This is a genomic window from Aestuariivivens sediminis (genome assembly GCF_022662105.1).
Lineage (GTDB): Bacteria > Bacteroidota > Bacteroidia > Flavobacteriales > Flavobacteriaceae > Aestuariivivens > Aestuariivivens sediminis.
Window position 1 is genome coordinate 692059 of sequence record NZ_JAKMCP010000003.1, and the last position, 113152, is coordinate 805210.

Consider the following 113152-nt stretch of genomic DNA (forward strand, 5'->3'; position numbering starts at 1 on the left):
AACTAATAATCCAACTTCTTATTTGAGCATAGTTTACACTAACAATATCCATCGAACTGAATTCATCCTTTATAAATCCTGAAAAACTTTCAATATCATTGGTATAAGCCTTTACCGTTAAGGATGAATACTTTTTTTCTAGTAACAAATAATCTGTAAAAGGTTTTAGAGTATTCAATAGTTCTGTGTCATAGATTTGAATTTAAAGTTAGAAAAAACTAAGCTTAAAAACTAATCCTAAAAATATCCTTCAGTTTAAGGCAAAAAAAATCCTGCCATAAGGCAGGATTGAATTTTATTAGGAACCCTTTAAATTTCTTCGGCGTCCCTTAACTTTTGTATATGTTGCGCTTTTTGAATCTGCGCCCTGCGTTCAACTGAAGGTTTTGTAAATTGTTTACGTTGCTGTAATTGACGTTTCACTCCTGTTCTGTCAAACTTGCGCTTAAAGCGTTTTAACGCTCTATCTATATTCTCACCTTCTTTAATGGGTATAATTAACATAGTGTCTTAACCTCCTCTCTTTTAGATTTTGTGGGTGCAAATATAATTAATAATTAAAAATGAACAATTAAAATTTTAACAAATATTTTAATTGCCCCATGACGGATTCAAAATAAACGATATTCCCATAAATTTTATGCTGCGTAGTCCAGGTCCAATTGAACAAGTTAATAAAATATAACTCTACACCATTGGCCATGAAATTAAACGTAATAAGCTCATTGATAGCAGCAAAGCTTTAAAACAAAAGGTCATTTTAAATCAATAAGTAGGCAACTCATTAAAACTAAGTTGCTGGTTTATATTCCTTCTTGTCTATGACAATCTTGGCTAAAATTTCCCTCAAAATCTCTGAGGTACCACCTCCAATAGGTCCTAACCTGCTATCTCTCAATAATCGCGCTAATGGGTAATCCTCCATATAACCATAGCCGCCCAAAAACTGCAGGCATTGATAGATTACTTCATCAGCCATTTTAGTAGATTTTAGCTTTGATATGGTCGCTTCTTTTACTACATATTCGCCTTGATTTAATCGAGCGGCAACCGAATAATTGTATGTTTTGCATAATTCTATGTCTGCATATAACTCTACCGCCGAATGACGTAAGGCCTGAAACTGATCTATTGTTTTACCAAACGCCTTCCTCTCAGACATAAATTGCAGGGCATATTCTAAAGCAAATTCTGCTCGGGCATGTGCATTGATTCCCATAACCAAACGCTCCAATGAAAAGTGTTGTACGATATAACCAAACCCTCTATTTTCCTCTCCTAAAAGATGTGTTGCGGGAATCTTAACATTATCGAATGCAATTTCTCCTGTATCGGAAGCCCGCCACCCCAGTTTATTTAGTTTAGTGGCCGATAACCCTTTGGTCTCACGGTCGATTATAAACAGACTCATTCCTTTATTTCCTAATTCCGGATTTGTTTTAGCTGCTACAACAAGATAATCGCTGTAATATCCATTTGTAATAAAGGTCTTAGAACCATTAATAATGTAGTAATCTCCATCCTTAACAGCAGTAGTACGCATTCCCGCGACATCGCTTCCACCAAATGGCTCAGTAAGACAAAGACTTCCTATTTTATCACCATTAATACTCGGTACTAAATATTTTTGTTTTAAAGCTTCATTTCCCTCTGCATTAAGATGCGTCATAGCCAAATACACGTGCGCCCAGATCGCTGCAGCAAAACCACCGGAATTAATTTTTTGAAGTTCTTCTAAAAGAATAACAGTGTAGAACAAATCTAGATTTAGACCTCCATAGGCTTCCGGATAATTAATTCCAAAATAACCCATTTGGCCAAATTTCTTCCATATGAATCGTTCTATAGTTCCGGTCTTTTCCCACTTTTCAATATGGGGTACAACTTCTTTTTTTAAGAAATCCTGAAGGCTTTTTCTAAAAAGATTATGCTCTTCAGTAAAGTATATACTATTCATCTATTTTCTTTTTCGAGCGACAAATATAATTTAATTATCTCTAATTTATTTATTGGAAAGCCCTTAACTTTTTTCAATTCCTCTAGGTCTGTAAATCCGTCTCGTAACGTCCGTTCCTCTATAATTGATGAGGCTACATCATAGTCGATATGTTGAATGGTAACCAATTCTTCTATGGTTGCTGTATTTAAATCTATTTTTTGAACAGGTCTCGGCGTTTTAACCGCAAAATCATTTGTAATCCTTTTAATAACTTCTGGAGACAGACCATAAATGTCCCTTAACTGGACATCTGCTATAAATCCTCCAACAAATTTATTCCTGTATTTGATAATGCGTTGTGAAAGTACTTCTCCCACTCCGATTACCTTCTGTAATTGTTGAGCTGTTGCCGTATTTAAATCCAGCTTTTGTGATACCGTTTTGGGTTTGGCATTAAGATCATAACGATGAGCTGACAACCGCGGGCTTTTCACCCCATCTGGAAATTTAAAATAAGGTGAAATAAGCGCAAGCAAGGAATCTGATACTTTGGTGACTTCTTGAAATTGTTTGGCAGAATTAATCCATTGATTTTGCTCTCTATAGGCCAACAGACGATCAATTTCCTCATTACTCATTCCTAAAACAGAGCCTTTATAATCAGAGATAAAATTAGGGTTGAATGGAAATATTTTAGTTTTTTGAAACGCAATTTCAATTTGTCGTAATGAATCAATTTCCTTTGAATACAGCGTATAGGCCTCCTGATTATAAGGCACTTTTTCTGAAGAAAAATCAAAAAGTAAATAACTTATTTGAAGGACCACAATAATGAAAACCAATAAAAAAATCCCATGTCGCTGTTGTTTGGTAAACAGAAAATGGGATTTCATATTTATAATGTTTTACAAATTAATTAACCATTCAAAGCCTCTCTCTTCATTTTAATGGCATCGACATAGCGCTTAAGTTGTTTTTTCACCACGGGCATTAACAAATATAATCCTACCATATTAGGGAACACCATAGCAAAAATCATGGCATCTGAAAAATCCCAAATGGATTTCATACTTGCAGCGGCCCCTATAACTACGAAGGTTAAAAATAAAATCTTATAGGTTAGGTCAGCTTTTTTACCTCTTCCAAAAAGAAATTTCCATGATTGAAGTCCGTAATACGACCAAGAAATCATCGTTGAAATGGCAAACAGGAACACCGCTATGGTTAAGAAAATTTTTGAGTAGGGTATATATTCATGAAATGCAATGGATGTAATTCCTGCACCTTCGTAGGCCACACCGTCAATAAAGACAGAACCAGAGCCATCTCCACCATATTCAAAAAAGCCCCCAAAGTTAAAAATAACAATTACTAAAGCGGTCATCGTGCAAATAACAACGGTATCGATAAATGGCTCTAATAAGGCAACCAACCCTTCACTAGCTGAGTATTTAGTTTTTACTGCGGAGTGAGCTATTGAAGCTGAACCAGCACCTGCTTCGTTAGAAAAAGCCGCACGTTTAAATCCTACCAAAAGAACTCCTATAACACCACCCACTCCAATAGCTTTGGGATTGAATGCTTCATTTACAATTAAGGCAATAGCATCGTCAAGTAATGAGAAATTACTAAAAATGATATACAGACAACATATAATATACAGGACTGCCATGAAAGGCACTATTTTTTCAGTTACTGAAGCAATCCTTTTGATTCCACCAATAATTATTATACCCACTAAAAACGCAATAACCAAACCTATTACAGTACCAGCCATAGTACTTTCAAGACCTAAAAGCTCCTTAACAACAATTGTTGCCTGATTGGATTGCGCCGCATTACCACCACCAAAAGAACCTCCAATACAAAAAATGGCAAACAGCACTGCTGCAATTTTACCCAATGTTTTAAATCCTTTTTCCTTAAGTCCTTTGGTTAAATAATACATGGGTCCACCATAAACAGTACCATCTTCACCAACGTCTCTGTAATGAACCCCTAAGGTACACTCGACAAATTTAGTTGACATTCCAAGGAGTCCACAAATTATCATCCAAAAGGTAGCTCCAGGTCCTCCCAAGGCGATAGCCAAGGCCACACCCGCAATATTTCCATTCCCTACGGTTCCAGATACAGCGGTTGCCAATGCCTGAAAGTGAGAAACCTCACCATGGGAACTTTCATCCCTAATAGTCTCCTTAATATCACCATCTATCTCGAGATCACTGTGCAGGCTCTCTATATTCTCTATATGTTCCTCAATATCATCTACCTTGTTAATATCCTGACCTTGAGCAATACCGTCCTCACCATACAGAATTTTTGCTCCATGCTTCTCTATATCCTCATATTTTCCTCTTACTACATTTATGGCAGTCCAAAAATGTCTAAAATTGGGGAATTTAAAATAGAGTGTAAAAAACGCCGCACTAAAAACCAACAGCAGTAAAACAAATGGTATATAAATCTGGATCTTCTGTCCGTCAACAATTAATTCGTGTTGGTAAATAGGGAAAAAAATAACATTTGAAAAAAAATCTGAAATTGGTTTAAAAGCTTCATCTATTCGTTGATCTATACCTTTGTTGACTGTTTCCTGGGCAAATGTAAGTATCGGCAAAATGATTGCTATAATAGGCAGAAGAAATTTTTTCATGTAGAATTAAAATTAGTTAGCTGATAATTTTTTAAAAGCCAGCAAGATGCTAAAAATTATTGATTATATAAAACATAAGCTGTTAAAATAAAAAATGCTAATCTATATCATAAGTAGAATTTAAGGCTTCTATTTGCTCTGGACGACCTAAAACAATAATTTTAGAATTTATCGCTAACTCTAATTCTGCTTCAGGATTAACAATATATTCCCCATTTTCATCCTTGTACCCTATAACGGTACAACCGGTTTTTTTCCTCAAATCCAAATCCTTAATGGTTTTAACGGATTTACCAGAGTATAATTTTTCCACTGCCACTTCTTCTATATTGATATTATTTTTACCCACTATAGAAAGGTTGTCTATAAACTCCATCAAACCGGGAACCACCACCAGGGAGGCCATATGACTACCTCCTATGTTATCGGGCAGTATCACATTATTGGCTCCGGCAAACTTAAGTTTATCATAAGACGATTCATTTGAAGCACGACTTATTATATTAATAGTCTTATTTATTTGTCTTGTGGATAACACAACAAATAAATTATCTGCATCATTAGGGAGGGCCGAAATAAAATTTGAAGCCCGATCAATACCAGCACGAATCAATACCTCATCTTCATTGGCATTTCCAATAATATAGGGTACATTATCCATCTGTAATCGCTCTTCCATATCTCTATTTTTCTCGATAACCACAAATGCCTTTTTATGTGCCATTAATTTTTTAACCGCCTGTTTACCATTTCGCCCATAACCGCAAACCACAACATGGTTTTTAAAGCCATCTATTTTTTTTTGCATCTTCTTAAGTTTTAATTCTTCAATATCATTTTTACTTAAAATATATTCTGTGATCACTGATAAAGCATACCCGACAATAACCACACTTGCCAATATTAAAAATATTGTAAATATTTTAGATTCCTGATCCAGTGGGACCACTTCACCAAATCCAACTGTGGTCATGGTAATTACCGTCATATAAAGGGCATCGATCCAAGAGTAGTTAGATATCATCATAAATCCTATGATGCCAATTAACATAATCAATACCAATAAAAATAAAGCTGTATATATTTTGGTCCTAAAAAAACGTATTAATGGATTTGTCATAGAATTATAAATCGAATACTGATGAACGCTTGGTATAAATTAAATCTTTGATTCGTATCCAAAAAGCCAAAAATAAATATAATGCAAACCCAAAACCCAGCGTAACAAATGTTAGATACATAAATGAGGTTCTTACTACTTTAGCCCTGATACCCAAGCGATCTGCAATACGCTGGCATACATAATATCCGTGTTTTTGAAAAAACAATACTGGTCGGTAAATATTCATGCTGCAATTTAATACTTCCTTTTCTAGTTTAAAAGTTTCTTAACGAAGAAGTTATTAGTTTAAATTTAAGGACTACCTTAAACTAATCCAATAATTCTTTTTGTCTATTTCGATCAACGGCATAATAGCTTACTTCCAATTGCACATTGCAAACATTTATGTTTATCACAATATTCCGTTTTTAACTGAATTAAGGCTTGGGAATGTAACGCCGATTTTGACAAAGGTTTTAAATTATTAAAAGCATTAACAATACCATTGGTTTCAGATTCTATGTTTGAGATAATATATAAAACTTCATGTTCAACCGGTTCTCCTTTATGTTTTGCATAACAAAATTTTAAAGGTAAGATGGTATTTATTAAAAGTAAATGGATGAATGCCTTCGAAACAAATTTGACAGATGCCTTAGATTCCTTAAAAAAGGTATAATGGTTTTCCCAAAATGAGGTTGTAGAAACTTTAAACAACTCATAATAAGCCTCAAGGGTCTGAGCGTCCATAATCTTAGAAAACAAATTTTGATGCTTATGGTATAAACTAGACAATTGCGAAAGCCTGATAGTCGGGAAATTTATGGGTCGCAACCTAAAAAACTGTACTGGCATTATATTGATATTATCTAATGCAAATTTTTGTTTAAGAAATTGATAATCCAAAACTAAGTTTTTATAGTATCCATTTTCATGAGTATCCTCCAATAATCCAGATTGTCCAAAAAATAGGGCCTCCAGCATTTGTAAATTAGATTGTGTTTTTCTTACTATCGAAAAAGGAGTGGCATTTGCCATACTTAAAAATGCCTCACCGTTGATATTCAAACCAAAATTCTTTGTCAACATCTTAAATAAGACCTCTTCCCAGTCATTCTTTAAATCTCTCAATAAAAACCGAATAGCTTCAGACTTTCTCTCCAGGCGTTCCAAATACAGACGCTCTAACCAATTATCAATCAATAAATCACTTATATCCGAAAAATTACTTTCACAATTAATCCAATGATTCCTTTTTGAATACAGTTCCTCGTAATTAGTCAAAATATTTTTTGGAATATAATCTTTTAGAACTATTGTAGGCAGAACCGAATTATCACTTCTAAAAACATCGGTATCATGTTCCCAAACCACATGTAAAATTACATTATCATAACTTTTGTCCTTTTCATGACTATGAAAATACCAGTCGGATGACTTAAGATGGATTTCAACATTGCCAATCCAAAGTTGCTCCCCAATCTGCAGTTGGGCATTAAAAAAATCAGGACCAGCATTATGGTTAGTTTGACCGGCAGATCGTATTATAATAGACTCCCCTTCAGCAGTTTTTAAAGTGGAAGATCCGAATTTTTTATACTTCCATAAGTAATGTAAAAAATCTTCTTTCATGATGGAAAGATAAAACCTACAAATAAAAGTACCAAATCTAAAACGCCCTTTATTTTATAATATCAATACATTTGTAAAAATTTATTTTCATGGAACAGCTCACCTTAACCACCCCAGCATTACTTTTTTCAGCAATATCATTAATTATGTTAGCCTATACAAACAGGTTTTTAGCTTATGCCAATGTAATTAGAAATTTACATGACAAGTATATTCAAAAAAAGGATTCTGTATTGATTGCCCAGATTCAAAACATTAAACGTCGTCTATACTTAACCCGCTCAATGCAGATTTTTGGCATAACCAGTCTATTGTTTTGTGTGCTAACCATGTTTTTAATTTACATACAGCAACACACTATTGCCATTTGGGTATTTGGTTTTGCCTTACTCCTGTTAATTCTTTCCCTTACCCTTTTAATTATTGAAATACAAATTTCTGTAAAAGCATTAGAACATCATATAAGCGATATTGAAAACAACTAGCTTAAACTGGCTAAACTAGCCTTAAGGGTTTCTATTTTTGCCAGGGCATCGGCTTCTTTCTTCTTTTCATTTGCAACAACTTGTTCTGGTGCATTATTTATAAATCGTTCATTGGAGAGTTTCTTTTGAACAGATTGAAGGAAGCCTTTGGTATAATTCAATTCTTCTGTTAGCTTTTGAATTTCTAAATCGATGTCTATAGATCCTGGTGTGGGAATAAAATATTCGTTAGACTTCACCCTAAATGTTAAAGATCCTTCAACCGCCTGAGTCACATAATCAATAGAATCCAGATTACCTAACTTGATAAGTATTGGGTCTAGCAATATACTAGTGTTTTCATTATTAATCACAGCAAACGCAATAGCGTCTTTAAACGCAATATTTTTCTGTTTTCTTATTGTACGTATGCCGGAAATAACTTCGGAAGCAAAATCAAATGCTTGAATTATATCCTCATTTACTGGCTTACTTTTTGGCCATTGTGCTATAATTAATGCTTCTTTTGGAGAACGCTTCGTTATGCACTGCCAAATTTCTTCTGTGAGGAAAGGCATAAAAGGATGCAATATTTTTAAGTTATTCTCTAAGATGGTTATGATTGCATTATATGTCGTTTGGTCTATAGGTTCTCCAAATTCAGGTTTTATCATTTCTAGTAACCATGAACAGAAGTCGTTCCAAATTAATTTATAAGTCTCCATTAAGGCATCGCTTAACCTATATTTATTAAAGTGATCTTCAATGGTCGTTAACGTCTTGTGGAATTTATTATCAAACCATTGCAATGCAATTTTGGCATGTTCTGGTTGTTCCATATCCTTTATTTCCCATCCATTTATCAACCTGAAGGCATTCCAGATTTTATTGGAAAATGCTTTTCCTTGTTGGCATAACGACTCATCAAATGGTAAATCATTACCGGCCGGAGAACACATTAACATTCCAACGCGCACCCCATCAGCTCCATACTGATCCATTAATTCAATGGGATCTGGGGAATTACCCAATGATTTACTCATTTTGCGTCCTTTTTTATCGCGAACTATTCCTGTAAAATACACATTTTTGAAAGGGAATTCACCACGATACTCATAACCGGCAATAATCATACGAGCAACCCAAAAAAACATAATTTCCGGAGCTGTTACTAAATCATTTGTTGGGTAGTAGTATTTTATTTCCTCATTTTCCGGGTGTCTAATGCCATCAAAAACACTAATTGGCCATAACCAGGAGGAAAACCATGTATCCACGACATCAGATTCCTGTTTGAGATCGGAGTGGGATAAATCAGAATTGCCAGTAGCTAACTTTGCTAACTGTAAAGCTTCATCCATGGATTTGGCCACAACAAAATCGTTTACTCCATCACCAAAATAATATGCCGGAATTTGATGTCCCCAATATAACTGACGTGATATGTTCCAATCCCGAACATTTTCCATCCAATTTCTATAGGCATTTTTAAATTTCTTGGGATGAAATTCTATGGTATCATCCATGACGTTTTCTAATGCTGGTTTGGACAGGTCCTTCATCTTTAAAAACCACTGTATAGAAATTTTTGGTTCGATAATGGCATTTGTTCGTTCGCTGGTTCCGACTTTATGGGTATAATCTTCGGTTTTTACCATAACACCTAAATCTTCCAGTTCCATGGCTATTTTCCTTCTTGCTAATTCCCTATCCATTCCCTCATAATGCAGTCCATAATGATTTAAGGTAGCATCATCGTTTAAAATGTCAATTACTTCTAAATTATGGCGTTCTCCTATGTCCTTATCATTGACATCATGTGCAGGTGTAATCTTTAAGCATCCCGTACCAAATTCCATATCCACGTAATCGTCTTGAATTATGGGTACCACACGATTACAAATTGGCACTACAACTTTTTTACCCTTTAATTTTTTAAAACGCTCATCCGAGGGATTAACACAAACTGCAGTATCGCCCAAAATAGTTTCTGGTCTTGTCGTAGCTATGGTGAGATATTGATCTTCTCCTTCAATTTTATATTTGACGAAGTAAAGTTTATCGGTTCTTTCAATATAAATAACCTCTTCATCAGAAAGTGTTGTTTTTGCTTTGGGGTCCCAATTCACCATTCGATATCCACGATAAATTAATCCTTTCCTGTACAAATCAATAAAAACGTCAATAACGGATTCGGACAAATCATCGTCCATAGTAAACTTTGTACGCTCCCAATCACACGAACAACCCAATTTTTTAAGTTGTTCTAAAATAATACCACCATGTTTATGAGTCCAATCCCAAGCATGCTTTAAAAAGGTCTCTCTTGAAATATTTGCTTTGTCTATTCCCTCACTTTTAAGTTTATCAACTACTTTAGCCTCGGTAGCAATAGATGCATGGTCTGTACCGGGAACCCAACACGCGTTAAAACCCTTTAACCTAGCACGTCTAATTAAAACATCCTGTAAAGTATTATTAAGCATATGCCCCATATGCAAGACTCCGGTAACATTTGGTGGTGGAATCACTATAGTATATGGCTCTCTATCATCTGGTGTAGAATGGAAATAATGGTGTTTCATCCAGTAATCATACCATTTACCTTCTATCTTACTTGCATCATATTTTGACGGAATTTGCATACTTTGGAATAGTTTTTGACAATTGATTTGCAAAAGTACTCATATTTCTTAAGTTGTGAAATCGGCATAAATAAAATATTTCATGTTGTTTTGATGACTTTTGCGATTTGACAACTAACACATAAACAAAAAAAGTTAGGATATGAATCAAGTTATGGGGCTCAACAAGCTTGTAGATTAGATTGAATTTCTGGTAAATTTGGTTTAAGCACTACGTACTTTTAAGTGAGTTGAATATGTTAATACTTGTGCATTATGTCTAATATTTTTGTTGATTGATGAAAAAGTAAGTATGTTTGACTTAGCGTTAGAAACGAAAAGCTATACAATTGGCTTTAGAAAATTGAATTATTTAACTGTAAAATAAATTAAAGATGAAACAATTAATTACACTGTTATGTATTGGGTTTTTGAGTCTATCATTAACTGCTCAGGCTAAAATAGAGTTCAAATCCGATGTCATTGATTACGGTACGATCGATAAAGGTTCTAATGGAGTTCGTGTTTTTGAATTTACAAATACAGGAGATGAGCCTCTTATCATATCCCAGGTAAAGTCAAGTTGTGGCTGCACTATTCCAAAAAAGCCCAAAGATCCAATTTTACCTGGTCAAACTGGTGAAATTGAAGTAAAGTATGATACCAATAGAGTTAATCCTATTAGAAAAACAATAACCGTCATTTCTAATGCAGAAACTCCAACTGTAGCTTTAAAAATTAAAGGATTGGTGGTAGATCCCAGTAAAGAAAGTGTATTAGAAAAGAAAGATAAGAGTATTGTGCAACAGTAATACTTTTTAAGATATAAATTGTAAAAACCCGAATAGGAAACTATTTGGGTTTTTTTTTAACTTTTAGCTGATAGAGCCAATGACACCCATGAGGTATGCTTTTAAGTCTTCAAATTTCAGCAAACACATCTTCTAAAACAAATGAAAAGTGATGTGTCTCGCCATCTCTTTCTATGTTTAACTTAATCCGCTTTCCAGTATCATCGTAAAACATTTGGATAATTTCCTGAAGCGAAAATTGATAGGCCTGTTTTCCGTTTATAGATAAAATCATGTCCCCTATTTTAAGTCCTGCTTTTTCGGCAGGAGAATCTTGCCTCAGTTCCACAATGCTATAGGCTGGTTTAAGAGACAATTTATATCGAGTATCCAATACAATACGAGTTCCATTTCTATCTTCAGCTCTTGACATAATATCTCTTAATTGAACGGCCTCATCCTTTTCCTTGACCAACCTTACGCCGTCATGGGCCAATTCTATACCGCTTTTATTGTAGGTAAACTTTGATTTAAAATAACCATTCCTTTTGAGAGTAATAATAGCACGAGAATAATCAATTATGAGATTAAATCTTTTTAAAATATTACCAGAGATACTTCCATTTCTGTCTTTAACTCGTCTTGCGTGTGAAATGGACATGGAATCAGGATAGGCAACATTAACATTTTTTAGGGTATAGCCCTTTAGAGAAAATGATTTAATTCTAGACCGTTTGCCGTAAACACTTCCACTTAATCCATGCCCCAAAAAATCATAGAAAAATTTATTTCCGGATGTAATACCTAAATTGTCATCTTCAAAAAGCCATAAGGCATCACTTCCTCCAGAATCAATTAACAGCTTTATTGGAATATCCTTATTGTTAATATTGACTGTAGCGTTTAAATATGGCTTATTATTATAAAACTCTAAATTCAATCGTTCACACTTTCTGCAGTCCTTATAACTGTATTGCCGTGGCTCTGTTAGTCGAATATATTTATGCGAGTAATTAATTTCAACTACCAAATCCTTTAGCAAATCGTATCCCAAAATACCATGGACTGGAATTCCCAATCTTGGCGCAAAATTTAAATTTGAATCATAAACAGCATAAAGGTCCTGGTTTAAATTAATGGCATCACCTATTCTAAAAACATTGTTCGTTGATTTTAATGCTTCAACCGATTCACCTTCACCTAATCCTCGCAAATAAATGCTTTCTGTATTCCTGATTTTTAAAGAATCTGAAACATTTAAAATATTAAAAATTATGGGTTTACTAACACCTGTATCCAATAAAAAGGAAAGTTCCACACCATTAATTTCAACAGGAATAACGATCAAATTATTAATAAACTTAAACTTAATTTTATCGGTGTTTCGCTTATTTTGAATAGTAAATTTACCCTGTGAAAAAACATATTGGGTTATCAGGAAAACAATAAAAATGAAACTTAAGACTCTTTTCATAAATTATGAACAAACTTACTTCAACAATTTACGAATCTTTAAAATAGAGTCATGATTTAACCCTGTTTTTTAAAAAAACTTTAAGATAATTTTCTCAAATTTGCATTTTAATTAAAATTACAACAATGCCAAGCATATCAAACAAAGGAGCCTTAATGCCAGAATCACCAATAAGAAAATTGGTGCCTTTTGCGGAAAAGGCAATAAAAAAAGGCAAAACCATATTTCATTTAAACATTGGACAACCCGACATAAAAACGCCTGAAATTGCTCTTAATGCAGTAAAAATGCATTCCCTAGAGATATTGGCCTATACACGCTCTGAAGGCTCTGAAGCCTATCGGGTTAAAATTGCAAACTATTACAAAAAGAATAATATTGATGTAAATCATGAAGATATTATTGTAACAACCGGTGGTAGTGAAGCACTACTTTTTGCCTTTGGTTCCATTATGGATTCGGATGACGAAGTTATCATACCTGAGCCTTTTTATGCAAATTATAATGGTTTTTCTACGTCATCAGGGGTTAAGATTGTACCCGTAATTTCTAAAATCGAAGACAACTTTGCCCTCCCTCCGATTGAAGAATTTGAAAAGCTCATCACAGCAAAGACCAAAGCAATACTTATCTGTAACCCGGGAAATCCTACAGGTTATCTTTACTCAAAGGATGAAATTAAAAAATTAGCCAAATTGGTTAAAAAACACGATTTATTTTTAATTGCCGATGAAGTTTATCGTGAGTTTACCTATGATGGCCGCAAACATTACTCGGTGATGCAAGAAGAAGATATTGAAGTTCATGCCATAATGATTGATTCAGTATCAAAACGCTACAGCATGTGTGGAGCCAGAGTGGGTTGTTTAGTATCGAAAAATAAAGAAGTCATTCGAACAGCTTTAAAATTTGCACAGGCCAGATTAAGTCCTCCTACCTTTGCCCAAATTGCCAGTGAGGCTGCCTTAGATACACCTCAACAATATTTTGATGAAGTTATTGAAGAATATGTAGATCGGCGCAATACCTTAGTTAAAGAATTAAAAAAAATCGAAGGTATTAAAGTTGCCAAACCTAATGGTGCATTTTATTGTGTAGCCGAACTTCCCATCAAAAATGCTGACCATTTTGCACAATGGCTTCTGGAGCATTTTGATGTTAATAATGAAACTGTTATGGTTGCCCCTGCCGCAGGCTTTTATTCAACACCCAATGTAGGCTTAAACCAAATTAGAATTGCATACGTACTTAAAAAGGAAAGTTTAATAAAAGCGGTGAATATTTTAAAGGAAGCCTTAAAAATTTATAAATACTAGTGCAAATACAGGAAAACATATCACTGAAACCGTATAACACCTTTGGTATTGACGTAATTACAAAATATTTTGTTTCCGTATCCAATATTAATGAGTTAAAAGCTGTTTTAAACCTTAAAGGCTATCCAGAAAAACTCATCCTTGGGGGTGGTAGCAATATGCTTCTCACCAAAGATTTAGAAGCCTTAGTGATTCATGTTAATATAAAAGGCATAGAAATCGTGTCAATAGATAGAGATTATGTAACTGTCAAAGCGAATGCAGGTGAAAATTGGCACGAATTTGTACTGTGGTGTCTTGATAAAGGGTTTGGCGGAATTGAAAATTTAGCCTTAATCCCAGGAAATGTAGGTAGTGCTCCCATACAAAATATTGGTGCTTATGGTGTAGAACTAAAAGATGTTTTTGTGTCCTGCGAGGCCTTATCTATACAAACCAATGCAATAGAATCGTTTTCGAAAGCAGATTGTGATTTTGGGTATAGAGATTCTATTTTCAAACAACAATCCAAAGGAAAATACGTTATTACAAGCGTTACCCTAAAATTGAGCAATAATAACCATAAACTTAATATTAAGTATGGAGCCATAGCATCGCAACTCGATTTTATGAAGATTACTCAACCTAGCATTGTTGATGTCTCAAAAGCGGTAATTGCCATTAGGAGTAGTAAATTACCTAATCCTAAAGATATTGGTAATAGTGGAAGTTTTTTTAAAAACCCAGTGATACCAAAGGCTCAATATGATGACCTATTAAATAGTTTTAATGACATGCCACATTATCCCATTTCGAATGATGAAGTAAAAATTCCAGCGGGCTGGCTTATAGAAAAAGCTGGTTTTAAAGGTAAACGATTTGGTGATTATGGAGTACATAAAAATCAGGCTTTGGTTTTGGTGAATTATGGTAATGCTAAGGGAAAAGATATTTTAAGACTTTCCATTTTAATTCAAAAAACCGTTAAAAGGTTGTTCGACATTTCTATTGACGCCGAAGTAAATATTCTATAAAGTGTAAAAAGAAATTTCTACTTTTGGAACAATCTACCCAATATTAAAACAAAACTTTAAATCATCAAATATTGATTTCAGCAATAGAAAAAGAAATAGTTACATTACTTAAAAAAGGTGATAAACGTGCGATAACTTTGCTGTTTGATAACTATTCTGATGCCCTCTATGGTGTGGTAAAAAAAATAATATCGGACGACGATGTTGCGCAAGATGTTCTTCAAGAAAGTTTTGTAAAAATATGGCGATATTCCAAAAAATATGATGCTTCAAAAGCGAAACTGTTTACCTGGCTCTATAGAATCGCCTACAACACCGCTATAGATAAAATTAGATCCCTTAAAAATAAAAACGAAAAAGAAGTCCAAATTGACGTTTCATCCGTATATAGAATTACATCAAACACGTTAAATCAAGACGTTTTAGATATTAAAAAACATTTAAGAACAATAGACGAAAAATATCAAATCGTAATTAATGCACTCTTTTTTGAGGGCATGACGCAACAAGAAGCTAGTGATGAATTAAATATTCCACTAGGTACCATAAAATCAAGATTAAAAATCGGATTACGTGAATTGAAAAAAATTTACGATCCTCAATAAAACAAGTCATGGATGAGAAAATAAATACTTTTTTAGAATCTGGACTATTAGAAAAATACTTAATAGGTGCAACTAACACATTAGAATCAGAACAAGTTGAGGCCTACATCTCAAAATATCCAGAAGTACAGAATGCATACAATACTTTGCAGTTCAACTTAGAGGTTGTTGCTAAGAGCAATGCCGTTGAAGCCCCAAAAAAACTCCTAAGCGACATATTGGAGGAACTGGATAAGCCGGTTATAAGTTTAAGTGCCTTTCAAAAATACAAGTCTTGGTATAAAATTGGTGTTGCGGCATGTGTGGCATCGATTATTTTTGCGGGATCAACATTTTTATTCTATAAACAAAACCAAAAGCTTATTGACTATAACCATCGTTTAAATGATGAAAACCAGGTTGTGGTTGATGAAATTTTTGATTTAAGGAGCGATATTGAAAAGAATAACGAGAAATTAGATGCCGTAATGCAACAGTTCATTAAACTCAACGACCCTGAAACTTACAAATACATTATTCAAGGCAACAGTCGGGCAAGTGAGTTAAAAACTGTAGCCTACATTAATCCAAGAGAAAAAACCTCTATGATTGATGTAGTTTCCCTTCCTGAACTGCCTCAAGAGCAATGTTACCAAATCTGGGCAGAACTGCAAGGCAAAATGGTAAGTCTTGGCATTTTATCAGAAGAAGACAGACAGTTACGGGCAATTCCTTATACCGAAGATGCATTGGCACTAAATATAACTATTGAACCTAAAGGAGGAAACTCCATAGCCTCTTTGGAAAACTCCGTAGCACATATAAGCCTTCAATAATTTTTTTAGAACCAAATTAAATTTTATCAAAGTCCCAATGCTTCAATGCAATGGGACTTTTCTGTTAATATCATAAAAAATGGAACACTGCCTTGTTGTCAATAAAGTGTTCTAATAAATTTAAAATATCTTTTTAAACTGCTATCTTTGCACAAATAATTAATATATGAAACTTCTATTAATTACACTTGTTTTATTAGGTTTGGGCATTGCAGGTATTGCTATTAAAATCTGGGCAAAAAAAGATGGGAAATTTTCGGGTACTTGTGCAAGCCAAAATCCCATGCTCAACGAAAATGGCGAAACCTGTGGATTTTGTGGAAGAACTCCGGACCAGTATAGTGAATGTAATGAACCTCTACATTCCTAAAATTTTATGCCAATTCTTGATTTCCTATTCTACATCTTTTTAGTTGTAGTATTTTTTCAAGTTATTATTTATCTATTAGTTTACGGAAAATTTTCATTTTTAAAACCCGTTAAAATTTCTCGTAAAAAAGCTCCTGTTTCGGTACTAGTTTGTGCTAAGAACGAAGGGGGTAATTTAGAACAGTTCTTACCTTACATACTCCATCAAAACTACCCTGAATTTGAGGTTGTTTTAATAAATGATTCGTCAAGCGACACAACGCTAGAAATCATGCAAAAGTTTGCGAAACGCCATTCAAACATTAAAATTGTAGATGTTAAAGCCATTGAAACATTTTGGGGTAATAAAAAATATGCATTGACTTTGGGCATTAAAGCGTCCAAATACGATTTGCTATTATTCACTGATGCTGATTGCAAACCTGTTTCTAAATTTTGGATCTCCGAAATGGTGGGGCATTTTAATGAAAAAACATCTATTGTCTTGGGATTTGGTGCACATACCAAAATTAAGAATTCATTTTTAAATAAGCTTATACGATTTGAGACCTTAATAACAGGTCTTCGCTATTTTTCATTTGCCAATATGGGTTTACCCTATATGGGTGTTGGCAGGAATTTAGCCTATAAAAAAGAACTCTTTTTTAAATCTAATGGTTTTATAAATCATATTAGAGTAAAATCTGGTGATGATGATTTATTTATTAATCAAGTGGCATCAGCAAATAATACGGCTATTTCAGTCTGCAAAGATAGTTTTACGACATCCCCTGCCAAAACCGGTTTTAAAGATTGGATAAATCAAAAAAGGCGTCACATTACTACAGCTAAATATTATAAATTAGAACATAAGGTTTTGCTCACCACAATTTATTGTTTGCAAGTCCTGTTTTGGCTTCTCACCATAATTTTACTTATAGGTTCATCCCTATGGATCACAGTGAGTGCTTTAGTCATGTTTAGGCTTTTGCTTCAATATGTTATTTTTGGAATGGCAGCTAAAAAACTAGATAGTAAAGATATCATCCATTTAATTCCCGTTCTTGAAATTTTCTTAATTAGCATTCAATTATTTATATTTATAACTAATCTTGTTTCAAAACCTAATCATTGGAAATAGAGGAAGCTATTAAAAGGGCCAAAAAAAACGATCAAAAAGCATTTAATTTTTTGCTGGATTTATATTGGGATGATGTTTATGGCTTTCAATTAAAACGTATACAAAATGAAAATGACGCGGAAGATGTCACCATTCAAACATTTTCCAAAGCTTTTGACCGAATTGAAACATTTGATGAATCTTATAAATTCAAAACCTGGCTCATAGCTATTTCAAAGAACATCCATATTGATTTATTGAGAAAAGAGGAAAAATCCATTTCTAAGGTTATTTCCCATAATGATGATAAAGCCTACAAAATTTTAGATGAATCACCATCCCCAGAAGATAAAATAATAACCGAGCAACATCTGGCCAAATTGTTGTTGGACATAAAAAAGTTAAAACCACATTATCAAAAAGTTATTCATTTAAGGTATTTCCAAGAATTAAGTTACAGGGAAATATCTAATGAACTGAAGGAACCTATTAATAACATAAAAGTGAAGCTATTAAGAGCTAAAAAACTACTTGCCGATGTTATTAAAAAAACGAAATAGCAATACAACTTAAAAGCCCTGCTTTTAAATCAATACTTTGTATATTTGTAGCCTTATTTATAACCTATGGACGCTGAAACGGCTTCAAATATTTTACCGAAAGAGAGAGTTCCAAAACCTAATTGGTTACGTGTAAAACTGCCAACAGGCAAGAAATATACTGAACTTAGGGGCCTGGTGGACAAATACAAATTAAATACCATTTGTACTTCGGGTAGCTGCCCGAATATGGGTGAATGCTGGGGTGAGGGAACAGCTACATTCATGATATTAGGGAACATTTGTACCCGTTCGTGTGGTTTTTGTGGGGTTAAAACAGGTCGACCTGAAATGGTGGATTGGGATGAACCTGAAAAAGTAGCCCGTTCCATTAAACTAATGAAAATTAAGCATGCTGTACTTACAAGTGTAGACCGTGATGACCTTAAAGATATGGGAAGTATTATGTGGGCAGAAACGGTTAAAGCAGTTCGTAGAATGAATCCAGAAATCACTTTAGAGGCCCTAATTCCAGATTTCCAAGGTATTGAACAACATATTAATAGAATTATTGAGGTAGCTCCCGAAGTGGTATCACATAATATTGAAACCGTTCGCCGCTTAACCCGAGAAGTGCGTATACAAGCAAAATACGATAGAAGCTTAGGTGTTTTAAAATACTTAAAAACGCAAGGCCAACGCAGGACCAAATCTGGTATTATGCTCGGACTTGGTGAAACTAAACAGGAAGTAATAGAAACCTTGCATGATTTAAAAAATAATGATGTTGATGTAGTTACTATTGGGCAATACTTGCAACCTAGTAAAAAACATTTGCCCGTAAAACAATTTATAAGTCCCGAACAATTTAAAGAATATAAACAAATAGGACTTGAGCTAGGCTTTAGACATGTAGAAAGCAGCGCATTGGTGCGTTCATCCTATCATGCTCAAAAACATATTCATTAAAAATCATGATTCATGTTGCTCTGAATGGCTTTGGCAGGATAGGTAGGCGTATATTTCGGTTACTTCAGAACCATACAGATATTGAAGTCGTTGTTATTAATGATTTATCAGATAGTCATACCTTGAGCCATTTATTAAAGTATGATAGTGTTCATGGTATTTTTGAAGCTGAAACTTCTTTCAATAGTAATTCCATTATAGTAAATAAGAAAGCGATACCTCTAATTAATCAAAATCATCCAAAGCAAATAAACTGGAATACCTATGATGTTGATTTTGTAGTGGAATGTACTGGAAAATTTAAAACAACGGTAGATTTAGAACATCACTTAAAAAATGGTGCTAAATGCGTAATTTTAAGTGTCCCTCCAACCGACAATACCATAAAAACGATTGTAATGGGAGTTAACAATGGTATTTTAGACGGAACGGAAACCATCATATCCAATGCCTCATGTACCACCAACAATGCCGCTCCAATGATCGATATCATAAATCAACTTTGTGGCATTAATCAAGCCTATATCACCACCGTACATTCTTATACTACCGATCAAAGTTTACATGATCAACCCCATCTTGATTTAAGACGTGCACGAGCTGCGGGTCAATCAATTGTTCCAACGACCACCGGGGCAGCCAAAGCACTGACAAAAATCTTTCCAGAACTAGCAGCGGTTATTGGTGGGTGTGGTATTAGAGTGCCTGTAATTAATGGGTCTTTAACCGATATTACATTTAATGTGAAAGAATCTGTTTCAATTGAAGCTATTAACAATGCCTTTTGGGACGCATCAAAAGACCATTATAAAAATATCATCCAATACACAGATGACCCAATTGTTTCTATAGATATTGTAGGTAATCCGCATTCCTGTATTTTCGATTCCCAGATGACTTCTGTTATAGGAAATATGGTTAAAATAATAGGTTGGTACGACAATGAAACGGGATATTCACAAAGAATAATTGATTTAATATGCAATTTATCGGAAAAAAAGTGTGTTTTGTCGATAAAATAATTATATTTGTCGGTAAGATTGATTTATAATGCCCCAAATAAAACATTACATAACTGCAATTATTTTGTGTATAGGCTTAGTTTGCTTTACTCAAAATTCAATAGACGAGGATCCCGAAATAATCCAAAATCGTATTGATTTTCATATTCTAAAGTCCAAAAAGGACATTGAGAATTTCGATTATCCAGAAGCGCAAAAAGAATTGGATAAGGCGTTAGATCTTGCCATAAAAGTGGATAATAAAGAGCGATTAGGTATAATTTACACGGCCAAAGGAAAACTACAATTAATCGTTGAGGAGGAAGACGAAGCCATAAAATCCTTAGTTAAAGCTGTTGATGTACAGCGCTTAATTAATGATAATCATAATATAGGAAGTTCATATAAAACTTTTGGAGACATTTATTTTAAAAAACAGGATTACAGTCTTGCACTTGATCAATATAGAGCAGCAAAATCAAAATTTGAAGAAGAAGGCTTAGAGGAAAAGCTGGCTGAGGTTTTAATTTGCGAAGGCATAACTTATATCAAATTAGAGGACTATAATAATGCAAGAATACATCTTGATCAATCCATTAATTTATCCAAAAAATTAAACCTATATCTTACACAAAGTAATGGTCTCGTTAATCTGAGTAAAGTTTATCTTGAACTTGAAAATATTGAAAGAGCGTCGACCTTGGCCAATGAAGGTTTAAACATTGCCAAACGACATAATTACATTGACATTTTAAATGATTGTTATTTGGTTTTAAGCGATATACACCACAAATTTAACGATTATAAAAACTCATATTATTACCTCAATCTTCATTTAAAATTATCCGATTCACTCAGGGCGTTAAAACACGAGAATCTTTCTCCAGAAAAAAAAGTGCAATTTTTAATGAGTGAGGAATTAGAAAAGACCAAAAAACAAAAAGCCGAACTGGATGAAGCCAATAGTAAAAATGATTTGGGCACTCTTATATCCATTTTAAGTGTAGCTTTAATTACAATTTTATCCCTATTAACCTTGTCGTTATACAAAAACAATAATATAAGATTAAAAACCAATAATATGCTTCACAAAAAAAATAGTGAACTCATTATTGCCAAAGAAAAAGCCGAATTGGCCTCCAAAACAAAAGCGAATTTCCTATCTACTGTTACTCATGAATTGCGAACACCATTATATGCTGTTACAGGTTTAAGCAACATGTTATTGGATGAGGATCCAAAACCTGAACAAATACAGCACTTAAAATCGTTGAAATTTTCTGGAGATTACCTGCTAACTTTCATAAATGACATCTTACAATTAAACAAAATTGAAGCCAATAAAGTAAATATAGAACCAGAACCTTTTAACCTAAAAAATAAAATAAACAATATTGTTATGGCCTTAAATAATTCGGCCTTAGATAACAATATTAAAATCCATTTTGATTATCCTGAGACTTTACCTGAAAGTTTTATCGCCGATCAATTAAAAATCTCCCAAATCTTAATAAACTTGATTGGTAATTCCATTAAGTTTACTAAGGATGGCGACATATGGATAAGAGTTTATAAAATTAATCAAGAAAACAATACTTATACCCTGCGTTTTGAAGTAGAAGATAATGGTATTGGAATTAGTAAGGAGAAACAAGATAATATGTTTGAGAGTTTCTCTCAAGGTTCCATACAAATTAATAGAAAGTATGGTGGTACTGGCCTTGGTCTTTCCATTGTAAAAGGATTAATAGACATACTTAAAGGAAAAGTTTATCTTAAAAGTGAATTGGGTAAGGGAACCACTTTTTATTTTGAAATTCCATTAGAATATACAGATCAGGGTAAAATTGATAAAAATAAAAACTCTTATTTTTCAGATGAAACCAATGAAATTGATTTAAGTAAGGTCAAGATACTAGTGGTCGAAGACAATAAAATTAACCAAATGATCACTAAGAAGATTTTGACCAAAATGAATCTTAAATGCGATATCGTGGATAACGGGGAGGATGCCGTAGATAAAATAAAAACCAATAGTTACGACATTGTTTTAATGGATATTCATATGCCGGGCATTAGTGGAATAGAAGCTACGAAAATCGTTAGGACATTTGATAAGGAATTAACCATTTTTGCATTAACTGCTGTAACGATCGAAGACAAAATGCATGAATTTGAAGAGGCCGGATTTACTGATATTATCCCAAAACCTTTTAAACAGGAAGAATTCGAGAAAAAACTGTTCAACGCTTTAAATTCAAAGAAAACCAAATCTGCCTAGTTATTTTTAATATAATCCAATACCATTCTGTTAAAAACTTCAGTTTTATCTATACCAATTTCAATTGGTAAGTAATATAACTTATCTGCAATTGTTGAATACTTTTTTAATCTCATATAATCCTTTTCGGTAGTTATTATAGGGGAGGATAAGGCTTCAAATCGTTTAACATCTTGGGATGAAAACTCATAATGGTCCTTAAAATTGAGATGTTCAAAATCAAGGCCCATTTCCTTTAAATGCTTGACCAAAGGATGCGCATTTGCAATACCCGTCACTAAAGTAAAGGGCTTCAAACCTTCTAATTTAATATACGAGTTCGAAGATTGAGCTTGCTGGGCGTATTTGATGTAGCTAAAAAACAGCCGTTGATTATCTTTTATATTAATCTGTTCCATAACAGATATCTTTTTATCCTTATCCAAATGTTTTGGACATTTTGTTACAACAATAATCTCTGCTCTATTCGCACCCCTCCGCGATTCCCTTAAATTCCCCACAGGAAGTACATAATCATTAACATACAAATTGTCATAAGAAGTAAGTAGAATATTCAAACCAGCCTTTACGCGTCTATGCTGATAAGCGTCGTCCAATAAAAAAACTTCAGGCCTAGGATTTAACACCATTAATTGGTTAATACCGTGAATCCGATTACCATCTACCGCAACATGAATGTTTCCTTTAAATTTATTATAAAATTGAAAAGGTTCGTCGCCAAGTTCCTCCGCACTAACATGATCGTTAGCTAACAAGAATCCTTTGGTTTTACGCTTGTAACCCCGACTAAGCGTTGCTATCTTATAATCATCTTTTAACAACCTAATTAAATACTCAATCATGGGTGTTTTACCCGTACCACCAACACTTAAATTCCCAACACAAATCACCGGAAAATTAAAAAATGTCGATTTTTTTAATCCCCAATCATACAAACAATTTCGAAAACTGGTAACCAAATAGTAAAATGGCATGATAGGAATTGCTATGGCCCGTAAAAATTTCATGTTAGCAAAGTAAATATTTTATATTTGTTTAATAATCAATAAATGAAAATAATATGATTATTCAAGATGTCATAGACCATTTGGAAACACTGGCTCCCCTAAATTATGCTGAAGATTTTGACAATGTCGGTCTACTGGTTGGCCAAAAAACCACCAAGCTTAAAGGTATCTTGGTCACGTTAGACACCACAGAACCTGTTATTGACGAAGCTATTGAAAAAAAATGCAATTTAGTAGTCAGCTTTCATCCAATTATTTTCAAAGGATTAAAAAAACTAAACGGAAGCACATATGTTGAGCGTGTCGTCATTAAAGCCATTAAGCACGATATCGCTATTTACAGCATGCATACTGCCCTGGATAACGCTTTTCATGGTGTAAACGATATGATTTTTAAGCAATTGGGGCTAACAAATAAGCGCATACTCATTCCTCAAAACGATACCATTAAAAAATTATCGACTTATGTCCCAATTGAAGAAGTCAGTCATGTGCGTGAAGCACTGTTTCTGGCCGGGGCGGGTCATATTGGTAATTATAAAAATTGCAGTTTTAATGTTGAAGGGTATGGCACTTTTTGTGGTAATGAAGAATCGAACCCAACAAAGGGGAATAAAGGAGAGACCCATACAGAAAGAGAAACCAAACTAACAGTAATTTTCCCCAAACATTTAGAATCAAAAATTCTGAATACCCTTTTTGAAACCCATTCTTATGAGGAAGTGGCGTACGAAATTATTACCCTTGATAATAATAACCAGCAAATAGGTATGGGAATAGTTGGTGAATTGCATTCACCCTTGGATGAGATGGATTTTTTAAATTATTTAAAAAAGACCATGAAATCAGATTGCATCAAACACTCAATGCTTTTGGGTAAACCTATAAACAAAGTGGCTATTTTAGGAGGCTCCGGAAGTTTTGCAATCCAAGCGGCAAAACAGGCTGGTGCAGACGTATTTATTACCTCCGATTTAAAATATCATGACTTTTTCACCGCAGAGAATCAAATCCTATTAGCAGATATCGGACATTATGAAAGTGAACAGTTCACAAAAAATCTTTTAGTAGCACATCTTACAAAAAAAATTACTAATTTTGCAGTCGTTTTATCGAACACAAATACCAACCCTGTTAAGTATTTTTAAAATATGGTTAAAAAGAAAGAAGCAACCGTAGAAGAGCGTTTAAGAGCCTTATACGATTTACAATTAATCGATTCCAGAATTGATGAAATAAGAAATGTTCGTGGTGAATTGCCTTTGGAAGTTCGTGATCTAGAAGATGAGGTAGCTGGATTAAACATCAGACTTGAAAAATTGGTCTCGAGTTTGGAGTTAATTGACAATGATATCGCTTCAAAAAAGAACCTTATTGAAGAAGCCAAAGCGCTCATAAAAAAATACAATGAGCAACAAAAAAATGTTAGAAATAACAGAGAATACAATTCCCTTACCAAGGAGGTTGAATTTCAGGAATTAGAAATTGAACTGGCCGAAAAGCATATAAAAGAGTTTAAGGCACAAATTGAACAGAAAAAAGAAGTTATTGCAGAAACCAAAGAACGTTTAAAAGAGCGCGAAACTCATTTAAAGCATAAAAAAGGGGAGCTTGAAGCCATTTTAGCAGAAACAGAAAAAGAAGAGCAAGCTTTAATGAAAAAATCTGAAGAATATAAAAATCAGATAGAAGAACGTTTAGTATCAGCGTATAATAGAATCCGTAAAAGTGTCAAAAATGGTCTGGCAGTAGTGCCTATTGAAAGAGGTGCTTCCGGAGGATCATTCTTTACAATACCCCCACAAATACAAGTTGAAATTGCTTCACGAAAAAAAGTAATTACCGATGAGCACAGTGGACGTATTTTAGTTGATGCTGCCCTGGCTGAAGAGCAAAAGGTTAAAATGGATAAGCTATTTGAAAAACTCTAGTCCTTTTTAACTTATAAATTGCAAAGCCTTCAACTATACTTAGTGGAGGCTTTTTTTTTAACTCTAGAATATACTTCAATTTGAATTCTGATGGTTATTGAGGACTATTAAAAAGACCAGCCATTTTGTTGGACCGCCTCATTCATTTAATACTAATTTTTTTGGTAGCTTGAGAACTATCAGACATTATTGTAATAAAATACATTCCAGATTGGATATACGACAAATCAATTGTTTTACTCCTTTCAAAGTCCCGTAATGGTAACGTCATCACTTCCCTGCCAATCATATTAAAAATGCTTAGTTTTTTTAAACTTAAATTTCCATCATATTTAAGGGAAAACCTTCCTCTATTTGGGTTGGGAACAATTGTTATCAAGTCTTTTGTCAGTGCATGATCCTTAACATTCAGAGAATTGGAAATGAATACTGAAAAGTCTTCAACTTGACCATATTGAGGGGAAAAATCTGGTCCGGTGATAGTATTTGTTGGTGTAGAAGCAAAATCACTAATTACTCGCACCCATAGCGGGGTATTGGCAATGACATTAGGAGAAATCGCTGGTATAGTAAAATTCCCTGAATGGATTTCTAAATTATTGGTACTGCTAAAAATTTCCTCACCTGAATCATTAAAATCTCCATTATTATTATAGTCAATATAAACTTTAACATGTTCATTATTAATTGATCCTGTCCTAACAGAAATAGTATACATCGTATTACTTCCTAAATTAAATCTGCTGCAAGAATTATCCCGGTATCCACCATCATCCTCTGCATCTCCGGAACTGTATGTTGTGGAATCCAAGGACAAACCATATACACCTATGCCAGAATTGACAGCAATACTTTGGGTAGTTGGCGTTGAAGATAATGCCGCCGAGGGTGGATTTTCAGGAGGTAATCCACCAGAAGAATTTATTAAAGACCAGCGTACTCCCTCTAAAACAGTCCTTATCCTATCCCTTTGGTTAACCGAAAATTTCACTTGGCAGACATCACTGGAATACGCCATAAAATTAGTTACCACGTCAGCTAAATCCGTACCGATCCCTGCACAGGTCTCGCCACTGTCACCACAATTGCCATCATCTCTTCTATGGGGACTGGTATCGGCACATGCATCACCATCACTGGTTGGATCCGTATTTATCGGACATTGGTCTGCAACATCGTCGTCATCTGAATCATCGCCTTCAAACGTATGAAACAAATTAAACGCATGGCCCAATTCGTGAATGGCAGTAACATTTCTATTTGTGTATGATTTTAACTCAAAACCTAGTACACCTGAAGGATCATACCCGAAAGCATTGTAAACAATTACAGCACCATCAATATCGGGCGATGCCCCTGGAAAATACGCGTATCCTTGTGTACCTGAACCTGCTCCATTATCATTTATCTCGCTTACAATCCAAATATTATAGAATTCATCACCAGGGTATTTGCTAAGACTTTTTACGGCCTCTTCATTATCACTTCCAAATCCATTATACGTTAGTCCTTGAGTTGCATAATCTGATGTACTAGATCCATCAACCCTGATAATACCGGTTGAAGCATTGCACTCTCCATCTCTTTGAGCCAATACGAAATCGACATTTATATCTGTCAAATAACTGCCTGAACCGGAAAAAGCCACATTCAAATTATCAATAGCACTTTGAACTTGTGCATCACTTATATTTGTTCCAGTACCAACAGACTCTCCCAAATGAATAACATGTACAATGATTGGAATTGTATACTGTGTTGTACTCATTTTTCCAGCGGCTATTTTAGCCTGCATAGCATCATTAATTTTTTCCTGACTTTGCAAAAATTTTGACTTGTAAGAAGGATCTGTTTTCATTAATTTCTTGTGTACGGCATCCGTTCCGCATAAGGCTAGATCTTGAGCAAAAAAAGATATATTAAAAAACACAGCTGCTAATAATGGTAAGATCGTTTTCATGATTTGTATAAGTAGTTTATGAATACGGTTTGCTATCAATAATGTTTGATCGAAAAGCCTATTTATTTCTAAATTTACATCCTAAAATTAATGTATCAGGAACTAAAATACAAATACTCATGACTTACCATATGTTAAATTATGTCATTTTAATAAGGTTCTGTTTTTTAATTCGTCTAACGAAAAAACATATGCTTATGAATCGTTTAATAATAATAACATTAGTTTCTTTACTTCTTAACTGTAAAAACAATGCCCAAGACAATGCAAATCAAGACAAAAGTATCCATGCTGAACCCGTTGAAGTCCCTTTAAAAAATGGAAAGGCAAGAGCTTATTTTGCCAGTGGTTGCTTTTGGTGTGTAGAAGCCATCTATGAAAGTGTAAAAGGAGTTGATGAAGCTATTAGCGGATATTCGGGTGGTCATACCAAAAATCCAACGTATGAGGCCAGCAATACGGGAAGAACAGGTCACGCGGAATCGGTAGAAGTCATTTACGATCCTGAAATAGTGAGTTTTGCAACCTTAGTTGACGTGTATTTCGCTTCACAGGATCCTACACAAGTCAATGGGCAATATCCAGATTTTGGATCGCAATACCGTTCCATTATTTTTTATCAAAATGAAGACCAAAAACAACTTATACTTAAGAAAAAAGAAGCACTGGCCAAAATGCTGCATGCCAAAATTGCAGCCGAAGTTTTGCCTTTCCAAAAGTTCTGGAAGGCTGAAGATTATCATCAAAACTACGAACGCCTTCACCCAAACAATAGCTACATTAGAAATGTCTCCATTCCCAGATTAAAACGATTTCAAGAGAAAATGCCTGAGGTTTTAAAATAATTGTCATTTACATTCATCGTGAACCCTTATATTTACAAAAATCTTAATGTATGCACAACTTCCTTTATACTTTAACTCTAATTTTTCTTTTTTTTTCCTGCAAAGACCTAAAAAACACAAAAAGAGAAATTGTACTTACAACTGCACAAAAAATAGCCAATGCTCATGGTTTTAAAACATGGAAAAAAGTTAAGGAAATATCATTTAATTTTAACAATGACCGACAGTGGACATGGCATCCCAAAACCAATGCAGTTACCTATACCAGGGATACCGTTACGATAGAATATAACCGATCTAAGTTAGATTCTGCGATTATTCCGATTGACCGGGCCTTTATTAATGATAAATTTTGGCTTCTTGTTCCTTTTCAACTAATATGGGATAAGGGCATTACCATTTCTAACCCGATAAAAACGGAAGCTCCTATTAGTAAACTTAAAATGAATATGATCACGGTCACTTACCCCCTTAAAGGAGGTTATACTCCGGGAGATGCATATGATTTATTTTATAACGACCACTTTATTATTCAAGAATGGATTTTTAGAAAAGGGAACAGTAAAGAGCCCTCATTAATAAATACATTCGAAAACTACCATGATTTTAATGGTATTAAAATCGCTTTGGATCATAAGAATATAGAAAATAATTGGAATTTAACCTTTACGAATGTTAGAATCACAACGACTGATCTCTAATCTGAGCATAAAGTTTAAACTACAAAAAAAGCACTCAAGTTAATATATTAACTTGAGTGCTTTATATTTTAATTGAAAATTATTAATGCGCCTTTTGAGATTTCATTCTATTGGCCTTCATCAATTCCAAGCGTTTAAGCTCCTGTTTGATTTCTTCGCTCCTATCTCTTAGCTTTTTGAACTTTTCCTCTCTAATTTGATTTTTTCTTTCCTTTTCTTGTTCAAGCAACTCAAGATTATGCAGTTCTTCCTTTTTTCTTTTCTTTTCTCTAATTCTTTCTAAAAAAACGAAAATATTGGCATAAATATACATGCCTATAAAAAGTAAAGCAACAATGGACAGAATTACCCAACCGTTCATCATATTCATAACTCAGCGTTTTAAGTTCTTTACAAATTTACACATAAGTAAATAACTTTAAAAATATTTAAGCTAAACAGCTCAAAAACAAGATAAAACAAAAACTATATTCAAAATTATCGATAAAGTGTTTTTAATAGGATCATCTGTTTTTTTCAGCTGTTAATTGCCACTCATATAAGCATTATAAGACCAAATTTCATCCCAAGTATTTGAAAATATACTATTAGACATATCAATAAAGTTCTGCCATTTGTCCTCTCCAATAGTTGAATTAAATGTTTCCTTAAAGCTCACAGAATCATCATCCAACTCGGCCCAATTTTTCAAAAAGCTAACAGATGCCACATGCCTTCCCAAATTTCCTTGTCTAAATTCATTGTAATACAAGCCCCATGGATTTTCACCTTCCATAGCTTTAACAGTCTCACTTATCATTTCAAAAAACGTATTCATAGAATAACCATGGTCATCTTCAACTTCACCATACCTAACGAAAACTATTGGGTATTTGGAATTATCCCCATCCAGCATTGCAGTGTTGGATAATTTGCCATCCATTTTCCAATATTCTGTAGTATGGATTTTTTTAATATATGGCATAACATTATCTCTCCAGTCTTCATCATGCCCATTATTAGAAGGACGAGAATCGAGATGAGTATATGTTGTAGGTCCCATCATCCACACCATACTGCCTGAATTTGGCCCGGTAGATATAGTATAAACCGCCGCCTTGAAAGGGCCATCTTTGTGATATGTCTCATTATGTGACCGCATGTGGTCTCCTAGAGTCTTTAACTTGGTATAATCTGGTGTTAGCATCATGCTTTCTAACATGACATAACTCTTTGAATCATCTTGTGCATTCAAAGTAAAGTTGGCACCTAATATTAAAAGGAACACCAAAAATTGAGAAATCGATTTTTTAATCATAATAAAAAAATTAGATTGGTTAAAATATAGCACACTATTGTGCCATATGGTTGCTAAAAGAATAATAGGGAGTAATACCATATAATAACTGAGAACTATTTCGTTTCAGTTAAGATAAAGGTACATCTTTTGGAGAACTAAATATAACAAATATATGCAGGTTAAAAAAAGCTCTCATTATGAGAGCTTTTTTTATTTTGATTCAATTTTAAAACCTTTGAATTTCCACGTAGAAAAACCTCCTTTTAAATCATAAATTTTTTTAAATCCGGCTTCCTCTAAAATTTTAGAGCATTTAGCACTTCTTCTTCCACTTTTACAATAAACAAGAATGGGTTGTTCTTTGTCCAGCTTTTCAATGTCCTCCACAAAGGTTGGAGAATAATAATCAATGTTAATTGCATTTTCTATATAACCATCATTATACTCCTCCGGTGTTCTTACATCTACTAACTGCACCCTTTCATTTTGCAATAAAATTTGCATTTCTTCAGGAGTAACAATTTTAGCCTGATTATCGGTAAATTGTTCACAGCCTGCCAAAATTAACATACCAAATAAAAGGAAAATCAATCTCATTTTTACGTTATGTTAATCTATATCTACAATATCACCTTGCCATTCAAGAATACCTCCTTCAAGATTATATGCATTCTTAAAACCCAATTCATCCATAATTCGACAAGCTTGTCCGCTTCTGTTGCCGGACCGACAATATACATAGTAATTTTTACTCTTATCCAATTCTTCAAGTTCGTCAATAAAGTTTTGTCCTTTGTAAATGTCTATATGAATAGCATTTGGAATAATTCCATTAGCAACTTCATCATCTGTACGAACATCCAACACAACAGCATTATCATCGTTAGCTAATTGTTCAGACCATTCTTCATGAGTTAAATCTTCCATAGATTAGTGATTAGTATACAATACAAAACTAATATTTATTAATTAAAAATAAACAAAAAAAATCCGAGTATATTACTCGGATACTTTTATTATCACCAAATAAGGGTTAAGACTTTATAGAGCAACCGATAGCTTTTGTTTCTTTTTGTTCTATTTCTTTTCCTTCGAGCAATGCATCAACTGCATTTTCGACATATTTTGTCTTAACTGCAGAGGCATCTTTATAATTATCGTCTATGGCGCCAATGTATTGAACTACATTTCCTTTGTCTGTTTTTTGAAGAACAAAAATATGAGGAGTCCTTGTTGCTCCAAATTTTGGATAAACGGTTTGTTCCTTGTCTATCAAATAGGGAAAAGTAAATCCTTTTGACTTGGCACGCTTTTGCATCGCTTCAAAACTATCCCCTGGCTTGGCAAGCGTATTGTTTGGCATAATTGCGATTACAGGATAACCCTTGGGAGTATATTTATTATTAAGTTCAATAATCCTATCCTCATACATCACAGCATAAGGGCAAGTATTGCACGTAAACGTTATGATAAAACCCTTGGCTTCTCTATAATCTGATAATGAGACCATATCACCATCTATGTTCATTAATTCAAAATCGCTGGCCACATCACCAATTTCATAACCGTCGTTTGATTCCGTATTAACAAATGAAAAGGCGCTTAGTAGAATCACTGCGGCAACTGCAACAATAGTATTTTTTATCTGTTTCATAGTTTTAATTTAAAAATGGTTTCAACTCGTTTTCTAATGTGTCATAAGTAAAGGACTGTTCAAAAAACTTCTTAGTATTATTTTTATAGATCACAGTAGCTGGTATGGAACCCGACCATTTACTATCCACTTTTGGGATCCAACTATTCATATTTGGGTCATCCAAAGCCACAACCTTGGACTTTATTTTATGACTAACAATAAATGGTTTTAATTTGGATTCGTATAAATGCGGAAAATCTAAACTTACCAAAATTACCTTTACATTCTTATTTCCATACTCATTGTTTAACTTTTCAAAATGAGGGAGTTCCTTAACACAGGGAGCACACCACGTCGCCCAAAAATTAATAACATATATCGTATCGTCACGTTTGGTTAAGAACTTTTCAAATTCAGAGAAGTTGTAAACCTCCAATTCAATAGAAGAAGCCTTTTCAGAATCTATACTTTTTAAGCCCCCTATTTTTCCCGAAGCAACAGTTTCTTTTCTAACATTATTGCAATTAAATAACATTAATACCGATGCTACAACAACATAAATCCTCATCTTAATGACTATTACTGGTTATGATTATATAGTTTTTCACTTTAAATTTAAAGAATCATTAATTAGTTCCACTGTTTTTAACAAAAGTTTAATTATCCAGGTTTTTTGTACATTTGTATATACAACAATGGGTAAATGAACATAGAAAAAAGAATCCTAACTAATGCTAATTTGCCCGTTTCTAAAAAAGTCGTTGTAAATCTTTTGTTTAGTTATGGCATTATAAATGGTAAACTAAACGACGTTCTTAAACCTCACGATATTTCAATACAGCAGTTTAACGTCCTTAGAATTTTAAGAGGACAAAAAGGAAAACCAGCTACGCTATCATCAATCCAAGAACGGATGATAAATAAAATGAGCAACACCACAAGGTTAATTGATAAACTTATTACAAAAGGTTATGTGGAAAAGGAAATTAACAAAAACAATAAACGAAAAATTGATGTTACGATTACAAAAGAAGGGTTAAATTTTCTAAATGACATAGATATACTGATTGATAGTACTGAGCAAAACATTGTAAAAACACTCAGCAATGATGAGGCTCAAAAATTAATTCGATTGTTAGGCAAAATAAGGTTAATAGCAAACTAAATTCATATGAAGCCTAATGATCTAAAAACTACCATACTTGTGTGGTAGTTTTTTTATTAAAGGACATAAAAAAACGCCTTTAATTATTGTGTAATTATTTTTTCATGTCTATATTTGAGCCATTAAAAACAAAAACGGTTGAATACTTTTTTAAATAATACTTGGTGGTGGTGTTTTCGAAACTAAATTTCGTGAAGTAAACCTAGTATATTTAAAACTAAAAATATAAATAAGGCTTGTCATTCACGACAAGCCTTTTTATTTGTTTAGAACACGTTTATTAAATAAAACCCAGATACTGAAATAAATTCAGCATGATGAAAACTTTTAATTTATTTACACATTACAAAAAAATACTTGCAGATACGATAACTCCTGTAAGCATCTATTTAAAAATTAGAGATAAATTCCCTAATAGTATTTTATTGGAAAGTAGCGATTACCATGCTAATGATAATAGCTTTTCCTACATTTGCTTTAATCCTATAGCTTCAATAAAGGTTGAAAACGACATTATTTCGCAAACTTTTCCAGATGGAAATCATACGAGTATTCCAATAAATGAGCAGACAAATGTTACCGAAGTAATTCATGAGTTCACACAGCAATTTCAAACAAATTCAGATGAACAATTTAAGTTCATTAACAATGGTATATTTGGCTATTTAGCTTATGATGCCGTAAGGTATTTTGAAGATATACACATTGCTAAAAAAGAGGGCTCCTTGCAAATACCGGATGTGTATTACGCTGTTTACAAAAACATTATTGCTATTAATCATTATAAAAACGAAGCTTATATTTTTGCTCATTGTTATGACACTGAAAACAATATTGATGAAATAGATCATTTAATAAAAGTAAAAAATTATGCCTCATACAATTTCACTTCTAAGGGCCCTATTGAATCCAACCTAACTGATGCTGAATTTAAAAACCATGTTGAACTTGCAAAAAAACATTGTGGGCGTGGTGATGTCTTTCAATTGGTACTTTCCAAAAGTTTCAATCAACATTTTAAAGGTGACGAATTTAATGTTTATCGCGCACTGCGTAACATAAATCCTTCACCATATCTCTTTTATTTCGATTATGGTAATTTTAAGATTTTTGGTAGCTCACCAGAAGCCCAACTGATTGTTAGCAATGGGAAAGCAGAGATACATCCGATAGCTGGAACCTTTAGAAGGACCGGAAATGACATTAAGGATGCAGAGCTAGCACAGCAATTGACCAAAGATGACAAGGAAAATGCAGAGCACGTCATGTTGGTCGATCTCGCTCGTAATGACTTGAGTAGGCATGGGAATAATGTCACTGTAGACACCTATAGAGAGGTTCAGTTTTTCTCCCATGTGATTCATCTGGTTAGTAAAGTTACTGGCAAAAAACACATCAACACCTCAACCATGCAAGTTGTTGCAGACACTTTCCCCGCCGGCACCTTAAGTGGTACACCAAAGCATAGAGCAATGCAACTTATTGAGCAATATGAAAAAACAAGTCGTACTTTTTACGGAGGCGCCATTGGCTTTATGGATTTTAAGGGCAATTTTAATCATGCCATTATGATTCGTACTTTTTTAAGTAAAAACCACAGACTGCATTGGCAAGCAGGAGCTGGATTAGTATCAAAATCAAAACCAGAAAATGAATTGCAAGAAGTATATAACAAATTAGGGGCTTTAACAAAAGCCATAAAACTAGCGGAGGAGATTTAAATATGGCAAAAGTATTAGTTATAGACAATTACGACAGTTTTACCTATAATCTTGTACATTATTTAGAAGATTTAAACTGTGAGGTCACTGTATTAAGAAACGATAAGTTAATACTAGAGGATGTAAGACCATTTGATAAAATTGTATTATCACCTGGTCCGGGTATTCCAGATGAAGCCGGTCTGTTAAAGCCTATCATTAAAACCTACGCTTCAACCAAAAGTATTTTAGGAGTATGTCTTGGCCAGCAGGCCATTGGAGAAGTATTTGGGGGATCACTGGTAAATTTAGAGGAGGTGTATCATGGTGTGGCAACCAAAGTTAACATTTGTGTTGAGGATGAAATTTTATTCAGAGGATTGGCGAAAAGCATAGATGTTGGTCGGTATCATTCATGGGTAGTTCATCCAGATTTACCAGATGTTTTGGAAGCCACTTCTTTTGATGAAAATGGGCAAATTATGTCTTTACGTCATAAAACTTATGATGTTAAAGGGGTGCAATATCATCCAGAGTCGGTATTAACACCTGGAGGAAGGCAAATTTTAGAAAACTGGGTTAAACACTAATCATGAAACAATTACTTAATAGGCTTATAAATCATGAAAGCATCTCCACAGAAGAAGCTAAACAGGTATTGGTAAACATTTCCAATGGTATGTATAACCAAAGTCAAATAGCCTCATTTCTTACGGTATTTATGATGCGTAGCATTACCATTGAGGAATTAAAAGGGTTCAGAGAAGCGCTATTGGAGCTTTGCATTCCAATCGATTTAAAAAACTTTAATGCTATTGATTTATGTGGTACCGGTGGTGACGGCAAAGACACTTTTAACATTTCCACGTTGGCTTCCTTTGTAACTGCTGGTGCCGGTGTTAATGTTGCAAAGCATGGAAATTATGGTGTATCCTCAGCTTGTGGATCTTCAAATGTCATGGAATATCTTGGTATTAAATTTTCAAATAATGAAGATTTCTTAAAGCGTTCTATAGATCAAGCAGGGATTTGTGTATTACATGCTCCATTATTTCACCCAGCTATGAAAAATGTTGCTCCAATTAGAAGGGAATTAGGTGTAAAAACCTTTTTTAACATGTTGGGGCCCATGGTAAACCCATCATTTCCCAATAACCAATTGGTAGGTGTTTTTAATTTAGAACTGCAACGTTTGTATGGTTATTTATATCAGCAAACTGATAAAAATTATAGTATTGTACACGCATTGGATGGTTATGATGAAATTTCCCTTACCGGTAAAGCCAAAATCATTTCAAACCAGGCAGAAACCATGTTTAATGCAGACGATTTGGGTATCCAGGAAATCCAACAAGAAGAGATATTTGGTGGTAAAACCGTTGAAGATGCTGCTAAAATATTCATTACTGTAATTAGTGGTAAAGGAACGGAAGCACAAAACAACGTGGTGTGTGCCAATGCGGGGTTAGCCATTGCTACAACCATGCAAACTACTCACAAAGAGGGGTTTGAATTGGCTAAACAATCTTTGCTTTCCGGAAAAGCTAAAACCAGTCTAGATAAATTGATTGAATTGAGTAAGTAATTGACGTATTGTAAAGTGAATATATTAGATAAGATAACATCAGATAAATACAAGGAAGTTGCCCTTAGAAAGCAATTAATCCCAACTCGACAATTGGAGCAATCCGTTTTATTTCAAAGAGCAACGGTTTCGTTGTCAAACAAACTAAAAAATAGCAACACTGGTATTATTGCAGAACACAAACGACGTTCCCCATCTAAATCAATTATCAATAATAATTTAGACGTTTTTGAAGTGGCGAAAGGTTATGAAAATGCCGGAGTCTGTGGTATGTCTGTTCTTACCGATGGCAAATATTTTGGAGGGTCATTGGATGACCTGCTACATGCACGTGCCAGTATTAATCTGCCTATACTACGTAAAGAATTTATTATAGATGAATACCAAATCCTTGAAGCAAAAGCCTACGGTGCAGATGTTATTTTACTGATTGCTGCTATTTTAAATAAGAACGAATTAAAGTCCTTTTCAGAGTTTGCAAAACGCTTAAAATTAGATGTTCTTTTAGAAGTACACAATGAAGAAGAATTGCACAAATCCCTATTGTCCAGTGTGGATATGTTGGGTGTGAACAACAGGAACCTAAAAACATTCGATGTAAGTTTAGATACCAGTAAAGCATTAAGTAAATTGATTCCGGACGATTTTATAAAGGTTTCTGAAAGTGGTATTAGTAACATTACTGCTATTAAAGAATTAAAAGACTATGGCTATCAAGGCTTTTTAATAGGAGAAAACTTTATGAAAACTGATGATCCGGGGTATAGTGCTAAAATATTTATACATAATTTAGAAAATTAAAATGATGACAAATGCGATTGTGAAATCTCATCATGAGAGTTCATTTTCCCCATCATTATACAATAAGAAAGAAGAATGAAACTAAAGATTTGTGGCATGAAATATGAGGTCAATATTGAAGACGTTGCTTCGTTGCAACCCGATTATCTTGGTTTTATATTTTACGAAAAATCGGCAAGATATTTTGATCGTGAAATCCCAAAACTTCCATCTTCAATAAAAAAAGTCGGGGTTTTTGTAGACCCTAATTTAGATTTTGTTATTGAAACTATTAACAAACATGATCTCCAGGCTGTGCAATTGCATGGTAATGAATCGCCTGCTTTTTGTGAGCAATTAAAATTATATGGTCAATCCGAAGAAACTGCCTTTACTGCAGACAGAGATAGCCAAATCATAAAAACACATACCCAACTAAATCGAGTCCAGGATGACCACCAGATTGAAATTATTAAGGTGTTTTCTATAAAAGATGAATTTAATTTTGAGGTTTTATATCCTTACGAAACCGTATGTGATTATTATTTATTCGACACTAAGGGTAAATTACCCGGAGGAAATGGCTATACCTTTAATTGGAATGTTTTAACCCAGTATCCTTCTCATAAACCGTTTTTTTTAAGCGGTGGTATTGGACTTAATGAAGTTCCAAGTGTCTTGTCATTTTTAAGTAAAAAAGAATCCAAATATTGCTATGCCATTGATGTGAATAGTAAATTTGAAATTGAGCCAGGATTAAAGAATTTGGAATTCTTGAAAGAGTTTAAAAACAATATTATTAACTGAAGTGAAGTATGAATAGTGAAATCAATTACAGATTTTTACAATAAAAAATAAATGTCTCATTGGCACATTTCTGATTGATGATATGCCAAACAAAGTAATGATAATAATATCAAGAATATGAACTACAATGTAAACGAAAAAGGTTATTATGGTGAATTTGGCGGGGCATATATTCCCGAAATGTTGTATCCGAATGTAGAAGAGCTTCGTCAAAACTACTTAAAGGTAATGGCAGAGCCCCAATTTCAGAAATCGTTTAACCAACTCTTAAAAGACTACGTTGGTCGCCCGTCGCCATTGTATTTTGCTAAGCGTCTTTCGAAAAAATATAATACCAAAATTTATCTTAAACGGGAAGATCTTAACCATACTGGAGCACACAAAATAAATAATACCATTGGGCAAATCTTAATGGCCAAGCGTTTAGGAAAAACACGAATTATTGCTGAAACAGGTGCAGGACAACATGGTGTTGCTACTGCTACCGTATGTGCATTAATGGGAATGGAATGTATCGTGTATATGGGAGAAATAGATATTGCCAGACAAGCACCCAATGTAGCGAGAATGAAAATGTTAGGGGCTACTGTTATTCCTGCAACCTCAGGAAGTAAAACCTTAAAAGATGCAACCAATGAAGCCATACGGGATTGGATCAATAATCCCGTAAATACCCATTACATTATAGGGTCGGCCATTGGACCACACCCCTATCCAGATATGGTAACCCGCTTTCAAGCTGTCATTTCGGAAGAAATAAAATGGCAACTTAAGGATCAAGAAAACCGTGAGTATCCGGATTATGTGGTGGCTTGTATTGGTGGGGGTAGCAATGCCGCAGGCCTCTATTATCATTTTTTACACGAAGCATCGGTAAAAATTATAGCCGTCGAGGCAGCTGGTTTAGGCATAGATTCCGGTGAAAGCGCCGCTACATCAGTCCTTGGAAAAGAAGGCATTATTCATGGTTGTAAGACATTGCTGATGCAGACCAATGATGGACAAATAACAGAACCTTACTCCATTTCGGCTGGATTAGATTATCCGGGTGTAGGACCAATGCATGCCCATCTATATAAAACAGGTCGCGCTGAATTTATGTCCATAACAGATGACGAGGCCATGAAAGCAGGTTTAGAATTATGCCAACTTGAAGGTATTATCCCAGCAATAGAAAGCTCGCACGCCCTGGCCATTTTCGAACAAAAAACGTTTAACCCCCATGATATAGTCGTAGTTAGTTTATCAGGGCGTGGTGATAAGGATTTGCAAAATTATATTGAATATTTTAAAATTTAAGGTCATTTCAAACATTAATAGAAATCATATTTTGCAGCGCTATGAATCGTATTCAAACTAAATTAAAAGAAGACAAAAAGTTACTATCCATATACTTTACAGCGGGTTTTCCCAAGCTTAACGACACCGTTTCCATCATTCAAAGCTTAGAACACAATGGTGTTGACCTAATCGAAATTGGCCTACCATTTAGTGACCCTCTTGCTGATGGTCCGATCATACAAGACAGCTCTACCCAAGCTTTGAAAAATGGCATGTCCACCGAAATTCTTTTCAATCAGCTAAGCGGTATTAGAAAATCGGTTTCCATACCTTTAATCATAATGGGCTATTTTAATCCCATGTTACAATTTGGCGTAGAGGCATTCTGTAAAAAATGTCAAGAAATTGGAATAGATGGATTAATTATCCCCGACCTGCCCATTGATGTATATGACGAGGAATATCGATCTACATTTGAAAAATATGGGTTAATCAATGTGTTTTTAATTACCCCTCAAACTAGTGACCAACGTATAAAATACATAGATTCCATTTCAAATGGTTTTATTTATATGGTAAGTAGTGCAAGTACCACTGGGGCCAAGTCAGGATTTGGCAAGGAACAAACCGATTACTTTGGGCGTATTGCAGAATTAAACTTAAAAAATCCTCAAATTGTAGGCTTTGGCATTAGCAACAATCCAACGTTTACACAAGCTACTCAATTTGCTAAGGGCGCCATAATTGGTAGTGCCTTCGTGAAACATTTAACAGATCATGGAACAAGTGCCATTTCAGAATTTATTAAGGAAATTACAGGCTAAACTTTACTTTTTCTAGGACCTGCCAGATGAAGTTTATTTTATCTACTCAAACCGAATGGCCTTAACGGGAGATATCTTTGTAATGACATATGACGGCACCAATAGCATCAACAAACACATAATCATGGTTCCAAAATTCAATGCCATGATGTACCCTAAATTTATATAAACGGGAGCTTCCGTGACATAATATACACTGGGGTCCAAAGGAAACAGTTTAAAATATTTTTGTGTAAAAAGTAATCCCAAACCAAAAAGATTTCCCCAAATTAAGCCTAAAATTATCAAATAGGATGCATTGTATATAAATACTTTTCGAATACTCCAGTTGCTACTTCCTAAAGCTTTTAAAATACCTATCATTTGAGTACGTTCCAAAATCAAAACCAAAAGAGCTGTGATCATATTGATCCCTGCAATTAAAATCATAATGCCTATAATGCCATAGATATTCGTATCAAAAATTTTAATCCATTCGAAAATGGAAAAATATTTATCGGAAACCGTTTGTGTATTTAGATCAGAAGGTGTGTTTTTATAGATCTCAATGCCCATTTGTTCCAAATCATCAAAATCCTCAATAAAAACCTCAAAACTTCCTATTTGATCCTCATCCCACCTATTAATACGCTGAATATGCCGTATATCTCCAATTATATAAGTTGCGTCAAAATCTCGAAAACCAGAATTATAAATCCCAACAATCCTGTACGTTATGATACTTGGTGGCTTGTTAAGATCTTTTTTTGCAAAGACCATCTGAAAACGATCTCCTAATATAAAGCCTAAGCGATTTGCCAAATATTGGGAAATTAATACGTCTTCATTGCGCTCCTTAGTATAATCCGGTATTCGTCCCTCAATTAAAAACGCTTTAAAATAATCCCAATTATAATCTACTCCTACACCTTTTAAAATAGCACCTTCAAAATCATCTTCGGTCCTGATAACCCCTAATTTAGTGGCTATGGCTTGAATATGACTAATTCCTTCAACCGATGTGAATTTGGGATAAAAATCCTGCTTTTTTGAAATTGGCACCATACTTTCCTGCGAATTATTACTGTCATAATTGGCAATGGTCACGTGCCCGTTAAATGCTATTACCTTTTCACGTATTTTTTGTTGCAGGCCTATACCGGTGGCTATAGCAATCATCATAACCACAATTCCAATGGTAATGGCAGCAATACCAATTTTTATTATTGGAGCCGAAACACTACTTTTATATACTTTACCAGCAACAATGCGTTTAGCTATGAAATATTCGTAATTCAAAATTTAGTATGACTATTAATATGTTCAAAAATACAGTTTTATTATTTGTTTTAGTAATGATTTCATGTGGTTCTAAAATGAAGAAAAAAAACATAGACTTTACTCAGGAAAAACACAACCCGACTGAAAGTCCAATTATTGTGGGTGCAAATCAAACTGAGAGCTATTTGCCTCTATTAAAATCCAAAAGGGTGGGAATTGTGGCCAATCCAACCTCAGTTATTTTTACCCAGGAACCAACTCCGGGATTAAAAACGTATGTCCATATTGTTGATTCCTTATTAGCATTAAATATCAACATTATTAAAGTATTTTCTCCTGAACACGGTTTTCGAGGAACTGCAGATGCTGGTGAGGTCGTAAAAGATGGAGTGGATGTTAAAACCAATATACCCATTGTTTCCCTTTATGGCAACAATAAAAAGCCGAGTCCAGAACAGTTAGAAGGATTAGATATTGTGATTTTTGATATTCAAGATGTTGGTGTGCGCTTTTACACCTACATTTCGACAATGCACTATATCATGGAAGCTTGTGCTGAAGCTAATATTCCTGTATTAATTTTAGATAGACCCAACCCCAACGGACATTATATAGATGGGCCCACTCTAGACCCAAAAAACAAAAGCTTTTTGGGAATGCACCCCATACCCTTAGTTCACGGCATGACCATAGGTGAATATGCCCAGATGATTAATGGTGAAAAATGGTTGAAAAACGAAATCCAATGTAGAATTACCATTATTCCGGTAAAAAACTATAACCACCAAACACCTTATAGTTTGCCCGTTAGACCTTCACCTAATTTGCCTAACGATCAAGCTATAAAACTATACCCTAGTTTAGGTCTTTTTGAAGGGACTAACATTAATGCTGGACGAGGAACAGCATATCAATTTCAATGCTATGGTGCACCATTTTTAAACAAGGAAACTTTCACATTTAACTATACCCCAACTGAGAATTTTGGTGCAAAAAACCCAAAACACAAGAATGAATTATGTTATGGGGAAGACCTCAGAAACGAAAAAATAAGCGGCAAAATGTCTCTAAAATGGATTATGAAATCTTACTGGAATGCCAATGACAAATCTTTGGTGTTTAATACCGCAAATTTTACAAAACATGCTGGCACGGATAAGCTTCAGCAGCAAATTGAAGCTGGATTAGCGGAAGAAGATATTAGGGCGACCTGGCGAGAGGATATTGAAGCTTTTACAAAAGTGAGAAAGCAATATTTATTATATCCATAATGGATATTAACTCTTTTTGGGATGGTATGTCGGTTTTTGATATTTTTGAAAAGGTTGTATGAGTAAATCCTTAATGTTACTATTTTGTTTTTCATTGGGAAACACATCCACACCATATATAATATCTCGAGGATCCAATTTCATATAAGTCCCTAGCAGTCTATCCCATATAGAAAAGATATTTCCATAATTCGAATCCGTATAAGGTAATCTATAATGATGATGAACCTTGTGCATGTCTGGTGAAACCAAAACATAGCTCAATATATTGTCTATCCTTTTTGACAATTTTATGTTGGCATGGGTGAATTGGGTGGCCACTACCGACAGCGATTGATAAAACATGACCAATCCTATTGGTGTTCCAACAATAAAGGCACCTAGAAGGGTGAAAAAAAATCGGATTACACTTTCTATTGGGTGATGTCTATTAGCTGTTGTGGTATCAACTTTATGATCGGTATGATGCACCAGGTGTACCATCCAAAGTGGTCTCACCTTATGTTCTATCAAATGGGGTAAATAGGCTCCAAAAAAATCCAAAAAAACCAGTCCTAAAATAACATATAACCATAAGGGTATGTCCGGAAGCCAATTTAAAATTCCAAAATTATTCATAACAACCCAATCGGCCGTTTTTAACAACATAAAAGCCAGAGGTAAATTGATCAACAATAAGGTAAGATTAAAAAACAAATTCGGCATGGCATGACGCCATTTATTGTACTTAAACCGGAATAAGGGTATAAGCCCTTCAATAATCCAAAACAAGGATAATCCACCAACAATAAAAACAACACGATGATGTCTTGGGATGGTTTCGAAGTAATGTAAAAGTGTTTCCATAAAAAAATTCCAAATTAAAAGTGAAATAGTTATTACAAGCTTTTCTTCAAGGCTTCGACAATGTTAAAAGCTGCAGGACAAATAGCCACATTCTTTAAGGTTAAATTTGAAATTTGTTGAAACTTTTTTCTATCGGTATGAGGAAACTCGCGACAGGCCTTAGGCCTAACGTCATAAATGGAACAATAATTATCTGCGTCCAAAAAGGTACAGGGCACTTCCTGCAATACGTAATCTTTATCCTCATCAATTCTTAAATACTGCTCTATAAATTGCTGGGGGCGGAGTTTAAAATATTTCGCAATTCGTCCTATGTCCTTATCAGTAAATAAAGGTCCGGTAGTTTTACAACAATTGGCACAATCCAAACAATTGGTTTGTTTAAATTCAGCCTCATGCAGTTTCTGCATAACATAATCCAAATTCCTGGGGGGTTTCTTTTTAAGCTTAGTGAAATACTTTTTGTTCTCGTTATGCTTATCTTTGGCGAGCTTTGGAAGGTTTTTAATGATTTCTTGCATGATGTAAAAATACTTAATCTCTTTCATTTTGAGCAACGCGAAGAATCTAAACTATTAAAAGAAATGTGGTCCGTCCTTAAGATGGGCTAAGTTACATGACCTAAACCATTAATTTTGAAAGACCTATTCGGAAAGGCCTTATTGGATTATCACAATGGAAATTATACGGCGGATATCGTTACCTCCACCAGTATTTCCGATGACGAAATATTACCCCTTCCCTATTTATTTCGGGATTTCAACGGCATGCCGCAACTTGAAAAAAAGGCCTTGCAAATCACCCGAGGTAAGGTATTGGATGTAGGTTGCGGTGCGGGAAGTCATAGTTTATATTTACAGAAAAAAGGATTCGTTGTAAAAGCCATTGATATTTCCAAAGGAGCAATTCAAGTGGCTAAACAACGTGGTGTTAAATTAGTTGAAGAAAAGCACCTCCTGGAGGAAACTGAATTGTTTGACACCATTTTACTGCTAATGAATGGCACGGGAATCTTTCAGGAAATAGCTCAGGTCTCTCAATATTTAAGCCATTTAAGAACTCTTTTAAATCCGAAAGGACAAATTTTAATTGACTCTTCCGATATTAAATATATGTACGAAGATGACGATGGAGGATTTTGGCTGAATACCAACGGGGGGTATTATGGTGAGCTCGAATATTATCTGTCTTATAAGGGTGAAAATGAACAGGAAATGAAATGGTTATTTCTCGATTTCGATACATTACAGATAGCTTGTAACACCGTTAACCTGAACTGTGAATTGGTGATGAAGGGAGAACATTTTGACTATTTAGCAAGGATACAATAAGATGATCTGCCTGATTTGTTAGGAAATCTTTTTCTTTTATTATGGATTTTCAATGACCCCAAACTCGGAAATGAGTTTAGAAGTCAAATTTAAAAGTTGCCCCTGCCAAAAACTGGATTCCTTGAACGGGATAAAACATCCAGCGTTGGTAAGTGTTATTTACCAAATTATTAGCTTTTGCAAATACTGCCATTTTATCGTTTATATTATACCCCAAATGCACATTAGCATCAAAATAACTGTCTAAATTAACCATCATTGAATTAGGCCCTTCAATAGGGTCGATCAAACTTAGCAAACCTTTGCGTTCCCCTATGTAAAACAAATTAGCTCCCGCAAACCAGGATTGATTAATTTGGTAATCGAAAAACAGCGATCCCTTAATATCGGGTAAATTCCAAGCTTCTGCCTGATTACCTGTTGAATAATTAAAATATTCTGCCTTAAGACCTAAGGTAAAATTTCTGTTTACATCCACATTTAATTCTCCTGCAATACTAAAAGTATCTACATTATCATAAACCACACCAAAAGAATTACTATATTGATAATCTTCCGCATCAGTAAAATCAAAAAAGGTGGTATTATGCCTGTATAAAGCCTTATTACGATCGGCAAAATAATGCCCACTAATATTATAGCTCATATGACTTGACAATTTTCCCTTTAATCCAACATAGGCATCATATTGCTGATCTGTTGGCATAATGAATAACGTTGGAGATACAAAAGGGTTTTCTGTTGCAAAATTGTAATACGAATTTTGTATTAGTCCTCCTTCAATACCACCATATGCAATTAACACATCATTTACCAAACGATAGGTAGCGGTAATTTTAGGATAAATGTAAAACTTGCTATCCCCATTTTCTTTATCACTTAAATAAAATAGAGATGCTCCAAAATTAACAGTAAGGTCATCCTGTTTCAATTCGTACTGTGACCCTACCCCTATTTGATAGTTGCCATAGCTCAATTCTTCATCTACATCATAACTTCTATCAAAAGTCCCTCCTATATAATCAAAAATTAAATCCGTCGAAAGTTCTTCTCCATTAATGGGAATGTCAACAGTGGTTTTAAACTTAAACCGATTTTCACCTGACCCTCTATTATCACCAAAACGTCTGAAAAAGAAACTCCCCGAATTGATGTAGGTGTCTTCAAAAGAGATATCACCACCAAAATGGGCGCTGTAGTAAGAATGATCTACTTGAATATTACTTGATTGGGCAACATTTACCAATGCCTCTTCAACACCATACCAATTGTAAGTTTGTCTTTGAAAGCCACCTTCAACATTCCAAGACAAATCACGTAATTGAGACGAGTAATTGGCATTAATTTTAGAATTAGAAAAATCATCTTCAAATTGTACTCCTTCAATACCTCCTTGAGACGAATGATGACTTAAATATCCCCCTACACTTTCCGTCCTGCTTATAGCATGGTTTAAATATAACTCTCCTAAAAAGGTTGTGTAGGTTCCAACACCAAAGGTCGCATAATTATCATATAACTTAGCGGGCTGTACCTTTTCAACAACTGCAGCCTTTCCTTTAGCAGGAGTAAAGGTTGATGCCACAGGTATAGAGAAAATATTGTACTTAATTTCTTTTTTAGCTTCGGTCACCTCATCTTTCAGAGTTGGTGTCTCCTTAACCTTAAATGCATCGGAAATTGATGGTTGATAGGGTTTTACAACATCTATTACACCTGTGTTTAAAGTGTCGCTTTTCGTCCTTTGAGCAAATGCCGATGACATCCCTATTAAAATGATTACAACTGTGTATTTCATGTGCTTACGCATAATTATAATTTTGATTTTGACTTATTGATTGATGCAATGCTGCAACTAACCTTAGCATGACATGTATTGTTATTTTGATTATGCCTAATTATCAGATAGAATGGACGAATTAGTTTTGGCTTCCTCTTGCTTTATTCTCGTTAATTCTTTTTTAGCTTCCTCAACGACATCCTTAAACTCTTCGAAGTTGTTAATAACACTTTCCAGAATATAAGTGGCTTGAAATGCATCGTTTAAAGCATAAAAATTCTTTGCCATTAGTACAAGTCCTTTTGCACTATAATATTTATATCCCGAATAGTCCTTAGCTAATTTTTGTATCGATTTGTTAGAGGCCTCAAATTGCTCTTCTTTATGTTTGAAGTAAGCCTTATAATATAGTGCCTCGGCTGCAGTTTCTCCACTTGCTACACCCTCAACCTTGGTATATGCTGCTTTCGCCTTAGGTTCATCGCCCGTTTTTATAGCAGACCTCGCAATGATGATAAAGGCATCACTTTTAATTTTGTTATCTATTTTTGAATGACCCAAAACCGTCTCGGCATAGGTAGCTGCCTGATTATAATTTTGCATCTGGTAGTAGGCTTTCATTAAATTAGACTGTGCAAATACAATGTTTTGCGGAAAGTTGGCCTCCTGCTCCAAGCGCAACAACAAAGGTACGGCTTCATTCCAGTTTTTATTTTCTAAATGATATTGTGATAACCGGGATAAAGCCTCTTCAGTAAACTCACTTTGGGAGGCATCCAACACATACTGATAGTGTGGTGCGGCATTTCCTTTTAAGTCTTTTTTAAAGTATAATTGCGCTAAATAAAAATGTGATGGTAAGGCATGTAAACCATTTGGAAATTCATTCAGATACCCATTAAATTGTTTAATAGCTCTGTCAACATTGTTATCTAAATACTGCTTTTCTGCGGCTTCATAGGTTGCAAGATCCAAATCGGAATCAGTGACTTCAATATAATCCAAAGTCTTTACCCAGGCAGCATAATCATTAACAAGACCCAAGTCTATATAGATGAGCCTTGCGGTTGATACGGCTTGTTGAGCTTCAGGTGTGTTTGGAAAGTCATTGGCTACTTTTCTAAATTTAACCAACGCCTGTTCATTTTGCCCCGCATTATAATATACCAATCCCTGACGCAACAATGCTTTAGGTACAAATGAACTCATTCGGTATTCACTACTTAAACGGTTGTAAAGGATCATGGCTTTATCGGTTTGACCCTCTTTTACATAAGAATTACCAAGTTCATACATAGCATCATCTCTTAGTTTAGATTTCGGGTACGTATCAATAAAAGCTTCCAATTCATTTATTTTTTTTGAGGACTTACCCAAATAACCGGCACTTAATGCTTTTTGAAAAAATGGGTAGTCTGATTCTATTTCATTTAAACGGATTGCTTGCTCATAAGCGTCCATAGCATCTTTATAATTACTGGACACAAAGTACCCGTCACCCAATCTCAGATAGGCATCATTCAACCTTACTTTATCCTCTTTTTTATTTCGAATAAAAGTATCGAAATGTGCGACAGCCTTTTCATAATTCTTTTGTTTGAAATAGGTGTAAGCTATGTTATAATCTATATTTTCCATTTCTGGTAAGGCAGATTGTCCTTGCTGTTGAAACTGTTTGAAACCGACTAAAGCATCTTCATAATTAGTTAAATTAAAATCGGTCTCAGCTTTCCAAAAGGTGGCTCTTGCAGTATATGTTTGGTCCCTTTGTTCTTTTAAGGAGGCATTAAATAAATTAATAGCTTCAAGATAATGCCCATCATTATAAAGTTCAATACCCCTGTAAAAGGCCACTTTTTGATAGGCCAACTTATTTTCAAAACTCCGTTTGCCCTCCAAAAGTTTCAACGCTTCCTTGTAGTTCTTTGATGTGATATATGAGTCTATCAAAAGGGTTTCTATCTCCTCTTTGTAATTCGTATTGGGGTATTTATCCAAATATGCTGCCAATACCTGCGGTGCAGGTTGGTAAGGATTTCCTATGTCATAACTAATTTTGGCATAGTTCAACCAGGCATCCTCTTGGATTTTTAAATCGAAATCCATTTCAGAGGCATTTTTAAAGGCATTTAATGCCTCTTGTTTTTTATTTAGATTTATATAACTCTCCCCTAAATGATAGTACGCATTTTGGGCAATGGAATTATTACCGCCTATAATTTTATTAAACTCGGACACTGCACTTTCAAAATCGCCCTGCTTATAATAGGCATAACCCAATTGATAAAAATCGGTATTACTCCATTTCCCCTGTTTGCCCTTATAGGATTTTAAGAAAGGAATAGCTTCCTCATATTGCTTCAAGTTAAAGTAACTTTCCCCAATTATTTTCGATAATTCCGAAACTTCTGTTTCATCACTGGTCTCCAAACGTTCTTTTGCCAATTCAATAGCTTTTTCAAATTTTCCCAATTTGAAATTTAAATCAGCTTGGTAATATGATAATTTTTCCTGATAACGTTCCTGGTCACTTACCTGATCAAAATATTCGTTCGCCTGATCGTAATCGTCACTTTCATAGGCCATAAATCCAATATAATACTTAGCTTGAGAGCCATATTTTTGGGAATTCTCAACATGGCTTAGATAGGTTTTGGCCTCCTTATAACGCTTTGTTGAAAATGCAGTGTACCCCTTATTAAAATAGAATTTGTCTTTTTCATTTCTACTTAAGGCCCCTTCGTCCACTTTGTCATACCACTTCTTGGCATAAGCGAATTTAGAGTTTTCAAAATAGTAGTCCCCAACATCGACAAAGGCTGTATTCCGCTTCGTACTTGTTGGATAATCAGCCACAAAGTCTTCCACCAGGCCATCGGCATTTTGCTGATTTAAACGTACAGCACAATTGGCAATGTAATAGGTACAATCTGATTGTACATTGTCTTCATCCGCAGTCTTTTTAATATCCCTGAACAGGGATTGAGCGGCTAAATACTGTCTGTTATTATATAAGGAAAGGGCTTTTTGATAATCTACTAAATTACTGGTATAGGCTGCAGATTGCTGGGCAAAAACCTGTATACTAAGAGGTAGGACCAACACGAGGGTTGCAATGTTTTTGATAGTCATTAACGATTGGGTTTAAATTCAAAAATCAAAGATAATTTAATCTAAACCTTATAACGCAACAATCGTGCTATAATTATAAACGGAGTTATTAAATACATTTTTTTGACAATACATAATACGATTTATAATGCGCAGATGTTATACTATTTGTCTGAAAAAAATTAACTTTGGACAATTAACAATTAACGTCTGCAAAACATGTCCAACCCAATTCTACAGTTAAAAAATGCCTCCATTTATCAGGGCGAAAGTCTGGTACTTTCTAATGTCAACGTGGAGATCAATAAAGGTGATTTTGTCTATTTAATTGGAAAAACGGGAACAGGAAAAAGTAGTTTTATGAAAACCCTTTATGGTGATTTACCCTTGACTGAAGGCGAAGGACATATTGTTGACTACGATTTAAAAACCTTAAAAGAAAAAGATATCCCATTTCTAAGACGAAAGCTCGGGGTGATTTTCCAAGATTTCAAATTGTTAACTGACAGAACGATTAATGATAATTTATTGTTTGTCTTAAAGGCAACTGGATGGAAAGACAAAAATGAAATGAATCAACGTGTTGAGGAGGTTTTAGCTAAAGTAGATATGAAAACAAAAGAATTTAAATTTCCCCATGAGTTATCTGGTGGTGAACAACAGCGTATTGCCATCGCCAGAGCTTTATTAAATAACCCGGAACTTATATTAGCCGATGAACCCACAGGTAATTTAGATCCTCAAACCAGTATTGAAGTCATGGAAGTTCTTCAGGATATCAACAAAAATGGCAATACCATTCTAATGGCAACTCACGACTATGCTTTATTGCTAAAATACCCGAGTAAAACCTTAAAGTGCGATGATAATGAAGTGTATGAGGTCGTACAAAGAAAAGCTTAATCATTCAAGACCTTCCATAGCTTGTCTTTTAGTTCTTGAATGCCTTGTTGGGCCACTGAGGAAATGAACACATAAGGAATGGGCAGTTTGATATCCAACTCCTTTTTTAATTCGGCCTTTAGCTCATCATCTAACATATCACATTTCGAAATAGCAATAAGTCGCTCCTTATCTAACATTTCCGGATTATACCGTCTAAGTTCATCTAGCAGAACATCATATTGCTTTTTAATATCATCGGCATCTGCAGGTATTAAAAATAACAACACCGAATTGCGTTCAATATGTCTTAAAAAATAATAGCCTAATCCTTTGCCCTCCGCAGCACCTTCTATTATTCCTGGAATATCGGCCATTACAAAACTTTGAAAATCGCGATACTCCACAATACCTAAATTAGGTTTAAGTGTAGTAAACTCATAATCTGCAATTTTTGGTTTGGCAGAGGTCATAACAGACAATAAAGTGGACTTACCAGCATTAGGAAAGCCTACTAATCCAACATCGGCTAACACCTTTAATTCTAGAGTAATATATTTTTCTTCGAGTGGTAATCCGGGCTGTGCATAACGTGGTGTTTGGTTGGTGGATGATTTAAAATTCCAGTTTCCAAGTCCGCCCTTTCCTCCTGTTGCAATTATTTCTTCATCCCCATGTTCGGTAATTTCAAAAATTATGGCATTGGTATCAGAATCTCGCACGACAGTTCCCAGGGGAACATCAATATAGACATCTTCACCATCGGCTCCGGTACTTCTACTGCTGCCACCGTGTTCGCCATGACCTGCGCGAACGTGTTTTTTAAACTTTAAATGAAACAGGGTCCAAAGGTTTGCATTGCCTCTAATTATAACATGACCACCACGGCCGCCGTCACCCCCATCAGGTCCACCTTTGGCAACATATTTTTCCCGATGTAAATGTGCCGAGCCTTTACCTCCATTTCCAGAAGCGACATACATTTTAACATAATCTACAAAATTGCCTTCAGTCATTTTTTTTTAGTTTGTTGTAATAGATAGATTGAGGTTGTAATAGATTGATAAAGACTGAATTATTGGGTCGATTGTTTGATCTTTTGCCAATATTTAACACGCTTTTTGTCAAACTGGAAAATACTCCAAACAACTCCATACTCTTCTTATGTAATTCTTTTACTTTAACTCCTGTAATAATATTCGAAGCAATAACGACCTTAACTTTTATAGATTTTGGAATAATTTCGGTCAAATCAAAAATTTGCAAAGTATATGAACGAATTCAATCCTGCAGACTTAAATTGTATGCCGACCAACTTACGTTTTCAACTTTAATTTGCTAAGGATTGAAAATCAATCTTCCTTCACTTCATCAATCACTTTTATCTACAACGCATCAATAACTGCACTCAATCGCTGTGTAATTTCTTCAATACTTCCTACACCATCAACGCCGAAATATTTATTTTGAGTGGAATAGTAGTCTCTTAAAATGGCCGTTTTGTTGTAGTATTCAGTAATCCTATTTCTAATAATGGACTTATCGGCATCATCAGGCCTTCCACTGGTTTTACCTCTTTTCAGTAAACGTTCAACTAATATTTCATCTTCTACTTCTAAGGCAATCATTGCATTAATTTGTGAATCTTTACTGTCCATCAAACGATCCAACGCTTGGGCCTGAGCATTGGTACGTGGGAAACCATCAAAAATAAATCCATTGGCATCAGCATTTTTTTCAACTTCCGCATTTAACATATCTATAGTAACCTTATCTGGAACTAAATCTCCTTTATCCATATAGGATTTGGCTAACATACCCAAAGCGGTTTCGTTTTTAATATTATAGCGAAACACATCCCCTGTTGAGATGTGTACTAAATTATATTTTTGCTTTAAAAATTCTGCCTGGGTTCCTTTTCCAGCACCTGGAGGGCCAAAAAGTACAAAGTTTGTCATATGCTGTGTTTCTTTTATTTGATATACTTCAGGGATGTTCCTCCCCAATCCATTATAATCTAAACCAAAGCCAACAATAAACTTATTTGGAATTTCAATACCGATATAATGGAGTTTGAAATCCTTTTTATAAGCCTCAGGCTTGTAAAATAGGGTTGCTATTTTAAGCGTTTTTACCTTTTCATTTTTAAAAATGCGGTGGACCTCGGCCAGGGTATTCCCAGAATCAATAATATCTTCTAAAACAATAACCGTACGTCCCGTTAAATCTTGTGTCAACCCAATTAAACGTTGGATATCTTCAGTAGACTTTACCCCTTCATAAGACGCTAATTTTATGAAGGTGACCTCACAGGGTTTTGGAAATTTCTTAACAAAATCACTTACTACCATAAACGATCCATTCAAAATTCCTATGAATACAGGTATTTCGTCACCAACATCTTGAGCAATATCATTCGCCATCCGCCCTAGGGCATCGTTAATTTGCTGAGCTGAAATAAATGGTTTAAAATATTTATCGTGAAGCTTTATCACTATAACTTATTGTTAAAGTTGCAAAGATAATAAATGATTTATGATTTGCGATTTTTGAATTACGATTTACGAAGTAATTACATATTAAAATGTATTTTTGCCTAATCTTAATATCGTCCTAGGAAATTTATTTAAAATGAATTATTTCTCTTCAAATTTCAAACTGGGTATTTTAGGCGGCGGTCAGTTGGGTAAAATGCTACTATACAATACCAGAAAATTTGATATTTGCACATGTGTTTTAGAGGCTAGCGAAGATGCCCCCTGTAAAATTGCCTGTGATGAGTTCCATCTGGGGGATTTAATGGATTATGACGCTGTATATAATTTTGGAAAACAGGTGGATGTGTTGACCTTTGAAATTGAAAACGTTAATGTTGATGCTCTGGAAACCCTTGAAAAGCAAGGCGTAAAAGTGTATCCATCTTCAAAAACATTACGCATCATTCAAAACAAGGCTCAACAAAAATTATTTTATGTTGATAACGAGTTACCAACAGCATCTTTTTCTCGTTTTGCATTTACTTCGGAAATAAAGAAAGTGATAAAACATGATGGATTGTCCTTCCCATTTGTTTGGAAAGCTGCCCAATTTGGATATGATGGACAAGGTGTCAAAATTGTGAAATCTATTGACGACTTGGAGGGTTTGCCCAATGTTGAATGCATTGCCGAAGCCCTCGTTCCTTTTAAAAATGAACTTTCCGTTATTGTTGCCCGTAATGCTTCCGGTGAAACAAAAAGTTATCCTGTTGTCGAAATGGAGTTTCATCCTGAAGCTAATCAGGTGGAATATGTTATTTGCCCCGCAAGAATTTCAGATAGTATAGCGCAAAAGGCTAAAGATGTTGCATTAAGAACATCGGAGGCGTTTAACCATGTGGGATTATTGGCCGTAGAAATGTTCCGGACCCCAGACGATGATATTTTAATAAACGAAGTAGCCCCCAGGCCGCATAATTCAGGGCATCACACTATTGAATCAAGTTACACTTCACAATTCGAACAACATATTAGGGCAATTTTAAATTTACCACTTGGGAAAACAGACAGCAAGGTTAGCGGAGTTATGGTTAATTTAGTAGGTGCTGAAGGCCATAAGGGAAATGTGGTTTATGAAAACATCGAAAGAATTATGGAAATGGATGGTGTAACACCACATGTCTATGGCAAAAAACAAACACGCCCATTTAGAAAAATGGGGCATGTTACCATAGTTAATAAAGATGTAAATGAAGCAAGAAGAATTGCTGAAGAAGTAAAACAAACTATTAGAGTTATAAGTGAATAAACCATTGTAATCAAATCCGAAAATGAGATACTTTTGGAATTTGGACATAATAAATAGGAATTTATGAATAAAGTAGGTGTAATTATGGGTAGCAAAAGTGATCTACCTATTATGCAAGATGCTATAGACATCTTAAAAGGATTCGATTTAGAAGTTGAAGTCGACATTGTATCGGCTCATCGTACGCCAGATAAATTGTTCGACTATGGTAAGCACGCCCATACCAGAGGATTTTCAGTAATTATAGCCGGTGCTGGAGGTGCAGCTCATTTACCCGGTATGATAGCCTCACTGTCCCCACTGCCGGTAATCGGTGTACCCATAAAAAGTCGTAATTCCATAGATGGTTGGGATTCGATACTTTCTATTCTTCAGATGCCCGGTGGTGTCCCAGTGGCCACAGTAGCTCTTGATGGAGCAAAGAACGCTGGAATATTAGCCGCTCAGATAATTGGAGCCCATGATAGTCTTACACTTGATAAAATCGTGGCCTTTAAAGAAAATCTTAAGGTTAAGGTTAACGAATCTGCTAAAGGTTTACAATGAAAAAACCTCAAGCTTCCCTGAGGTTTCTTCTTATAAACAATGATTCTTTTGAGTTAGTCACTCTGTAATGAGGTGTAAATATATAAAATTTTTATATGCATGCATAATAAATTAAAAAATTAACATATTAAATATGCACAAAAACATCCTTAATCAAACATTCAATACACCATACTCTACAGTCCCCTTTTCACAAATAAAAGATCAGGATTTCTTACCTGCTTTTAAAACAGCCATTACCAACGCTAAAAAAGAAATTAATGCCATTATTAAAAACTCGGAAAGCCCTACCTTTAAAAACACCATTGAAGCTTTAGAATTTTCAGGGGAACAACTGGATAGAATTTCCAGTCTTTTTTTTAATTTGAATTCCGCCGAAACGAACGATACCATTCAAAAAATCGCGCAAGAGGTGTCTCCATTATTGTCAGAATTCAATAATGATATCACCTTAAACAAAACGTTATTCGATAAAATTAAGACGGTTTACGAAAATAAGGCCAAATGGAATTTAAACCCCGAACAACAAACCCTGCTTGAAAAAAAATACAAAAGGTTTTTCAGAAATGGCGCCAACCTTTCTGAGGAGAAAAAATTAAAGCTTCGTGAGATCGATAAAAAGCTTAGCCAGTTGAAACTCAAATTTGGTGAGAATGTATTGGCCGAAACCAATGCCTTTGAAATGCTCATTAGTAATGAATCGGATTTATCGGGATTGCCTGAAGGCGCTAAAGAAGCAGCGAAACAATTGGCAGAATCAAAAGACAAGGAAGGATGGCTTTTTACCCTGGATTATCCAAGTTACATTCCTTTTATTACCTACGCCGATAACAGGACTCTGCGCAAACAATTGGCTCTAGCCGCCGGCAGTAAAGGATTTCATGGTAATGAATTAGACAATCAGCAACATGTTTTGGACATCGTAAAATTAAGGTACGAACGTGCTAATTTGCTGGGATATAAAACCCATGCCCATTTTGTTCTGGAAGAACGCATGGCAGAGTCGCCTAAAAAAGTTCTGGCATTTTTAAATGATTTACTGGGAAAAGCCAAACCCGCTGCTGAACGGGAATTTAAAAATTTAGAAAGCTTTGCAAAAGCGTTGGACCCTATTTATCAAATCGAAAAATGGGATAGTGCTTATTATTCGGAAAAGCTAAAACAAAAGCTCTTTAGTATAGATGATGAAAAATTAAAACCCTACTTCAAATTAGAAAACGTCGTTAATGGTGCCTTCACTATTGCCAATAAGCTGTATGATTTACAATTTGAAGCCATTGATACTATTGATAAATACCACGATGATGTGATTACTTATCGGGTTAATAATTCAAAAGGTGAACTCATCTCCATATTATATACCGATTTTTTTCCACGCCCAGGTAAACGCAATGGTGCTTGGATGACCTCCTACAAACCACAGTATATAAAAAATGGAGAAAATAGCCGACCACATATATCAATAGTATGTAATTTCACAAAACCAACAAAAACCAAACCTTCGTTATTAACTTTTAATGAAGTTACCACCTTGTTTCATGAATTTGGTCATGCTCTCCACGGCATGTTGGCAAATACCACCTATCCCAGCTTATCAGGAACGAGTGTGTATTGGGATTTTGTAGAATTACCAAGTCAGATAATGGAAAATTGGTGTTACGAAAAAGAGGCCTTAAAATTATTTGCAACGCATTTTGAAACTGAAGAGATCATCCCCATGGATTATGTTGAAAAAATAAAAGAATCCGCCACCTTCCATCAAGGTATGCAGACCTTACGTCAACTAAGTTTCGGACTATTGGATATGAGCTGGCACGCTCATGACCCATCCAATATAACTAATGTTAAAACTCAGGAAGATGAAGCCTTTAGGAATACCAATTTATTTCCAAAAACAGAATCAACTTGTATGAGCACCGCATTTTCACATATTTTTCAAGGGGGCTATTCATCGGGATATTACAGTTACAAATGGGCTGAAGTACTGGATGCTGATGCCTTTGAATATTTTAAAAAAGAAGGCGTTTTTAATAAAACAATAGCTCAAAAATTTAAAGATCATATTCTTTCAAAGGGTGGCACTGAAAATCCAATGATACTTTACAAGCGTTTTAGAGGTCATGAACCCAAACCTGAGGCGTTACTGAGAAGAGCGGGATTAATCGAAAAGTAATTATTCGATTTTTTATCCTATTTTTGATTTCTAAAAAGAAGGATTACTCATGCCCAACCACCAAATTAACCCTAAAAAGTGGATCGATTTATATTCCGATTACTTATTTAATTATACCATTTCAAGGGTTAGTGACCGGGAAATTGCTCAAGATTTAGTTCAGGATACTTTTTTGGCCGGATTAAAATCAATGAATAACTTCAAAGGTGAAGCCAGTGAACGCACATGGTTAATCTCTATTTTAAAAAGAAAAATTATAGATTATTATCGTAAAATAAATTCCAAAAAAGGAAAAGCTGAGGTTAGAATGATCTACAATGATACTGAAAATGAAGGCGATTGGCTGGAAGAACGCGTTGCCGACCCCTTTGATAAAAATGCTGAAGATAAATTGCAAAATAGTGAACTTGGGGATGCCATACTTAACTGTTTAAGTAAATTACCTCCAAAACAAGCCGAAGTTTTTAAAATGAAGACCATTCAAGGATTTGAAACCGAAGTCATTTGTAATGAACTCGATATAACACCGTCTAACCTTTGGGTAATTATCCATAGAGCACGTACTGCAATGGCAGAATGTTTAAAACAAAACTGGTTTTGATTATGGCTAAGATAAGAATTGTCATCCCATGTGATGAAGCAAACCATGTTTGTGACAAAACACAATACAAAAATGCAACATTATGGGAAAAGATTAAACTCAACATTCACTTACTGTATTGCAGGGCCTGCAGGGAATATACCAAAAACAATACCAAGCTTTCAAAAGCCATTGCGAAATCAAAAGTTGAATGTTTGGATAAATGCGATAAGGAAAAAATGAAACAAAAATTGGAAGAAGCCATCAATGAACACAGGACTTAATGAATGATTAATAGTATGGCAAACCAAAAAATAGGAAGCCCTTCCACCCAAAAAGCACTATAGTATTTTCCTTGATCAATTTTTGCAAAAATTAAAAACAACCATGTGCTTAAAGTAATGATTAAAAAGGGCATAAGGTCATTACGAATAAATTCATTTTTAACAACAATTTCCAAGAAAAGAAATACCCCCAAAAGGACACTGCCAACATATTTAGTTTGCTTAATTCCAATTTTTTGGGGGACTGTGGAAAGTTTTAAATTATCGAATCTTAAATCCCTAATTTCAAACGGAAGCATTAAAACGATGACATACAGAAAACGTTGAAATGCTGTTATAAGTACATCCAAATTTATATCAAAATTAACTACAATTAAGGGCAGAAATACCGTAACACCTGTCCAAACCAGTGCAATTATGTATATTTTAAGTCCGCTTATGCTCCTGAGGTTTTGCCTATTATCATAAATAAAACGCTCAGGTAAAAACGGAGTTGCATACAAAAATGTAAACAACGCCAATACCCCAATTAAACTTAGCGCTTTGGCATCTAATTGCAGCGCATAATAACACATCAAAATAAACGAAAAAACTGAAACTACTCGAATCGAATTTAACCAATTGACCAAGCTTCTATGATGAAGTTTTGCCAATCCATAATATTTAACAAAATTATACCCTATAATTGACGAAAAAAACACAAACATTAGAATGCTATAATCAATAGACATGGTGTACTCTAACATGGTGATGCCGGTTAATGAAACAACCGATAACGCAACATGGATGCTGCTGTTAATATAAAAATTGATTAGTTGTTTCAATAAGTTCATGGAACAAAAATAACCAATGTGTTAATAACGGTTTTATATGGTTAAAAACTTTATTTTATCTTAAATAAAAAACATGAATTATTACGTATTTTTGCCAACTATATAATTAAACATTATTTTAATGAATACGAATGCTTTTGCCTTGCGTCATATAGGACCTAATGAAAATGACCAACATCAAATGCTGGAAGTTCTAGGATTAAATTCACTAGATGAACTTATTAATGAAACCATCCCTGATGATATTAGATTAAAAAATGGTTTGCATTTGGATGACCCCATGACTGAGCATGAATATTTGTTACACATTCATGATCTTTCCAAAGAAAATAAAGCAAGAAAAACATATATAGGTTTAGGTTACCACCCAACCATTTTACCAGCAGTAATTCAACGGAATATTTTGGAAAATCCGGGGTGGTATACCGCTTACACACCTTATCAAGCTGAAATTGCCCAGGGGAGATTGGAAGCTTTATTGAATTTCCAAACCATGATTACGGAACTTACAGGTATGGAGATTGCTAATGCTTCTTTACTTGATGAAAGTACGGCTGCAGCCGAAGCCATGAGTTTATTATTTGCCATCCGTGATCGCGGGCAGAAAAAAGCTGGAATAAATAAATTTTTTGTTTCTGATGTAATATTACCCCAGACGTTATCTTTATTAAAAACCCGAGCCACACCAATTGGTATTGAATTAGTCATTGGTAATGAAGCCCATTTTGATTTCTCTGAAACCTACTTTGGCGCCTTATTGCAATACCCGGGGAAAAACGGACAAATAACCGATATTGAGTGGTTTATACAACATGCCAATACTTCAAATATAAAAGTGGCCGTGGCCGCCGATATTTTAAGCTTGATAAAACTCGAAGCTCCCGGTAAATTTGGTGCGGATGTTGTAATAGGTACAACCCAACGGTTTGGGATTCCTATGGGGTTTGGTGGACCCCATGCAGCATATTTTGCCACTAAAGAAGCCTATAAACGGGATATCCCAGGGCGTATCATTGGCGTAACAAAGGATGCCAATGGAAATAGAGCTTTACGAATGGCATTACAGACACGGGAACAACATATTAAACGTGATAAGGCGACATCCAATATTTGTACAGCACAGGTATTATTGGCCGTAATGGCAGGAATGTATGCCGTTTACCATGGTCCTCATGGGTTGCAATTTATTGCTAATAAAATTCACAATAAGGCATCTAAACTTGCACAAGTGTTAGAGACCTTGGGCTACTCGCAAGTCAACACCTCCTATTTTGATACGCTTCAAATAAGAACAAATGCAAAACGAATCAGAAAAATTGCTAAGGCGAAAAAAGTAAACTTGTTTTATCCTGATTCTGAAACGGTTACCATTTCAATTAATGAGACCACTTCCATTAGAGATATTAATTATTTGATTTCCATTTTTGCTGAAGCGGCTCAAAAGAAAACCATAATAATAGAATCCGTACAAGAAGCTTGCAATATTGCTAATTCAGTTAGAAGAAAGTCATCATTCTTGACCGATCCCGTATTCAACACCTATCACTCTGAAACAGAATTGATGCGGTATATTAAGCAATTAGAACGCAAAGATTTATCCCTTAACCATTCTATGATTTCCTTGGGATCTTGTACCATGAAGTTAAATGCCGCCTCCGAAATGCTTCCTTTAAGCTGGTTTAAATGGGGGAATATACATCCGTTTGCCCCACTTAATCAAGCCAGAGGTTATATTACCGTGTTAAAAGCCTTAGAAGATCAATTAACGGAAATCACCGGCTTTGCTGCCACTTCTTTACAGCCCAACTCCGGTGCTCAAGGTGAGTTCGCAGGACTTATGGTAATAAAGGCATATCATGAATCCCGAGGTGAACATCATAGAAATATCTGTTTAATCCCTTCATCAGCACATGGGACCAACCCGGCTAGTGCGGTAATGGCAGGTATGCAGGTGGTTGTTACTAAATCTACAGAAGAAGGAAATATGGATGTCAATGACTTACGTGAAAAAGCAGAATTGCATAAAGATAATTTAGCTGCACTTATGGTCACCTATCCTTCTACACATGGTGTTTATGAATCTGCCATAAAAGAAATCACTAAAATAATACATGATAATGGCGGACAGGTATATATGGATGGGGCCAATATGAACGCACAGGTAGGACTAACAAACCCGGGACATATTGGAGCAGATGTTTGTCATTTAAACCTCCATAAGACCTTTGCTATTCCCCATGGTGGTGGAGGTCCTGGTGTAGGCCCTATTTGTGTCGCAGAACAATTAGTGCCTTTTTTACCGGGCAATCCTGTTAAGCCAGTTGGAGGGAAAAAAGCCATAACCGCTATTTCCGCAGCACCTTATGGATCCGCGTTGGCGTGTTTAATTTCATATGGTTACATAAAAATGCTCGGTGCCGAAGGTTTAACTCAAGCAACTAAAATTGCCATCTTAAATGCCAACTACATGAAAAAGCGTTTGGAAGGCAGTTTTGACACTTTATATTCAGGTGAATGTGGTAGAGCAGCTCATGAGATGATTGTGGATTGTCGTCCATTCAAAATTAAAGGTATTGAGGTGTCTGATATCGCAAAACGTCTTATGGACTATGGCTTTCACGCCCCTACTGTATCCTTTCCCGTTGCCGGAACATTAATGATTGAACCCACAGAAAGTGAAAGTAAAGCGGAAATCGATAGGTTTTGTGATGCATTACTGTCGATTAAGAAAGAAATCGACGCCCTTTCTAAGGAAGACACGAATAACGTCTTAAAAAATGCTCCTCATACTTTGGGCATGGTAACTGCAGATGAATGGTTACTTCCCTATTCTCGGGAAAAAGCGGCTTTCCCTTTGGATTACGTAAGAGACAATAAATTTTGGCCCAGTGTTCGGCGTGTTGATGATGCTTATGGAGACAGGAATCTCATTTGTACCTGTACCCCTATTGAAGCTTTTATGGAGGCTTAATTACGTCGCTGAACATCGTAAAGTCATTCCATTAAAAATTGATATTATAAATAAAGCAATTATATTAGCTTTTTAAGCTTAATTAAATGAACATTAAGATTACAGGTACCGGAAGTTATATACCGGATACTATTGAAAAAAACGAAAGTTTTCACGAACATGAATTTTTAAATACCGATGGATCTAGCATAACTGATCCTAATGAAATTATCGTTGAAAAGTTCATGTCGATCACCGGAATTTCTGAAAGACGATATACCAAACCCCATTTAAATGCATCCGATTTGGGGTTTTTTGCTGCAGAGAAAGCGATCGAAGATGCCAAAATGGATCGTGAGACTATAGACTATATTATAGTCGCACACAATTTTGGTGATGTAAAGCATAACACTATTCAAAGTGATATACTCCCCTCTTTGGCCTCACGAATAAAACATAGTTTACGCATTAAAAACCCTAAATGTGTTGCGTATGATATTTTATTTGGGTGTCCGGGTTGGATCGAAGGCGTTATTCAAGCCAAGGCATTTATCCAATCAGGTATGGCAAAACGCTGTTTGGTTATTGGGACTGAGACTTTATCGAGAGTTGTGGATAAACACGATCGGGATTCTATGATTTTTTCTGATGGTGCCGGTGCTGCCATTATTGAAGCGACACCCGATGAAGGTGGTATCTTAACTCATGAAACTGGCAGTTTTACTTATGATGAGGCTTATTATTTATATTTTGGAAATTCGAACAAGCAGGAGCTTTGTAGGGATACCCGTTACATTAAAATGGATGGACGAAAAATATACGAATTTGCCTTAAACCATGTTCCTAAAGCTATGAAATCCTGCCTGGATCGCAGTGGTGTGAACATTAAGGATGTTAAAAAAATATTCATCCATCAGGCTAATGAAAAAATGGATGAAGCCATTTTAAAACGGTTCTATAGGCTTTATAAAACCGATATCCCTAAACATGTTATGCCCATGAGCATTCAAAAACTTGGCAACAGTTCGGTCGCAACCGTGCCTACATTGTTTGATTTGGTTAAAAACAATAAGCTAGAACACCATACTCTTAAAACCGGTGATGTGGTTATTTTTGCCAGTGTAGGTGCCGGCATGCATATCAATGCTATTGTTTACAAGTGCTAATATGTACGAACAAACATATCCAAATAAGCGCTATAAACTAACCTTAGATTTTTTAGAAAAACATATTTCCAAATCTGAATCCATATTGGACCTGGGTGTGGAAAATCCCTTTTCTCAGATCATGTCTTCCCATGGTTATCAAGTCGAAAACACCAAAGGTGAAGATCTGGATTTAGACACCTCAACTATAGAAGATTCTAATGCTGATGTTGTGACTGCTTTTGAGATTTTTGAACATCTCATTTCTCCGTTCACTGTTTTGAAATGTATAAAAGCTAAAAAGTTAGTGGCAAGTGTACCACTTCGCTTGTGGTTCTCTTCGGCATACAGAAGTCAAACAGATATTTGGGACAGACATTACCACGAATTTGAAGATTGGCAATTCGATTGGTTATTGGAAAAATCTGGTTGGACGATTACTGATCGTAAAAAATGGACACACCCTATAAATAAAATAGGTATTCGTCCGTTTTTTAGATGGATAACACCGAGATATTATATAATATATGCAGAGAGGATAGACTATTCCAAGGCCTAATTTTCTAATTTCAAAAACCCTTAACTTTGAATATTATTATAATTTTATAACTTGAATTTCTATATTGTCATTCCAGCTCACAACGAAGCACGTTCCATTGCACTAACTTTGGATTCTTTGGTAAATCAAACTTTACTGCCAAAGCATGTGGTTGTTGTCAATGATAACTCTACCGACAAAACTCCCGACATTGTTAAAACCTATACCGATAAATATTCCTGGATTACTGCTGTCGATTCAACATCATCTCAGGTCCATTTACCTGGAGCCAAAATTATTAATGCCTTTTATACAGGCTATAATACTTTAGACCTTAATTATGATGTGATTTGTAAATTTGATGCTGACTTGATTTTTCCTAAATATTATTTGGAGTATTTGGCAGGTCATTTTATGGCAAATGATGCCCTGGGAATGGCTTCGGGGTTTTGTTATATTGAGAAAAACGGACAATGGATTTTGGAAAACTTAACCAGGAAAGATCATATTCGCGGAGCACTTAAGGCCTATCGTAAAGATTGCTTTCTGCAGATAGGTAAATTGAAGTCCTCTATGGGCTGGGACACTGTGGATGAATTACTGGCCAAATTTTATGGATGGGACATTTTAACCGACCCCTCTTTAAAAGTAAAACATTTAAGACCCACGGGAAACGGTTATACTAATGCTTCAAAATATTTACAAGGGGAAGCTATGTATAAAATGCGCTACGGCTTTTTTATCACTCTCATTTCTGCTCTTAAACTTGCTTTTAGGAAAAATAGTTTCCAATTATTCAGGGATTATATGAGCGGGTTCATTAAGGCCAAAAAAGAACGTCTCGATTATCTCGTCACCAAAGATCAAGGCCTATTTATAAGACGCCTTAGATGGAAGGGAATGTTAAAACGAAAATAAGGTATCTAAAAAGTAATCTATAAGTCACATGGAGGAAAGTCGAAATGTGATAGGCTAATGAAGACCTTCCAAGGGAATTCGACTTAAACTTGACTTGAGGGATAGTCAAAAGACTCCATACAACAAATAAAAATATAAACCTTTTAGATACCTTTATGAATCTAAATAAAGAACAACATTATCAGTTAATCACCAATGGTTTTACCGCCGTAGCACCCGTCTGTAGGTTAGTAACCTTAACAAAGTAAAGACCTGCATCATAATCGCTAACATCTAAGTATTGTATTTTGGATAACCCTTTAAACGAATATTGCTGATTAAATAATCTCGAACTTTTTAAATTAAACAGACTGATATTGATATAATCACCTGAAAAATGTGATAGGTCCACACTAACCGATGTTTCGGTTGGGTTTGGATAAATGGCAATACTACTTGCAGTTACTTTATTGATGGTAATGGCGTTGGACAAATCAAAACAAGCTCCTGATAGTCCGGACACTAAATGATCTCCTTCATCAGGAGGTGTTAATCCTTCCAACCCATCCTCGTAACTTAAATGCCATAATTTACTCACACCCTCTCCAGTACCATCAAAATCAATATCGGTGTAGTTCGTTGGTAAAGCCAATATTACCGTTGCATCCTCATTGGTCAATACCCAAGCAGAATTGGTTCCTACATTACCTTCCAGAGTTAATGCCCCATCAGCAAGTGTATCGGATGTTCCGTCTCCCACCGTAAAGCTAAAACTATTTTCCTCACCACCTGTTAAGGTACCTCCATTGACACTTGTTCTGTTAACTGTAACAGGATTAGAGAGTGCAAAACAGCCCATTAAATCGGCCGCATTTGCCACACCATCAAAACTCACATTATCCTCATAACTTAAATGCCAGACCAAACAGGTTCCGGCAGGAGCCTCATCAAAATTAACATCATAGGGACTATCGGGTAGAGCAAGTATGTTGCCGTCGGCATCTGTGACCACCCATGCAGCATTTGTTCCACTATTACCGGATAAGGTGATGGCTCCTTCTTCAATTTGATCGGCTTCACCATCCCCAACACAAAAATTAAAGGGACCTCCTTCCAGGGTACCTGCGGTTGGTTGTTGATATCTAAATACTTCAATAGGATTTGTTAGTGCAAAGCAACCCATTAATTCACTTGCATTTGTAATATCCAGACTTACATTATCCTCATAACTTAAATGCCACACCAAACAGGTTCCGGCAGGAGCCTCATCAAAATTAACATCATAAGGGCTTTCTGGAAGGCCTAAAATGTTTCCGTCTATATCGGTAACCACCCATGCCAAGTTAGTTCCCATATTTCCTGATAAAGTAATGGCTCCTTCTGGTATATGATCGGCTTCACCATCCCCAACACAAAAATTAAAGGGTCCTCCTTCCAGGGTACCTGCGGTTGGTTGTTGATATCTAAATACTTCAATAGGATTTGTTAGTGCAAAGCAACCCATTAATTCACTTGCATTAGTAATATCCAAGCTTACATTATCCTCATAACTTAAATGCCACACCAAACAGGTTCCCGCAGGAGCCTCATCAAAATTAACATCATAAGGGCTTTCTGGAAGGCCTAAAATGTTTCCGTCTATATCGGTAACCACCCATGCCGAGTTAGTTCCCATATTTCCTGATAAAGTAATGGCTCCTTCTGGTATATGATCGGCTTCACCATCACCAACACAAAATTCAAATGGCCCCCCTTCTAAAGTACCTCCAACAGGTTGCAAAAAGCGTTCCACCGTTATGGGATCTGATAAATCAAACTTACCGACGATGTCATCTACATTAATGGTAAACTTGCCCTGACCCGATGGATCTACTAAAGGTTTTATCCCATTATAAGAGAGGTGATAAATTAAGCTAATGCCTACACCATCTTCATCAAAATCATAGGACTCAATATCATCTGGGAGTGCCGCAATATTACCGGCTTCATCAGTTATAATCCACTGCTTTACACGACCTGATTCATTTTCAAGATGCACCCAGATATAATCCGCTTCCCCATCACCAACACAAACACTGGTATAGGTTTCACCATCGGCAAAGGTGAGGTCGCCACCATATACCGTAGCATTTTCGTCGGCATGCTCATGACCTGTATCACTTGCGTTTGTATTTTGTGCTTGTAAGGCAAAAATTCCTAATAATGTGAGTAAAAAAATCAGTAGTAATTTTTGGGGTTCTGAATAAAAAAGATTTGAGGGTAAAACGTGTATTTTTTCTTTCATAACTATTTGATTTATACATTAATAGAATAGAATAAAATACAAAAAAATAGGTGATTGATCCCTATTTATGATTTAAAATGCAGATATTTTCGATAAGTCGTTATAGCTCTTTTATGATATCCTATTACAAGTATCTTAATCCCCCGTCAGTTCACCTTTCAGTTTAAAACAAATTCTAATGCCTTTACGCTATCATCCTGAACACAATTCACGGTTTTTCCGGACGGTTTATCAAACCAGTCATTCCCAATGATACTATGATATTTTGGAGTGGTTCCGGTGAAGATCGAAGCATGACCAGGTCCTGTTTTGGTAGGTATATAATTAAAGTGATTATTATTACAATTATAGCCTTCACGTATCATGCGCTTGAATCCACCTTCAACCTATTTGATATAAAAACGGGGCAAATAACCGTAACGCATTTGATCTACAACAATGCCTACTACTAATTTAGTTTTGCCCTCTTTTATGGGTTGACTTTGTTTTACCTGACAGGACCAATAAAAAATCAAACTAATAGTAAGTAGCGCGGTATATTTCATCAGGGTTAAAAATTTGATTGCCAAAATTAAAATTTAAAGTAAAATACCTCTAAGTTTTTTTTACTTTAGCGTTAACAAATTTTCACATGACATACCTTCATCATATTGGGGCCTATTTTTTAATGATTGCCGAAATGTTTCGCAAACCAACCAAGTGGTCAGTGATGCGTACATTAATCTTAAAAGATATTAATGATTTGATCAATTCCTCCTTAGGTATTATTGCCTTTATCTCCTTTTTTGTTGGCGGCGTTATTACCATACAAACGGCATTAAATATTAGCAACCCTTTAATTCCAAAATATTTAGTTGGATTTGCTACCAGGCAATCCGTGGTCCTGGAATTTGCTCCAACATTTACCTCTATTATCATGGCGGGTAAGGTAGGTTCGTTCATAACCTCTAGCATTGGTACCATGCGAGTCACAGAACAAATTGATGCTTTGGAAGTTATGGGTATCAATTCCATAAACTATTTGGTGTTCCCTAAGGTGATAGCCCTATTATTCTATCCTTTTGCCATAGCTATTGGGATGTTTCTAGGTATTTTAGGAGGTATGGCGGCATGTATATATGGAGGGTATTCATCCGTTCCTGATTATATACTCGGACTTCAAACTGATTTTGACTCATTTCATGTGTTCTATTCCTTTATAAAAACCTTTATTTTTGCCTTTGTTTTAGCAACCATACCATCGTACCATGGTTATTTTATGAAAGGCGGTGCCCTTGAAGTGGGCAAAGCGAGTACGACCTCTTTTGTATGGACCAGTGTGGCCATTATTTTGTTAAATTATATTTCAACCGATCTGATGTTAGGCTAATGATAGAAGTTAAAGATTTACATAAATCGTTTGGTGAAGCTCATATTTTAAAGGGTATTAGTACAACCTTTGAAAAAGGTCATACCAACTTGATTATTGGTCAAAGTGGTTCTGGTAAAACCGTTTTTATTAAATGCCTCTTAGGCCTATTTGATTATGAATCGGGGTCCATATCATACGATGGAAAAATTTTTTCCCAATTAAGTGAAGACCAAAAACGGGATTTAAGATCCAAAATAGGGATGGTATTTCAAGGCAGTGCCTTGTTCGACTCTATGACCATAGCACAAAACGTCATGTTTCCATTGCAGATGTTTACCAAAATGAGCAAAAGTGAAATGGAAGATCGTGCCGATTTTGTTTTAAAACGGGTTAATTTAGCCGATGCCCACCAAAAAATGCCCAGTGAGGCTTCTGGCGGTATGCAAAAACGCGTAGCTATCGCAAGAGCCATTGTTAACAATCCGCAATATTTGTTTTGTGATGAACCAAACTCAGGTTTAGATCCGAAAACAGCTATAGTTATCGACAATCTTATACAGGAGATTACGGATGAATATCAAATAACAACAGTGATCAACTCCCATGATATGAATTCGGTCATGGAAATTGGTGAAAAAATTGTGTTCCTAAAAAATGGGTTTAAAGAATGGGAAGGTTCTAAAGACACCATATTTAAAACGGATAATGAAGCGGTTACCGACTTTGTCTACTCCTCGAACTTATTCAAAAAAGTGAGAAGAATGTATTTGGAGGAAAACCAGTAACCAATATAGTCCGAACTAATTGTCCCGTCTTACTATTAAGGTGTCCAATTTTAGCTTTTGCTTTAACCACCTTTCCAACTTTTCTCTATCCTTTTTTCTATGGTCCTCATTCGCCAAAGAGTCTACCCACTTAACCGTAAATACCGAGAGGGTATCCATTTTGGAAAAATTAGAATTAATCACATTGGCATAAGAAAACTGCTCTATAGTTTCATAGTTAATTTTCACTTCTTTAATCAATTCTTCGAAGGCGATATAATTTTTTTCAAGTTTAGATAACTGCCTCACTTTATTTTCCAAAAATTTTATTTTTTCTGTTTGAGATAACAAGTCCAAAGAATCCCGGGTTCTTAATTCTTCCATATAACGTAAGTTATCTAAATTTTTGGATTTATTCTGATTGATCTGTAAACGGCTATTTGCTAAAGCATTGTAATCTTTTAAACGGTTTTGTAACAAGGCTATGGTGGATTCGGGTATTTCATCTAACCCAAAGGTATTTATTTCTATCACCGATCCCTCTTCTCCTTGGTAATTGTAGCTGGCATTACTCTTAAGGTAATCAGCATGAGGCAAAGCACTTAATTCATTATCCACAAAGTTTCGGGCATCGCGATTGAAATTACTTTCATTTAATACATTTAAAAAAGTCCAGACCGCCGGTACCATAACCACAAAGGCCAACAAGGTTGCCATTCTCGAAACAAAATGCCTTTTCTTGGAATTGGCGTATTTCAACATGGGAAAACGCAATAATTTCAATACCAGAAAGGTTGCCAGAGCAATAAATATGGTATTAATGGTAAACAAATACATCGCTCCGCCGAAATAGATTAAATTACCTTTAGATAGGCCATAACCTGCTGTGCACAAGGGAGGCATTAATGCCGTTGCAATGGCCACTCCGAATATAACTGAAGCTATAGTACCCTTTTTAGTCCGGGCAATAATAAGGGCCAATCCACCAAAAAAGGCAATGAGTACATCCCGAATATCTGGACGCACCCTACCTAAAAGTTCTGATGTATCCTCACTAAGTGGAAAAAGCCAAAAAAACAGAAAGGCCGTTATTAAACTCAGGGAAATCATAATGGCCAAATTGATGAGGGAGCGTTTGAGCGTATCAATATCATTTATTGCTATTGATAAACCAACCCCTAAAATGGGACCCATAAGGGGGGAAATTAACATCGCACCAATAACTACTGCAGTTGAATTTGCATTTAATCCAATAGATGCCACGAAAATGGAGCATACCAAAATCCAAGCTGTTGCACCCTTAAAGGAAATATCACCCTTGATAGCTGCTATAGTAACTTCCCTATCCGTATCTTCTCGAAAGTCCAGCAATTCTCTGAAAAATCGTTTGACACTTTTAAGTAACCCTTTGGCGTCTTGTCTGACCGCTTCTTTGGATTGCTCGACATTATCAGCATTAGACGGTTCTTCTTCCGAAAAGTTAAACTTGGACTCTTTCATACTTAACCATATTGTTCCCCAAATTGGTCTTTAACCTTTTGAAGCGTTATTTTAATATCCTGTTCTTTTGATTTAGGAAAGATAAGCAAAACTTCGTCTTTATCGACAATAATATAATCCTCTATCCCATCCAAAACGACAATTTTATTGGTTTTGGTTCGTATCATATTACCCGAGGCCTCATCCACCAAGGTTCTTGCATTTACCACAGCGTTGTTGTCATTATCCTTCTCGAGCTTATCGTATAAACTGCCCCAGGTACCGAGATCGTTCCAATCGAATTCTGCTGCAATCACAAAGACATTATTCGATTTCTCCATGATAGCATAATCGACGGATATGTTTTCGGCTTTTGGATAATTTTCCTTAATGAAAATACCTTCCTCGGACGTATTATAGACCCCAATCCCGGTTTCGAAAAGTTGATACAACTTAGGCTGGTTACTTTGAAATGCTTTGATTACACTTTTAACACTCCACATAAAGATGCCGGCATTCCATAAAAAATTGCCCTGTGTCAAAAATTCCTTAGCAGTATTTAAATCCGGCTTTTCCCTAAATTGGCTTACCGGTTTGATGGTGGTATCAGATTTTTTATCATATTCTATATAGCCATATCCGGTATTGGGAAATGTAGGTTGGATACCCAAAGTGACGAGGGCATCATCCTTTGCACAAAACTCAAATGCCTGTCGAACGTTTTTGGAAAAGGTTAATTCATCCTCAATCCAGTGGTCACTGGGTGCCACAATCATCACGGCATTTGGATTTTCCTTTTGAATTTTCATGGATGCATATAAAATACAAGGCGCAGTATTGCGCATGGCAGGTTCCAATACTACTTGTTTTTGAGTCACTTCCGGCAATTGTTCCAGTACCAAATTGTTATAACGCTCGTTGGTTAAGATGTATATGTTTTCTTTTGGTATGAAGCGGGATAATCTTTGAAATGTTTTTTGAATTAAGGTATCTCCAGTTCCCAACATGTCATGAAATTGCTTTGGAAAATCCTGTGTACTCACCGGCCAAAATCGCGATCCTACGCCTCCTGCCATAAGTATGGCATAATAATTTTCATTCATAATTTTTGTGGGTCATTCAGAACAAAGTGATAAATGGTAATAATTATCGTTCAACAATGCTCTATATGACTTCTATTTTAATTTATTAACTCGACTTCTACATTGGGGTTAAACAAATATAACCTTCCTGTCTTTACCTCTGCGCATTCATAGCGCTTCACACGTTTGTTGCCTCGTTTAAAGACTTTACCATTGTATAGTTTAAAATGGCTGCCCAATGGTACTTCGAAAATATACGTTTTATTATTGGGTTCATCAAATTGTTTGAGAGCTAATGCTAATTTAGCATCCGTATCGCTGCTTGCCTTAGGATTTTTAAAGTGTTTTGCCAATAGTGGTAGCAGGTCGTTTGGAAATACTTCGGGGTTTAGAAAGGGCAACATCAGATGCTGAAACGTACGCTTCCACTCCAAACCATGTGGTTTAATTGTGGGCCCGTAAGTGCGGAATGCTTCAAAGTGGGCTACTTCATGGATAAGGGTTATTAAAAACCGATATGGATTAAGATTTGAGTTTATGGTAATTTGATGCTTCCCATTAGCCAAAGGTTTATAATCGCCATGACGTGTTTTGCGCTCTCTTTTAATTTTAACAACCAAATGTTCATGTTCCAAAAGCTCTAAGACTTTGGAAACCGACAGTTTGGGAATATAGTCCTGAAGTGTGTTTTGCATTGAGGCAAAAATAAAGGAAATCTTCAATTAATTGGTCTATATCTCCTTGCGATTATGTGCATATTATTCACAACTTAACACCCATAATATATTTAAACTGAATTCAGCAAAGAGGTTTAACAAACAGGATGGGGGCAGCTATTAATTCTTATAAACAACCTAGAATCGTTGCCTTTTAACGCATGATGGACTTTAATTCTATCCAAGTAAAGACTCTAGAAGTTCACTTAGGACACCCTCTGTGTCTTTCAAGAATAAGTAAGCTCAGTACTAAACTTAAATCCACTGACTTTATCCGTAACTAACATTAATATAGACAGTTACTAACAATTAAGTTATCCAATGGAGCGAGTCTTTATCTGTGGAAATACCCTACTCAAGCCTTAGATTTATTTCCTTAATATGAAATAAATATACTATATTACAAACATTAACTAACTCATCATGGAAAACATTATCAAATTACTTAATGCGATTAATGAGAATTACCTTATTGTATTTTTAATTGCTTTATTTTACAGTCTTGAACGGTTATTAGGTTCTCCCTTCAAATTTGACAGGCGTCTGAATCACTTTTTTAACAATTTCCTATTCCAAATTACGTTTTACTTTGCCAACCTTGCCTTCGCTATTGTTCAGGTGGGCCTGATTTCATGGTCGTCTGAAAATCAAATAGGTCTTTTTTATTGGATTGAAATCCCACTTTGGCTAAAAGTCATTATTGGCGTAATGTGCCTGGATTTATCCTCATACTGGTTCCACCGCTTAGCTCACAATTCGCCATTATTATGGAGGTTACATCGTGTTCACCACAGTGATACCAAAATGGATACCTCTACCTTTTTTAGAGGACATCCTTTGGAGGTTTTGGTATTTGGAACATCAAGTGTTGTGGCTTGTATTATTTTTGGTCTTGACCTGTCCATTTTAGGCGTCTATTTTATTGTACTATTGCCCTTTTTGGTGGCACAGCACGCGAACTTTGAATTACCGGATTGGACAGATAAATTTTTTGGCAAAGTATTTATAACACCCAATATCCATAAAGTTCACCATGAGCAAAACCAGTTTTATACAGACTCGAATTTTGCCGATATTTTTGTTTTTTGGGACAAATTATTTAAAACCTATAAATATTTACCGGTAAAAGACATGCGCTATGGCTTAAAAGAATTTGATACCGATAAAAAACAGACCTTTTGGTTTTTACTTATCAGTCCTTTTATAAAAATAGATCGCTCGTCAAATGAAAATCCTTAATTAATTTCTCAAAAAGAAGTAGAGTGAGGGTTCCGGTGATCCCCTCCATGGGCTTCAAACCGGGTCAAATCAAAAAATGTAGGGTGCAGTACGCATGATAGCAACATTTGACCTTTAATTTAAAAAAGCAACCATACTCAGTTTACGGTGTAGAATTCGAAACCTGTAACAACTTTCCATTATAATAGGCATTGCCATGTAATGAAAAGTCAAAAATATACTGTGCCATTTCTTTTGCTGTAATTGGGGCTTGATAATCCGGAAAAGCTTCTTCAAGCATCTCCGTTTGTACAGCTCCCAAGGCCAAAACGTTGAAGGCAATTCCTGAGTCTTTATATTCTTCGGCCAATACTTCGGTTAAGGTGATAACGGCTCCTTTACTGGAACTATATGCCGCTAACCCGGGAAACTTTACACTACCTTGAACTCCACCCATAGAGCTTATCGTAACCACATGGCTTCCTGACTTCATAAAAGGCAACACCACTTTGGTTAATTGAGCTACACCAAAGACATTGGTTCTATACACCGCTTCAAAGTCATGTGTCGTTAATTCAGAGAAAGGCTTATTGATTAATTGTCCGGCATTATTGATGACTATGTCGACGTGTTGCCAATGGTGTTTAACAAAATTTTCAACCTTTTCATAATCGACTTGATGTTCTAAATCAAAGGAAAAGGTGGTGACGTTGGTCAATTTTAAATCTTTAATCGGTTTTTCATTACGTGAAAGGGCCAGGACCTGATGATCAGTTTTTGCAAAAAGCTGCACCAATTCATATCCTATACCTCTACTGGTTCCTGTGATAATTACATTCTTACTCATCTGTTAATCGTATTTCTTGTGTTGGAGCATTGATCATACCTTCTAACGCTGGAATCATAGTATTAATAAAACTAGTCATATGGCCAAAATTCATTTTATCGACCTCGTCGTCAACATGATGATAATAATCAAAATTACTGAAATCAAAGGTAGAAATAGCATGAGCCGGAATGTTAAATTCATTAAAAAAAGGATAATTGTCAGACCTCATGAACAACTGAAATTGTTTCTCCTGAGGAAAAATCCCGATAATATCCTGTCCTGCATAGCTATTTAATTTATCAGCTATGTTGGATTTATTAAAACCTGTTATATAGGCCATAATTTGGGTCTTAGCTCTTGGTACACCAATCATCTCAATATTAATCATGGTGTATAGATTTAAATTTTCAGCTTTTAATCTTCTGGCTAAGTGCTCTGAGCCTTTAAGCCCCATTTCCTCAGCATCGAACAAGGTAAACAAAATGCTTCTTTTAGTTTGTTTAGTTTTTGAAAAGAATTTGGCCCATTCCAACACTGCCACTGTACCAGATGCATCATCATTGGCTCCATTGGCAATAACATCGCTGTTCACTTCGCTTCCTTGACCTATATGGTCATAATGTGCACCTAAAATCACAAACTCATCCTTTAGGGTAGGATCATTCCCTTCGATATAACCCACTAAATTATAGCCCACTAAATCATTGAGATGAAAACTATCCCTATACGTTTCAAAATAAGGTTCTATGTTATGGTCTTTAAACACTTCCTCAATATATACTGCAGCTTTTTCAAGCCCAATTGATCCTGTTTGTCTTCCCAGCAAATTATCGGAAGCCAAATAGGATAGATTTCGCCTTATCTCGGACAATTGTGCAGATGTTGATGCTGTGCCTTTACATCCTAAAAAAAGTACAAGACATAGTATTATTATGATTTCCTTCATAGATAACATTGAAATTTTTAAAGATAAAAAAAACCTGAAGTTCAACACTTAAAACTATGGTTTTATCATTTAAAAGCTACTTCTTTTTTTTAAAGTTCTCATTTACAACATGTCTCAAAATTTATTACCTTGTATAAAAATTTTTATTTATGCCCATTTTTATGGATAGGCATGAAGTTCCGGCTGGAACAACAGCTGAAACCTTAGCCACGATACATCAGGAAGATTTAAAAATTGAACACGAATTCGGTTGTCGTGGATTTACGTATTGGTATGATGATGATAGAAAACAGGCTTTTTGTCTTATAGAGGCCCCTAATAAGGAAGCCATTATTGACATGCATCGTAAAGCTCATGGCGATGTTCCCAATCGAATTATTGAAGTAGATCCTACCATAGTAACGTCTTTTTTAGGACGGATTTCAGATCCAGAAAAATCACAAAACACCACATTAAATATTATTAATGATCCTGCTTTCAGAGTTATTATGGTCATTGAAACTAATAATTATTTAAATCGTGTTGAAGCCAATCAATACTCTATTTTTAATCAAAAATTCCACAAGAGCATTACTAAGACCTTCGATAAATTTGAAGGACGCATTGTTAAACAGAATAACAACGTTTATATAACCTCGTTTAAATCTGTAACCAATGCTGTTTTTTGTGCGCTTAAGGTGAGATCCAATTTTAAATATATAACGCCGAAATTTGAAGACCATGATCGCATTCTAAAAATGGCCATCAATGCGGGAGTTCCGGTTACAGCACATAATACTATCTTTGAGGAAACGGTAAACCTGGCTACCCGAATGTGTGAACATGTACATCGTCAAATTGTTATTACACAGGAGATTAAATCCTTGTATGAAAGTGAAAATCGCAATGCATTTGTCGATAATGATCTTATTTATACGTTGTCGCTCGACGGACAACAATTCTTAACCCAATTAATGGATTTCATAGAAGACCATTGGCGTGATCCGGAATTGGATGTATCCGGTTTCAGTAAATCTTTAGGGTATAGCAAATCGCAGTTTTACAGAAAATTAAAGTCGTTAACCGGAAAATCACCCAATATTTTTATAAAGGACTATCGTTTAAATCAAAGTTTAAAATTATTGCATGAACAACGTGGTAATGTTTCGGAAATTGCGTTTGAAACCGGCTTTAATAGTTTGGCTTACTTTTCAGAATGTTTTAAACGAAAATTCAAAATCCTGCCGTCAAAATACATCCAGCAACACACCTTTTAATGTATTCACATAAAACGTCTTAATATTCTGATGATTTAAAATTCTGAACATTTGAATTATTTGTCGCATTTGTTTTAAATCTGTGTGCGTAACTTTAGAAATACTAAAAAGCATTTATTCACCAACAAAAACCAATGCATTATGAAAATTTTAAAATCAGTATTAATTTTGGCTATGGCCATTGTAAATTTTAACGTTATGTCACAAGAAACATCAGTACCCAATTTATTGAGAGATCAACTCAACGTTACAGACAACCATGTTTATGTTATTGAACGTGAACTTCCCGGTGCAGGAAATTTATCGGCAGAGGAACTAGAAGCTATTTCACAAACGTCATGTGGCGTTTTGGAAAAAATGGGTGAAGATAATATTAAATGGCTGCACAGTTATGTTACTGGCGATAAGATTTACTGTGTTTACAGGGCAAAAAATGAGGAGCTGGTAAAAGAACATGCAGCCAAAGGCGGATTCCCGGCAAATTCTGTCGCCGAAGTAAAAAGCATTATAGACCCTTCTACCGCTAATCTAAACTAAGATTTGATTTATTACAATTAAGGACACACACAAAAAGCCTTCAATTTATCTTTGAAGGCTTTTTTAATTTAAAAATTCATACTAAAACCCATTAAATGAGCATAGTTACCGGATTTTCTATGTAACCTCTTAAGGTTTGAAGGAATTCAGCTCCAGTTGCACCATCAACCGTTCTATGGTCACAGGCCAGGGTTAATTTCATAGTATTACCCACAACAACCTGACCATTTTTAATTACAGGTTTTTGAACAATGGCACCTACAGATAATATGGCTGAATTAGGTTGATTGATTATTGACGTAAAATAATCGATACCAAACATGCCTAAATTAGACACTGTAAAGGTACTACCCTCCATTTCTTGTGGTGTTAATTTCTTATTTCTTGCTTTTCCAGCCAATTCTTTAACAGCGGCTCCAATTTGGGGTAAACTTTGCTCATTCGCAAAACGTAACACGGGCACTACCAAACCATCTGGAACAGCAACAGCAACACCAATATGCACATGATTGTTCAATCTCATTTTATCAGGGAACCATTGTGAATTTACTTGTGAATGCTGCTTTAATGCCAAAGCACAGGCTTTAACGACGATATCATTAAACGATATTTTGGTGTCTGGTAATGAATTAAACTGTTGTCGAAATGCAATAGCATTGTCCATATCAAACTCAACAGCTAAATAATAATGTGGTGCTGAAAACTTAGAATTTGTTAATGCTTTGGCAATGGCTTTACGCATTTGGGAATTGGGTATATCCTCAAAATCCTCCTGCCCCGCAGGGACAAATTTACCAATTACGCCTCCTGACGCCATTGGGGTAAAGTTTTCTATATCTCGTTTTATGATACGTCCATGTTCACCAGACCCCTGAACCTGGTTTAAATTGATTCCTTTTTCTTCCGCTAACCGTTTAGCCAATGGCGAAGCAAACAACCTTCCATTAGTAGTTACCGGAGTTGGTGCTGGTTTCTGAGATGTCTCATCGCTGCGCTCTTTGGAAACGACGGCAGCTTCTTTTTTGGCTTCAACTTGAGGAGCCTCTTCTTTTTTTGAGGCTGTCGGGGCTTTAAAGTTTGCTGCAACTCCAGAAACATCGGTTCCTGCCGGACCAATAATGGCCAATAACGAATCAACCTTGGCTGATTCGCCTTCCTGCAAACCAATTTTCAATAAGGTTCCCGATTGAAAGGATTCAAATTCCATAGTAGCTTTATCGGTTTCAATTTCAGCCAAAATATCACCTTCCTCAACCGAATCACCCACTTTCTTTAACCAGGTTGCTACCGTTCCTTCTTCCATGGTATCACTCAACCGAGGCATAGTAACCACTACAACCCCTTCCGGCAGACCTTGTAAAGATGCTTCACCTTCCTGAGACTCTTCGACCTGATTATCAGATTCAGAAGGCTCTTTAGACGCGGGACTATCTTGAGACTTCTCGTGGCTTTTCTCTAAAGAAGTGTCATTCTTTCCATTTATTAGATCTGATATGTCCTCGCCTTCCTCTCCTATAATGGCCAGTAGCTCATCCACTTTTGTGGTTTCTCCTTCTTGAACTCCAATGTGAAGCAACACTCCTTCATTAAAAGATTCAAATTCCATAGTGGCTTTATCGGTTTCAATTTCGGCTAATATATCACCTTCTTCGATTTTATCTCCTACTTTTTTCAACCAAGTCGCTACAGTACCTTCTTCCATGGTATCGCTTAATCTCGGCATATTTACTACTACTGCCATAGTTTATAATTTATGTTGAATAAACGGGTAATCTTCTTGTTCATACACGACATCGTACATGACATTTTTTTCTGGCCAAGGGGACTCTTCCGCAAATTTTTCACATTCTGAAACCTTATCCTTTACTATTTTATCAATTTTCTTTAGGTCTTCTTCAGTAGCGAATTTCTTTTCTAAAATGACTTCTTTAACCTGAGTTATTGGATCTATTTTTTTATACTCTTCAACCTCTTCCTTGGTTCTGTAATGTTGGGCATCACTCATGGAATGCCCCCTATATCTATAGGTCTTCAACTCCAAAAATGTTGGTCCGCCCCCTTTACGAGCACGCTGAATCGCTTCATCAAATGCCTCAGCCACTTTTACGGGATTCATACCATCCACAGGGCTACATGGCATTTCGTAACCTAAACCTAATTTCCAAATATCTTCATGGTTTGCCGTTCGTTCCACAGACGTTCCCATGGCATATCCATTATTTTCACATACAAATACGACCGGTAGATTCCACAGCATGGCCAGATTGAAGGTTTCATGCAAAGATCCTTGTCTTGCGGCCCCATCTCCAAAACAGCACAGGGTTACGGCATCACTGCCATGATACTTATCTCCAAAGGCAATTCCTGCACCCAATGGGATTTGACCCCCTACAATACCATGACCTCCATAAAAACGGTGTTCCTTTGAGAATATATGCATAGAGCCCCCCAAGCCCTGTGAGGTACCGGTTCCCTTGCCATATAACTCAGCCATAACCCGTCTGGGGTCAACCCCCATCCCTATGGGTTGAACATGGTTACGGTAGGCTGTAATCATTTTATCCTTTGTTAAATCCATGGCATGCAAGGCGCCTGCCAAAACAGCTTCTTGTCCGTTATATAAATGAAGAAAACCCCTCACTTTTTGTTGGATATAAACCGCAGCCAGTTTGTCTTCAAACTTTCTCCAGAACAGCATGTCTTCGTACCATTTAAGGTAAACCTCTTTTGTTATTTTTTGCATCGACTTAAATTGGTTTTATTAATGCGAGATACAAAAGTAATACTTTGTGCGATATTGGGAAAATACACAAGGATTAAACTCTTAAAATAATAAAAAAAATATTCAATTAGGTTGAACATTGATTATTTCATAATTTTTCATGTTTAAAAGTTAAAAGTTTCAGTTGGTGTGACTCCCGGGTAAGTAAAATTACATAAACCGCAAGACTGATAATTCATAAATTAGAGGATAAGACATGCGAGTGCGCAAGTTAAATTCGAAAAGTCGAATCCTGAACTCAAACAAAAGTTCAAGCCATAAACTATAATACCGATTTATCAAAAACCAAAGGCAATAAATTAGCTACAGAATTGGATTTCATAACTTTACCGGATGCTCCCATGAAATATAGTTCTATAGGTTTATGTTGTTTAATTTCATATTCAACTATGGCCTGTCTGCAGGCCCCACATGGCGGAATAGGTTCCAGAGTGGTTCCTTTTTTTGACGCTGCTGTTATGGCCATTCTTAAAAATTTAGATTTAGGGTATTTCGCTCCTGCATAATAAATAACGGTGCGCTCGGCGCACAATCCGGAAGGGTAAGATGCATTTTCCTGATTACTTCCTGATATCACTTCTCCATTATCCAAAAGCAATGCCGCACCTACTTTAAAATTTGAATAGGGCGCATAAGCCATATCCCTGGCAGCTATTGCGTTTTGCATTAAATCTTTCACATCTGGATCAAGCTCATCCAGATTATCAAATACTTGGATGACACATGATATGTTAACTTCCGTCATAATGCAGTAATAAAGTTATGATACTAAGTTAAACAAAAAACTATTGTTCCCTGAACAATAGTTTTTATATTATCTTTAGCTAACAGATCTAATATTCTGTGTATTCTCCGGCACCAATATTGAACGTTAATGAAAAACGAAGGGTATTCTCTAAGGGGCTTTGCACTTTTGACGCTGAAAACAAATAGGACAGATCAATATTAACCACATTGTATTTAAATCCAGCTCCTAGAGCGAAAAACTTCCTGGCTCCCTTTTCTTCGGCCTCATTAAAATACCCTGCTCTCAATGCAAAAGAGTCTTGATACAAATACTCAGCTCCTAGGGCATAAGTAAATTCCTTTAACTCTTCACTGAACCCCCCGGGAGCATCTCCAAAAGACTGGAAAATACCCGATAAGAAACTTACGTCTTGCGACTGTCCATCATAAATAACATCTTCTTGTACAAGGGTTCCTAAGTCATCCACATCTTCTTCATATGTACCATTTCCATTATTATCCGTGAAGTTATATTCATCTCCTAATATGGGAGGTGTCGGTACTAATAACTTGGTGACTTCTGCAGTAACAGCGATTTTATTATAATCATCAAAAATAAAATCAAATCCACCACCCAATCTTAAGTTGGTAGGTTGGAAATTTTCTTGCCCTCCTTCATCATACTTAAATTTGGGGCCTATATTTTGTAATGCAAATCCTAATCGCCAACGGCCATTAAAATCATTATAGGCTTCTTCTTCACTCTGATAATACCCTGAAATATCCACGCCAAAAGTACTTGCTGCCGTAATATCCCCATCAACACCTTGCAATCTTAAATCCGAACGCAGGTAACGCATAGCCACAGACATCGCAAACTGGTCACTCAACCTTAGGGCATATGAGGCATCAATAGTCAATTCGTTTGGTCGTTGGATTAATGGTGTAGCAAATTCATCCGGAACAAATTCAATATCTCCCAAGGAAAAATATTTCAAACTTGCCGCAAACGCACTGCGTTCATCAAGTCGATTAAAATAAGTGATATTTCCTAAAAAGATGTCGTTAACTAATTTACTTAAATAGGGCGTATAACTCACTGCTATACCAGATTTTGTTTCAGAAAATACATATTTTGAGGAGTTCCATTGTTGGGAAAAGGCATCAACCGATGTCGCTACTCCCATGTCCCCCATGGCCGCTGCCCTTGCATCGGGAGCAATTAAAACAAATGGTATTCCCGTTGTAATGACTCTGGAATCATTCTCGTTAGGTATAATTGTTGTTTGGGCTTCGAATTTTAAAATAATGGTAAATACCATTATAAATAATAATCTATTCTTCATGAATTAAGTTTAGTTAACAAATATAAATTTTATTTTAAACTGTTACAGTCTTTACCCCCAAGCTGCAAAAATACTCGGTTACCTTTCATGATAGGGGTTATAAAATGACCAGTTTTTCGATTTTTTCTACTTTTTTGTTTAAAAGTGCCGACTTAACCGTAAGCTTATAAATATAAACACCTTTTCCAATTTTATCACCAAAGTCATCCCGGCCATCCCAAATCAGATCTCTGGACAAGGAGCTTGTTACCTTTGATCCCGCATTAGTTTGACCATTTATAGTCTTTACCAATTTACCAGACACCGTAAATATCTGTATTGAAACGTCCAAAGGAGCCGAACTATTGTGATTAAACCAAAATTCTGTGTAATTTACAAAGGGATTGGGGTAATTTAATACATTATTGATGACCAATTCTTGATCTTTGTCAAAAACAATAAATTGAATCTCCGCAATTGCGGAATTATTGTACACGTCCCAAGCTTTTAAAGTTAAGGTATGTAATCCCGGTTCTAAATCTCTGAAAGGAAAACTAACTACACCTTTTTGGTAATTATCTAACTCGGTTTGATAATAATCGTTTAATACATAAGGGTTTGTTTCGTCACCGTCAATTATAGCCACAATATCATGCCCTATTCCACTTGCGGTATTAATGCCGTTCGAATCCTCCAATTTTGCCAACAATGTAGGTGATTCATTTGTTATTCCGCCCGAAACAAAATTTTCATCGTTCATGTACAGAGTGATAATTGGTCCCGTATTATCTTCCTCCGCATTTTCATTTAGACCTCCAATTCTAACTTCATTTATACTGGCTCCGGTTTGATCCTCTGTTGATGATTCGTTTTTAGCATAAAAACTCAATTTACCATAGCCTACAGGAATACCAACATCTCTGGGAACTACAAAATCAAATTCAAATTGTCCATTTTGAATGGATGCTTGCCCCCTGAAAATGGCCACTCCTAAAGTTGTAAAATCGAGTTTTATCAGTTGATTGTCAGAATCTCTTGTATTATCGTTGGCCAAGGTCTGCCTATCAATATATTTGTCATAAATCGTTGTAGACAGAGTTCCATTATAGTTGGTTAGAAGGTTACCATTGATATCGGTTACCTCCCCAGCAAGTTTAATATAACTTAATGCTTTTAGTGTATCTGTTGCCTGAGTTATGGGCGTGTCATTAATTTTTGTTAGTCTGATGTTGGGTTTGGGAAAGGTTAACTTCATGGCCGGATCGCCAATATAAAACACCAATCGTCTTTGCCCTTGATTCGATATGGCCGGGTCGTTTTTGGTTAAACGCAAAGCCTCTGCTGCCGTCGGGTATTCATAGTCACTGTAATTATCATTATCACTAAAAGAAAACAAGTATTGCTCCAGAACATTGTTAATGTCTGTACCAAAAATCACAAATACCTGACGTGTAGTAGTAATTAACCCGATGGCTCCAGCTTCCTTATTCCAATAGGTTAACTCTCCTGCAGTCTCACGTAAGGGGTTATCAAACTTTGTGAATTCACAAGTTACTGTTACAAAACAATTTAGCTTACAGAGGTTTTGAAGTGCTTCAATATCAGGTTTAAGAAAAATTCGTTCTCCTGCTAACCCATCCTCACCTCCATGTCCAAAATAATTAACTACTAAAGCCCCTTTGTTAATACCATTAACTAAAGCTTCGGTCACCAACGGGTATCGCTCACCTCCTGACGAAACTTCTTGCTTAAAGGCATCGCTATGGATTTTCACCACGTTTATATATGGTTTTTCGGATGCAACCATATCCCCTAAATCATTGGTTGTTTGTTGCAGAATACCTTCCCAATCTTGATCCACATCATCTGAAACCGCGATAAAATTATTTCTCCAACTTCCAAAGGCCTCTTTAGAATAATACAGTTCTATTTTATCTACCATTTCTTTGGCACGTTGCGGTGTATCGGCCAGAATACGACCTACAGCAATATCCAATTTATCACTATTGGACATCATCCCTTCATTATCGTCCATCATACCATAAAAATCATCGGACACATAAGAACTGGTAAGATTAAAACTATTTAAGGAGTACCAGGATGGTACAACATTGGTATTGTTACTAATTCGGTCTTTATAGTCATAAGATCCATCACCAAACAAACACAAATATTTTATTCTTTTTTCTGGTGTACTGGCATTGTCATACACATATTTTACAAGATTTCTAATCGCTCCCACATCCTGGTTTCCTGAACTAAACTCGTTATAAACCTCATTTAAACCAATAGCCTTTACATTTAACCCATAAGTGCTTCTGTTAATGTTGGCCAATCGTTCGGCTTGAGCTAGCATGTCATTGCGAGCAATAATGATATAATCTACATCCTGAAAATCACCTTGAGCATTATTGAAAATAGTACCTTTAATGTTTTGATTTGGTATTGAAGTGTTTCCGTCTATCTTGGGTTCAAAGTAATCTTGTGGCGTTACGGCAACATAAGTTTTTAAAGTTCCCAAGTTAGATTTAAAGCTTAATACAGAAGCCGACTCACTATGTTCAAGACTCAAAACATTATAATTATCGGTGACTTCCCAAATTTCTGAAACTTGCGAGGCATTGGATATTGTATATTGTCCGATCCCTGATGCAGAGATAACGTTGCTGTTTTTAAACTGAAACTGTTTTCCATTGAATTGTAGCCCACGAGTGGCTTCTATGGAAATGTAATCCAAATACCCCAAAGCACTTGGATTCCCTTGATTATTGAATTTCACATTGATAATGACGTTAGAGCTACTTACATTTACAGGACCATTGAATTGAGCACCATTGGCCAAGTTTGTCTCGGAAGAACCGGCCATATTCAAATTGGAAATCGAAGTGCCGTTTACACTTATCTCCATGGAACTTGATGATGAAGAAGCTGCGGCAACATGCACACTTAATTGAATAGGTACGGTGGTAACCAAATCCGGAAATTCAAATTCAAAAGATTTTTCGTTTTCTATGTCAAATCTTTCGCCGAACCATCTTCTTCCCAAAGACGCTATATTATAGACATCTTTTTCATAGAACTGATACTCTTCAAAAGTGTCAATAATCATGGAAGCTTCACCCTCCGGTTCAATTAGTGGTTGAATACGTTTACCATTACCGTTACTTACGTTAATATAGTAATACGTCTTATCCGTATAGCAATTAATGTTAGTATTGCTTTGGGCGTCAAATAACTTGGGCCCTTCAGCATAGCATAAAATATAATCTTCATTATTAAATATCCCATCTTCCTCGCCTACAAACTTTATGGCATTTTCTGTAACGTCAAAAGGGTAAGGGATATTATTGGCATATGGTATCATCCTTCCTCCGTTACCGTAAAGTTTAATGGTTCTCGGATCGACATTATTAACATCAACTCCCAAACGTTGTAAAAAACTTTTGGATAACCTAAAAACGCCGGTAGTATCCACATAAAACCGATACCATTCTCCTGAACTTAAAACGGAATTTGTTATAGCCCTTGAGGTGTTAAAACTTTTATTGGATGTCACTTTACGAGTATTAACCCCGTACTTGTAATCCACTTGAAATGAAGTTATCTTTTTAAAGTTGCCCTTGGAATCCTTAATAATTGGAGACAATTCAAAGAAGGCATATTGTGTATTTCTACCATAGGAGTTCTTCAAACTGTAATTTAGTTTTGTTCCTATTTTACTGGGATCTAAATCTTTTAATTCCCCCTTGGAGATGGCGGCATAGGTAATGTTACTCAGTATAACTGAAGATTCATTAATAGCCGTAGAAATCTCCCACTGAGCTACAAACCATAACCCTGATTCAAAGTCGAAACTTAAATTTTTCTTACTAAAAGAAGGTATTTCGATGCTGGAAGAGCTTGTAGACATCTTTTGAGTACCTTCCCACTTAATTGAAAATTGCATTTGTTGCGCAAAGACTATCCCGGATAAACAAAATAATAAAATCAAAAAATTCTCTTTCATTGCAAGAATAACGTTATTAGCAAAGCGTTATTATTAAAAAACATAAATTTTTATAATCGCATCAAAAATACAATAATAAATTTGTAAAACACGCGTTAATACAGCGTAAAACGATGCCAAAAACTAACAAAAACATCGATGAAATGCATAAAAAATAAGGTGAAATACACATTTTTTTAGTCAAAATAGCAAAAAACGCTTGCAATCTTCGGTTTAATTCTTATATTGCAGCACCAAAAATATAATTAGCTTACTTAAAGATATGGATATGAAAAAAGTAATAACGTTCAAAACTCTGCTGATACTGGGGTTGTCTTTAGCAGCGATTAGCTGTAAAAAGTCTACGAGTTCCAAGAACACTTCCAGAGCTACAGGATGGCAAATCAATGATCGTGAAGGTGGATTTCAATACAATACACGCTTTGAAGAGCAAGAAACAGCGCCGGGATTAGTCTTTATTGAAGGGGGTACCTTTACCATGGGACGTGTACAGGACGATGTCATGCATGATTGGAACAACACCCCAAATCAACAACACGTGCAATCCTTTTATATGGATGAAACCGAGGTTACTAATGTGATGTACCTGGAGTATCTGGATTGGATAAAACGCGTTTACCCTCCAACTGATGAAAACTTTCGAGCCATTTATCATGGTGCTTTACCAGACACCTTGGTATGGAGAAATCGATTAGGTTTTAATGAAATTATGACCGAAAACTACTTACGCCATCCAGGTTATGCAGAATATCCGGTTGTGGGTGTTAGTTGGATCCAGGCCGTGGAGTTCGCCAACTGGAGATCGGATCGTGTAGGTGAAATGGCTTTACAAAAAGCCGGATATACTAAACGAGGGTCTCACCTTACAGATGTTTCGGCCGATGCGACCTTTAACATTGACACCTATATCAATGCCCCAACAATGACTTATGGCGGCAATGAAGAAGTGATTAATCCAGAAAGTGGAAGAAACAGAAATGCCCAATTGGATGCCGACGGTAATCCCGTAAATATTTTTGCTAAAAGAGAATCCGGTATCATTCCTTTAAAATATAGACTTCCAACTGAAGCAGAATGGGAATATGCTGCTCTTGGATTAAGTGAAATTAGAAGCTATAACGTCTATAGAGGGCGTAAAAAATATCCATGGGACGGACAATATACGCGTGCCGGAAAACGCAGAATACGAGGCGACCAATTAGCTAACTTTAAACAAGGAAAAGGAGATTATGGTGGAATTGCAGGTTGGTCTGATGATGGTGCCGATATTACCAATGAAGTGAAATCTTATGATCCTAATGATTATGGCCTTTATGACATGGCCGGTAACGTGGCGGAATGGGTTGCTGATGTTTACCGACCTATTGTAGATGATGAATTCAACGATTTTAATTATTTCAGAGGAAACGTTTATACCAAAAATGCCATTGATGAAGAAGGTATGGTAAAAGTTGTAACCCCGGAAGACATCGTTTATGATACCCTTTCAACCGGTAAACTTGTCGCGAGAAACTTACCTGGCGAAATTTTACAAGTTCCCGTGGACCAAGAAGAAACGTATTTAAGAACTAACTTTGATAAGAGTAACGAAATTAATTTTAGAGATGGAGACAAACGATCTTCACGTTACTTTGAAAGCTTCAATGAATTTGAAGAAGAAGGTAGTGCCGAATCCGCTACGCGACAAATGTACAATTCACCAAAGCATCGTATAGAGCGTGATTCTTTAGGAAATTTAATTAGAGAATACGATAAAAGCAATACCAGAACATCTTTAATTAATGATCATGTTAGGGTCTATAAAGGTGGCTCTTGGAAAGATAGAGAATACTGGTTAGATCCGGCACAAAGACGCTACTACCCGGAAGATATGGCAACGGACTATATTGGTTTTAGATGTGCTATGTCCAGAGTCGGCTCCAAAACGAAAAGAAAAAACAAAACGAAAAATTAATTTGATTTCAAATACTTAAAAGTCCTAGCTCCGGTTAGGACTTTTTTGTTACATTTAGTTTCAATTTTAATCAGAAATTCATCCATTGAAAATAGCTCAACTTCATTCCCTATTTCTTCAGAGTCGTTCGGCCTGTACAGATACCCGCAAAATTGTTGAAAGAGATATGTTTTTTGCCCTAAAAGGAGAACATTTCAATGGAAATGAATATGCAAAAAAAGCCTTTGAACTGGGTGCCAAATATGCGATCATAGATGACCCACAATATGCATTAAACGAAAAAACAATAATTGTTAAAGACGTTCTTGAAACTTTGCAAGAACTAGCTTCTTTTCACAGGCAATATCTAAAAACACCAATTATAGCCTTAACCGGCAGTAATGGAAAAACAACAACTAAAGAACTCATTAATGCCGTATTATCTAAAAAGTATACCACAACTGCAACTTCGGGTAACTTAAATAATCATATTGGTGTTCCATTAACCTTACTTTCCATGGCAATGGATACAGACATAGGTATCGTTGAAATGGGTGCCAATCACCAAGGAGAAATAGCGTTTTTATGCAGTATTTGTCAACCGGATTTTGGATATATTACTAATTTTGGCAAGGCTCACCTGGAGGGTTTTGGAGGTGTTGAAGGTGTTATTAAGGGGAAAAGTGAACTCTATGAATATTTAATAGCCAATGGAAAAACCATTTTTGTTAATGCCAATGATCCCATTCAAATTGATAAAACCAAAAATGGTAGCATTGTCACCTTTGGATCCTCTAACCAAAAGGTGAACATCGAATTTACCAGTGCCAATCCCTTTGTTAAACTAAGGTATAACGCCTTGGAAATTAGCAGTCAAATGATTGGTGGATACAATTTCACTAATATTGCAGCAGCCATTGCTATTGGGCATTATTTCAAGGTCGAGGACCAAAAGATAAAATTAGCTATTGAACAATATGTTCCGAATAACAACCGTTCACAAATTATTAAAAAAGGAAGCAGTCGTATTATTTTAGATGCCTATAATGCCAACCCCACCAGTATGCGTGAAGCCTTATTGAATTTAGAAAAACAATCAGGTAAAAAAATAGCCATTCTTGGTGACATGCTTGAACTTGGGGATTATGCAGAAATGGAGCATCAAATGATTGCGGATTTAGCGACTTCTTTACATTTAGACCGGATCATTTTAATTGGCGAAAATTTTAGCAAAACCATCCTTTCGAATCAAAACATAACCAGCTACCTTTCCTTTGAAGAATTTTTGAATCAATTTCATCCCTCATCAATTGGACAATCCACCCTCTTAATCAAAGGGTCTAGGGGTATGGCTTTAGAGCGGGTTTTAAACCTTTTCCAAAATTAATGTCCAATCGAACCGGGGCCATCATGGTGCTACTTTTATCTATTGAAGTGGTATTTATATGCCAATGGGATTTACTCCAATCTACCATTTCACTTTACCAATGCGTTTCATAAAACCTATCGGATTCCTCCATTATTATATATTTTTTCTATAATGGTTGACATAAACCTGAGTTCATAATTACCGTTTTCGAATTCCATTCCAATAAAAGTCCTGCACTAAAAGATCCATTTCTATTAATGATCTGCACGAATGTGTCATGGGGATAAATAAAAAGTGCCTGTGCATTTAAAATCCACAGACACTTAAAATAATTCTCCCTAAGTACTAATTAATAGCAGGCTCAAGATCCAACTTTTAGACATACCCTACAATACTCAAATTGAGTAATTTTCCGCAGATTTAAATCCAATGGGCATTCATTTTCAATAAGCCTATGAGTTCCCCGGTTGACGAAATATTAAGTTTTTTAAGAATATTTCTTCGATGCGTATCAACGGTGTTAGGACTAATATTCAATTTATCCGCAATGTCCTTACTGCTATAATTTAACACTAATAACCTAACAATATCTCGTTCTCTATTGCTAATACCATCCATGAGTAACTTCTGGGAAAAATTACTGTAATACTTCGTTTCATATTCATTTTTAGCATTTAAAAATTTAGCGGAAGCTGATACGGGTAAGGTTATTTTGGAATGCAATACCGTATAATGAGCCAACCCAATTATGGGTTTCATATTATTATCAAAATCCAAAGGCGTTGTATTTTGTATTATATTAACATATTCGTCCTTACTATTCATAAATCTGTAGTTCCAGGTATAGTTCATTCTGTTTCTATCCGATATTGGAATCTCCGAGAGGGTAAACCCCATAAGATCATTAAGTGCCTTTAACCATTTATCGATATCATCCGGATGAATTCGGCTCCAAAAATAGCGCATTCCTTTTGAGTGCAATTTCTTGGCGTCAATACCTAAACATGCTTTTGCATTTTTACTCACATATTGAAAAGTTAAATCTTGTGTATTGGTAATACAAAAAAAAGTTGATGAGTAAGGCAGAAAATAGTCCAATTCTATTATTTTGTTGATATGCTCATCTAACGAAGGACTTCCAAAAGATTCAAAAATGGCTTCATATCTGCTTTTGATATCTGTAATTTGCATAGGTCGAGTTATATTGAGGTAAAGAGTGTAATTTGTTTATATTATGACGAAAGAAAAATAAGAATTCTATAAGTCATAAAAAAAAAAGTCAGCCTTAACTACAGTTTTACAATGTTAAACGGCTAATGGTACGGTATAATTAAAGGAAAAGGTACCTATTCACAATGCACGATGGAATGTCGCAAACAGAGGTACTCTGGAAGATCCATCTCACTTATTTTCCGGTAATTGATTTTTAAGTTCCTGAAGCAACCTCTCCATTTTAACAATGATCTGTTCATTATTCATAACCGTCTTATACTCTTCGGAAAACTCATTAACGGCCCTTTCGGTCCATTGATCATCATCCCTTAGCAACCAATTAAGGTCAACCTCCGGAAATTCCTGAATGATCTTCTTCAAAAAATCTATGGATATTTTTTTGCCGTTAACATATTGGGACAATTGGGAATAATTCATATCAAACTTCACCGCCAAATCTCCCAACCTGTTGTATTTACTTTTAATTAATTGCTTCAATTTTTCTTCAAATACCATATTTCAACACTATTTTTATACTTATAGGTATATTATTTTGATATTATTTAATTATTTATATATATTTGTATGTAAATTCATCAAACTGTGTAAGCATAATCAAATCTATACAAATCTAAACAAGTTATGACAAATTTAAATAAATTATATAAATTTTATGATGTCCAAGATCCTCAGGAAAGAAAAGCCTTAAAAGATTTACTCACAAACCACCTCCCAAAAGAATACACTGCCATAGTAATAGGTAAGCTAAGAGCAAATCACATCGAGGTCGATTCGCAATCCGTAAGAAATACCAAATGCGGTATCTCAAAAAATCTGATCATTTTTAATTCTATTATAGAAACTGCTACCGAATACAAGGAGTTATCCCAGAAACTAAAGGATAATTTAAAATAAGCTAAGCATTTTATAACCCCAATTATCATATCAACATGGAAATCAACAACCCTATATCAATTAAAAATAAATCCAAAACAATTGCAGATTACCAAAAGAGAATTGAAGATGGAATTAAAGCTATTTTTCAAACGCCCACGCTTTTTGTTCATCAATCCTATGAATATGGTAGTCCCTATGGATAGATAATCATAATCCATTTACCTATGGTGAAGCAGCAAATTATTCAACTCGCAAAGTTATGTCGCGATATCCCCTTGAACATTTGTTTAAAAGCAACAGGAGAAATCATACTGGAGTTTTGGTTAATGCCTTATAGCCCTAATCGTTTTCGTTCAAATATTTGTTTTTCACTACCTCATTTGAGTTGAATTAGCACGGGGTTCAAAACCAATTAGCCTTCTTGCGTGAGGCCTAAACCTAACAAAACGAGTACTTAAAATTACAAACCATCAATTAACTAAATAATAAACTATTATGAAACACTTTAAAAACATGAAATGGTTAACAAGCCTACTGATCCTGACATTGGCGCTGAATTCATGCCATGATGATGAACACATTTTTAACAATCTTCAACAAGAAGTTCCATTTATGGTACAAGAAACATTGGCTCTAGCAATAGCGGAAAATATGTCTATTGGCTCCAATTCAATAACCTTGCTTGCAAAAGGAACTTCTTCAAAAGTAAAATCTCAGATCAAGGAACTATTACCTGTTAAGGATGAAAATAATAATATCGTATTTTATATCATCAATTACGACAGTGATGGCTTTTTAATTTTATCAGCTGATAGCCGGATTGCTCCCATTTTAGCATATTCAAATAGCAATGAATTTAGAACGGATGCCGACACTTATCCGTCAGGACTTGTTGGATGGCTTTCTCAAGTCAAAGAAAAGGTCAAAGCGGTAAGACAGAATAATGAGAAACAATCGAAGGCCGTGCAAATGGCCTGGAACAAGCTAATGGAAGAGAACGAAACTGATGTCACTCTTCTAAAGACCGAAGACCCATTAGATCCCATTAACACTTGTGAGGACGAATTTGAACAAGTTGACCCTTTATTAACAACGACTTGGAACCAAACTTGTAGCTATAATGATTACATGCCCATTTTAGATTGCACAGCCGGATGTTACTACAACCAAAGAGCCTATGCTGGATGTGTCCCTATTGCCATTGCCCAAGTTATGAAGTTTTATAATCATCCCATTAGTTATAATTGGTCAGATATGGCCAACAGTTTTGGAACAACGACGACTGCAGCATTTATTAAAGACATACACGATGCGATAACCGTTAACTTTCAGGGTGTTGAGGTATCTGCCATCAATTACGATTGCGATGGAACCGGTGTTAGTACAGACTATGATACGGCCAGTATTTTTACAGACCATTTTGGTTATTCCTCCGCTATTAGAAGTAATTATGACCATGAAACCGTAAAACAACAGTTGCGATGGAATAGACCCGTAATTCTCAGTGGCGGAAAAGATGAGGGGTGGTGGATATTCCATAATTATGCGCATGGCCATATGTGGGTCTGTGATGGTTTTAGAAGAAACAAAATTTGTATGTTTGATGATTACGGTAATTTAATAGGATCCATCGGCTATTTGTATTTTCATATGAATTGGGGTTGGGGAGGTAATGAAAATGGATGGTATGCTTTTAACAATTTCAACCCGGGAGACAGTTCTTATAATTATGAGGTAAAAATGATATATAATATAAATCCTTAAAAAATGATGTTTTATGAAAACTTTAATATCCATTATAGCTCTAATAGCACTTTTTAATTGCAGTTCAGATGAGGGTGGGCAATTTAGTCTTGATGTGAGTTTTGAATTTGGCATAAAGGATAGTGAAGGCAATGATTTGCTCAATCCTGAAAACCCTAATGCGTTTAAGGAATCCGAAATAAAATTATTTTATGTAATTAATGGCAATACCGAAGAAGTTTATGATGGAAATTTGGATTATCCAAGACACTTTTTAATCTATCAGTATTACGACCAATACAGGATAAGAGTCTTTTTGAACCATTCCGAAACTGAAAATATTCCAGTGACATACATACAATGGAACGAAATGGATACGGATACCATTAAAAACGAAATGAACAGATCGGATACCTTCGTTAAAATTCAAAAAGTTTGGCTAAATAACAATTTAATTTGGGACACCGTTAACAAATCCGAACCCTATTTTGAACTCTTAAAATGAAGCAGATAACAAGCTCATATATGTAGTGCTATGACTCAGCCTAAACCAATGCAATTTATTAATGATGACTAATTATGAGCTAATCAGTTATAAATAATAATTTATTTAATAACGCTTTCACAAAGCGTGATCTGTCTCATGAAATCTATTTTAAAAAAAATATTTATGGCATCACGATATTTGAATAGTCCAATAAGATTCAAGAAAATGTTTAAATCCGTTTCACTTTTTTAGATGAAATTACAAGAATTGTGGATCTAGATGTAATTATTTTTAAAATTCTTAAACTCATAAAAATGAAGTAATAAGGTTATCGATAGGTTACATGTAATGATCCAAGAGTACATTTTAATAATTAAACGATATAATATCAATATCGAAGTGTTGTAGTGATGTCCTTTTTTTGCCATAACTAAACTTACCTTTCTCTCAAAAGTTTTAGTTATGGCAATCCTTTATTCTACTCTCAATATAAAAGAAGTTAAATCATTAAAATAAATTGAGTATTGAACAAACGAATTACTAACCACATAAGTTCAAATTTATGTAAATTCTAAACACCATTCCAAGGGATATCTCGAACACTGGGTCTAATAATGAAAAGTATTTTATTTAGCTTAAAGGAATTTGAATAGTCCCTTGAGGACATCTACCCAACCCCTCCTAAACTAGTGAAGTGTATTGGATTCGAACCAATGACCCCCACCCTGTCAAGGTGATGCTCTAAACCAACTGAGCTAACACTCCATTATAAATTCTACGGCTCAAAACTGAGTAAAACCCCAATTATAGCGTAAATCTATAAAAAAAAATAATGCCTTAAAAATAAAAAACAACGACACCAATGGCACCGAGATGTTCCAGATTTAATGATTCCTGAGACATTCCTACCCTTATGCCCTTTACAAATAAGGAGGCTCCGTAATAAGCCTTTTTACAGCGCTTATACACTCCACATCATTTGTTACCCCGAATTAACACCTAACCCGTTAACCTCAATACCAGATGTAAACCTATGTACCATAAATAAAAAAAGCCACTCACATCGTCAATGAATAGCCTTCCTAAAAACGTGGGCGCGAAGGGATTCGAACCCCTGACCCCTTGGGTGTAAACCAAGTGCTCTGAACCAACTGAGCTACGCGCCCCTTGTAATCGGACTGCAAATATAAAGCAGTTTTTCTATTGGCAAAACTTTTTTTTGTAAAAATTCAAATTATTTCTCCTACCACAAATGTACTGCCTCCAACAAAAATGAAATCCTTCGAAGACGCTTTGGATAATGCTTCTTTATACGCTTCGCTTACGGAATTATAAGCTTCACCAAAAATACCATAATCAGCTAGATCGCACTTCAATGTCATAGCCTCTTTACCTCTTGGAATATTTGGTTTACAAAAATAATAAATGGCCTCCTTCGGCAATATATCTGCAAGGGTACCTATATCTTTATCATTTACGACCCCAAAAACTATATGTAACCTTTCAAAGGATTCATCTTTTATCTGACGCATCACATAAATCAATCCTTCCCTATTATGACCTGTATCACAAACCACCTTTGGGCGTTTTTTTAAAACATGCCATCGCCCCAATAACCTTGTATTTCTTACAACATTTTTAAGCCCTTCTTTTAGGTTCGAATCACTTACCTTTAAACCTTTTAATCTTAGTTCTTCAATGGCTTGAATTACTGTCTTTATGTTTTTTGTTTGATAGGCTCCTTTTAAATCACTCTTTAACGTCCTTTTAATTTCCTGGTCTGCAAATACTATTTTGGAATTCAGTTTAACCGCCAAACGCTCAAAAACAGGTTGGGTTTCCGTTTGGGTTTCACCAATTACCACAGTGGTATTGGGTTTTATAATACCTCCTTTTTCATGTGCAATTTCCTCTAATGTATTTCCTAAAAACTGGGTGTGTTCCAGGCCAATATTGGTGATTATGGAAATTTCAGGTAAAATAACATTAGTAGAATCCAATCGTCCTCCTAAACCAACTTCAACAATAGCTATATCTACGCTGTGCTTCGAAAAATAATCGAAGGCCATGCCTACGGTCATTTCGAAAAAAGACAGCTGGTTAACTTCTAAAAAAGATTGATTTTGCTTTATAAAATCGACAACAAATTGCCGACTAACGGGTACTCCATTAATTTTAATACGTTCCCTGAAATCTTTTAAATGGGGAGATGTATACAGTCCCACATGATATCCGGCCTCCTGTAAAACCGAAGCGATCATATGGCTGGTGGAACCTTTGCCATTGGTTCCGGCTACATGAACTGATTTAAAGTGGCGTTCTGGAAAATTTAAATGCTGAGAGAGTTTAAGGGTATTAGATAAATCTTTTTTTAAAGCCGATGGCCCCTGGCGTTGATACATTGGAAGTTGCGAGAACATCCAATCAACCGTCTGTTTATAGGTCATTTTAAACTACTGGCTTAATTTGAAATTAACGCTCACAAATCCAATCTGTCTTGTTGGTGCTTTGGGGTCTGCAGGCCATTTGTGAGATAACGCTATTTTCTGAGCTGGTTCCAAAAGGCATTGAGCTGTGTTTGTGGTCCCTCGAACACCAGGCAGGGCTTCAACAACATTTCCATTTTGGTTCACAACAATTTTAACGATAACCATTCCCGATTCGTTGCAGTCCTGTTTCATAGTTTGGTATGATGCACGGCCACGGCCATTCAATCCATATCCAACACCGCCACTGCCACTACCTTGACCACCGAAATAACTTGGTGCATATGGATCTCCATCCAGTTGGCCTTTATCACCGGTTTTAGTATCATTACCTTCACTACCAACTTCCGACCCTTCCGATTTGCTAACACCGCCAATAAGTGCATCCAGTTTTTTCTTCTTCTCTTCCTGTTCTCTTTTTTCCTGAGCTATCCGCTCTGCTTCAGCTTTTGCCTTAGCCTCTGCTATTGCTTTAGCCCTGGCTTCGGCCTCTTTTTGTTTTTTAAGGGCTATCGCCTCTTCATTTTCCTGGGTTAACACATCCTCCTGGGATTCAGCTGATGGTGCCGGTTGTGATGGGGATACTTCGGGTTGGGATGGTTCCGGTATGTTGTTTTGTTCTGACTTAACCGGTTGCTTCGGTTGAACGGTACCTCGACCAAAATCGGTAGTTCCAAAATTTACAGCAACTCCATATTCTTCGGGAGGGTCCATGTAAGTGGTGCCGACAACAAACAATAACAGCAAAAGAATAATCGTTATTAAAGCTGTTAATTTTGCAGAATTTCTTTCATGTTTCGTTTCGAAGTACTTCATTATTTGGGTTTAACGGCCAATATCACTTTAAATTTATTTCTATTGGCTATGTCCATTACTTTTACGACATTTTCAACAGGCACAGATTTTTCGGCCCTCAATACAATGGTCGGCTTATCCTGACCTGCAAGTTTGGCTAACAATTCATTTTCCAACACGCTCTCGCCAACTCTTTGCTGATCAATATAATAGGTGAGATCCCTTTTAATACTTACCGCCACGGAACGCTTATTTTCGGTCTTGCCACTAGCTTTTGGCAATAAAATATCAATGGCATTGGTCGTAACCAAGGTCGATGCAATCATAAAAAATATAAGTAACAAAAAAACAATATCCGTCATGGACGACATATTGAATTCTGGTGTAACTTTATTTCTTCCTCTAAAATTCATATTATGTAGGCTCGTTTAAGTGATCCAAAAACTCTAGCGAATTGGCCTCCATTTGATATACGACTTTATCCGTTTTTACCACCAAATGGTTATAGGCCATGTAAGCTACAATACCCACAATTAAACCGGCAACCGTTGTGGTCATGGCAGTGTATAATCCACCTGCCAATACATCCATTTCTATGGTTCCTCCAGAATTGGCCAATTCAAATATGGCCAAAATCATGCCAATTACGGTACCAAGAAATCCAATCATTGGCGCTGCTCCAGAAATTGTTGCCAAAATACTCACATTCTTTTCTAAGCCATAAATCTCTAAACGCCCGGCATTTTCAATAGCGGTATTGATATCTGCCAAAGGCTTTCCTATTCGCGTTATTCCCTTTCCGATTAAACGGGATACCGGAGAATTCATCTGTGCACACAGCACCTGTGCCGAATCAATTTTGCCATTGCTCACATAATCCTTAATTTGATTCATAAAGTTAGCATCAACCTTCGATGCCGCTTTTATGGCAAACAGGCGTTCAAAATAAATATAGGTTGCCACAACAAGCAATAGGAATAATATTGCAATGATGACCTGACCGGCAACACCACCGCTACTTATTAATTCAATAATTGACAATGACTTTTCAACAGATTCTTCCTCTGTCACAACCTCGCCAACCTGGGCATTTTGTATTAGTATATTTAGCATAAATTAAATGTATTATTGCAACTGTATAACGTATCTTTTTTTGCTAAAGTATAATAAAAATAGTTTTCAACTATATTTAAGCACACTTTCTTATAGTAAAAAAGATCAGTCCTTATCAACTAATCTTTTATTGTATAATAATATATCTTGCTTGTTAAAATAAGGTTCTGGTAAACATAAAAGCTGCTGCTCCCACAAGAAATCCTACCAAGGCCAACCATGCAATTTTTCGTAAGTACCAGAAAAAATTAATTTTTTCCATTCCCATTGCTACAACGCCAGCCGCCGAACCAATGATAAGCATACTTCCTCCTGTACCCGCTGAATAGGCAATGAAATGCCAAAGTTCATTATCTATAGGTTCATGAAACATCCCCAAACTGGCAGCTACCAGAGGCACATTATCAATGACAGCTGAAGCTACCCCAAGAAGAAGTACTACGATATCTGAAACTCCGCCTTGAGGTTCATATGAATAATGCAATTCCGTACCTAACATGGGCATAGTTTCTTGCAAAATGCCGGCAAAATCAAATAATATTCCCAATGATTCCAAAGAGGCTACGGCCATTAAAATTCCCAAGAAAAACAATATACTAGGCAACTCAATTTTGGACAACGAATAATGGACCGGACTATGATGTGCATGGGCATCACTTTCTTCTGAATGAAATTGGGTCATACTGAAGTTTGAATTACTATAAATTTCGGCAAAAACAGCAACAACGCCCAAAGACAGCATCATACCAACATATGGTGGTAAATGGGTTATCATTTTAAATATGGGAACAAAGACAATCGCCCCCAATCCCAAATACAGCATGGTACTGCTAAACTTGGACTTACTCACTTCCTGGGTATCATCAACCTCCAAATCACCCTTAAAAGCAGGTAAAAAAGAAGCGATTAACGATGGTATCGCCATACACAAAAAAGAGGGAAAAAACAGATAGCCTATTAAGTGCCCTGTGGTAACTTTTTTGCCAATCCATAACATGGTTGTCGTTACATCTCCGATTGGAGACCAGGCTCCCCCGGCATTCGCCGCTATTATTATTAATCCCGCATACCATAACCTCACATCTCTATCTTTAACTATTTTTTGTAAAATGGAAATAAGTACAATCGTTGCTGTAAGATTGTCAATTATGGCAGAAAGAATAAAGGCCAAGATGGAAAAAATCCATAGGATTTTAACCTTATTCTTTGTTTTTACAAAACTTTTAATTGTAGAAAACCCATCAAAATAATCAATAATTTCGACAATCGTCATGGCACCTAAAAGAAAAACCAGTATTTCCGAGGTTTTACCCAAATGATGCAGCAGGGTCTCCTCCATAAGGTCCATCTTTTCTTGATAGTTCATCAATCCAAAACTTTCCAACAAATTATGCTCACCGGAATCGAACCATTGTGCAAAACTATCTAATCCAAAGGCTATTAATGCCCAACATAGAGCCATCATTATCAAAGCTGGAATCAGCTTGTCTATTCTTAAACTATGTTCTAAGGTTATGGCTAAATACCCCATGGCGAATACCAAAATAATTGCTGCTTCCATATGCTCTTTAAATTAATTGACTAAGTGCTATTTCAAAAGCTGTTGCACTAAGTCCTTGTTTAGATTTATTTTTATTGTATACTTTTTCTAATGCCTGTCTAATTCTATTTGAGGTATCATTAAAAATGGCTTCATCAGTCATCTGCACCCTACGTTCCATAAAATAGGCAAATACCCGTGCCATCCCACAATTGGAAATAAAATCTGGAATCAAACTCACCTTGTAGTCCGTATGTTCCATTATGGGTCCAAAAAAAATTTCCTTGTCCGCAAATGGTACATTCGCTCCACAGGATATCACTTCCAAACCACTATCTATCATTTCATCAATTTGATGAATGGTAATTAATCTTGAAGCGGCGCAAGGGGCAAATATTTCAGTTTTAATTGACCAAATTTCCTCATTTATCTCTTCAAACGGAATTAAAATATCGCTCTCTAATGTATTACCTTTTTTCGCAAGAAACAAGTTACTGATATCTTCAAATGAAAATCCTTCCACATTAATTAGCCCTCCAACGCTATCAATGATGCCAACAATTTTAGCTCCCATTTGTGATAAATAAAAAGCTGCCGCCGCACCAACATTACCAAAGCCTTGAACCACAGCTCGTTTACCTTTCACGGTACCACCATAAATGTTATAATACTGCTTTACAGCCTCAGCTACTCCAAAACCCGTTATCATATCGGCAATGGTATATTTTCTTGTGACATCGGGTGAATAAAGTGGGTTTTCTATAACTTTTATAACCCCCTGTCTCAATTGTCCTATTCTGTTAATTTTATCGGCTTCAGTTGGTTTGAAATACCCATTAAAAACACCCTCTTGTGGATGCCAAACACCGCTTTCCTCGGTAATTGGAATCACCTCATGGGTTTCGTCAACGTTTAGATCCCCACCCGTTCCATAATAACTCTTCAGTAATGGAGATACCACTGCATACCATCGTTCGAGTACTCCTTTTTTTCGAGGATCCTTGGGATTAAAATTGATACCGGATTTCGCACCGCCAATCGGAGGTCCGGACACGGTAAACTTTATTTCCATTGTTTTGGCCAAAGAAAGCACCTCATTCATATCCAATCCCTCACGCATGCGCGTACCGCCTCCTGCCGCACCACCTCGAAGGGAATTAATAACAACCCACCCTTCGGCTTCAGTTTCAGCATCTTTCCAATTAAAAACAATTTCGGGAGGTTTTTTTTCATATTTTTTTAATAATTCCTTCATTTCTAGTTAGGTGTTAAATCTTGGTTTAGCTTAAATTTAATGTCAAATTCGAGAATATGGAGTGTAGCTAAAGTTGGGTCATACTAAAAATGAATTTTGAATTATAAAGTAACAAATATAGAAAACTAAAGTTTTAAAGATTAAATTAATCCCAATTTTATGGGTGAAATATGCGACCGGAACTGTGGTTCTTGCTAGCTCCTGTAACACTTTTTAGGCAGTTGACTTCATTTCTCAGCCTAAGGACACCAAGTAGAGCAAAGATCAGTGCTTCCTTAAATTCAATGATGTACTGGGAAGGAATAACAATTTTTCCGTTTGAATAATTTTTAATCCTGTCCATCAAGTACGTGTTATACACGCCTCCACCTGTTACTAAAATTGAAGATTGGTTTACTTCATTGATTTCATTAGATATCTGCATGGCTATATGCTCACAAAAGGTTTTTAAAACATCTTTAACGCCCAACTTAAAAGCATCAATTAAAGGAAAAACATGAGACACAACCCATTCCAATCCTAAAGATTTTGGGTACAATTGTTTATAAAATTCGAGGTGATTTAACTGCGTTAACAATTCGGTATTTAAAATTCCTTTAGAGGCTATATTACCCTTATCATCAAATTCTTGACCTAACCTTTTTACATAGTGATTTAATACAATATTCACCGGACATATATCATATGCTATCCTGCTTTTGTTTACATCCGTAGATATATTGGCAAATCCTCCAAGATTTAAACAATAATCATAATCAGAAAATAAGAGTTTATCCCCAATGGGCACCAGCGGAGCACCCTCTCCTCCCAATTCGACATCTCCAACCCTAAAATCACAGACCACTGTTTTTTTCAATACCTTTGAAAGGGTGGGTAAATTTCCAATTTGATAAGTCAATTTTTCTTCCGGTCTATGTAAAGCGGTGTGTCCATGGGAGCATATGGCATCAATGGATGTTATCGTATACTTATCAATAAATTCTTCTATGGTTTTAGCCAATAAATAAGTGTATTCCTTGTCAATTTGTCTTAACTGTTCCAGATCATAAGAGACTAAATCTACTAATTTATCATGCCATAGCTTATCATAGCTTACCGTTTGGGCATGAATGATATCAAAATTGCAGTTGTTGTTCATATCGAACTTAACATAAACTAAATCGATACCGTCCAAAGACGTCCCCGACATAACTCCAATAACATGGTATACAGGTTTTATCATATTAAGTAAAACTAGCAAATTTTATTAAAAAAAACGCATTAAAATAGTATATTTGCTAGTATATTTTATCATATTAATAATTTTAATGCGTTATGGATTTCCATCTTTCAGAAGAACATATGATGATTCGCGATGCTGCTCGTGATTTCGCCCAAACGGAATTGTTATCAGGGGTTATTGAACGTGACAATAAACAACATTTCCCTGATGAATTAGTTAAAAAAATGGGGCAACTTGGATTTATGGGCATCATGGTAGACCCTCAATATGGAGGTAGTGGTATGGATACCATTTCCTATGTTCTTATTATGGAAGAATTGTCGAAAGTAGATGCTTCAGCCTCAGTCATTGTTTCCGTTAACAACTCTCTCGTTTGTTATGGACTTGAAGCTTATGGGAGTGAAGAACAAAAGCAAAAATACCTCACCAAACTGTCCACCGGTGAATATATAGGTGCTTTTTGTTTGAGTGAACCCGAAGCTGGAAGCGATGCCACCTCGCAAAAGACCATGGCCATTGATAATGGTGACCATTATATTATTAATGGGACTAAAAACTGGATAACCAATGGCGGAAGGGCCGATGTATATATCGTAATCGCTCAAACAGATCGGGATAAAGGTTCTCATGGCATTAATGCTTTTATTGTGGAAAGCGGTACAGAAGGATTTCATGTAGGTCCCAAGGAAGACAAGTTAGGCATTCGCGGCAGTGACACTCATACGCTCCAATTTAATGATGTAAAAATCCCTAAAGAAAATAGAATTGGACCAAATGGTTCCGGATTTAGGTTTGCCATGAAAACCCTATCCGGAGGACGTATCGGCATTGCATCTCAAGCCTTGGGCATTGCCCAAGGTGCCTACGAATTGGCCTTAAAATATTCTAAAGAACGTAAAGCATTTGGTACCGAAATCTGCAATCATCAAGCCATTGCATTCAAATTGGCTGACATGTATACCGCTATTGAAGCGGCTAGATTATTGGTCTTTAAAGCCGCAAAAGATAAAGACAATGGTCATGATTACGACAGGTCTAGTGCCGTGGCCAAGCTCTATGCCTCAAAAATTGCTATGGAGACCTCTGTTGAAGCTGTACAAATCCATGGTGGTAATGGATTTGTAAAAGACTATCATGTAGAGCGGCTCATGAGGGATGCTAAAATCACTCAAATATATGAAGGCACCTCTGAAATCCAGAAGATTGTAATCTCGAGAAGTATTTTGAGAGATTAAAATATGTTTTTTGTAATCTCGAGAAGTATTTTGAGAGATTAAAATATGTTTTTGGTAATCTCGAGACCTATTTTGAGAGATTAAAATATGTTTTTGGTAATCTCGAGACCTATTTTGAGAGATTATAATGACCTATATAGAATCTCAACTAACTATAACACCTCCTCCTTTGTTAGACGGATAAATTTGGTTTGGGCTCAATTATTTTTTTTCTATCTTTATAACGAATTAATGGTTATTACATTTTTTAAAATCATTCTTCCTTGATTGTAAATCATTGACCGAAATGATTTTAATGCCCGGAATTCCTACCTAACAACTACTTTTATGTTTGGTATGATGGTAAAGCCCAAGTGATACCAATTATCTGCTAAAAAAACAAACATTATGAAATTAAAGATTTTAACCTTTCTCGTCGCAATTGTAATTATAAGCTGTAAATCTGATAAAAAAGAAAAAGAAGATTATGCCACAATTAACAAGGAGAAAAAGGATTATATTGAAGTGGTCACCAATGTTATGGATTTCGTAACTGTAGATACCATAAAATCCGGTTGGAATACCTTTAAATACATCAACAAATCCAACGAACCCCATTTTATTTTACTTGACGATTATCCGGAAGGCAAAACCTTGGATACTATTAAAGCCCGTGTAATGCCTGCATTCGACAAGGGTATGGCATTTATTATGGAAGGAGATATGGATGCGGCCATGGGCGCCTTCGGGGAACTTCCGAAATGGTTTCCAGAAGTCAAATTTGTAGGCGGGACCGGTTTAATCTCACCAAAACGGGAAACCATTATGACCGTGAATTTAGAACCTGGTCCTCATATCATGGAATGTTATGTAAAAATGGCTAATGGCATGTTCCATGTTTCCATGGGAATGGTAAAGGAACTCTTTGTTTTGGAAGAAGACAGTGGTAATGAACCACCAGAATCCGATATAAACATTACAATATCCAGCACCGAAGGTATCACTTATACCGGGGAGATTTTAAAAGGGAGTCATATCATTTCCGTACATTATAAAGACCAATCGGTTTACGAGAATTTCGTAGGGCATGATGTTAATTTGGTAAAACTCGATGACACTGCAAATTTAGAGGACTTGGAAGCCTGGATGGATTGGATGAACCCTAAAGGATTAATAACCCCCACACCCACGGGTGTGACATTTTTGGGTGGTGTTAATAATGGCTTACCGGGAAGCACGCATTATTTCGAAGTGGATCTCGATCCCGGAAATTATGCCTTTATCTCCGAAGTTCCTAAAGCTAGTTCTAAAGGCTTGCTTAAAACATTTACTGTAGATTAAGTTAATTAAAGGTCAAACCAAACCACTAGGGCACTTATGCCTACTTGGTATTTACAATCTAAATTATGCATTTATTTAAATGGATTATCTTGCCGTTTGCCATACTATCTATACTCTTAATTTCATGTAAATCGGAAACCAAAACAGCTGAGGTACCCGAAATTCAGCAGGGCAATAAAATTGATAGAGATCGAAAAAATGCTGTTGACGTTATTACCCGCAGTATGGAATTTCAAATCGTCGACACCTTAAAATCCGGTTGGAATACATTTGTTTACAATAACTTATCAAACGAAACTCATTTTTTCATTTTTGAAAAACTTCCTGAAGGTATTCGATTAGAAAATTATAAAAATGAACTCGTTCCTCCCTTCGAGTTCGCCTTTGAACAGTTTCTGGAGGGCAATATCGAATCGGGGATGAAAGCGCTTGAGCAAATTCCGAAGTGGTTCTATGATGTTGAATTATACGGTGGCGTGGGATTGGTATCGCCAAAACATACGGCCAGATCAACCCTGTTTTTAGACCCTGGATATTATGCCATGGAATGTTATATTAGGATGCCTAATGGGAAAGCCCATGCTTTTATGGGCATGCTCAAGGAAATTGTGGTATTAAAAGAGTCTACGGCGCACAAGGAACCTGAATCAGATGTAGACATCACCATTTCAACGTTAGAAGGCATTTCATTTCATGATGAAATTACTCAAGGGTATCATACGATTAAAGTTTTTTTTAAAGATCAACAGCAATATGAAACCTTATTAGGTCATGATGTTAATTTAGTGAGATTAGAAAATCTAAGCCTCACCGACAGTTTAAATTCATGGATTAACGCTGCAGATATTAACCAATTTCGAACACCTGCTCCTCATGGTGTTACTTTTTTGGGAGGGGTTAACGATCTTTCGGCAGGTAAAACAGGTTATTTTTCGGCCGACTTCTCACCCGGTCTCTATGCGTTTATTTCAGAAGTCCCTCAAAGTAAAGCCAAAGGAATGCTAAAAACATTTATTGTAGACTAATAAAGGGCGGTGAATTTTAACCAGATAGATACCTTGTGTAAATTAGTGGAGGGGTAGCATGATGTATTTTGCTTTGATTTTTTAGTAAGACCACTATAATTACAATTGTAGTTCGTAGGCTTAAATACTTCCAACATGACCTCACCCCTTGCATTCGTAGAAAAAGTTTAACTGTCTTTTTAATTTTTAGTACATTTAGTCAAGGTCTAAATCTTGATTTTCAAGACAAATTGCATATAGAATAATGGATTTTATTTGAGGTTTATATCTAAAAAAAATTAAAGCTCCAAACGTATTTAGCTAATGGAAAATTTGTCATAATCCTCCTGGCAACAACACGCTATTAAATAATATGTATGAATGATCAATTAAAGTCCTTGCTATTTGCTATCGTCGTAGTTATTAGTAGTATTCAATGTTCGCAAAAATCAAAAATAATCCTACCTCCGGGTGATTCCGATAATGGAGGTCTTTTTATACCGGATCATTTTGAAGCTTTAGTGGTTACCGATAGTATTGAAGGTAAAGCAAGGCATCTTGCTGTTAATAATTTCGGAACCATCTTCGTAAATTTAAGATATTCCAAAAACGGAGAAACCATAGGGATATTAAAAGACACTACTCATAATGGAAAAGCCGACCTCATTGAACTCCATGGTAATATAAAAAAGCAAGAATCAGGTTCAAGAGGCAGTTACTCCACTGCAATGAAAATTCATAATGGCTACCTGTATTTTAGCACGGAATTAGTGGTCTACAGACACAAACTGGATGAACATGGGGAAATCGTTCCCGGTGAACCCGAAGTCATTATGACCGATGATCATCCTCACAGACAACATCAACATATTGGTAAGCCCATAGCTTTTGACAATAAAGGCTATATGTATGTCCCTTTTGGAGGACCTTCCAATGCTTGTCAAGTAGAGGGACGAACCCCCGGATCTCCAGGTATGGATCCTTGTCCGCAGTTAGAGGACCATGGTGGTATATGGCGATTCGATGCCAACAAAACCAATCAAACACAAAAGGACGGCTATAAATTTGCTACTGGTATTAGAAGTGTGGTAGGATTGGACTGGAATCCTGTAGATGAAACCCTGTATGCTGTCGTTCATGGCAGAGACGATTTATTCCGTTTATTCCCTGAAAAATATACCCCATGGCAGAGTGCCATGCTGCCATCCGAAGAATTCATAAGAGTTACAGAAGGATCAGATTTTGGTTGGCCTTATTGCTATTATGATCAAATTCAAAAAAAGAAAGTTTTGGCTCCAGAATACGGAGGTGATGGAAAAATAATAGGACGATGTGAATCTTTTGATGATCCCTTAATTGGTTTTCCAGGACATTGGGCTCCCAACGATTTAATGTTTTACCAGAGTGACCAGCTTCCGGAATATTATAAAAATGGAGCCTTTATTGCTTTTCATGGCTCTACCAATAGAGCGCCTTATCCACAAGCCGGATATTTTGTAGGATTTGTTCCATTTAAAAATGGGAAGGCCACGGGAGAATGGGAGGTTTTTGCAGATGGATTTGCTCAAATTGACCCCATCATAAGTGTGTATCGGGCGGTCAACAGGCCTATGGGACTATCTACCGGTCCCGATGGTTCTATGTACATTAGCGATTCCAATCAGGGAAAGGTTTGGAGAGTTATGTATAAAGGGGATAAAAATAATTTTGGAGAAAATGAACGCGCAAATATGAGACTGCGAAAACTGGCAAACCATATTAAAACTCCAGATGAAGAAAACGATAACTTAATGAAAGATGAAAACCTTTCAGAAGGGCATACCTTATATTTCCGCTATTGCAGTGCTTGTCACCAGGATGACGGTCATGGAGCCGGTGGAAGATTCCCACCCCTGGTCAATACGGATTGGGTCACAGGAGATAAAACGAGATTGATTAATATTGTTTTAAAAGGATTAGAAGGTACAATTGAAGTAAATGGTTTATCTTTTAGTGGTCTAATGCCCCAACACAGTTTTTTAAAAGATGATGAAATAGCCACCATTTTAACCTATATAAGAACAAATTTTGGAAATGAAGCCTCTGCAATAGAGATCCATGAAGTAAGTAAGGTAAGAAAAATGTTAAACCAAGATAAGGCTCATAAGCATTAAATGCTAAAATAACACACCATATTAGTTACACTTTAAAAATAAGTCATGTTTAAATTAAATAAATCCATCATCTTAAGTATTTGCTCATTGTTTTTTATAGGTTCTTTAGCCTTAGGACAGGATTATGATATCCTCATAAAAGGAGGGGTTGTAATAGATGCGAGGAACAATATCAACAAGGTTATGGATGTTGCCATTCGCGATGGAAAAATAGCTCAGGTCAGTCCCAGTATCTTACAGACTCGTGCAAAAAAAACAATTGATGCTTCAGGACTCATAGTTACTCCGGGCTTATTGGACATCCATGGTCATAATTTTTTTGGAACCCAACCCAAGGCTTATTTAAGTAATAGTTTTAGTAGTCTTCCTCCAGATGGATTTACTTTTAAAAGCGGCGTCACCACTATTGTAGATGCAGGTGGTTCAGGGTGGAAAAATTTTGAAACTTTTAAAGAACAAACCATTGACCGGTCTCAAACCCGTGTATTAGCTTTTATAAATATCATTGGTTCCGGCATGAAAGGTGGTGCCATCGAGCAAAATATCACCGATATGGATGCCGAGGCCACTGCCAATAAAGCCAAACAATATCCCGGAATTATAATAGGTATTAAATTGGCTCATTATTCAGGTCCGTCATGGACGCCCACAGATCTAACCATACAAGCCGGAACTTTGGCGGATATTCCGGTAATGATTGATTTTGGAGGTAGTGATCCGGAATTAAATATGGAAACCTTATTATTAGAAAAGTTAAGACCAGGGGATATATTTACTCATTGTTATGCCCGGGTTAAAGGCAGAACACCTCTTGTGGATAGCAAGGGAAAGGTTAGGCGATATGTTTTTGCAGCTCAAAAGAAAGGCGTCATATTCGATGTCGGTCACGGTGGCGGCAGTTTCTCCTTTAAACAAGCTATTCCGGCTACAGAACAAGGCTTCTGGCCAAACTCAATTAGTACAGATTTACATACCGGAAGCATGAATGGAGGCATGAAGGACCTTACCAATATTATGTCTAAATTTCTAAATATGGGTATGCCTTTAAAAGAGGTCGTTAAAAGTGTGACCTGGAATCCGGCTCAATATATCAAAAGAAAGGATTTGGGACATTTATCGGAAGGGGCTGTTGCCGATATTACGCTGTTAAAATTAAGTCATGGCGATTTTGGCTTTATTGATACTGAAGGTTTAAAAATGATGGGCAATCAAAAATTAATTTGCGAATTAACGCTTAGAGAGGGCGAAATAGTTTGGGACCTAAATGGCATGGCATCCCCCTTATGGAATGAATAATATTAAAACTGTACAGACATGTATTTTGACTTAAAACGATTAACACCATTCCATATATGAAATCCACTTTTAAATTATTATTACTTAGTGCACTGTTATGCCTATGCATTACGATCCTGCTGATTATTTTGGGAATGGGATCAAAAACAGGCATTCCTCTTATGCTATTTTTCTTTTTACTCGCCTTATCAGTGCGGTATACCCAAAAATTCAAAGGATTTTCATTTACCATATTAATCTTTGCCGCTGTTACAATATCCATGTACTATCCTACCTTTTTTTCGAGCCTTGGAGGATTTGACCTTAAAAAATTAATAGTTCCACTACTTCAGATTATCATGTTTGGTATGGGAACAGCAATGAGCATCAAGGATTTTGCAGGTGTGGTAAGAATGCCTAAAGGGGTTTTGGTTGGTATCTGTTGCCAGTTTACCATAATGCCCATATTAGGCTTTAGCATAGCACACCTTTTTGGTTTTGCCCCGGAGATTGCAGCAGGTATTGTTTTAATTGGATCTTCACCCAGCGGTTTAGCTTCTAATGTTATGGCGTATCTGGCAAAGGCGAACTTAGCCTTATCGGTAACCTTAACGGCAGTTTCTACAGTTCTTGCCCCTATTATGACACCGCTTTTAATGAAATTTTTTGCAGGACAATTTGTACCGATCGAATTCTGGCCGATGATGCTTAGTATTTTAAAAATTGTCATTCTGCCTGTAATAATAGGCCTGGTTTTTAATCACTTTTTCCATGGTAAAGCCAAATGGCTCGATAAAGCAATGCCTATAATTTCAATGGCGGGAATTGCATTGATAATCACCATCATTACTGCAGCCGGAAGAGATAGTTTACTTACTATTGGTTTATTATTGGTACTCGCTGCTATTATTCATAATATGGCCGGGTACTTTTTAGGATACTGGGCTGGCAGGGCCTTAAAAATGAGTGAACAAGATTGTCGTACAATTGCATTGGAGGTAGGCATGCAAAATGGTGGACTGGCTTCCGGTATTGCTCTTGAAATGGGTAAAGTGTCTACTGTAGGGTTAGCTCCTGCAGTGTTCGGTCCATGGATGAATATATCCGGATCCTCACTTGCGACATGGTGGAGAGATAAAGATGCTCTTAAGAACGTCCGTTCCGATATTCCCAATAAACACTAAACATCAAACAAATTATATATGAAAAGAATACATTTAACGGTTTTAATAAGCTTCTGCTTACTTATGTTTAATGCCGTCATTTCGCAAACCATAACTAAAGAACAAACCATATTCCTAACCCCATTATGGGAAGGAGAACGATTTTTGGATGGCAGACCTAAAGTCCCGGATAATATTTTGGAACGAATGAAAAGTGTGTCCATTGAAGAAGCCTGGGGCGTTCTCAGAAATGAAGGGTATCACAATCAGTTTGAAGGTGGATGGAAGCCCCTACACGATGATGTCCCCTTTGTGGGTAGAGCACTTACAGCCCAATACATGCCCAATCGTCCGGATGTTGCCCATCAAATTACAAAGAAAGGAAAAGAAGACGGTCGTGTTGGAAATACCAATTCCTGGCCTATAGATATGCTCGTTAGTGGAGATGTTTATGTGGCCGATTGCTTTGGAAAAATTGTTGATGGGACATTAATAGGGGATAACCTGGGCAATGCCATTTATGCTAAATCAAAAACCGGTGTCGTTTTTAATGCTTCCAGTCGCGATATGGAAGGGCTCTCTAAAATTGAAGGGTTTAATGCCTTTGTAAGAGATTGGCATCCCTCGTTTCTAACCGAAGTCATGCTTTTAAGCTTAAATACCCCTATAAGAATTGGAGCGGCTACTGTTTTACCCGGTGACATCGTTTTGGCAAAACGAGAAGGTGTTATATTTATTCCTGCTCACTTGGCTGAAAAAATTGTGGTCACCTCTGAAATTGTAAGACTTCGCGATCTTTTTGGAATCACAAGACTTAAAGAGGGTAAATACAGCCCGGGACAAATAGATAATAAATGGTCCGATGACATTGAAAAAGATTTTTCAAAATGGCTTAACGACCATATAGACGAATTACCGGTACCTAAAGAACAAATTGAAGAATTATTAAAAAACAGAATGTGGTAAATCGTATTTTTATCCATGGAACAGCACCGTATAACACCAATAATCAATAAATTTTTTAATTATGAACAACTTAAATATCAAAACAAGCAGAAGATCCTCCATAAAAAAAATGGGGATGGCTCTTATTGGGGCCTTTGGATTAGGCATGACCAACAAGGCCATAGCTAAAGAATCAAAACCCAAAAAAGAAGTGCTGGATTCACCAAAAAATGAACAGGACATTCCTCTGTTTTCAGGAGCGGTAAGACATGGAAACACCCTATATATAGCGGGGAAAGGTGCTCATTTTGAAGGAGACATTAAAGCCCACACCGATCATGTTCTAAAAGAACTTCAAAAAGAGCTTGAAAGAAACGGTTCCTCTATGGAACAAGTTTTAAAAGTTAATGTTTATCTGCATGATTTGGAAGATTATAAAGGAATGAACGAGGTATATCGAGGACGGTTTGGTAAAAACCCACCCGTTAGAACTACGGTTGCCACCTATGGCGGCGTCCCGGGAAAATCATTGGTAGAAATGGACTGTATTGCAGCAATCGATGAATAAAACAATAAACTATGGTAGGTCGAAGAAAACTATTAAAATCGCTTTCCCTTCTTCCTCTGGCGGGTACGGTACTTGGCTCGGAATGGTTGCATGGACAGTCCATGACCAAAAAGGTGTTGGAAGCGACAGCATCACGCAATTTTTTTAAAGAATTAGGTATTCGAACTTTTATTAATGCAGCAGGGACCTATACCTCAATGACTGGATCGTTAATGCCAGAAGAAGTAACCCAAGCCATAACTTATGGTGCGTCCGAATATGTTAATCTCGACGAATTGCATGATAGGGTTGGTGAGCGAATTGCTGAATTACTGGACTGTGAATATGCCACGGTAACTTCGGGAGCTTTTGGGGCAATGACGATAGGGCTTGCCGGAGTTATTTCCGGAATGGATGAGGATAAAGTTGCACAGCTTCCTGATACAACGGGACTTAAAAATGAAGTCATTCTTCAAGAATCCCATAACATTGTGTACACCCATGCCTTAAAAAACGTAGGTGTGAAAATAATAACGGTAAAAACGGCAAAAGAGTTAAAAAAGGCCATCAATCCAAAGACGGCAATGTTATGGTTTTTAAATGCCAACACAGATGAAGGAGAGATTAAACACGAAGAGTTTATTGAAATGGGGAAAACATTTGGTATTCCCACATTTATCGATTGTGCAGCTGATGTGCCACCCGTAGAAAATCTCTTCAAATTCACAAAAATGGGGTTTGATTTGGTGGCTTTTTCAGGAGGCAAAGGACTAAGAGGTCCTCAGAGTGCAGGGTTACTATTAGGTAATAAGGAGCTCATACTTGCTGCCCGCCAGCATACGCCTCCGCGAGGACACACCATTGGACGTGGAATGAAAGTAAACAAAGAAGAGGTGTTAGGCATGTTGGTTGCTTTAGAACTTTATCTGCAAAAAGATCATCATAAAGAATGGGAAATGTGGGAATCACAGATTAAATTAATTAGTGATAGCGCGAAGTCCGTTAAGGGGGTTGACACAGAAATTCATACGCCCAAATATGCCAATCATGTACCATCCTTAAAAGTGAGATGGGATCAAGATAGGGTTAAAATCACTCCCAATGAAGCAAGAAAAAAATTGAAAGAGGGTCATCCTTCTATAGAAACCGTCGGAAACGACAAAGAAATTGGTATCACAACCTGGATGATGACCCCCGGTCAAGAAAGGTTAGTGGCACAACGACTTAAAGAGGTGCTTTCCTATTCTTAACCACTTAGTCTATGGATTTATCCTTAGCATCAAGCCATCCAAGGATGAGGATGTAGTGCACTTTGGGTGGTATCTATAAAAAACAAAGGGCCCTCCATCTTTCGATGCAGGGCCCCAAAAAAGGCAACGACCTACTCTCCCACTAATGCAGTACCATCGGCGCTAACGGGCTTAACTTCTCTGTTCGGAATGGTAAGAGGTGAGCCCCGTCGCTATAACCACCTTAAGCCTTAGTCCCGCAAGATCTGCGGGATCCCTTTCCCTTAGAAAGGGTATATCTTAACATATTGAAAAAATTACATGGACGAATAATTCAGAAAATCCTTCATTTAAAAAAAACAGGCGTACAATAAGCCTACGGGCTATTAGTACCACTTGGCTGCATACGTTACCGCACTTACACCTGTGGCCTATCAACGTGGTCGTCTCCCACGGCCCTTTAAAGAAATCTCATCTTGTGGTGGGTTTCGCGCTTATATGCTTTCAGCGCTTATCCCTTCCGGA

102 protein-coding genes, 2 tRNA genes and 2 rRNA genes (1 of these 106 cut by a window edge) are annotated in these 113152 nt (G+C 35.9%); 55 read left to right on the forward strand and 51 right to left on the reverse strand.

All coding sequences use genetic code 11. The features are described 5' to 3' along the window. The 8 genes from MR054_RS11130 to MR054_RS11165 form a co-directional block, all read right to left on the reverse strand. Positions 1–178, reverse strand: the 5' end (the start) of a protein-coding gene (locus tag MR054_RS11130; protein WP_242157909.1) for a tyrosine-type recombinase/integrase. 722 nt of this gene lie to the left of the window's left edge; 178 of the gene's 900 nt are visible here — the first part of the coding sequence; it begins with the start codon at positions 176–178; the stop codon falls past the left edge of the window. Between the two features lie 131 nt (positions 179–309). After that, complete coding sequence (gene rpsU, locus MR054_RS11135; protein WP_242085399.1) at positions 310–504, reverse strand: 30S ribosomal protein S21; 195 nt, start codon at positions 502–504, stop codon at positions 310–312. A gap of 286 nt (positions 505–790) precedes the next feature. Continuing rightward, complete coding sequence (locus MR054_RS11140) at positions 791–1957, reverse strand: acyl-CoA dehydrogenase family protein (protein WP_242157910.1); 1167 nt, start codon at positions 1955–1957, stop codon at positions 791–793. After that, positions 1954–2832, reverse strand: coding sequence for a ComEA family DNA-binding protein (locus tag MR054_RS11145; protein ID WP_242157911.1), 879 nt, complete (start codon positions 2830–2832; stop codon positions 1954–1956). Before MR054_RS11145 ends, MR054_RS11140 begins: the two co-directional genes overlap by 4 nt. 23 nt (positions 2833–2855) lie before the next feature. After that, positions 2856–4595, reverse strand: a complete 1740-nt coding sequence (locus tag MR054_RS11150; protein ID WP_242085402.1) for an alanine/glycine:cation symporter family protein — start codon at positions 4593–4595, stop codon at positions 2856–2858. Between the two features lie 97 nt (positions 4596–4692). Then, complete coding sequence (locus tag MR054_RS11155; RefSeq protein WP_242085403.1) at positions 4693–5715, reverse strand: potassium channel family protein; 1023 nt, start codon at positions 5713–5715, stop codon at positions 4693–4695. Between the two features lie 4 nt (positions 5716–5719). After that, complete coding sequence (locus tag MR054_RS11160; protein WP_242085404.1) at positions 5720–5944, reverse strand: PspC domain-containing protein; 225 nt, start codon at positions 5942–5944, stop codon at positions 5720–5722. Positions 5945–6057: 113 nt separating this feature from the next. Further along, on the reverse strand, positions 6058–7329 hold the full coding sequence (locus MR054_RS11165) for a DUF2851 family protein (RefSeq protein ID WP_242157912.1): 1272 nt from the start codon (positions 7327–7329) through the stop codon (positions 6058–6060). Positions 7330–7418: 89 nt separating this feature from the next. Here MR054_RS11165 and MR054_RS11170 point away from each other — a divergent pair, with 89 nt between their 5' ends. Then, entirely contained in the window at positions 7419–7814 is a 396-nt protein-coding gene (locus MR054_RS11170) for a DUF2721 domain-containing protein (protein ID WP_242085406.1), read from the forward strand. On the opposite strand, the gene MR054_RS11175 is transcribed toward MR054_RS11170, so the two are convergent. Continuing rightward, positions 7811–10438 carry a valine--tRNA ligase gene (locus MR054_RS11175; protein ID WP_242157913.1) on the reverse strand — a complete coding sequence of 876 codons (2628 nt, stop codon included), beginning with the start codon at positions 10436–10438 and terminating at the stop codon, positions 7811–7813. The genes MR054_RS11170 and MR054_RS11175 overlap by 4 nt on opposite strands. 374 nt (positions 10439–10812) lie before the next feature. Between MR054_RS11175 and MR054_RS11180 the strand changes: the two genes are divergently transcribed. Beyond that, positions 10813–11229: a DUF1573 domain-containing protein gene (locus MR054_RS11180; RefSeq protein WP_242085408.1), complete on the forward strand. Its 417-nt coding sequence runs from the start codon at positions 10813–10815 to the stop codon at positions 11227–11229. A gap of 109 nt (positions 11230–11338) precedes the next feature. Here the strand turns inward: MR054_RS11180 and MR054_RS11185 are convergent, their stop codons facing one another. Continuing rightward, positions 11339–12682, reverse strand: a complete 1344-nt coding sequence (locus MR054_RS11185; RefSeq protein WP_242157914.1) for an aspartyl protease family protein — start codon at positions 12680–12682, stop codon at positions 11339–11341. 125 nt (positions 12683–12807) lie between these two features. Here MR054_RS11185 and MR054_RS11190 point away from each other — a divergent pair, with 125 nt between their 5' ends. From MR054_RS11190 to MR054_RS11235, 10 genes are all read left to right on the forward strand, one after another. Continuing rightward, positions 12808–13998, forward strand: a complete 1191-nt coding sequence (locus MR054_RS11190) for a pyridoxal phosphate-dependent aminotransferase (RefSeq protein ID WP_242157915.1) — start codon at positions 12808–12810, stop codon at positions 13996–13998. Continuing rightward, entirely contained in the window at positions 13998–15011 is a 1014-nt protein-coding gene (gene murB / locus MR054_RS11195) for a UDP-N-acetylmuramate dehydrogenase (protein ID WP_242157916.1), read from the forward strand. The genes MR054_RS11190 and murB overlap by 1 nt, the downstream gene beginning before the upstream one ends. A gap of 71 nt (positions 15012–15082) precedes the next feature. Beyond that, the gene (locus tag MR054_RS11200) at positions 15083–15616 is read left to right on the forward strand and encodes an RNA polymerase sigma factor (protein ID WP_242085412.1); all 534 of its coding nucleotides are present in this window, start codon (positions 15083–15085) and stop codon (positions 15614–15616) included. Between the two features lie 8 nt (positions 15617–15624). Beyond that, positions 15625–16431: an anti-sigma factor gene (locus MR054_RS11205; protein ID WP_242085413.1), complete on the forward strand. Its 807-nt coding sequence runs from the start codon at positions 15625–15627 to the stop codon at positions 16429–16431. Between the two features lie 166 nt (positions 16432–16597). Further along, positions 16598–16801, forward strand: a complete 204-nt coding sequence (locus MR054_RS11210) for a membrane or secreted protein (RefSeq protein WP_242085414.1) — start codon at positions 16598–16600, stop codon at positions 16799–16801. A gap of 6 nt (positions 16802–16807) precedes the next feature. After that, entirely contained in the window at positions 16808–17920 is a 1113-nt protein-coding gene (locus tag MR054_RS11215; protein WP_242157917.1) for a glycosyltransferase, read from the forward strand. Continuing rightward, the gene (locus MR054_RS11220) at positions 17911–18459 is read left to right on the forward strand and encodes an RNA polymerase sigma factor (RefSeq protein ID WP_242085416.1); all 549 of its coding nucleotides are present in this window, start codon (positions 17911–17913) and stop codon (positions 18457–18459) included. Before MR054_RS11215 ends, MR054_RS11220 begins: the two co-directional genes overlap by 10 nt. A gap of 66 nt (positions 18460–18525) precedes the next feature. After that, positions 18526–19407 carry a lipoyl synthase gene (gene lipA / locus MR054_RS11225; RefSeq protein WP_242085417.1) on the forward strand — a complete coding sequence of 294 codons (882 nt, stop codon included), beginning with the start codon at positions 18526–18528 and terminating at the stop codon, positions 19405–19407. Between the two features lie 5 nt (positions 19408–19412). Then, on the forward strand, positions 19413–20429 hold the full coding sequence (gap, locus tag MR054_RS11230) for a type I glyceraldehyde-3-phosphate dehydrogenase (protein WP_242157918.1): 1017 nt from the start codon (positions 19413–19415) through the stop codon (positions 20427–20429). A gap of 64 nt (positions 20430–20493) precedes the next feature. Continuing rightward, positions 20494–22689, forward strand: coding sequence for an ATP-binding protein (locus MR054_RS11235; protein WP_242157919.1), 2196 nt, complete (start codon positions 20494–20496; stop codon positions 22687–22689). Here MR054_RS11235 and lpxK read toward each other — a convergent pair. Then, the gene (gene lpxK / locus MR054_RS11240; RefSeq protein ID WP_242157921.1) at positions 22686–23696 is read right to left on the reverse strand and encodes a tetraacyldisaccharide 4'-kinase; all 1011 of its coding nucleotides are present in this window, start codon (positions 23694–23696) and stop codon (positions 22686–22688) included. The two genes, MR054_RS11235 and lpxK, sit on opposite strands and share 4 nt — an antisense overlap. A gap of 53 nt (positions 23697–23749) precedes the next feature. Between lpxK and MR054_RS11245 the strand changes: the two genes are divergently transcribed. Next, positions 23750–24844: a Nif3-like dinuclear metal center hexameric protein gene (locus MR054_RS11245; protein WP_242157922.1), complete on the forward strand. Its 1095-nt coding sequence runs from the start codon at positions 23750–23752 to the stop codon at positions 24842–24844. 3 nt (positions 24845–24847) lie between these two features. Beyond that, on the forward strand, positions 24848–25627 hold the full coding sequence (locus MR054_RS11250) for a zinc ribbon domain-containing protein (protein WP_242157923.1): 780 nt from the start codon (positions 24848–24850) through the stop codon (positions 25625–25627). A 142-nt stretch (positions 25628–25769) separates the two neighbouring features. Here the strand turns inward: MR054_RS11250 and MR054_RS11255 are convergent, their stop codons facing one another. After that, positions 25770–27587, reverse strand: coding sequence for a zinc-dependent metalloprotease (locus MR054_RS11255; protein WP_242157924.1), 1818 nt, complete (start codon positions 27585–27587; stop codon positions 25770–25772). A 197-nt stretch (positions 27588–27784) separates the two neighbouring features. On the opposite strand from MR054_RS11255, the gene msrA reads away from it, so the two are divergent. Together msrA and MR054_RS11265 are read left to right on the forward strand one after the other, a co-directional pair. Continuing rightward, positions 27785–28432, forward strand: coding sequence for a peptide-methionine (S)-S-oxide reductase MsrA (msrA, locus tag MR054_RS11260; protein ID WP_242085424.1), 648 nt, complete (start codon positions 27785–27787; stop codon positions 28430–28432). A 50-nt stretch (positions 28433–28482) separates the two neighbouring features. After that, on the forward strand, positions 28483–29133 hold the full coding sequence (locus tag MR054_RS11265) for a hypothetical protein (RefSeq protein ID WP_242157925.1): 651 nt from the start codon (positions 28483–28485) through the stop codon (positions 29131–29133). An 82-nt stretch (positions 29134–29215) separates the two neighbouring features. Here MR054_RS11265 and MR054_RS11270 read toward each other — a convergent pair whose 3' ends face one another. The 6 genes from MR054_RS11270 to MR054_RS11295 form a co-directional block, all read right to left on the reverse strand. Next, positions 29216–29503 carry a hypothetical protein gene (locus MR054_RS11270; protein WP_242157926.1) on the reverse strand — a complete coding sequence of 96 codons (288 nt, stop codon included), beginning with the start codon at positions 29501–29503 and terminating at the stop codon, positions 29216–29218. A 153-nt stretch (positions 29504–29656) separates the two neighbouring features. Continuing rightward, positions 29657–30430: a hypothetical protein gene (locus MR054_RS11275; RefSeq protein ID WP_242085427.1), complete on the reverse strand. Its 774-nt coding sequence runs from the start codon at positions 30428–30430 to the stop codon at positions 29657–29659. A 192-nt stretch (positions 30431–30622) separates the two neighbouring features. Beyond that, entirely contained in the window at positions 30623–31009 is a 387-nt protein-coding gene (locus MR054_RS11280; protein ID WP_242157927.1) for a rhodanese-like domain-containing protein, read from the reverse strand. Positions 31010–31021: 12 nt separating this feature from the next. Beyond that, the gene (locus MR054_RS11285) at positions 31022–31339 is read right to left on the reverse strand and encodes a rhodanese-like domain-containing protein (protein WP_242085429.1); all 318 of its coding nucleotides are present in this window, start codon (positions 31337–31339) and stop codon (positions 31022–31024) included. A 106-nt stretch (positions 31340–31445) separates the two neighbouring features. Then, complete coding sequence (locus MR054_RS11290) at positions 31446–32066, reverse strand: thioredoxin family protein (RefSeq protein ID WP_242157928.1); 621 nt, start codon at positions 32064–32066, stop codon at positions 31446–31448. A gap of 4 nt (positions 32067–32070) precedes the next feature. Further along, entirely contained in the window at positions 32071–32616 is a 546-nt protein-coding gene (locus MR054_RS11295; protein WP_242085431.1) for a TlpA disulfide reductase family protein, read from the reverse strand. Positions 32617–32751: 135 nt separating this feature from the next. Between MR054_RS11295 and MR054_RS11300 the strand changes: the two genes are divergently transcribed. From MR054_RS11300 to trpA, 8 genes are all read left to right on the forward strand, one after another. Continuing rightward, positions 32752–33213, forward strand: coding sequence for a MarR family winged helix-turn-helix transcriptional regulator (locus MR054_RS11300; RefSeq protein ID WP_242157930.1), 462 nt, complete (start codon positions 32752–32754; stop codon positions 33211–33213). A gap of 317 nt (positions 33214–33530) precedes the next feature. Continuing rightward, positions 33531–34934, forward strand: coding sequence for an anthranilate synthase component I family protein (locus MR054_RS11305; protein ID WP_242158003.1), 1404 nt, complete (start codon positions 33531–33533; stop codon positions 34932–34934). Positions 34935–34936: 2 nt separating this feature from the next. Then, entirely contained in the window at positions 34937–35503 is a 567-nt protein-coding gene (locus tag MR054_RS11310) for an anthranilate synthase component II (RefSeq protein WP_242085433.1), read from the forward strand. Positions 35504–35505: 2 nt separating this feature from the next. After that, the gene (gene trpD, locus MR054_RS11315) at positions 35506–36498 is read left to right on the forward strand and encodes an anthranilate phosphoribosyltransferase (RefSeq protein WP_242157931.1); all 993 of its coding nucleotides are present in this window, start codon (positions 35506–35508) and stop codon (positions 36496–36498) included. 15 nt (positions 36499–36513) lie between these two features. Further along, on the forward strand, positions 36514–37299 hold the full coding sequence (trpC, locus tag MR054_RS11320; protein WP_242157933.1) for an indole-3-glycerol phosphate synthase TrpC: 786 nt from the start codon (positions 36514–36516) through the stop codon (positions 37297–37299). A gap of 75 nt (positions 37300–37374) precedes the next feature. Then, positions 37375–38085, forward strand: a complete 711-nt coding sequence (locus MR054_RS11325; RefSeq protein WP_242157935.1) for a phosphoribosylanthranilate isomerase — start codon at positions 37375–37377, stop codon at positions 38083–38085. A gap of 117 nt (positions 38086–38202) precedes the next feature. Further along, on the forward strand, positions 38203–39384 hold the full coding sequence (gene trpB, locus MR054_RS11330) for a tryptophan synthase subunit beta (protein ID WP_242157937.1): 1182 nt from the start codon (positions 38203–38205) through the stop codon (positions 39382–39384). A 41-nt stretch (positions 39385–39425) separates the two neighbouring features. Next, complete coding sequence (gene trpA / locus MR054_RS11335; RefSeq protein WP_242157938.1) at positions 39426–40190, forward strand: tryptophan synthase subunit alpha; 765 nt, start codon at positions 39426–39428, stop codon at positions 40188–40190. 42 nt (positions 40191–40232) lie between these two features. On the opposite strand, the gene MR054_RS11340 is transcribed toward trpA, so the two are convergent. Next, positions 40233–41468 (reverse strand): ABC transporter permease, encoded by a 1236-nt coding sequence (locus MR054_RS11340; RefSeq protein ID WP_242157939.1) that lies wholly within the window; start codon positions 41466–41468, stop codon positions 40233–40235. A 77-nt stretch (positions 41469–41545) separates the two neighbouring features. On the opposite strand from MR054_RS11340, the gene MR054_RS11345 reads away from it, so the two are divergent. Beyond that, complete coding sequence (locus MR054_RS11345; RefSeq protein ID WP_420868341.1) at positions 41546–42721, forward strand: exo-beta-N-acetylmuramidase NamZ family protein; 1176 nt, start codon at positions 41546–41548, stop codon at positions 42719–42721. A gap of 6 nt (positions 42722–42727) precedes the next feature. Here MR054_RS11345 and MR054_RS11350 read toward each other — a convergent pair whose 3' ends face one another. Both MR054_RS11350 and MR054_RS11355 read right to left on the reverse strand, forming a co-directional pair. Continuing rightward, on the reverse strand, positions 42728–43567 hold the full coding sequence (locus MR054_RS11350) for a sterol desaturase family protein (RefSeq protein ID WP_242157941.1): 840 nt from the start codon (positions 43565–43567) through the stop codon (positions 42728–42730). A 32-nt stretch (positions 43568–43599) separates the two neighbouring features. Continuing rightward, positions 43600–44088 carry a YkgJ family cysteine cluster protein gene (locus MR054_RS11355; protein WP_242158004.1) on the reverse strand — a complete coding sequence of 163 codons (489 nt, stop codon included), beginning with the start codon at positions 44086–44088 and terminating at the stop codon, positions 43600–43602. Positions 44089–44202: 114 nt separating this feature from the next. Here MR054_RS11355 and MR054_RS11360 point away from each other — a divergent pair, with 114 nt between their 5' ends. After that, on the forward strand, positions 44203–44898 hold the full coding sequence (locus tag MR054_RS11360; protein WP_242085443.1) for a class I SAM-dependent methyltransferase: 696 nt from the start codon (positions 44203–44205) through the stop codon (positions 44896–44898). Between the two features lie 76 nt (positions 44899–44974). Here the strand turns inward: MR054_RS11360 and MR054_RS11365 are convergent, their stop codons facing one another. Both MR054_RS11365 and MR054_RS11370 read right to left on the reverse strand, forming a co-directional pair. After that, positions 44975–46696 (reverse strand): TonB-dependent receptor, encoded by a 1722-nt coding sequence (locus tag MR054_RS11365; RefSeq protein ID WP_242157942.1) that lies wholly within the window; start codon positions 46694–46696, stop codon positions 44975–44977. A 96-nt stretch (positions 46697–46792) separates the two neighbouring features. Further along, the gene (locus tag MR054_RS11370; protein WP_242157943.1) at positions 46793–49810 is read right to left on the reverse strand and encodes a tetratricopeptide repeat protein; all 3018 of its coding nucleotides are present in this window, start codon (positions 49808–49810) and stop codon (positions 46793–46795) included. A gap of 198 nt (positions 49811–50008) precedes the next feature. Between MR054_RS11370 and MR054_RS11375 the strand changes: the two genes are divergently transcribed. Further along, positions 50009–50692, forward strand: coding sequence for a cell division ATP-binding protein FtsE (locus MR054_RS11375; protein ID WP_242157944.1), 684 nt, complete (start codon positions 50009–50011; stop codon positions 50690–50692). Here MR054_RS11375 and obgE read toward each other — a convergent pair. Together obgE and MR054_RS11385 are read right to left on the reverse strand one after the other, a co-directional pair. Next, positions 50689–51687, reverse strand: coding sequence for a GTPase ObgE (gene obgE, locus MR054_RS11380; protein ID WP_242085447.1), 999 nt, complete (start codon positions 51685–51687; stop codon positions 50689–50691). The genes MR054_RS11375 and obgE overlap by 4 nt on opposite strands. A gap of 369 nt (positions 51688–52056) precedes the next feature. Beyond that, positions 52057–53166, reverse strand: a complete 1110-nt coding sequence (locus tag MR054_RS11385) for an adenylate kinase (protein ID WP_242157946.1) — start codon at positions 53164–53166, stop codon at positions 52057–52059. Between the two features lie 136 nt (positions 53167–53302). Between MR054_RS11385 and MR054_RS11390 the strand changes: the two genes are divergently transcribed. The 5 genes from MR054_RS11390 (at position 53303) to MR054_RS11410 (ending at position 58040) form a co-directional block, all read left to right on the forward strand. After that, positions 53303–54457, forward strand: coding sequence for a 5-(carboxyamino)imidazole ribonucleotide synthase (locus tag MR054_RS11390; protein WP_242157947.1), 1155 nt, complete (start codon positions 53303–53305; stop codon positions 54455–54457). 63 nt (positions 54458–54520) lie between these two features. Continuing rightward, positions 54521–55003, forward strand: a complete 483-nt coding sequence (gene purE / locus MR054_RS11395) for a 5-(carboxyamino)imidazole ribonucleotide mutase (protein ID WP_242157948.1) — start codon at positions 54521–54523, stop codon at positions 55001–55003. Between the two features lie 133 nt (positions 55004–55136). Then, on the forward strand, positions 55137–57176 hold the full coding sequence (locus MR054_RS11400) for a M3 family metallopeptidase (protein WP_242157949.1): 2040 nt from the start codon (positions 55137–55139) through the stop codon (positions 57174–57176). 49 nt (positions 57177–57225) lie between these two features. Further along, on the forward strand, positions 57226–57777 hold the full coding sequence (locus tag MR054_RS11405; RefSeq protein WP_242085452.1) for a sigma-70 family RNA polymerase sigma factor: 552 nt from the start codon (positions 57226–57228) through the stop codon (positions 57775–57777). 2 nt (positions 57778–57779) lie between these two features. Beyond that, complete coding sequence (locus MR054_RS11410; RefSeq protein WP_242085453.1) at positions 57780–58040, forward strand: hypothetical protein; 261 nt, start codon at positions 57780–57782, stop codon at positions 58038–58040. On the opposite strand, the gene MR054_RS11415 is transcribed toward MR054_RS11410, so the two are convergent. Next, positions 58037–58873 (reverse strand): UbiA prenyltransferase family protein, encoded by an 837-nt coding sequence (locus MR054_RS11415; protein ID WP_242157950.1) that lies wholly within the window; start codon positions 58871–58873, stop codon positions 58037–58039. The genes MR054_RS11410 and MR054_RS11415 overlap by 4 nt on opposite strands. 121 nt (positions 58874–58994) lie before the next feature. Here MR054_RS11415 and gcvP point away from each other — a divergent pair, with 121 nt between their 5' ends. From gcvP to MR054_RS11435, 4 genes are all read left to right on the forward strand, one after another. Beyond that, positions 58995–61844, forward strand: coding sequence for an aminomethyl-transferring glycine dehydrogenase (gene gcvP, locus MR054_RS11420; protein ID WP_242157951.1), 2850 nt, complete (start codon positions 58995–58997; stop codon positions 61842–61844). Between the two features lie 86 nt (positions 61845–61930). After that, complete coding sequence (locus MR054_RS11425) at positions 61931–62989, forward strand: 3-oxoacyl-ACP synthase III family protein (RefSeq protein ID WP_242157952.1); 1059 nt, start codon at positions 61931–61933, stop codon at positions 62987–62989. A gap of 1 nt (position 62990) precedes the next feature. Continuing rightward, positions 62991–63527, forward strand: coding sequence for a class I SAM-dependent methyltransferase (locus tag MR054_RS11430; protein WP_242157954.1), 537 nt, complete (start codon positions 62991–62993; stop codon positions 63525–63527). 51 nt (positions 63528–63578) lie between these two features. Continuing rightward, a complete protein-coding gene (locus MR054_RS11435; protein ID WP_242157955.1) occupies positions 63579–64424 on the forward strand; it encodes a glycosyltransferase family 2 protein in 846 nt (281 codons plus the stop codon). 181 nt (positions 64425–64605) lie between these two features. Here MR054_RS11435 and MR054_RS11440 read toward each other — a convergent pair whose 3' ends face one another. Then, the gene (locus MR054_RS11440) at positions 64606–66687 is read right to left on the reverse strand and encodes a T9SS type A sorting domain-containing protein (RefSeq protein ID WP_242157956.1); all 2082 of its coding nucleotides are present in this window, start codon (positions 66685–66687) and stop codon (positions 64606–64608) included. 158 nt (positions 66688–66845) lie between these two features. Beyond that, positions 66846–67052 carry an alkaline phosphatase family protein gene (locus MR054_RS16815; protein WP_420868342.1) on the reverse strand — a complete coding sequence of 69 codons (207 nt, stop codon included), beginning with the start codon at positions 67050–67052 and terminating at the stop codon, positions 66846–66848. 266 nt (positions 67053–67318) lie between these two features. Here MR054_RS16815 and MR054_RS11450 point away from each other — a divergent pair, with 266 nt between their 5' ends. Then, complete coding sequence (locus MR054_RS11450) at positions 67319–68056, forward strand: MlaE family ABC transporter permease (RefSeq protein ID WP_242085460.1); 738 nt, start codon at positions 67319–67321, stop codon at positions 68054–68056. Then, positions 68056–68823, forward strand: a complete 768-nt coding sequence (locus MR054_RS11455; RefSeq protein ID WP_242157957.1) for an ABC transporter ATP-binding protein — start codon at positions 68056–68058, stop codon at positions 68821–68823. Before MR054_RS11450 ends, MR054_RS11455 begins: the two co-directional genes overlap by 1 nt. 15 nt (positions 68824–68838) lie before the next feature. Here MR054_RS11455 and MR054_RS11460 read toward each other — a convergent pair whose 3' ends face one another. The 3 genes from MR054_RS11460 to MR054_RS11470 form a co-directional block, all read right to left on the reverse strand. Further along, complete coding sequence (locus MR054_RS11460) at positions 68839–70302, reverse strand: DUF389 domain-containing protein (protein ID WP_242157958.1); 1464 nt, start codon at positions 70300–70302, stop codon at positions 68839–68841. Positions 70303–70304: 2 nt separating this feature from the next. Beyond that, positions 70305–71384 (reverse strand): mannose-1-phosphate guanylyltransferase, encoded by a 1080-nt coding sequence (locus MR054_RS11465; RefSeq protein ID WP_242157959.1) that lies wholly within the window; start codon positions 71382–71384, stop codon positions 70305–70307. Positions 71385–71461: 77 nt separating this feature from the next. Beyond that, positions 71462–72058, reverse strand: coding sequence for an ImmA/IrrE family metallo-endopeptidase (locus MR054_RS11470; RefSeq protein ID WP_242157960.1), 597 nt, complete (start codon positions 72056–72058; stop codon positions 71462–71464). A 444-nt stretch (positions 72059–72502) separates the two neighbouring features. Between MR054_RS11470 and MR054_RS11475 the strand changes: the two genes are divergently transcribed. Then, complete coding sequence (locus MR054_RS11475) at positions 72503–73318, forward strand: sterol desaturase family protein (protein WP_242085465.1); 816 nt, start codon at positions 72503–72505, stop codon at positions 73316–73318. Positions 73319–73460: 142 nt separating this feature from the next. Here the strand turns inward: MR054_RS11475 and MR054_RS11480 are convergent, their stop codons facing one another. Next, entirely contained in the window at positions 73461–74144 is a 684-nt protein-coding gene (locus MR054_RS11480; RefSeq protein WP_242157961.1) for an SDR family NAD(P)-dependent oxidoreductase, read from the reverse strand. Then, positions 74137–75072 carry a M28 family metallopeptidase gene (locus MR054_RS11485; protein ID WP_242157962.1) on the reverse strand — a complete coding sequence of 312 codons (936 nt, stop codon included), beginning with the start codon at positions 75070–75072 and terminating at the stop codon, positions 74137–74139. Before MR054_RS11485 ends, MR054_RS11480 begins: the two co-directional genes overlap by 8 nt. A gap of 149 nt (positions 75073–75221) precedes the next feature. Here MR054_RS11485 and MR054_RS11490 point away from each other — a divergent pair, with 149 nt between their 5' ends. Together MR054_RS11490 and MR054_RS11495 are read left to right on the forward strand one after the other, a co-directional pair. After that, positions 75222–76328, forward strand: a complete 1107-nt coding sequence (locus tag MR054_RS11490; protein WP_242157963.1) for a nickel-binding protein — start codon at positions 75222–75224, stop codon at positions 76326–76328. 141 nt (positions 76329–76469) lie between these two features. Continuing rightward, positions 76470–76865: a DUF4242 domain-containing protein gene (locus MR054_RS11495; RefSeq protein ID WP_242157964.1), complete on the forward strand. Its 396-nt coding sequence runs from the start codon at positions 76470–76472 to the stop codon at positions 76863–76865. Positions 76866–76956: 91 nt separating this feature from the next. Here the strand turns inward: MR054_RS11495 and MR054_RS11500 are convergent, their stop codons facing one another. The 5 genes from MR054_RS11500 to porU form a co-directional block, all read right to left on the reverse strand. Continuing rightward, entirely contained in the window at positions 76957–78606 is a 1650-nt protein-coding gene (locus tag MR054_RS11500; RefSeq protein ID WP_242157965.1) for a pyruvate dehydrogenase complex dihydrolipoamide acetyltransferase, read from the reverse strand. 3 nt (positions 78607–78609) lie between these two features. Then, positions 78610–79608 (reverse strand): pyruvate dehydrogenase (acetyl-transferring) E1 component subunit alpha, encoded by a 999-nt coding sequence (gene pdhA, locus MR054_RS11505; RefSeq protein ID WP_242157966.1) that lies wholly within the window; start codon positions 79606–79608, stop codon positions 78610–78612. 301 nt (positions 79609–79909) lie between these two features. Further along, entirely contained in the window at positions 79910–80392 is a 483-nt protein-coding gene (cdd, locus tag MR054_RS11510) for a cytidine deaminase (RefSeq protein ID WP_242085472.1), read from the reverse strand. An 88-nt stretch (positions 80393–80480) separates the two neighbouring features. Continuing rightward, positions 80481–81719, reverse strand: a complete 1239-nt coding sequence (gene porV / locus MR054_RS11515) for a type IX secretion system outer membrane channel protein PorV (RefSeq protein ID WP_242085473.1) — start codon at positions 81717–81719, stop codon at positions 80481–80483. A 97-nt stretch (positions 81720–81816) separates the two neighbouring features. Further along, the gene (porU, locus tag MR054_RS11520; protein WP_242157967.1) at positions 81817–85704 is read right to left on the reverse strand and encodes a type IX secretion system sortase PorU; all 3888 of its coding nucleotides are present in this window, start codon (positions 85702–85704) and stop codon (positions 81817–81819) included. 262 nt (positions 85705–85966) lie between these two features. Between porU and gldJ the strand changes: the two genes are divergently transcribed. Both gldJ and MR054_RS11530 read left to right on the forward strand, forming a co-directional pair. Further along, on the forward strand, positions 85967–87658 hold the full coding sequence (gldJ, locus tag MR054_RS11525) for a gliding motility lipoprotein GldJ (RefSeq protein ID WP_242085475.1): 1692 nt from the start codon (positions 85967–85969) through the stop codon (positions 87656–87658). Between the two features lie 85 nt (positions 87659–87743). Continuing rightward, a complete protein-coding gene (locus MR054_RS11530; RefSeq protein ID WP_242157968.1) occupies positions 87744–89024 on the forward strand; it encodes a UDP-N-acetylmuramoyl-tripeptide--D-alanyl-D-alanine ligase in 1281 nt (426 codons plus the stop codon). 402 nt (positions 89025–89426) lie between these two features. Here MR054_RS11530 and MR054_RS11535 read toward each other — a convergent pair whose 3' ends face one another. Together MR054_RS11535 and MR054_RS11540 are read right to left on the reverse strand one after the other, a co-directional pair. Next, positions 89427–90197, reverse strand: a complete 771-nt coding sequence (locus MR054_RS11535; RefSeq protein WP_242157969.1) for a response regulator transcription factor — start codon at positions 90195–90197, stop codon at positions 89427–89429. Between the two features lie 210 nt (positions 90198–90407). Further along, positions 90408–90734, reverse strand: coding sequence for a helix-turn-helix domain-containing protein (locus tag MR054_RS11540; protein ID WP_242085478.1), 327 nt, complete (start codon positions 90732–90734; stop codon positions 90408–90410). Between the two features lie 126 nt (positions 90735–90860). Here MR054_RS11540 and MR054_RS11545 point away from each other — a divergent pair, with 126 nt between their 5' ends. The 3 genes from MR054_RS11545 to MR054_RS11555 all read left to right on the forward strand — a co-directional run bounded on the left by MR054_RS11545 (position 90861) and on the right by MR054_RS11555 (position 93363). Continuing rightward, on the forward strand, positions 90861–91133 hold the full coding sequence (locus tag MR054_RS11545; RefSeq protein WP_242085479.1) for a hypothetical protein: 273 nt from the start codon (positions 90861–90863) through the stop codon (positions 91131–91133). A 477-nt stretch (positions 91134–91610) separates the two neighbouring features. Next, positions 91611–92879, forward strand: a complete 1269-nt coding sequence (locus tag MR054_RS11550; RefSeq protein ID WP_242157970.1) for a C10 family peptidase — start codon at positions 91611–91613, stop codon at positions 92877–92879. 13 nt (positions 92880–92892) lie between these two features. Beyond that, entirely contained in the window at positions 92893–93363 is a 471-nt protein-coding gene (locus MR054_RS11555; RefSeq protein ID WP_242157971.1) for a hypothetical protein, read from the forward strand. 672 nt (positions 93364–94035) lie between these two features. Here MR054_RS11555 and MR054_RS11560 read toward each other — a convergent pair. The 9 genes from MR054_RS11560 to MR054_RS11600 form a co-directional block, all read right to left on the reverse strand. Next, a tRNA-Val gene (locus MR054_RS11560) sits at positions 94036–94110 on the reverse strand. A 326-nt stretch (positions 94111–94436) separates the two neighbouring features. Beyond that, positions 94437–94511, reverse strand: a tRNA-Val gene (locus MR054_RS11565). A gap of 63 nt (positions 94512–94574) precedes the next feature. Further along, a complete protein-coding gene (locus tag MR054_RS11570) occupies positions 94575–95792 on the reverse strand; it encodes a bifunctional folylpolyglutamate synthase/dihydrofolate synthase (protein WP_242157972.1) in 1218 nt (405 codons plus the stop codon). Positions 95793–95798: 6 nt separating this feature from the next. Beyond that, on the reverse strand, positions 95799–96647 hold the full coding sequence (locus tag MR054_RS11575) for an energy transducer TonB (RefSeq protein ID WP_242157973.1): 849 nt from the start codon (positions 96645–96647) through the stop codon (positions 95799–95801). Beyond that, positions 96647–97039 (reverse strand): ExbD/TolR family protein, encoded by a 393-nt coding sequence (locus MR054_RS11580; protein ID WP_242085484.1) that lies wholly within the window; start codon positions 97037–97039, stop codon positions 96647–96649. Before MR054_RS11580 ends, MR054_RS11575 begins: the two co-directional genes overlap by 1 nt. A 1-nt stretch (position 97040) precedes the next feature. Further along, complete coding sequence (locus tag MR054_RS11585; protein ID WP_242157974.1) at positions 97041–97739, reverse strand: MotA/TolQ/ExbB proton channel family protein; 699 nt, start codon at positions 97737–97739, stop codon at positions 97041–97043. A gap of 154 nt (positions 97740–97893) precedes the next feature. Then, complete coding sequence (nhaD, locus tag MR054_RS11590) at positions 97894–99300, reverse strand: sodium:proton antiporter NhaD (RefSeq protein ID WP_242157975.1); 1407 nt, start codon at positions 99298–99300, stop codon at positions 97894–97896. 7 nt (positions 99301–99307) lie between these two features. Further along, positions 99308–100534, reverse strand: coding sequence for a Glu/Leu/Phe/Val dehydrogenase dimerization domain-containing protein (locus MR054_RS11595; protein WP_242157976.1), 1227 nt, complete (start codon positions 100532–100534; stop codon positions 99308–99310). A gap of 157 nt (positions 100535–100691) precedes the next feature. Continuing rightward, positions 100692–101756, reverse strand: coding sequence for an anhydro-N-acetylmuramic acid kinase (locus tag MR054_RS11600; RefSeq protein ID WP_242157977.1), 1065 nt, complete (start codon positions 101754–101756; stop codon positions 100692–100694). A 92-nt stretch (positions 101757–101848) separates the two neighbouring features. Between MR054_RS11600 and MR054_RS11605 the strand changes: the two genes are divergently transcribed. From MR054_RS11605 to MR054_RS11645, 9 genes are all read left to right on the forward strand, one after another. After that, positions 101849–102991: an acyl-CoA dehydrogenase gene (locus MR054_RS11605; protein ID WP_242157978.1), complete on the forward strand. Its 1143-nt coding sequence runs from the start codon at positions 101849–101851 to the stop codon at positions 102989–102991. A 387-nt stretch (positions 102992–103378) separates the two neighbouring features. Further along, entirely contained in the window at positions 103379–104311 is a 933-nt protein-coding gene (locus MR054_RS11610; protein WP_242157979.1) for a hypothetical protein, read from the forward strand. 65 nt (positions 104312–104376) lie between these two features. Next, positions 104377–105336 carry a hypothetical protein gene (locus tag MR054_RS11615; RefSeq protein WP_242157980.1) on the forward strand — a complete coding sequence of 320 codons (960 nt, stop codon included), beginning with the start codon at positions 104377–104379 and terminating at the stop codon, positions 105334–105336. A gap of 356 nt (positions 105337–105692) precedes the next feature. Next, positions 105693–107468, forward strand: coding sequence for a PQQ-dependent sugar dehydrogenase (locus MR054_RS11620; RefSeq protein WP_242157981.1), 1776 nt, complete (start codon positions 105693–105695; stop codon positions 107466–107468). Between the two features lie 45 nt (positions 107469–107513). Next, positions 107514–108764 (forward strand): amidohydrolase/deacetylase family metallohydrolase, encoded by a 1251-nt coding sequence (locus MR054_RS11625; protein ID WP_242157982.1) that lies wholly within the window; start codon positions 107514–107516, stop codon positions 108762–108764. 161 nt (positions 108765–108925) lie between these two features. After that, positions 108926–109927: a bile acid:sodium symporter family protein gene (locus MR054_RS11630; RefSeq protein WP_242157983.1), complete on the forward strand. Its 1002-nt coding sequence runs from the start codon at positions 108926–108928 to the stop codon at positions 109925–109927. Between the two features lie 18 nt (positions 109928–109945). Then, entirely contained in the window at positions 109946–110872 is a 927-nt protein-coding gene (locus tag MR054_RS11635; RefSeq protein ID WP_242157984.1) for an RraA family protein, read from the forward strand. 61 nt (positions 110873–110933) lie between these two features. Continuing rightward, complete coding sequence (locus MR054_RS11640; RefSeq protein ID WP_242157985.1) at positions 110934–111419, forward strand: RidA family protein; 486 nt, start codon at positions 110934–110936, stop codon at positions 111417–111419. Between the two features lie 11 nt (positions 111420–111430). Continuing rightward, positions 111431–112648, forward strand: a complete 1218-nt coding sequence (locus MR054_RS11645; RefSeq protein ID WP_242157986.1) for an aminotransferase class V-fold PLP-dependent enzyme — start codon at positions 111431–111433, stop codon at positions 112646–112648. Between the two features lie 118 nt (positions 112649–112766). Here the strand turns inward: MR054_RS11645 and rrf are convergent. Both rrf and MR054_RS11655 read right to left on the reverse strand, forming a co-directional pair. Next, a 5S ribosomal RNA gene (gene rrf, locus MR054_RS11650) occupies positions 112767–112874 on the reverse strand. A 119-nt stretch (positions 112875–112993) separates the two neighbouring features. Continuing rightward, positions 112994–113152, reverse strand: a 23S ribosomal RNA gene (locus MR054_RS11655); the annotation flags it as partial.

Excerpts from the sequence above, each read along its gene's own strand:
- rpsU (WP_242085399.1), bottom strand. The coding sequence starts at position 504 with ATGTTAATTATACCCATTAAAGAAGGTGAGAATATAGATAGAGCGTTA.
- MR054_RS11140 (WP_242157910.1), bottom strand. The coding sequence starts at position 1,957 with ATGAATAGTATATACTTTACTGAAGAGCATAATCTTTTTAGAAAAAGC.
- MR054_RS11145 (WP_242157911.1), bottom strand. The coding sequence starts at position 2,832 with ATGAAATCCCATTTTCTGTTTACCAAACAACAGCGACATGGGATTTTT.
- MR054_RS11150 (WP_242085402.1), bottom strand. The coding sequence starts at position 4,595 with ATGAAAAAATTTCTTCTGCCTATTATAGCAATCATTTTGCCGATACTT.
- MR054_RS11155 (WP_242085403.1), bottom strand. The coding sequence starts at position 5,715 with ATGACAAATCCATTAATACGTTTTTTTAGGACCAAAATATATACAGCT.
- MR054_RS11160 (WP_242085404.1), bottom strand. The coding sequence starts at position 5,944 with ATGAATATTTACCGACCAGTATTGTTTTTTCAAAAACACGGATATTAT.
- MR054_RS11165 (WP_242157912.1), bottom strand. The coding sequence starts at position 7,329 with ATGAAAGAAGATTTTTTACATTACTTATGGAAGTATAAAAAATTCGGA.
- MR054_RS11170 (WP_242085406.1), top strand. The coding sequence starts at position 7,419 with ATGGAACAGCTCACCTTAACCACCCCAGCATTACTTTTTTCAGCAATA.
- MR054_RS11175 (WP_242157913.1), bottom strand. The coding sequence starts at position 10,438 with ATGCAAATTCCGTCAAAATATGATGCAAGTAAGATAGAAGGTAAATGG.
- MR054_RS11180 (WP_242085408.1), top strand. The coding sequence starts at position 10,813 with ATGAAACAATTAATTACACTGTTATGTATTGGGTTTTTGAGTCTATCA.
- MR054_RS11185 (WP_242157914.1), bottom strand. The coding sequence starts at position 12,682 with ATGAAAAGAGTCTTAAGTTTCATTTTTATTGTTTTCCTGATAACCCAA.
- MR054_RS11190 (WP_242157915.1), top strand. The coding sequence starts at position 12,808 with ATGCCAAGCATATCAAACAAAGGAGCCTTAATGCCAGAATCACCAATA.
- MR054_RS11205 (WP_242085413.1), top strand. The coding sequence starts at position 15,625 with ATGGATGAGAAAATAAATACTTTTTTAGAATCTGGACTATTAGAAAAA.
- MR054_RS11210 (WP_242085414.1), top strand. The coding sequence starts at position 16,598 with ATGAAACTTCTATTAATTACACTTGTTTTATTAGGTTTGGGCATTGCA.
- MR054_RS11215 (WP_242157917.1), top strand. The coding sequence starts at position 16,808 with ATGCCAATTCTTGATTTCCTATTCTACATCTTTTTAGTTGTAGTATTT.
- lipA (WP_242085417.1), top strand. The coding sequence starts at position 18,526 with ATGGACGCTGAAACGGCTTCAAATATTTTACCGAAAGAGAGAGTTCCA.
- gap (WP_242157918.1), top strand. The coding sequence starts at position 19,413 with ATGATTCATGTTGCTCTGAATGGCTTTGGCAGGATAGGTAGGCGTATA.
- lpxK (WP_242157921.1), bottom strand. The coding sequence starts at position 23,696 with ATGAAATTTTTACGGGCCATAGCAATTCCTATCATGCCATTTTACTAT.
- MR054_RS11245 (WP_242157922.1), top strand. The coding sequence starts at position 23,750 with ATGATTATTCAAGATGTCATAGACCATTTGGAAACACTGGCTCCCCTA.
- MR054_RS11250 (WP_242157923.1), top strand. The coding sequence starts at position 24,848 with ATGGTTAAAAAGAAAGAAGCAACCGTAGAAGAGCGTTTAAGAGCCTTA.
- MR054_RS11255 (WP_242157924.1), bottom strand. The coding sequence starts at position 27,587 with ATGAAAACGATCTTACCATTATTAGCAGCTGTGTTTTTTAATATATCT.
- msrA (WP_242085424.1), top strand. The coding sequence starts at position 27,785 with ATGAATCGTTTAATAATAATAACATTAGTTTCTTTACTTCTTAACTGT.
- MR054_RS11265 (WP_242157925.1), top strand. The coding sequence starts at position 28,483 with ATGCACAACTTCCTTTATACTTTAACTCTAATTTTTCTTTTTTTTTCC.
- MR054_RS11270 (WP_242157926.1), bottom strand. The coding sequence starts at position 29,503 with ATGAATATGATGAACGGTTGGGTAATTCTGTCCATTGTTGCTTTACTT.
- MR054_RS11275 (WP_242085427.1), bottom strand. The coding sequence starts at position 30,430 with ATGATTAAAAAATCGATTTCTCAATTTTTGGTGTTCCTTTTAATATTA.
- MR054_RS11280 (WP_242157927.1), bottom strand. The coding sequence starts at position 31,009 with ATGAGATTGATTTTCCTTTTATTTGGTATGTTAATTTTGGCAGGCTGT.
- MR054_RS11285 (WP_242085429.1), bottom strand. The coding sequence starts at position 31,339 with ATGGAAGATTTAACTCATGAAGAATGGTCTGAACAATTAGCTAACGAT.
- MR054_RS11290 (WP_242157928.1), bottom strand. The coding sequence starts at position 32,066 with ATGAAACAGATAAAAAATACTATTGTTGCAGTTGCCGCAGTGATTCTA.
- MR054_RS11295 (WP_242085431.1), bottom strand. The coding sequence starts at position 32,616 with ATGAGGATTTATGTTGTTGTAGCATCGGTATTAATGTTATTTAATTGC.
- MR054_RS11300 (WP_242157930.1), top strand. The coding sequence starts at position 32,752 with ATGAACATAGAAAAAAGAATCCTAACTAATGCTAATTTGCCCGTTTCT.
- MR054_RS11305 (WP_242158003.1), top strand. The coding sequence starts at position 33,531 with ATGAAAACTTTTAATTTATTTACACATTACAAAAAAATACTTGCAGAT.
- MR054_RS11310 (WP_242085433.1), top strand. The coding sequence starts at position 34,937 with ATGGCAAAAGTATTAGTTATAGACAATTACGACAGTTTTACCTATAAT.
- trpD (WP_242157931.1), top strand. The coding sequence starts at position 35,506 with ATGAAACAATTACTTAATAGGCTTATAAATCATGAAAGCATCTCCACA.
- MR054_RS11325 (WP_242157935.1), top strand. The coding sequence starts at position 37,375 with ATGAAACTAAAGATTTGTGGCATGAAATATGAGGTCAATATTGAAGAC.
- trpB (WP_242157937.1), top strand. The coding sequence starts at position 38,203 with ATGAACTACAATGTAAACGAAAAAGGTTATTATGGTGAATTTGGCGGG.
- trpA (WP_242157938.1), top strand. The coding sequence starts at position 39,426 with ATGAATCGTATTCAAACTAAATTAAAAGAAGACAAAAAGTTACTATCC.
- MR054_RS11345 (WP_420868341.1), top strand. The coding sequence starts at position 41,546 with ATGAAGAAAAAAAACATAGACTTTACTCAGGAAAAACACAACCCGACT.
- MR054_RS11350 (WP_242157941.1), bottom strand. The coding sequence starts at position 43,567 with ATGGAAACACTTTTACATTACTTCGAAACCATCCCAAGACATCATCGT.
- MR054_RS11355 (WP_242158004.1), bottom strand. The coding sequence starts at position 44,088 with ATGCAAGAAATCATTAAAAACCTTCCAAAGCTCGCCAAAGATAAGCAT.
- MR054_RS11365 (WP_242157942.1), bottom strand. The coding sequence starts at position 46,696 with ATGAAATACACAGTTGTAATCATTTTAATAGGGATGTCATCGGCATTT.
- MR054_RS11370 (WP_242157943.1), bottom strand. The coding sequence starts at position 49,810 with ATGACTATCAAAAACATTGCAACCCTCGTGTTGGTCCTACCTCTTAGT.
- MR054_RS11375 (WP_242157944.1), top strand. The coding sequence starts at position 50,009 with ATGTCCAACCCAATTCTACAGTTAAAAAATGCCTCCATTTATCAGGGC.
- obgE (WP_242085447.1), bottom strand. The coding sequence starts at position 51,687 with ATGACTGAAGGCAATTTTGTAGATTATGTTAAAATGTATGTCGCTTCT.
- MR054_RS11390 (WP_242157947.1), top strand. The coding sequence starts at position 53,303 with ATGAATTATTTCTCTTCAAATTTCAAACTGGGTATTTTAGGCGGCGGT.
- purE (WP_242157948.1), top strand. The coding sequence starts at position 54,521 with ATGAATAAAGTAGGTGTAATTATGGGTAGCAAAAGTGATCTACCTATT.
- MR054_RS11400 (WP_242157949.1), top strand. The coding sequence starts at position 55,137 with ATGCACAAAAACATCCTTAATCAAACATTCAATACACCATACTCTACA.
- MR054_RS11405 (WP_242085452.1), top strand. The coding sequence starts at position 57,226 with ATGCCCAACCACCAAATTAACCCTAAAAAGTGGATCGATTTATATTCC.
- MR054_RS11410 (WP_242085453.1), top strand. The coding sequence starts at position 57,780 with ATGGCTAAGATAAGAATTGTCATCCCATGTGATGAAGCAAACCATGTT.
- MR054_RS11415 (WP_242157950.1), bottom strand. The coding sequence starts at position 58,873 with ATGAACTTATTGAAACAACTAATCAATTTTTATATTAACAGCAGCATC.
- gcvP (WP_242157951.1), top strand. The coding sequence starts at position 58,995 with ATGAATACGAATGCTTTTGCCTTGCGTCATATAGGACCTAATGAAAAT.
- MR054_RS11425 (WP_242157952.1), top strand. The coding sequence starts at position 61,931 with ATGAACATTAAGATTACAGGTACCGGAAGTTATATACCGGATACTATT.
- MR054_RS11430 (WP_242157954.1), top strand. The coding sequence starts at position 62,991 with ATGTACGAACAAACATATCCAAATAAGCGCTATAAACTAACCTTAGAT.
- MR054_RS11440 (WP_242157956.1), bottom strand. The coding sequence starts at position 66,687 with ATGAAAGAAAAAATACACGTTTTACCCTCAAATCTTTTTTATTCAGAA.
- MR054_RS16815 (WP_420868342.1), bottom strand. The coding sequence starts at position 67,052 with ATGATACGTGAAGGCTATAATTGTAATAATAATCACTTTAATTATATA.
- MR054_RS11450 (WP_242085460.1), top strand. The coding sequence starts at position 67,319 with ATGACATACCTTCATCATATTGGGGCCTATTTTTTAATGATTGCCGAA.
- MR054_RS11455 (WP_242157957.1), top strand. The coding sequence starts at position 68,056 with ATGATAGAAGTTAAAGATTTACATAAATCGTTTGGTGAAGCTCATATT.
- MR054_RS11460 (WP_242157958.1), bottom strand. The coding sequence starts at position 70,302 with ATGAAAGAGTCCAAGTTTAACTTTTCGGAAGAAGAACCGTCTAATGCT.
- MR054_RS11465 (WP_242157959.1), bottom strand. The coding sequence starts at position 71,384 with ATGAATGAAAATTATTATGCCATACTTATGGCAGGAGGCGTAGGATCG.
- MR054_RS11470 (WP_242157960.1), bottom strand. The coding sequence starts at position 72,058 with ATGCAAAACACACTTCAGGACTATATTCCCAAACTGTCGGTTTCCAAA.
- MR054_RS11475 (WP_242085465.1), top strand. The coding sequence starts at position 72,503 with ATGGAAAACATTATCAAATTACTTAATGCGATTAATGAGAATTACCTT.
- MR054_RS11480 (WP_242157961.1), bottom strand. The coding sequence starts at position 74,144 with ATGAGTAAGAATGTAATTATCACAGGAACCAGTAGAGGTATAGGATAT.
- MR054_RS11485 (WP_242157962.1), bottom strand. The coding sequence starts at position 75,072 with ATGAAGGAAATCATAATAATACTATGTCTTGTACTTTTTTTAGGATGT.
- MR054_RS11490 (WP_242157963.1), top strand. The coding sequence starts at position 75,222 with ATGCCCATTTTTATGGATAGGCATGAAGTTCCGGCTGGAACAACAGCT.
- MR054_RS11495 (WP_242157964.1), top strand. The coding sequence starts at position 76,470 with ATGAAAATTTTAAAATCAGTATTAATTTTGGCTATGGCCATTGTAAAT.
- MR054_RS11500 (WP_242157965.1), bottom strand. The coding sequence starts at position 78,606 with ATGGCAGTAGTAGTAAATATGCCGAGATTAAGCGATACCATGGAAGAA.
- pdhA (WP_242157966.1), bottom strand. The coding sequence starts at position 79,608 with ATGCAAAAAATAACAAAAGAGGTTTACCTTAAATGGTACGAAGACATG.
- cdd (WP_242085472.1), bottom strand. The coding sequence starts at position 80,392 with ATGACGGAAGTTAACATATCATGTGTCATCCAAGTATTTGATAATCTG.
- porV (WP_242085473.1), bottom strand. The coding sequence starts at position 81,719 with ATGAAGAATAGATTATTATTTATAATGGTATTTACCATTATTTTAAAA.
- porU (WP_242157967.1), bottom strand. The coding sequence starts at position 85,704 with ATGAAAGAGAATTTTTTGATTTTATTATTTTGTTTATCCGGGATAGTC.
- gldJ (WP_242085475.1), top strand. The coding sequence starts at position 85,967 with ATGGATATGAAAAAAGTAATAACGTTCAAAACTCTGCTGATACTGGGG.
- MR054_RS11535 (WP_242157969.1), bottom strand. The coding sequence starts at position 90,197 with ATGCAAATTACAGATATCAAAAGCAGATATGAAGCCATTTTTGAATCT.
- MR054_RS11540 (WP_242085478.1), bottom strand. The coding sequence starts at position 90,734 with ATGGTATTTGAAGAAAAATTGAAGCAATTAATTAAAAGTAAATACAAC.
- MR054_RS11545 (WP_242085479.1), top strand. The coding sequence starts at position 90,861 with ATGACAAATTTAAATAAATTATATAAATTTTATGATGTCCAAGATCCT.
- MR054_RS11550 (WP_242157970.1), top strand. The coding sequence starts at position 91,611 with ATGAAACACTTTAAAAACATGAAATGGTTAACAAGCCTACTGATCCTG.
- MR054_RS11555 (WP_242157971.1), top strand. The coding sequence starts at position 92,893 with ATGAAAACTTTAATATCCATTATAGCTCTAATAGCACTTTTTAATTGC.
- MR054_RS11570 (WP_242157972.1), bottom strand. The coding sequence starts at position 95,792 with ATGACCTATAAACAGACGGTTGATTGGATGTTCTCGCAACTTCCAATG.
- MR054_RS11575 (WP_242157973.1), bottom strand. The coding sequence starts at position 96,647 with ATGAAGTACTTCGAAACGAAACATGAAAGAAATTCTGCAAAATTAACA.
- MR054_RS11580 (WP_242085484.1), bottom strand. The coding sequence starts at position 97,039 with ATGAATTTTAGAGGAAGAAATAAAGTTACACCAGAATTCAATATGTCG.
- MR054_RS11585 (WP_242157974.1), bottom strand. The coding sequence starts at position 97,739 with ATGCTAAATATACTAATACAAAATGCCCAGGTTGGCGAGGTTGTGACA.
- nhaD (WP_242157975.1), bottom strand. The coding sequence starts at position 99,300 with ATGGAAGCAGCAATTATTTTGGTATTCGCCATGGGGTATTTAGCCATA.
- MR054_RS11595 (WP_242157976.1), bottom strand. The coding sequence starts at position 100,534 with ATGAAGGAATTATTAAAAAAATATGAAAAAAAACCTCCCGAAATTGTT.
- MR054_RS11600 (WP_242157977.1), bottom strand. The coding sequence starts at position 101,756 with ATGATAAAACCTGTATACCATGTTATTGGAGTTATGTCGGGGACGTCT.
- MR054_RS11605 (WP_242157978.1), top strand. The coding sequence starts at position 101,849 with ATGGATTTCCATCTTTCAGAAGAACATATGATGATTCGCGATGCTGCT.
- MR054_RS11610 (WP_242157979.1), top strand. The coding sequence starts at position 103,379 with ATGAAATTAAAGATTTTAACCTTTCTCGTCGCAATTGTAATTATAAGC.
- MR054_RS11615 (WP_242157980.1), top strand. The coding sequence starts at position 104,377 with ATGCATTTATTTAAATGGATTATCTTGCCGTTTGCCATACTATCTATA.
- MR054_RS11620 (WP_242157981.1), top strand. The coding sequence starts at position 105,693 with ATGAATGATCAATTAAAGTCCTTGCTATTTGCTATCGTCGTAGTTATT.
- MR054_RS11625 (WP_242157982.1), top strand. The coding sequence starts at position 107,514 with ATGTTTAAATTAAATAAATCCATCATCTTAAGTATTTGCTCATTGTTT.
- MR054_RS11630 (WP_242157983.1), top strand. The coding sequence starts at position 108,926 with ATGCTATTTTTCTTTTTACTCGCCTTATCAGTGCGGTATACCCAAAAA.
- MR054_RS11635 (WP_242157984.1), top strand. The coding sequence starts at position 109,946 with ATGAAAAGAATACATTTAACGGTTTTAATAAGCTTCTGCTTACTTATG.
- MR054_RS11640 (WP_242157985.1), top strand. The coding sequence starts at position 110,934 with ATGAACAACTTAAATATCAAAACAAGCAGAAGATCCTCCATAAAAAAA.
- MR054_RS11645 (WP_242157986.1), top strand. The coding sequence starts at position 111,431 with ATGGTAGGTCGAAGAAAACTATTAAAATCGCTTTCCCTTCTTCCTCTG.